This is a genomic window from uncultured Clostridium sp., from assembly GCF_910588715.1.
GTDB lineage: Bacteria > Bacillota > Clostridia > Clostridiales > Clostridiaceae > Clostridium.
In genome coordinates this window covers 1-115343 of sequence record NZ_CAJURG010000005.1, presented here as the reverse complement: position 1 = coordinate 115343, position 115343 = coordinate 1, and the positions used below count along the sequence as shown (strand labels likewise).

Genomic DNA, 115343 nt, shown 5'->3' with positions numbered 1-115343 from the left:
CGAGGTTTAATTAGTTCAAAAAATAGATTTGGAAGTACAGGAGAAACTGGATTTTTTCAGATGTCTGAAAAAGGAATGATGTCTATTGATAATCCTTCAGAATTTTTTATGACTAAAAGAGAAGATGGAGAATTAGTATCAGGTAGCACACTAACAGTTATAAAAGAAGGATCTAGGCCTATAATTACAGAAGTTGAGAGCTTAGTTTCGAAAACATTCACTCCATATCCCACTAGAATAGGAGAAACATTAGGAAAAGACAAATTAAATACTTTAATATCAATCCTAGAGCAAAGAGGGGGCATTAATCTTTATGATAAAAATGTTATTATAAAGACTACTGGAGGAATGAAAATAAAAGAACAAGGTATTAATTTAGCTGTAATTATGAGTATTGTTTCATCAGTGAAGCAGAGAGGGATAGAGGCTAATATTGCTTTTATAGCGGATGTAGGCTTAACAGGAGAGTTAAAAAAGGTACCCTCTATAGAAATAAGAGTTAAAGAATTAGCTAGAATGGGATTTAAAAAGGTATATGTTGCTAAGGATTCATTTAATAAAGATGTAAAAATACCAAATATAGAGATAATGTTAATGAAAACTTTAAATGATGTTATAGCAGATGTATATAAATAAGTATAAAATATAATTATTATACAAATTACATGAAATTGATAAATTAGGTGATTAGCATGAGAATTAAGGATGATAACGAAATAAAAAATATATTAAAAATAGTTACTCCTGGAACAAATTTGAGGGAGGGTTTAGAAAATATTTTAAGGGCTAAAACTGGAGGATTAATAGTTTTAGGCGATTCTGAAGAGGTAATGAATATAGTAGATGGCGGATTTAATATAAATTCAGAATACACTCCAGCATATATCTATGAATTAGCAAAAATGGATGGAGCTATAGTATTAAGTCAGGATTTAAGAAAAATAGTTTGTGCTAATGCACAATTGTTACCTGACCCGTCTGTACCAACATATGAAACTGGAACAAGACATAGAACTGCCCAAAGAATAGCAAAGCAAACAGATACTATAGTTGTTGCTATTTCTCAAAGAAGAAATATTATTACTATATATAAAGGTGACATAAAGTATATTTTACAAGATAGTAGCGTAATATTAGCAAGAGCAAATCAAGCCATTCAAACACTAGAAAAATATGTGAATGTCTTAGAGAGAGTTATAAACAATTTAAATATCTTAGAGTTTCAGGATTTAACTACTATTTTTGATGTAGTAACAGCTATTCAAAGGACTGAAATGGTAATGAGAATAGTTGAAGAAATAAAAAGGTATATATTAGAGTTAGGAAATGAAGGAAGACTTATTTCTATGCAACTTAATGAATTAATAAGATATATAGAAAGAGATGGAATTCTTTTAATTAGAGATTATTGTGGAGAAAATAGTGATTATAATAGCATATATAGAGATATTCAAAAATTAAGTTCTGAGGAGTTAGTTGATTTGGAAATTATTGCAAAGGTTCTAGGGTTTGGAGGAGTATCGTTAATAGATACATTAATTTCTCCAAAAGGTTATAGAATATTATTTAAGATACCTAGAATTCCAACTAATGTAATTGAAAATTTAATAAAACACTTTAATAAGTTAAAACATGTAATCTCTGCTAGTAAAGAAGATTTAGATCAAGTTGAAGGTATAGGAGATGCAAGAGCTACAGCTATAAGGAGTGGTTTAAGAAGAATAAAAGAACAAATTAATTTAAAGAAAGAAATTTAATTAATTTTTGGAATATTAATAAAAATATTGGTAAAAATATAAAAGCAGGTGTAAACCTGCTTTTATATTTATCTAAAAGTAAATTTTCCTAGGGTGGTAATTCTATCACTTTCTTTTAAAAGAACATCGTAAAGGTTTATATCAAGTACATTGCAAAGAGAGGTAAGGTAAAATAAATTATTACCAATTTCTCTTTCTATAACTTCACGACAGTTTTCGCATAAATTACCATCCATGTGAACTTTTAAACATTCAGATAAATCTTCCAATGAGTTGTCTTCAGTTGGCAGACATTGCTTTTTTGCATTTATTTCAATACAACCACAGTTTGTAACAGCTTTTGCTACTGCTCTGTTAACTCTAGAACTAGATTCAGTATATTTAGTAAGAATATCTAAAATGCTTTTGTGCCTCAATAGAGATTCATTGACGTCATTTTGAAAGCTATCAAATATAATGTCTTTCATTTGCCTCAACTCCTTAGAAATATAATCTTTATTTAAATTATAAGTATTTTCAGACAATTTTGTCAATACAACCCTTAGATATATTGTTTAATATTATAATAAACAACCTATTTCTATTTTGATAGGGGGTATAAATGTTAATTTTTAAATTTAAAATTTAAATATTTATAATAGTAATATTAATATTATGATATAATAAAAATGGTTATTTATAGATATTATGTATAACTTTTTATTAGGAGGTGAATTTATGTTTAAAAAATCTCTAAAGATAATTTTTTGTCTTTTAGGATTAGTTGTTGGGTATGTCATTAGCGAAGGAATATTAGCTCTTAATAGAGGATTTAAAATTAATGTTATAAAGGGTGCAGTTGCAACAACTATATTATATATTTTTTGTACATTATTATTTGGAATTATTTTTTATTTTATTTCTCCAGGATTATATAAATGGATCTCAAAGATTATTGATACAATTGAAAAAAATATACAAAAACTAAGTGCTCAAGAATTAATTTTTGGAAGCTTAGGAACTTTAATAGGATTAATTATTGCAGCATTTATAGTAACTCCATTTTCAGGAATATTTTCAGGAATACATCCAGCTATAGGACCTATAATATTTGTATTATTAGAATTAATTGCCGCAATTATTGGAGCTGAAATATTTATAAAAAAGAAAGATGATATTTATTCTAGTTTGTCAATATTCAAAAAAAATAATTTAAAAGAAAAAGATAAGAAAAATAAGGGTACTGCACGAAGTAGCACTAAAGTGTTAGATACATCTGTTATAATTGATGGTAGAATTTTTGATTTATGTAAGACGGGATTTATTGAAGGAACATTAGTTATTCCAAGTTTTGTTTTAGATGAACTTCGTCATATATCTGATTCTTCAGATTCTTTAAAGAGAAATAGAGGAAGAAGAGGATTAGATATATTAAATAAGATTCAAAAAGAATTAGAAGTTGAAACTGAAATCTGGGAGGGTGATTTTAAAGATATTGCTGAAGTTGACAGTAAATTATTAAAGTTAGCGCAAAAATTAGGGGGAAAAGTTATAACAAATGATTTTAATTTAAATAAAGTTGCTGAGTTTCAAGGCGTACCAGTTTTAAATATAAATGACTTAGCTAATGCTATAAAACCAGTAGTTCTTCCAGGAGAAGAAATGAAAATTGTAGTTATAAAAGATGGTAAGGAATCTGCGCAAGGAATTGGTTATTTAGATGATGGAACTATGATTGTCGTTGAAGATGGAAGGAAGTTTATTGGAGAAGAAATTTTTATAATAGTTACATCTGTTCTTCAAACTTCAGCTGGAAGAATGATATTTGCAAAGCCTAAAGAAAGTTAAAGGAGAAAATTAATGATAAGTGCTGTTATTTTAGCTGGGGGAAAAGGAAAAAGAATGAATTCTCCTATAAGCAAGCAATTTATTGAGTTAAAAGGGAAGCCTATTATTTATTATACTATTAAGAAATTTAATGATAATAAACAAATAGATAACATAGTAGTTGTTTTGTCAGCAGAGGAGATAGAATATTTTAAAGAAAATGTTTTAAAGAAATATGATATTAGAGTTGATAAAATAATTGCTGGAGGAGTTGAAAGACAAGACTCAGTTTATAATGGACTTAAAAGTTTAGAAAATAGTGAGACTGATGTCGTATTAATACATGATGGAGCACGACCATTTATTTCGGATAGAATAATAAATGAAGGAATAAAATATGCAAAGATTTATGGTGCTTCTGCTCCAGGTGTAATGCCTAAAGACACTATAAAGATTAAGGATGAGAGCAACTTTTCAATTAATACTCCAAATAGGGAAACACTAGTAGCAATTCAAACACCACAGGTCTTTAATTTTAATGAAATATTAGAATGTCATAAAAAGGTAAAGCTAGATAAACTAATAGTAACAGATGATACTATGGTTATTGAAAATTTCGGGAAAAAGGTATATCTTTATGATGGTGAATATACTAATATTAAGGTTACAACACCAGAAGACTTAATTTTGGCAGAAAAGCTTATTTAATTTCAATTCCATTATATTGACATAGTTTTTTTGAGATTATATAATTAATTAATCAAAAAATATATTATTTAAAGCAGTGATGAAGAATAGTAAAAATCGACCTTTCAGAGAGAAAATCCATTGGCTGTAAGATTTTCAATAGATTTTGAACCAGCTTTTGAGTTGTAGGTAAAAACTATCGGTTTAATACCGTTATCATTATTAAAGTACAAATTTAGGTGGTACCGCGGATATAAGTTCGCCCTAATTATATATTAGGGTGGGCTTTTTTTATAGCAAAAAATCTAAAGAAAAGAAATTTTTAAATAAGAGTTTTGGAGGAATAAATTATGAAAATGTCAAATATGTTAGTATCTACATTAAGAGAAGTTCCAGCAGAAGCAGAAATAGATAGTCATAAACTTATGCTTAGAGCTGGCATGATTAGAAAAATGGCAGCAGGTATTTACAACTATATGCCTATAGGACTTAAAGTATTAAAAAATATAGAAGAAATAGTAAGAGAAGAAATGAATGCAGCAGGTGCACAAGAATTTTTAGCTTCAGCTGTATTACCAGCTGAATTATGGCAAGAATCAGGTAGATGGGATGTTTATGGAGCAGAGATGTTCAGACTAAAAGATAGAAATAACAGAGATTTTTGTCTTGGACCAACTCATGAAGAAGTATTTACAGACATAGCTAGAAATGAAATTAAGTCATATAAGCAATTACCAGTAAATCTTTATCAAATTCAAACTAAATATAGAGATGAAAGAAGACCAAGATTTGGAATTATGAGATCTAGAGAATTTATAATGAAAGATGCTTATAGTTTTGATAAAGATCAGGCAGGATTAGATTTATCATATGATAAAATGCATGATGCTTATATAAAGATATTTAATAGATGTGGTATAGATGCTAAATGTGTTGCTGCAGATTCAGGGGCGATTGGTGGATCAAATTCAGCTGAATTTATGGTTAAATCAGAAGTTGGAGAAGACGATGTAGTATTTTGTACACAATGTAATTATGCTGCTAATATAGAAAAAGCAGAATCAACTCCAGAAAAAGCAGATATAGAAGAATTATTAGAAATAGAAAAAGTATCTACTCCAGATAGTAGAGGAATAGATGAAGTTTCAGCATTTTTAAATGTATCTCCAAAGAAAACAGCTAAGCTTTTAATGTTTAATGTTGATGGAAAAATAGTAGGTGTTGTTGTTAGAGGAGATAGAGAAGTTAATGAAGTAAAGGTTGCTAATGCAGCAAATGCTTCAAGTGATATAGCTATGGCTTCTCATGAAGAGTATAAAAATGCAACTGGATGTGAAGTTGGATTTGGTGGACCTGTTGGATTAAAAGTAGATTTATTATTAGTTGATGAAGAAGTTAAGTATATGTACAATATAGTTCTTGGTGCAAATGAAACTGGATACCACTTAAAAAATGCTAACTATGGTAGGGATTTTAAAGGTACTGTAGGAGATTTTAGAAATATAGAAAGTGGAGAAAAATGCCCAGAATGTGGTGCAGAGGTTACTATTGCTAGAGGAACTGAAGTTGGTCATATATTTAAATTAGGAACTAAGTATTCAAAGGCTATGAATGCTACATTTATAGATGAAAATGGGAAAAATACTCCTTTTGTTATGGGATGCTATGGAATAGGTGTTACAAGAACAATGGCATCTATAATTGAACAACATCACGACGAAAATGGAATAATATGGCCACTTTCAGTAGCTCCATATCATGTTTCAGTTATTCCAGTAAATATTAAAGATGAAGCTCAAATGGAAGTTGCAAATAAATTATACGAAGAATTAAGAAAAATAGGTGTAGATGCTATATTAGATGATAGAAACGAAAGACCGGGAGTTAAATTTAAGGATTCAGAGCTTATTGGAATTCCAATGAGAGTTACTGTAGGTAAGAAAATAACAGAAGGTGAAGTTGAATTTAAATTAAGAGATGGAGAAATGGAAGTAGTAAAAATTGATGACGTTATTTCTATAGTAAAATCTCAATTTAAAAAGAATAATATAACATTATAATATAGAAAAAATTAAAAAAGGAGGGATTGTTAAATGAAAATTTATAATTCTTTAACTAGAAAAAAAGAAGAGTTTGTTCCACTTCAAGAAGGAAAGGTTAGTATGTATGTTTGTGGACCAACAGTTTATAACTATTTTCATATAGGAAATGGTAGAACATTTATTGTCTTTGACACTATAAGAAGATATATGGAATACAGGGGTTATGAAGTTAACTTTGTTCAAAATTTTACTGATATAGATGACAAAATGATAAAGAGAGCCAATGAAGAAAATACTAATATAAAGGAAATTGGTGATAAATATATTAGCGAATATTACAAAGATGCTGATGGACTTAATATTAAAAGAGCAACAACTAATCCAAGAGCAACAGAATATATTAATGAAATAATAGATTTCGTTTCAGGATTAATAGAAAAAGGGTTTGCATATGAAGTAAATGGAGATGTTTATTTTAGAACTAAAAAGTTTGATGGCTATGGTCAACTTATTGGTCAGAATTTAGATGATTTACAAGCAGGGGCTAGAATAAATGTAGATGAAAGAAAAGAAGATCCAATGGATTTTGCAATTTGGAAGGCACAAAAACCAGGAGAACCTGCTTGGGATTGTCCTTGGGGAAAGGGAAGACCAGGATGGCATATTGAATGTTCTTGCATGGCTAAAAACTTACTTGGAGATACAATAGATATACATGCAGGTGGTATGGATTTAGCATTCCCTCATCATGAAAATGAGATAGCTCAAAGTGAAGCTTTAACTGGGAAAAAATTTGCGAATTATTGGATGCATGCTGCTTTTTTAAATGTCAATAATCAAAAAATGTCTAAGTCTTTAAATAATTTTTTAACTGCAAGAGAAGCATTAAAGGAGTATGATGCTGATGTAATAAGATTTTTAATGTTATCAGGACATTATAGAATTCAATTAAACTTTAGTAAAGATTTATTAGATTCTGCTAAAGCATCTATAGAAAGATTATATAATGCTATAGGTAATTTAGAAAACTTAATATCAGAAGTTAAAGTTGAAAAAATGACAGAAGAAGAAATGAAATATTTAGAGTCTTTAGATGTTTATAGACAAAGATATATTGAAAAGATGGATGATGATTTTAATACAGCAGATGCTATTTCTGTTTTATTTGATTTAATAAGAGATATTAATAGTAATATTGGAGTTAATTCATCTAAGGAGCTATGTAAGAAAGCTTTAGAATTAATTAGAGAATTAGGTTTACCATTAGGTATCTTACAAAAAACAACTAAAGGAGACCTAGAAGCAGAAGTAGAAGCTTTAATAGCTGAAAGACAACAAGCAAGGAAAGATAAAAATTTTGCTTTAGCTGATAAAATAAGAGATGCTTTAAAAGCTAAAGGTATAGAACTTTTAGATACTCCACAAGGTGTTAGATGGAAAAAGATAGACTAATATAAATGACAAGTTATAGACTGCAAATATAAATTAGTTTTATTAAAATTTAAGATAAATAAATTAACTAACTTTAGTTTAATTTATTTATCTTAATCTATTATTTGCTTTTATAAGCTTGTCATTAATCTAATATATGATACTTTAAATATAATATTTATATTAAGGCTACTATATTAATGAATATACTTTTTATATTAATGGTTTATAAATATTAAGGAGATAATATATGTTTAAAGATTTAAGGATAAGAGAATTTACGGAAAAAGAAGCAAGACTTTTAAATCCATTGCAATTAGCGTTAATAGGTGATGGAGTTTATGAGCTTTTTATAAGAAATACTATATTATCAAATAATCTTGAGTTAAGTGCCCATAAAATACATGTTAAGGCTATAGGATATGTAAAAGCTAAAAGTCAATCAATCATAATGCATGAAATTGAAGATAAATTAACAGAAAATGAAAGTTACATATTTAAAAGAGGAAGAAATGCTAAGTCAGCAACTGTTCCTAAAAATGCCGATGTAAGAGATTATAGAATGGCTACAGGATTTGAAGCTCTAATTGGATATTTATATTTAATTGGAGATACTGAAAGATTAAAGTTTATATTTAATACGGCAATATCAATTGATTTAAAGCAAAAATAAAGGAGATTATTTTTATGACAAAAAGAGAAAATCCAAGAAGAAGAGAAAAAGAATTTAATAAATTTCAAGAAAAAAATAATAGAAGTTTTAGAAAAAAAGATGATAATCAAATGTTTAAAAAAGAAGGAAGAACATTATCAGCTAAAGAAACTGATATTGATGCAGTAAGAGAAGATTTAATATTAGGTAGAAATGCTGTTATTGAAGCATTAAAAAGTGATAGAACTATTGAATGCTTATATGTAAGCAAAGGAGATTTAGAAGGATCTATAAAAGTAGCTTTAGGTTTAGCAAAAGATAAAGGAGTAGTTGTAAAGGAAGCAGACAGAAGAAAGCTTGATGTTATGTGTGAAGGTTTAAATCATCAAGGTATAGTTGCTAAGGTTACACCTTTTAAATATTGTGAAGTAAGCGATATATTAGAAGTTGCTGAAAGAAAGAATGAAAGACCATTTATAGTGATATTAGATGAAATAGAAGATCCTCATAATTTAGGTTCTATAATAAGAACTGCTGAGCTTTGTGGAGTTCATGGAATTATTATACCTAAGAGAAGAAATGTAGGAGTAACATCTACTGTGTATAAATGTTCAGCTGGAGCAATAGAACATATGAAAATTGCTAAAGTTACTAATATAAATGCAACAATAGATATATTAAAAGAAAAAGGAATATGGATTTATGGGGCAGATATAGAAGGTAAAGATTTTAGTTATAATACAGATTTCTCTGGTGCGTGTGCTTTAATAATAGGAAGTGAAGGAAAAGGAATATCTAGCTTAACTCTTAAAAAATGCGATTTATTAGTTAAAATTCCTATGATAGGTAAAATTAACTCTTTAAATGCTTCAGTAGCAGGTGGTATAATGATGTATGAGGTATTAAAAGGTAGATTAACTAAATAATTTAATACTAACAGAGGTTAGAAGTGAAATTTATTTTTATAGATGGATATAATGTAATAAATAGTTGGAGTATTTTAAAAAAAGAAAAAGAAACAAGTTTAGATAGCTCAAGACAGAAGCTTATTGATATTTTACATAATTATGGTGCTATTCATCAATGTAAAATAATGCTTGTATTCGATGGATATAGAGTAGCTGGAAATTTAGAAAATAAATATGAACACAATAAAAATCTTACAGTAGTTTTTACTAAAAGTGGAGAAACAGCTGATGCTTATATTGAAAGAGAAATACATAATATAGGAAGACGTTTTGAAGTTTCGGTAGTTACTTCTGATTCCTTAGAGCAACAAACTATATTTCAAAGAGGTGCAACTAGAATTTCAAGTGTAGAATTCTATAATATGGTATTTGATACATCAGAAGATATAAAAAGATCCACAATTAAAGTAGATCAATTACAAAAAAGCACGGTACAAGATAATATTAATGAAGATATATTAAAAAAACTAGAGGCTATGAGACGTGGGTAAATATTAGGGATTAGAAAATGGAGGGGGATTTGTGAATAACAAAGATTATTTAAAAGAAATAGCAATAGAATTTAAAGACAAATTAGAAGAAGATATAGTTATAGAAGCTAAAAATGGAAATGTAAGGGCACAGGAATATGTTATTTCTAAATATGAAGGCTTTGTGAAAGCAAAATCTAAATCATATTTTCTTATAGGAGCTGACAAAGAAGATATTTATCAAGAAGGAATGATAGGTCTTTATAAAGCAATTAGAGATTTTAATTATGAAAAATCAACAACGTTTAGGGCATTTGCAGAGTTATGTATAACAAGACAAATCATAACTGCAATAAAAACTGCAACAAGACAAAAACACATACCATTAAACACTTATATTTCTCTTAATAAACCTGTATCAGAAGATGATTCGGAAAGAACACTTTTGGATATACTGTCTAGTATGAAGATTAGTGATCCTGAAGAGCTTATTATAAGTAAAGAAGAAAAGAAACAAATAGAAGAAGCTATTGCAAGAGTTCTTTCTGATTTAGAGATGGAAGTACTGCAATCTTATTTAGATGGTAAGTCATATCAAGAAATTGCTTGTGATTTAGATAGGCATGCAAAATCCATAGATAATGCACTTCAAAGAGTCAAAAGAAAACTTGAAAAGTGTATTTCTGACACTAAACAATAATAGTAAAATAATATTGACAAAAAAAACAAATGATAGTAAACTTTATAATTGGTATATTAAAGTGAACATCACTTTAATGCTCATGTAGCTCAGTCGGTAGAGTGTCGCCTTGGTAAGGCGGAGGTCGTCGGTTCAATCCCGATCATGAGCTCCATGAAGAGTTTAAATTAGTATGCAAACGCTAGGCAAAGTTTATTTAAAACAAGGAGGAAATTCAAAATGGCAAAGCAAAAGTTCGAAAGAAGTAAACCACACGTAAATATCGGAACAATCGGTCACGTAGACCACGGTAAGACAACATTAACAGCAGCAATCACAACAGTATTAGCAAATAGAGGATTCGCAGAAGCGTTCAACTATGCTGATATAGATAGAGCACCAGAAGAAAAAGAAAGAGGAATCACAATCAACACAGCACACGTTGAATACGAAACAGAAAACAGACACTATGCACACGTTGACTGTCCAGGACACGCTGACTATGTTAAGAACATGATCACAGGGGCAGCACAAATGGATGGAGCAATATTAGTTTGTTCAGCAGCAGATGGTCCAATGCCACAAACAAGAGAACATATATTACTAGCATCAAGAGTTGGAGTTGACTATATCGTAGTATTCTTAAACAAAGCAGATATGGTAGACGATGAAGAATTATTAGAATTAGTTGAAATGGAAGTAAGAGAATTATTATCAGAATACAACTTCCCAGGAGATGATATTCCAGTAATAAAAGGATCAGCATTAAAAGCATTAGAAAACCCAACAGATCCAGAAGCAACAGCTTGCATAATGGAATTAATGGATGCAGTAGATAGCTATATCCCAACTCCAGAAAGAGCAACAGATAAGCCATTCTTAATGCCAATCGAAGACGTATTTACAATCACTGGTAGAGGAACAGTTGCAACAGGAAGAGTTGAAAGAGGTATCCTTCACGTATCAGACGAAGTAGAAATCGTAGGATTAACAGAAGAGAAGAGAAAAGTAGTAGTAACAGGAATAGAAATGTTCAGAAAGTTACTAGACGAAGCGCAAGCTGGAGATAACATAGGAGCGTTATTAAGAGGTGTTCAAAGAACAGAAATCGAAAGAGGTCAAGTTTTAGCAAAAGTAGGATCAGTAAATCCACACAGCAAGTTCGTAGGTCAAGTATACGTACTTAAGAAAGATGAAGGTGGAAGACATACACCATTCTTTGATGGATATAGACCACAATTCTACTTCAGAACAACAGACGTTACAGGATCAATCAAGTTACCAGAAGGAATGGAAATGGTTATGCCTGGAGACCACATCGATATGAATGTTGAGTTAATAACTCAAGTAGCAATGGATGAAGGATTAAGATTCGCTATCAGAGAAGGTGGAAGAACTGTAGGTTCAGGAGTTGTTACTTCTATAATCGAATAGTAGTAGTTTTAATTAACATATATAAGGACTGGGTTAGTTTACCTAGTCCTTTACAAAACTAATATTATTGACATAATATCGGTTTTATGGTAAGGTGTTTAAGTAATTAACGAAATAGATAACACAATATCATATAGACTTATATAATTATTTGGATAAACTGGAGGTGCAGACTGTGAGAGTTAAGGTAACATTAGCATGCACAGAGTGTAAGCAAAGAAATTACAACACAATGAAAAATAAGAAAAACAACCCAGACAGAATGGAAATGAATAAATACTGCAGATTCTGTAAAAAACACACACAACACAAAGAAACTAAATAGTTAACTTTAGGGTGATGACACATACTCACAATAGTTAAGGATGTGAAGTAATGGCTATTAAAGAAAATGTAAATATTAATACTAAGACTTCTGAAAAAAGAGGAATTTCTAAGTTTTTTAGAGAGCTTAAGGCAGAGGTTAAAAGGATAACTTGGCCTTCTAAAGATGACACAAAAAAAGCGTTAATTGCAGTAGGCGTAGTCGTGCTAATATATATTATATTAGTTGGCGGGTTAGATTATATTTTTACAAACCTCTTTAAATTAATCTTCAAACTATAATGAAGGAGGTTTAGATGAGATTTCTCATCTATAGTAAATATGAGTGAAAGAGCTAGATGGTATGTAGTACACACATATTCAGGTTATGAAAACAAGGTTAAAGCTAACCTTGAAAAAACTATAGAAAATAGAAATCTAGAGCATTTACTTCTTGATATTCAAGTTCCTATGGAAGAAGTTGTTGAAGAAAAAGATGGAAAGCAAAAGGTTTCTTTAAAGAAAAAGTTTCCGGGATATGTGTTAGTTAAAATGCTAATGACTGATGAGTCATGGTATGTGGTTAGAAATACAAGGGGTGTAACAGGATTTGTTGGCCCAGGTTCTAAACCAGTACCTCTTACTGAAGAAGAAGTAGAATCAATGGGTGTTGTTGAAATATCAGTTGATATCGACTTAGAGGTAGGAGAGAGTGTAAGAGTTATCTCAGGACCACTAAGAGAATTTGTGGCAATAATTCAAGAGATAAGTGTTGAAAAACACAAAATAAAAGCTTTAATAGATATGTTCGGCAGAGAAACATTAGCTGAACTAGATTTTAACCAAGTTGAGAAATTAGTTTAATATATTATATATAAAACTAATGTTTTTAATTAAGTGGGAGGACAAAAAGTCCGTATTACCACAGTATAGGAGGAATAGTAAATGGCTAAGAAAGTAACAGGAATGATTAAATTACAACTTCCTGCAGGTAAGGCAACACCAGCACCACCAGTAGGTCCAGCATTAGGACAACATGGTGTTAATATTATGGGATTCTGTAAGGAGTTTAACGCAAAGACTGCTAATCAAGCTGGATTAATAATACCAGTTGTTATAACAGTATATCAAGATAGATCTTTTAGTTTTATCTTAAAGACTCCTCCAGCTGCAGTTTTAATTAAGAAAGAATTAGGATTAGAAAGCGGATCAGGAGTTCCAAACAGAACAAAAGTTGGAACATTAACTAAGGATCAAGTAAGAAAGATCGCTGAATTAAAAATGCCAGACTTAAACGCTGCAACAATCGAAACTGCTATGAGCATGATCGAAGGTACTGCAAGAAGTATGGGTGTTACAATAGCAGAGTAATTCTGAGTTTTTAAAATGTGGGAGGTAAAAACCGCTAAAACCACGAAGGAGGCATAATAATGGGAAAGAAATATGTTGAAAGTTCAAAATTAGTAGATAAGAACGTTTTATATACACCAGCTGAAGCATTAGACTTAGCTGTAAAAACTGCAAAAGCTAAATTCGATGAAACAATCGAATTACACGTAAAATTAGGGGTAGACCCAAGACACGCTGACCAACAAGTTAGAGGAGCTGTTGTTCTTCCAAACGGAACTGGTAAAACTGTTAAAGTTTTAGTATTTGCTAAAGGTGCTAAAGCAACAGAAGCTCAAGAAGCTGGAGCAGATTTCGTTGGAGCTGAAGAATTAGTTCAAAAAATCCAAGGTGAAAACTGGTTCGATTATGATGTAGTAGTAGCTACTCCAGACATGATGGGGGTTGTTGGTAGATTAGGTAGAGTTTTAGGACCTAAGGGATTAATGCCAAACCCAAAATCAGGAACAGTTACATTTGATGTTGCTAAAGCTATAGCTGATATCAAAGCTGGTAAGGTTGAATATAGAGTTGATAAGACTGCTATCGTTCACTGCCCAATCGGAAAGGCTTCATTTGGAGTTGAAAAATTACAACAAAACTTCCATGCTTTAATGGAAGCTTTAGTAAAGGCTAAACCAGCTGCTGCTAAGGGACAATACGTTAAATCAGTATCAGTTTCAAGCACAATGGGACCAGGAGCTAAAGTTAACCCAACAAAAGTTTTAGATTAATATTGACATAGTGAAATTTACATAGTATAATAAATTTCGTTGTGAAAAAGAAAATACTGTTTCCGTAGACAGTAGGTGCCGTAAGGTTTAAAGTGATCGCCTGCCTAGGATAACTAGATAAGTGATTGTTTATTTGGTCTTCCTATGTCTATGGGAAGACCTTTCTTAATATATATTACAGTTAATAAACTGTGAGGAGGTGGACACACAGTGATAAAGAAGAACAGACAAATTAAAGAAGCTAAAGTAGCTGAAATTAAAGAAAAGTTAGAAAAAGCTCAAGGTGTTGCATTAGCTAGCTACCAAGGCTTAACAGTTGAAGAAGATACAATGTTAAGAAAGAGCTTAAGAGAAGCTGGTGTTGAATATAAAGTTTATAAGAACACATTAGTAACATTAGCTGCTAACGAATTAGGTTTAGGTGATTTAGTTCAATATTTAGAAGGACCAGTTTCTATAGCATTTGGATATGAAGATGCTACTGCTCCAGCTAGAGTATTAAATAACTTTGCTAAGGACCACAAGAAGTTAGAATTAAAAGCAGGTATTGTTGACGGTATTGTTTATGACAAGGCTGGAGTTGAAAAACTTGCAACAATCCCATCAAAAGAAGTTCTTATTGCAAAACTTCTTGGAAGCTTCAAGGCTCCATTATCAAACCTTGCATACTTATTAAATGCAATTAAAGAAAAAAAAGAATCAGAGTCAGCTGAATAATAAACTGATAAAATTTTTGGAGGTGCAATTAAAATGACAAGAGAAGAAATCATTCAAGCTATAAAAGAAATGACTGTTTTAGAATTAAACGAATTAGTAACTGCTTGCGAAGAGGAGTTTGGTGTTAGCGCTGCTGCTCCAGTTGCTGTTGCTGGTGGAGCTGTTGCAGGTGCTGCAGCTGAAGAAAAGACTGAGTTTGACGTAGTATTATCAAATGCTGGTGCAAACAAGATCAAAGTAATCAAAGTTGTTAGAGAAATAACTGGATTAGGATTAAAGGAAGCTAAAGAAATAGTTGACGGAGCTCCTAAGACATTAAAAGAAGCTGTTTCTAAAGAAGAAGCTGAAGACATGAAAGCTAAATTAGCTGAAGTTGGAGCTGAAGTAGAAGTTAAGTAATTTCTTAACTTAATATAAAAAGGTGCTTTATAGCACCTTTTTTATTGCCTAAATTATTTTATTAAAATTATTTTTAAATAAAATAACTTTAATAAAATGTAGTTAAAAGTCAAATATATAAAAGTATTGACAAAGAAAATTTGATATGGTACTATCATAAAATGTACTATTCATTATGGATAATTATATATTCTTGCGAAAATGAGTATAATCATTAAAAATATGGTTATACTATAACGTGATGCTCTCCGAAAGCATAGGTCCTTAGGGAAATTATGCTTTTGGTTATTTTACTTTAAACAAGGGGTGAAAATTCATGGTACATCCTGTCCAAGTCGGAAAAAGAACTAGAATGAGCTTTGCTAAGGTTAAAGATGTAACCGAAATGCCAAACTTAATCGAGGTACAATTAGATTCTTACGAGTGGTTTTTAAGAGAAGGATTGTTGGAAGTTTTTGATGATGTAAATCCTATTTCAAACTTTACTGGTAATCTTGTACTTGAGTTTGTAAACTATAAACTTGATATGAATAATATTAAGTATTCAGTGGAAGAGTGTAAAGAAAGAGATTGCACTTATGCGGCTCCACTAAAGGTGTCAGTAAGACTGACAAATAATGAAACTGGAGAAATAAAAGAGCAAGAAGTGTTTATGGGAGATTTCCCATTAATGACTGAGCAAGGAACTTTTATTATTAATGGTGCTGAAAGAGTTATAGTAAGCCAATTAGTAAGATCTCCTGGTGTTTATTATAGTAATACCGTTGATAAGAGTGGTAAAAAACTATTTTCATCAACTGTTATTCCTAACAGAGGTGCATGGTTAGAATATGAAACAGATTCTAATGATGTTATTTATGTTAGAATTGATAAAACTAGAAAATTACCTATCACAATTTTAGCTAGAGCTATGGGATATGGAAGTGACCAAGAGCTTTTAGACTATTTTGGTGAAGAAGAAAGATTTAAAGCAACAATAGAAAAAGATAATACTAAGACTAAGGAAGAAGCTTTACTTGAAATTTACAAGAGATTAAGACCAGGTGAGCCACCAACAGTAGATAGTGCTGTGTCTTTAATTGATTCTTTATTCTTTGATGCAAAAAGATATGATTTATCAAGAGTTGGTAGATATAAATTTAATAAAAAATTAGCTATTAATCTAAGATTAATAAACCAAATAGCGGCTACAGATATTATAAATCCTTCAACTGGAGAAATTATGGTTGAGCAAGGTGAAAAAATAAGTAGAGCTATGGCTGCTGACATCCAAAATGCAGGTATAAACTCAGTTGATATTTTAGTAGAAGATAAAGTATTAAGAGTAATAGGAAATCATTTTGTTGACTTAGAAAAGGTTGTACCTTTTGATGTTAGTGATTTAAACATAAGAGAGGCTGTTCATTATCCTACTTTAATGGAAATTTTAGATAACTATGATGATGAACAATCTATAAAAGAAGAAATTAAAAAGAACATAACTAGATTAATACCTAAGCATATTGTAAGAGATGATATATTTGCTACTATAAGTTATGAATTAGGATTAGCTTATGGAGTTGGATATACTGATGATATAGACCATTTAGGTAATAGAAGATTGAGATCTGTAGGTGAATTGCTACAAAACCAATTTAGAATTGGTTTATCAAGAATGGAGAGAGTAGTTAAAGAAAGAATGACTATTCAAGATCAGGAAGCAATTACTCCACAAATGTTAATAAACATTAGACCGGTAGCTGCGGCTATAAAGGAATTCTTTGGTAGTTCACAATTATCACAATTCATGGATCAAACAAATCCACTTTCAGAATTAACTCATAAGAGAAGATTATCTGCATTAGGACCAGGAGGACTTTCAAGAGAAAGAGCTGGATTCGAAGTAAGAGACGTTCACCATTCACATTACGGTAGAATGTGTCCTATAGAAACTCCAGAAGGACCTAATATAGGATTAATCAACTCATTAGCAACATATGCGAAAGTTAATGAATATGGGTTTATTGAAACTCCATATAGAATCGTTGATAAAGAAACTGGTAAGGTTACAGATGAAATAAGATATTTCACTGCTGATGAAGAAGATTTATATTTAATCGCACAAGCAAAAGAACCAATTGGTGAAGACGGAAGATTTGTTGATAGTAGAGTTACTGTTAGACATAAGCATGACATATTACAAGTTAATGCTAAAGATGTAGATTTAATAGACGTTTCACCAAGACAAATAGTTTCAGTTGCAACAGCAATGATACCTTTCCTTGAAAATGATGATGCATCTAGAGCACTTATGGGAGCAAACATGCAACGTCAAGCAGTTCCACTATTAAAGCCACAAGCACCTATAGTTGGTACAGGAATAGAATATAGAGCAGCTGCTGATTCAGGAGTTTTACCAAAGGCTAAAAACTCAGGTACAGTTATATATGTAAGTTCTTCAGAAATTAGAATTAAGAGAGATATTGATGGTGGAACGGATATATATAAACTACTTAAATTCAAAAGAAGTAACCCGGGTACTTGTATAAATCAAAGACCTTTAGTAGATAAAGGTGAAATTGTATTTAAGAATCAAGTTTTAGCTGATGGACCAGCAACTGACTTAGGAGAAATCGCATTAGGAAAGAATATAAGAATGGGATTCATTACTTGGGAAGGTTATAACTACGAGGATGCTATGCTTATCTCTGAAGAATTAGTAAGAGAAGACGTATTTACTTCTATTCATATTGAAGAGTATGAATGTGAAGCTAGAGATACAAAGCTAGGACCAGAAGAAATAACAAGAGATATTCCAAATGTAAGTGAAGACGCTCTTAAAGATATAGATGAAAGAGGAATAATCAGAATCGGTGCTGAAGTTAGATCAGGAGATGTTCTTGTTGGTAAAGTAACTCCTAAAGGAGAAACTGAATTAACTGCCGAAGAAAGATTATTAAGAGCTATATTCGGTGAAAAAGCAAGAGAAGTTAGAGATACTTCATTAAGAGTACCTCATGGAGAAGCAGGTATCATCGTTGATGTAAAAGTATTTACAAGAGAGAATGGTGATGATTTAAATCCAGGAGTTAATGAGCTTGTAAGATGTTATATAGCTCAAAAAAGAAAAATTTCTGTTGGAGATAAGATGGCAGGACGTCATGGTAACAAAGGGGTTATTTCTAGAGTTTTACCAGAAGAAGATATGCCATTCTTACCAGATGGTAGACCATTACAAATTTGTTTAAATCCACTAGGGGTTCCATCTCGTATGAATATTGGTCAGGTATTAGAAGTTCACTTAGGTTGGGCTGCAAGTGCATTAGGATGGCACATTGCTACACCTGTATTTGATGGCGCCACAGAAAAGAATATTGAAGATTGCTTGGAAAAAGCTGGATATAATGCGAATGGAAAGACTGTATTATACGATGGAAGAACTGGAGAACCATTTGATAATGAAGTTACAGTTGGTATAATGTACATCTTAAAACTTGCTCATTTAGTTGATGACAAAATTCATGCTAGATCAACAGGTCCATACTCACTAGTTACTCAACAACCACTTGGAGGTAAAGCTCAATTTGGTGGTCAAAGATTTGGAGAAATGGAAGTTTGGGCATTAGAAGCTTATGGTGCTGCACATACTCTACAAGAAATATTAACAGTTAAGTCAGATGATGTTGTAGGTAGAGTTAAAACATATGAAGCAATTGTTAAGGGTGAAAACATCCCTGAACCAGGAGTTCCTGAATCGTTTAAGGTTCTTATAAAAGAACTTCAAGCTTTATGTTTAGATGTTAAAGTATTAAATGAAGATAACGAAGAAGTTAAATTAAAAGAATTCTCAGATGATGATTCTGAAGAATTAGAAGTAAATATCGAAGGAACTGAAGAGGTTGTTCCAGAACAATTTGCAAGTGACGATAGTTACACAACTAATGATGAGGAAATTGATGAAGATATAGATTATGAATCATTTACTTTAGAAGGTTTCCATGAAGAAGAATTAGAATTAGATGATTTCGTTAATGACGAACACTAAAATTGAAGGGAGGATATACCCTTGTTTGAATTGAACAATTTTGATGCTATACAAATTGGTTTAGCTTCTCCAAGCCAAATTAGAGAATGGTCTAGAGGTGAAGTTAAAAAACCTGAAACAATTAATTATAGAACTTTAAAACCAGAAAGAGATGGTCTATTCTGTGAAAGAATATTTGGACCTATGAAAGACTGGGAATGTCATTGTGGTAAATACAAGAGAGTTAGATACAAAGGTATTGTTTGTGACAGATGTGGAGTTGAAGTTACAAAAGCTAAAGTAAGAAGAGAGAGAATGGGGCACATTGAACTGGCTGCCCCAGTATCTCACATTTGGTACTTTAAAGGAATTCCATCAAGAATGGGATTACTTTTAGATATGTCACCAAGAGCTTTAGAAAAAGTTCTTTATTTTGCTTCATATGTTGTTATAGATCCTAAGGAAACATCACTATTAAAGAAGCAGCTTTTAAGTGAAAAAGAATATAGAGAAGCCGTAGATAAATTTGGAGAAGAAAGCTTTATAGCAGGAATGGGTGCAGAAGCTGTTCAAGAAATTTTAGGTGAAATTGACTTAGAAGCAACTTCAAGAGATTTAAAAGAAGAATTAAAGACTAGTAGTGGTCAAAAGAAAGTCAGAATAATAAGAAGACTAGAAGTAGTTGAATCTTTTAGAAAATCAGGAAATGATCCAAGATGGATGGTTATAAATGTAATTCCTGTAATTCCACCAGACTTAAGACCTATGGTTCAATTAGATGGTGGAAGATTTGCAACTTCTGACTTAAATGATTTATATAGAAGAGTTATCAATAGAAATAATAGATTAAAGAAGCTTTTAGATTTAGGAGCTCCTGACATAATAGTTAGAAATGAAAAAAGAATGCTTCAAGAAGCAGTTGATGCTCTTATAGATAATGGTAGAAGAGGAAGACCAGTTACAGGACCAGGAAATAGACCTTTAAAATCATTATCAGATATGTTAAAAGGTAAACAAGGTAGATTTAGACAAAACTTACTTGGTAAGAGAGTTGACTACTCTGGTAGATCTGTTATCGTTGTTGGACCAGAGTTAAAGATGTACCAATGTGGTTTACCTAAAGAAATGGCTTTAGAATTATTTAAGCCTTTCGTAATGAAAAAATTAGTTGAAGATGGTGTTGCACATAATATAAAGAGTGCTAAGAGAATGGTTGAAAGAGTAAATGATCAAGTATGGGATATACTTGAAGAAGTTATTACTGACCATCCAGTTTTACTTAACAGAGCACCTACTCTACATAGACTAGGTATTCAAGCATTCCAACCAGTATTAGTTGAAGGTAGAGCAATAAAACTTCATCCATTAGTATGTACTGCCTATAATGCCGACTTCGATGGAGACCAAATGGCGGTTCACGTACCATTATCAGTTGAAGCTCAAGCAGAAGCAAGATTCTTAATGCTTGCAGCAGGTAATATAATGAAACCATCTGATGGTAAACCAGTTTGTGTTCCTACACAGGATATGGTTTTAGGTTCATATTACTTAACAATGGATAAAGAGGGTGCTAAGGGTGAAGGAATGTACTTTGCATCTGTTGATGAAGCTATAATGGCTTATAATGTTGGTGAAATAGCAGTTCATGCTTCTATCAATGTTAGAATGTTTAAAGAAGTTGACGGAGTTGTAAGACATGGTATAATCAAAACTACAGTAGGTAAGATTATATTTAATGAATCAATTCCTCAAGATTTAGGATATGTAGATAGAACAAATCCAGAAAAAGAATTTGATCTTGAAGTTGATTTCTTAATTACTAAGAAAACTTTAGGTAAATTAATAGATAAATGTTATATAAAACATGGACCTACTAATACATCAATAATGCTAGATAAAATCAAAGCATTAGGTTATCATTATTCATCAATTGGTGCGGTAACAGTTGCTGCATCAGATATGATAGTACCTGAAGCTAAGTATGATTTACTTAGAGAAGCTGAAGAAACAGTTGAAAAGGTAGAAAAGATGTATAAAAGAGGATTCATATCTGAAGATGAAAGATATGAAAAAGTTATTGAAAAATGGAGTAAGACAACAGAAGATGTTGCTAATGCGTTAATGGATAGCTTGGATAAATTTAATCCAATATTCATGATGGCTGATTCAGGAGCCAGAGGATCTAAGGCTCAAATTAAGCAATTAGCTGGTATGAGGGGACTTATGGCCGCTCCATCAGGTAAGATTATCGAATTACCAATCAAGGCTTCATTTAGAGAAGGTCTTGACGTATTAGAATACTTTATTTCAACGCATGGTGCTAGAAAGGGTAATGCCGATACAGCACTTAAAACTGCCGATTCAGGTTACTTAACAAGAAGACTTGTTGACGTATCACAAGATGTTATCGTAAGGGAAGAAGATTGTGGTACTGATAGAGGATTAATAGTTGCTGAAATTAAAGAAGGTAACGAAGTAATTGAAGGATTAGCAGAAAGACTATATGGTAGATATACAGCAGAAGATGTTATACATCCTGAAACTGGTGAAATACTATTAGGTAAAGATGAATATATAGAATCTCATATGGCTGATAGAATTACAGCTGCAGGTGTTAAAAAGGTTAAGATAAGATCTGTATTTACATGTAACTGTAAAGTAGGTGTTTGTGCTAAATGTTATGGTATGAACATGGCTACAGCTCAAAAGATTAATATAGGTGAAGCTGTTGGTATAATAGCGGCACAATCAATCGGAGAACCAGGTACTCAGCTTACAATGAGAACATTCCACACTGGTGGTGTTGCTACTGGTGCAGATATAACTCAAGGTCTTCCAAGAGTTGAAGAATTATTTGAAGCTAGAAAACCAAAAGGTCTTGCTATAGTTTCTGAAATTGCAGGTACTGTAAGAGTTGAAGAAACTAAAAAGAAAAAGACTGTATATGTAATGGCTGCTGATGGGGAAGAGCGTAGCTATGATATTCCGTTTGGTTCAAGATTAAGAGTATCTGATAATGACGTTATTGAAGCTGGAGATGAAATTACAGAAGGTTCAGTTAACCCTCATGATATTATGAATATCAAAGGTGTTGAAGGTGCTAGAAGATATCTACTTTCTGAAGTTCAAAAAGTTTATAGACTTCAAGGTGTTGATATTAATGATAAGCACTTAGAAGTAGTTGTTAGACAAATGACTAGAAAAGTAAAAGTTTCTGATTCAGGAGATACTGAATTATTACCAGGTACAATGATAGATATGTTTGACTTTGAAGAAGAAAATGCAAGAGTAAGAGAGTTCGGAGGAGAAGAAGCTAAGGGTGAAATGGCGTTATTAGGTATTACTAAAGCCGCTTTAGCAACTGATAGTTTCTTATCAGCAGCTTCATTCCAAGAAACCACAAGAGTTCTTACAGAAGCAGCTATTAAAGGAAAAATAGATCCATTAATTGGATTGAAAGAAAATGTTATTATTGGTAAGTTAATTCCAGCTGGAACAGGTATGATGAGATATAGATCTGTAAAGCTTGATGTACCAGGGGAAGAGACAGAAGAAGATAATATTGAGATTATAGAATAATACAGTGCAATTTTATTGACATGTGTATGCTTAAATGATAAAATACCAATTGTGTGATTTTGAAAGCTACACTACAGTATAATTGTCTACATGATTTATGGAGGCATTCTGTATAGCATGCCTCTATGATCTTTAATTGAGGAGGGGGATTTCATGTTAGACAGAATTGTAGTAAAAAAAGTAATTGGAATAAAACAATGTACTAAATTACTTAAAAGTGATGAAGGAAAAGTTTTATATGTAGCTAAAGATGCAAATGCTAAGTTGATTTCTCCAATAATTCAACTAGCAAAAGAGAAAAACATTAACATTGTAGAAATATCTACAATGAAAGAACTTGGGGAGATAAGTGGTATTGATGTTAAATCATCAACAGCATTGACCCTAGAATAATAAATTAGTGTTTATCTTATTTTATATAGATAAATAAATTTCAGGAGGTGAAGAAATGCCAACTATAAGCCAATTAGTAAGAAAAGGTAGAAAGACTGTTGTTAATAAATCAACAGCACCAGCACTAAATGAGTGTCCACAAAGAAGAGGAGTTTGTACAGTTGTTAAAACTACTACTCCAAAGAAGCCTAACTCAGCGTTAAGAAAAATTGCCAGAGTAAGACTTACAAATGGATTCGAAGTTACTGCTTACATCGGTGGTGTAGGTCACAACTTACAAGAGCACAGCGTTGTTCTTATAAGAGGTGGTAGAGTTAAGGACCTTCCTGGTGTTAGATACCATATCGTAAGAGGAGCACTAGACTGTGCTGGAGTAGCTAACAGAATGCAAGGAAGATCAAAATACGGTGCTAAGAGACCAAAGCAAAAATAGTTTTCTAAACTAAGACAGTGCTTATCTTCGGCATTTACATAGACTAGAAATTTTACATAAGTTTATATAGATGTAAGAAGCGAAGCACTTTACGGTAAGTAAACTTACCGAGTACCTATGAATTAAATTAAAAATTGTTAAGGAGGGAAGAAAAGTGCCAAGAAAAGGATTTATCGCAAAAAGAGATGTATTACCAGATCCAATGTACAACTCAAAGGTTGTTACTAAGTTAATAAACAACGTAATGGAAGATGGTAAAAAAGGAGTAGCACAAAAGATTTGCTACGAAGCGTTTGAAATTATGGCGCAAAAAACAGGCAAAGATGCTTTAGAAGTATTCGAAGAAGCTATGAACAATGTTATGCCTTTATTAGAAGTTAAAGCTAGAAGAATAGGTGGTGCTAACTACCAAGTTCCAATCGAAGTTAGACCTGAGAGAAGACAAACTTTAGGTATCAGATGGATTTTAGCTGCTGCTAGAAAAAGAGGCGAAAAAGTTATGGCTCAAAGATTAGCTGGAGAATTATTAGATGCAGCTAATAATACTGGAGCTGCTGTTAAGAAGAGAGAAGATACTCACAAGATGGCAGAAGCAAACAAAGCATTCGCTCACTACAGATACTAATACTACAAAAACTGTTTTGGCTTATGTCAGAACAGTTTTGTCGAATATAAAATTACTCATTGAGAGGAGGACATAAAATGGCTAGAAAATACCCATTAGATAAATTCCGTAACTTTGGAATAATGGCTCATATAGATGCTGGTAAAACTACAACTACTGAGCGTATATTATTCTATACTGGAAAAACTCACAAAATTGGTGAAACACATGAAGGTGCTTCACAAATGGACTGGATGGTTCAAGAACAAGAAAGAGGTATAACAATTACTTCTGCAGCAACAACTTGCTTCTGGGAAGGTCATGAATTAAACATAATTGATACTCCAGGACACGTAGATTTTACAGTTGAAGTTGAAAGATCATTAAGAGTTCTTGATGGAGCTGTTACAGTTCTTGACGCTAAGAGTGGGGTTGAACCACAAACTGAAACTGTTTGGAGACAGGCAGATAAATATGGCGTACCAAGAATGATATATGTAAATAAAATGGATGCTACAGGTGCTGACTTCTTCAGATGTATAAACACTGTAAGAGATAGATTAAAAGCAAATGCAGTTCCAATACAAATTCCAATAGGTGCAGAATCAGAATTCAAAGGTATGGTTGATTTAATATCTAATCATGCTATAGTTACTTATGATGATTTAGGTAAGGATGTAAGAATTGAAGAAATTCCTGCTGATTTAGCTGATCAAGCAGAAGAATACAGAATGGCTATGATAGAAGCTATTGCTGAAACTGATGAAACATTAATGGAAAAATATCTTGAAGGTGAAGAAATCACAGAAGAAGAAATACATGCAGCTTTAAGAAAAGCTACTATAGCTAATGAAATAGTTCCATGTATATGTGGATCTTCATACAAGAATAAAGGTGTTCAAGAAATGATTAACGGTGTTGTGGCTTATTTACCATCACCATTAGACATTCCTGCAATCCAAGGTCAAACTTTAGAAGGTGAAGAAGATTCAAGAGCAGCTTCAGATGCTGAGCCAATGTCAGCTTTAGCGTTCAAGATCGCTACTGACCCATTCGTTGGAAAACTTGCATTTACAAGAATATATTCTGGTGTTATGAATAGCGGTTCATATGTTCTTAACTCTACAAAGGGTAAGAAGGAAAGAATAGGAAGACTTGTTAAGATGCATGCTAATACAAGAGAAGAAGTTGAATCTTTAGAAGCAGGTGAATTAGGAGCAGTTATCGGATTAAAGAACACTACAACAGGTGATACTTTATGTGATGAAAGCGCACCAATTATACTTGAATCAATGGAATTCCCGGAACCAGTTATATCTGTAGCTATCGAGCCAAAGACAAAAGCTGGTCAAGAAAAGATGGGATTAGCTTTAGCTAAATTAGCTGAAGAAGATCCAACTTTCAAAACTTGGACTGATCAAGAAACAGGTCAAACAATCATCGCTGGTATGGGTGAATTACACTTAGATATCATTGTTGATAGATTACAAAGAGAATTCAAAGTTGAATGTAACGTTGGAGCTCCTCAAGTTGCTTATAAAGAAACTATCAGATCTGCTGTTAAAGCAGAAGCTAAGTATGCTAAGCAATCAGGTGGTAAGGGTCAATACGGTCATGCTGTAATTGAAATGGAACCAACTGAAGGAGAATACAGCTTTGAAAATGCTATCGTTGGAGGAGCTGTTCCAAAAGAATACATTCCTGCAATCGATGCTGGTATTCAAGAAGCTGCTAAGAACGGTATTATAGCTGGATATGAAGTTATTAACTTCAAAGTTAAGTTAGTACACGGTTCTTACCACGAAGTCGATTCATCAGAAATGGCATTTAAAATTGCTGGTTCTATGGCATTTAAGAATGCTATGCAAAAAGCAAGCCCAGTATTACTTGAACCAATGATGAAGGTTGAAGTAACTGTACCAGAAGAGTACATGGGAGATGTTATTGGTGATATCAACTCAAGAAGAGGTAGAATGGAAGGAATGGAAGCAGTTAACGGAGCTCAAGTTATAAGAGCGTACGTACCACTAGCTGAAATGTTTGGATATGCTACAGCTTTAAGATCTAGATCTCAAGGTAGAGGTAACTACTCAATGGTATTTGATCATTATGAAGAAGTACCAAAGAGCATTCAAGAAGAAGTTGCTGGAAAAAGAGCTAAATAATTTATAATTTTGTAATAATTTTTTGTAATGTTATCCATAATATAATTATGGTAACATTACAGAAATTAATATATATTAATTTAAAAATAATTTTAATTTATAATAAAAAACAAATTAAGAGTTTTTAAAAGTTTAAAACTAAAATAAATTTGTTTCCATAAAGGAGGAAATTCAAAATGGCAAAGCAAAAGTTCGAAAGAAGTAAACCACACGTAAATATCGGAACAATCGGTCACGTAGACCACGGTAAGACAACATTAACAGCAGCAATCACAACAGTATTAGCAAATAGAGGATTCGCAGAAGCGTTCAACTATGCTGATATAGATAGAGCACCAGAAGAAAAAGAAAGAGGAATCACAATCAACACAGCACACGTTGAATACGAAACAGAAAACAGACACTATGCACACGTTGACTGTCCAGGACACGCTGACTATGTTAAGAACATGATCACAGGGGCAGCACAAATGGATGGAGCAATATTAGTTTGTTCAGCAGCAGATGGTCCAATGCCACAAACAAGAGAACATATATTACTAGCATCAAGAGTTGGAGTTGACTATATCGTAGTATTCTTAAACAAAGCAGATATGGTAGACGATGAAGAATTATTAGAATTAGTTGAAATGGAAGTAAGAGAATTATTATCAGAATACAACTTCCCAGGAGATGATATTCCAGTAATAAAAGGATCAGCATTAAAAGCATTAGAAAACCCAACAGATCCAGAAGCAACAGCTTGCATAATGGAATTAATGGATGCAGTAGATAGCTATATCCCAACTCCAGAAAGAGCAACAGATAAGCCATTCTTAATGCCAATCGAAGACGTATTTACAATCACTGGTAGAGGAACAGTTGCAACAGGAAGAGTTGAAAGAGGTATCCTTCACGTATCAGACGAAGTAGAAATCGTAGGATTAACAGAAGAGAAGAGAAAAGTAGTAGTAACAGGAATAGAAATGTTCAGAAAGTTACTAGACGAAGCGCAAGCTGGAGATAACATAGGAGCGTTATTAAGAGGTGTTCAAAGAACAGAAATCGAAAGAGGTCAAGTTTTAGCAAAAGTAGGATCAGTAAATCCACACAGCAAGTTCGTAGGTCAAGTATACGTACTTAAGAAAGATGAAGGTGGAAGACATACACCATTCTTTGATGGATATAGACCACAATTCTACTTCAGAACAACAGACGTTACAGGATCAATCAAGTTACCAGAAGGAATGGAAATGGTTATGCCTGGAGACCACATCGATATGAATGTTGAGTTAATAACTCAAGTAGCAATGGATGAAGGATTAAGATTCGCTATCAGAGAAGGTGGAAGAACTGTAGGTTCAGGAGTTGTTACTTCTATAATCGAATAGTTTAAAACTTTTTATATAAATTTAAATTAATTAAAAATTGTGATCACGAAAGAAAGAGTAAGGGGACGCCCTTACTCTTTCTTTTTTATCTATTTTTATTAGATATTAAAATATAAAGTAGGTTACTTTAAATATATAAGTAATATAAACAATATTCTTAGAATATATTTTAATTTTTAATTATTAATATAGATAAAATAACAAATGACTTTTTATAAAGAGTTTGTAAAAAATTAATAAAAATTAAAGTTATAATAAATAGAAGTTTTTATTTATATATATAAATTTAGCATTAACTTGTTTCTCTAATGAAAATTAATTATTAAGTAAAACAAAAACAATCATTTAACTTTTTAAAAATATGACAATACTATTAATATTTAATTAGTTTTATAATTACTTTAAGTAAAAATATAAATAAATGATTAAAATTTATATAAAAGTGTTTATTTTAGAATAAACTGTATATCTATATATAATATAAGGTAAGAGAAACTAAAATTTCATTAAATATACTATTGAAAAAAACTTAAATTCGATATAAAATTAAAACAGTTGAACGACAAAATTATTTCTAAAAACTTAAAAAATTTTTTTTAAAAATTGTTAAAAAAAGATAAAAAAAAAGTCTTGATAAAGATTTATAAAGATAGTATAATGAAGAAGTTGTGTAGCATAACGTGATGAATCAAGAGGTTGCCGGACTTCCGGGTTATTCTTGAGGAGCAAGTCAGGATCTAGAATCCGACGGCAGGAATAGTAATTCATGTTCTTGGAAAGGAAACACCAGGAACAGTTTACATAACTATTGCTGTTGTGCGTTAGAAGTAAAGCGTACATGAAAAGGAGGGAAACCAGAATGTCAAAACAAAAAATAAGAATCAGATTAAAGGCTTTTGATCACACTATATTAGATCAATCTGCTGAAAAAATCGTTGAAACAGCTAAATCAACAGGAGCTAAGGTTGCAGGTCCAGTACCACTACCTACTGAAAAAGATGTTGTTACTATATTAAGAGCTGTTCATAAATATAAAGATTCAAGAGAACAATTCGAAATCAGAACACACAAGAGATTAATCGATATCGTTAATCCATCACCAAAAACTGTTGATGCATTAATGAGATTAAACTTACCAGCAGGTGTAGATATCGAAATAAAGCTATAATAGCTTAACTATTAAATAAACAGTTTGAACGGTTATGATTGCATGAAGCAATCCGCTAATACGTTTAGGAGGTGTAAATACATGAAAAAAGCTATAATCGGTAAGAAAATAGGGATGACTCAAATTTTCGATGAAAATGGAAAAGTAGTTCCTGTAACTGTAGTAGAAGCTGGACCATGTGTTGTTGTTCAAAAGAAGACTATCGAAAAGGATGGTTATGAAGCAATACAAGTTGGTTTCGGTGAAATAAGAGAAAAATTAGTTAATAAGCCAAGAAAAGGACACTTTGCTAAGGCTGGAGTATCTTTAAGAAGAACATTAAAAGAGTTCAGATTAGAAGATTGCAGCGCTTATGAAGTAGGTCAAGAAATCAAAGCTGATTTATTTGTAGCTGGAGATAAAATTGACGTTTCAGGAGTTTCTAAAGGTAAGGGATTCCAAGGGGTTATTAAGAGATGGAATGCAAACAGAGGACCAATGTCACACGGTTCTAAGTTCCACAGAGCAGTAGGTTCAATGGGGGCTTCTTCTGATCCATCAAGAACATTTAAGAATAAGAACATGCCAGGACACATGGGTGCTGTTAATACTACAGTATTAAACTTAGAAGTTGTTAAAGTAATAGCTGAAAAGAACTTAATATTAGTTAAGGGTGGTATCCCAGGTGCTAACAAGAGCACAGTTGTAATAAGAAATGCTGTTAAAGCTTAATTTCTTTAGAAAGGAGGAGACAGAATGCCTACAGTAGGATTATTTAACAAAGAAGGAAATAGAATTGAAGATATCCAATTAAATGATAAAGTATTCGCTGTTGAAGTGAATGCAGATGCTATGCACCAAGTAGTTGTTGCATTATTAGCTAACAAGAGACAAGGAACTCAATCAGCTAAAACTAGAGCTGAGGTTAGAGGAGGCGGAATTAAGCCTTGGAGACAAAAGGGAACTGGTAGAGCTAGACAAGGATCAATCAGAGCACCACAATGGATCAAGGGTGGAGTTGTATTCGCACCAAAGCCAAGAGATTACAGAATGTCAATACCAAAATCAATGAGAAGAGTTGCTATGTTATCAGCATTAACTAGCAAAGTTCAAAATGATGAAATGGTAGTATTAGATAGCTTAACATTAGAAGCTCCTAAGACTAAGGAAATTGTTAAAATGTTAAATGCTTTCGATGCTAAGAAGACATTAATTGTTACTGCTGAAGCAAACGAAACAGTTTACAAATCAGCTAGAAATATAGAAGGAGTAGCAGTACTTCCAGTTAACAACATCAATGTTTATGATTTATTAAAATATCCAAAAGTAATCATGACTAAGGATGCTGTATCAAAAATTGAGGAGGTGTACGCATAATGAAGTTAACAAGCCACGATATAATCAGAAAACCAGTTATAACTGAAAAGTCAATGGCTGCAATGGCAGAAAAGAAGTACACTTTCATAGTTCATATGAGCGCTAACAAAGTTCAAATAAAGAAAGCGGTTGAAGAAGTTTTCGGCGTTAAAGTTGAAAAAGTTCAAACAATAAGAACTATGGGAAAAACTAAGAGAATGGGCGTACATGTTGGTAAGAGAGCTGATCAAAAGAAAGCTATAATAACATTAGCTCAAGATAGCAAAGGTATTGAATTCTTCGAAGGAATGCAATAATATCAAAGCGGAATATTGGTAAAAATACCAGATAAGCTTAAAGAAGGAGGGAATTAGCATGGCAGTTAAAAAGTTTAGACCTACTACACCATCAAGAAGAGAAATGACAATGGCTAGTTTTGAAGAAATAACTACAAACAGCCCAGAGAAATCACTTCTTGTTTCTTTAAAGAAAACTGGTGGTAGAAATGCTCAAGGTAAAATAACTGTAAGACACCACGGTGGTGGAGCTAAGAGAAAATACAGAATAATAGATTTCAAGAGAAATAAGGATGGTATTCCAGCAAAAGTTGCTACAATAGAATATGATCCAAACAGAACAGCATACATTGCTTTAGTAGTATATGCTGATGGTGAAAAGAGATACATTCTTGCACCAGTAGGATTAAAAGTTGGAGATACAATCGTATCTGGACCAGAAGCTGATATCAAAGTTGGTAATGCAAAAGCATTAAAAGATATGCCAGTTGGTACAGTTGTTCACAACATAGAATTACAAGCTGGTAAAGGTGGCCAAATGGTTAGATCAGCAGGTACTTCTGCTCAATTAATGGCTAAAGAAGGTAACTATGCTACATTAAGATTACCTTCAGGTGAAATGAGATATGTAAGAATCGAATGTAGAGCTACAATCGGTACAGTTTCTAACACTACTAACGATATCGTTAATATCGGTAAAGCTGGTAGAAAGAGACACATGGGATGGAGACCTACAGTTAGAGGTTCTGTAATGAATCCTTGCGATCACCCTCATGGTGGTGGTGAAGGTAGATCACCAATCGGTAGACCAAGTCCAGTTACTCCATGGGGTAAACCAGCACTTGGATACAAAACTAGAAAGAATAAGAAGTATTCTGATAGATTCATAATAAAGAGAAGAAATAGTAAGTAATTGAAGAGAAATTAATTCTCTTCAGGCTTACTGGGCCTAGAGATTATGAAGGGAGGCAAATTATAGTGAGTAGATCAATAAAAAAGGGACCTTTCGTACACGAAGGACTTTTAAAGAAGATAGAAGAAATGAATGCTAATGGTGAAAATAAGGTTGTTAAGACTTGGTCAAGATCATCAACAATTTTCCCACAAATGATTGGTCATACAATCGCTGTTCATGATGGTAGAAAACACGTTCCAGTATATGTGAGCGAAGATATGGTAGGACATAAATTAGGAGAATTTGCTCTTACTAGAACATACAGAGGACACGATTACGACGAAAAAGCATCAAGAAAAAGAAAGTAATCTGGGAAAGGAGGAACACCAATGGAAGCTAGAGCTATAGCTAAATATGTTAGAATGTCTCCAATGAAAGTAGGAGTTGTTCTTGATTTAATAAGAGGAAAAAACGTTAACGAGGCTTTCGCTATATTACAATACACTCCAAAAGATGCTGCAGTTGTTATAAACAAAGTTTTAAAATCAGCTGTTGCAAATGCAGAGAACAATCATGACTTAAATGTTGAAAACTTATATGTTGCTGAAACATTCGTAGGTGCTGGTCCAACTTTAAAGAGATTCAGACCAATGGACCACGGAAAAGCGTTCAGAATCAACAAGAGAACAAGTCATATAACAGTAGTAGTTAAAGAAAGAGCTTAGTAAGAAGGAGGGAAAAACAAGTGGGTCAAAAAGTACATCCTCACGGACTTAGAGTTGGAGTTATCAAAGGTTGGGATGCTAAATGGTATGCTGATAAGAGAACATTTGCAGATAACTTAATTGAAGATAACAAAATAAGAGAATTCGTAAAGAAAGAACTTTTCTCAGCTGGTATCGCTAAAATCGAAATCGAAAGATCAGCTAAAAGAGTTAAGTTAAATATATATACTGCTAAACCAGGTGTTGTTATCGGTAAAGGTGGTGCAGGAATCGAAGCTTTAAAAGCTAAGGTTGCTAAATTAGTAAACGGAAAGAATATTTTAATAAACATAGTTGAAGTTAAGAATGCTGAAGCAAACGCTCAATTAGTTGCTGAAAACATTGCTGCTCAATTAGAAAAAAGAGTTTCTTTCAGAAGAGCTATGAAACAAAGCATCCAAAGAGCTATGAAATTAGGAGCTAAGGGTGTTAAAACAGCTTGTTCAGGAAGATTAGGCGGAGCTGAAATCGCTAGAACTGAACAATATCATGAAGGAACAATTCCACTACAAACATTAAGAGCTGATATCGATTATGGATTTGCTGAAGCAGATACAACATACGGTAAAATCGGAGTTAAAGTTTGGGTTTATAATGGAGAAGTTCTTCCAACTAAAAAAGTTGAAAAGAAGGAAGAAGTTAACGCGTAAGAAAGGAGGAATATAGTCATGTTAATGCCTAAAAGAGTTAAGCATCGTAAGGTACAACGTGGTAGAATGAAAGGAAAAGCTACTAGAGGTAATTTCCTTGCATACGGAGATTTTGGTATTCAAGCACAAACTTGTGGATGGATAACAAGTAACCAAATAGAATCTGCCAGAATAGCAATTAACAGATACATTAGAAGAGGAGGAAAACTTTGGATAAAAGTATTCCCAGATAAGCCAGTTACTGAGAAACCAGCTGAAACAAGAATGGGTTCTGGTAAAGGTTCACCAGAATACTGGGTAGCTGTAGTTAAACCTGGTAGAGTATTATTTGAATTATCAGGAGTTAACGAAGAAGTTGCAAGAGAAGCAATGAGACTTGCATCACACAAACTTCCTGTAAAGTGTAAATTCGTTACAAGAAGAGATTTTGAGGAAATGGGTGGTGAAGAATAATGAAGGCTAGAGAATTAAAAGATTTAAGAGCAAATAATCCTCAAGATTTAGTTGCTAAGCTAGGTGAATTAAAAGCTGAATTATTCAACTTAAGATTCCAATTAGCTACAGGACAATTAGAAAATCCTATGAGAATAAGAGAAGTAAAGAAATCTATAGCCCAAATCAAAACCATCATTAGAGAAGAAGAGATCAGGGCATTTGAACAGTAAATCTGGAAGGAGGTAGCCCCTAATGGAAAGAGGATTAAGAAAGAAGAAAATCGGTAGAGTTGTTTCTGATAAAATGGATAAGACTATCGTAGTTGCTGTTGAAACTAAGGTAAGACATCCACTATATGGAAAAACTATGAATAGAACTACTAAATTCAAGGCTCATGATGAAAATAATGAAGCTAACATGAATGATAGAGTATTAATAATGGAAACTAGACCATTATCTAAAGATAAGAGATGGAGACTTGTTGAAATAGTTGAAAGAGCTAAATAAGCTTTTAAAGACTGAAAGGAGGGTAAATTTCAATGATACAACAACAAACCTTATTAAAGGTAGCAGATAACTCAGGTGCTAAAGAAATAATGTGTATCAGAGTTTTAGGCGGATCAAAGAGAAAGTTCGGTAACATTGGAGATATAATAGTAGCTAGCGTTAAAAGTGCAACACCAGGCGGAGTTGTTAAAAAAGGTGACGTTGTAAAAGCTGTTATTGTTAGATCAGTAAGAGGATTAAGAAGAGCTGACGGTTCATACATCAAATTTGATGAGAACGCTGCTGTTATAATAAAAGAAGATAAGCAACCAAGAGGAACTCGTATCTTCGGACCAGTTGCTAGGGAGCTAAGAGATAAAGAATTTAATAAAATATTATCATTAGCACCAGAAGTTCTATAATAGAGGAGGTGGCTAATTTGAAGTTACACGTTAAAAAGAACGACACAGTAGTAGTTATTTCTGGTAAAGACGCTGGAAAAACTGGTGAAGTTTTAAAGGTATATCCAAAAACAGGAAAAGTTCTTGTTCAAGGAGTTAATATAGTAAAGAAACACCAAAAGCCAACTAGAGCAAATGCTCAAGGTGGAATAATAGAAAAAGAAGGAGCTATATACAGCTCAAAAGTTATGTTATACTGCACAAAATGCAAAAATGCTACAAGAATTAGCAGTAAAATCTTAGAAGATGGTACTAAGGTTAGAGTTTGTAAGAAGTGTGGAGAAACATTCTAAAATCTGAAAGGAGGTACTAATTATGACACCAAGACTTCAAGAGAAGTATACAAATGAAGTAATTCAAGCTATGACAGAAAAGTTCGGATATAAAAACATCATGGAAGTTCCAAAGCTTGAAAAAATCGTTATAAACATGGGAGTTGGAGAAGCTAAGGATAACCAAAAGGTTTTAGAATCTGCGGTTGCTGATTTACAACTTATCTCAGGACAAAAACCAATCTTAACTAGAGCAAAGAAATCAGTTGCTAACTTTAAGATAAGAGAAAACATGGCATTAGGATGTAAAGTTACATTAAGAGGAGCAAAGATGTTTGAATTTGCTGATAAGCTAATGTCTATAGCTCTTCCAAGAGTTAGAGACTTCAGAGGAGTTTCTGATAGAGCATTTGACGGAAGAGGAAATTATTCTTTAGGAATTAAAGAACAATTAATATTCCCAGAAATAGAATACGATAAGATCGATAAGGTTAGAGGAATGGATATTATCTTCGTTACAACTGCAAAAACAGACGAAGAAGCAAGAGAATTATTAAGATTCCTTGGAATGCCATTCGCTCAATAATAAGGAGGGAAAACTGTGGCACGTAAAGCTATTATTGAAAAGTGGAGCAAAGCTCCTAAATATAAAACAAGAGCTTATACAAGATGCAGAATATGTGGAAGACCACATGCAGTATTAAGAAAGTTTGGTATTTGCCGTATATGCTTTAGAGAACTTGCTTACAAGGGTGAAATTCCTGGTTGTAAGAAGGCAAGCTGGTAAACCTAACGACTGAAAGGAGGCAAATTAAATGGTTATGACAGATCCTATCGCAGATTTACTAACTCGTATTAGAAATGCGAATGCTGTAAGACACGAAGTAGTAGAAGTTCCTTCTTCAAACGTAAAGAAGGCTGTTGCAAATATATTATTACAAGAGGGATACATCAAAAATATTGAAGAATACAATGATGGTGTTGTTCCAATGATGAGATTATCTCTTAAATACGGTTCTAATAAAGAAAGAGTTATAACTGGTATTAAGAGAATTTCAAAACCAGGTTTAAGAGTATACTGTAAGAAAGATGAAGTTCCAAGAGTTCTTAATGGATTAGGAATCGCTGTAATTTCAACTTCAAAAGGTATAGTTGTAGACAGAGAAGCTAGAAAATTAGGCTTAGGTGGAGAAGTTGTTTGCTACGTTTGGTAGTAATTAATTTTGAAAATTAACTAGATTAACATATAGATCTAACAAGTAATACAGGAGGTGCGGTTATGTCAAGAGTAGGTAGATTACCAATAGCTATCCCTGCTGGTGTTACAGTAACAGTTACAGAAGATAACGTTGTTACTGTAAAAGGACCTAAGGGGCAATTAGTTAAGGCTATGGACAAAGACATGAATATAGCAGTTGAAGACAACCAAGTTGTTGTTACAAGACCTAGTGACGTTAAAGAGCACAGAGCTCTTCACGGTTTAACTAGAGCGTTAATCAACAACATGATAATAGGAGTTGAAAAGGGATACCAAAAAACTCTAGAATTAATCGGTGTTGGTTATAGAGCTCAATTACAAGGAAAGAAACTTGTAATGAACTTAGGATATTCACACCCAGTTGAAATAGAACCAGCTGAAGGAATAACTTTCGAAACTCCAGCAGCTACAAAAGTAGTTATATCAGGAATCGATAAGCAATTAGTTGGTGCTGCTGCTGCTGATATCAGAAAGTGGAGAAAACCTGAACCATATAAGGGTAAAGGAATTAAGTTTGAAGGCGAAGTTATCAGACGTAAAGAAGGTAAAACTGGTAAGAAATAATTAGGAAGGAGTGAACCTTATGTTCAAGAAGGCAGACAAAAAGGCAAATAGAGCAAAGCGTCACCTTAGAGTACGTAAGAAAATTTCTGGTACTCCTGAAAGACCAAGACTTTCAGTTTACAGAAGTGAAAAAAATATATATGCTCAAATCATAGATGATATAAATGCTGTTACTTTAGTATCTGCTTCAACATTAGATAAAGATGTTGATGTTAAAGTAGGCGGAAATAAAGAAGCTGCTAAATTAGTTGGTGAACTAGTTGCTAAGAGAGCTTTAGATAAAGGTATTACTGAAGTTGTATTTGACAGAGGTGGATACGTATATCACGGAAGAGTTCAAACATTAGCAGAAAGCGCTAGAGAAGCAGGCTTAAAATTCTAATCAAACAAGGAGGGAAATCAATGAGAATCGATCCTAGCACACTAGACCTTAAGGAAAAGGTTGTTTTTATAAACAGAGTTACTAAGGTTGTTAAGGGTGGTAGAAACTTCAGATTCAGCGCTTTAGTTGTTGTTGGTGACGAGAACGGACACGTAGGCGTAGGAATGGGTAAGTCAATCGAAATCCCAGAAGCAATTAAAAAAGGTATCGAAGACGCTAAGAAAAACATGGTTAGCGTTGCTATAGTTGGAACAACAGTTCCTCATGAAATATATGGTAAGTTTGGAACTGGTAAAGTTTTAATCATGCCAGCTAAAGAAGGTACAGGAGTTATCGCTGGTGGACCAGCAAGAGCTGTACTTGAATTAGCAGGATTAAAGGATGTTAGAGCTAAGTCTTTAGGTTCAAATAATCCAAGAAACATGGTAAATGCTACAATTAACGGTTTAGCAAGCTTAAGAACAGCTGAAGAAATAGCTAAGTTAAGAGGCAAAACTGTAGAAGAAATATTAGGTTAGGAGGTATACGCAATGGCAAAGATAAAGGTTACTTTAGTTAAAAGCTTAATAGGCAGAAAGAAAGACCATATCGCTACTGCAAATGCTCTTGGTCTAAGAAAGATAAACAAAACTGTAGAGCATGAGGATACTCCTCAAATCAGAGGTATGATCAACAAAGTTGACTACTTATTAAAAGTAGAAGAAGTATAATAAAGAGGAGGTGCACTAAGATATGAAACTTCATGAATTAAAGCCAGCAGCTGGTAGCAAAAAAGCTCCTAAGAGAGTTGGTAGAGGTACTGGTTCAGGTTTAGGAAGAAACGCTGGTAAAGGTGAAAAAGGACAAAACGCTAGATCAGGCGGTGGAGTTAGACCAGGATTTGAAGGTGGTCAAATGCCATTATACAGAAGACTTCCTAAGAGAGGATTCACTAATATCTTCGCTAAGAAAATTGTTTCTATTAACGTTGATAGATTAAACATATTTGAAAACGGCACAGTAGTAACTCCAGAATTATTACTTGAAACAAGAGTAATATCTAAAGTTTTAGACGGAGTTAAGATATTAGGAAACGGAACATTAGAAAAGAGCCTAACTGTACAAGGATGTAAGATGTCTAAGTCAGCGGCTGAAAAGATAGAAGCAGCTGGAGGAAAAGTTGAGGTGATATAATATGCTATCAACCCTACGTAATGCCTGGAAGGTTCCGGAACTAAGAAAAAGATTTTTATGGACGATATTTTTAGTAGCAATTTTCAGGATAGGAATACATATTCCGGTTCCTGGAATTGATACTAGTTATTTAAGCTCAATGACTAACTCTAATGGGTTACTTGGATTTTATAACTTAATATCAGGAGGGGCCTTAAGTAAATTTAGTATATTTGCATTAAGTGTTTCACCTTATATTAATGCATCAATCATAGTACAATTATTAACAATTGCAATTCCATCTTTAGAGCAACTTTCTAAAGAAGGTGAAGAAGGTAGAAAAAAAATTCAATCACTTACAAGATATGCTTCAATAGCTATAGGATTTGTGTTGGCTATTGGAATTTATTCAATGATTGCAGCACAAGGTGCAGCAACTGGATTAGGAACAGCCCAAAAAGCAGTAGTACTAATTTCACTAGTTGTAGGATCTACTTTCTGTATGTGGCTTGGTGATCAAATAACTCAAAAGGGATTTGGAAATGGAGTTTCAATATTAATATTTGTTAATATAGTATCTCAATTACCTACAACTTTAATGTCATTATTTACATTAAAAGAAGCAGGTGAAATTTCTATAATAGAAATAGCATTATTCTTAATTGGTGCACTTGCACTATTAGCAGTTACAATTTACTTCTCATTAGCAGAGAGAAGAGTGCCTATCCAATATGCTGGTAAGGCTGTAGGTGCTAAGGTTATGAAAGGTCAATCTACTCATATACCATTAAGTTTAATTGGATCAGCAGTTATTGCAATAATATTTGCAATGTCTGTAATGATGTTCCCTGAAACAATAGCTAATTTCTTCCCAACTAAGGGATGGGCTAAATGGATTGTAACAAGTCCATATAGTATTTTTAATAAAAATACATGGATGTATCCACTTTGTTATGCGGTATTAACAGTATTCTTTACTTGGTTCTATACTCAAATAACATTTAAGCCAGATGAAATGGCTGAAAATCTTCATAAGTCTGCAGGCTTTGTACCAGGAATAAGACCAGGTGAAGCTACAGAGAAGTATTTTGAAAGAGTACTTACAAAAGTATCTTTAATAGGGGGAATATTTGCAGCATTATTAGCTGTTACTCCAATATTAATTAGTAATTATACAGATTTAAGTGGAATTCAATTTGGTGGGACATCTTTATTAATATTAATTGGAGTTGGATTAGATTTTTCTAGACAATTAGACTCACAATTAGTTATGAGACACTATCAAGGATTCTTAAAATAGATTTTATAATGGAGATGATGCCCGTGAAGATAGTATTATTAGGTCCTCCTGGGGCTGGAAAAGGAACACAGGCAAAATCAATTAGTAATAGATACTCTATACCACATATTTCTACTGGGGATATCTTTAGAAAAAATATTTCAGAAGAAACCCCTTTAGGAATAGAAGCTAAGCAATATATTGACAATGGTCAATTAGTACCAGATGAAGTAACTATTAATATGGTTAAAGATAGACTAACATGGGAAGACTGTAAAAATGGTTATCTATTAGATGGATTCCCAAGAACTGTTGCTCAAGCCGAAGCTCTACAAGAGTTTCTAGAATCAAGGGATGAAAAATTAGATACAGCTTTATGTATTGAAGTACCTAGCAGTTTCATACTTGAAAGAATGACAGGAAGAAGAGTTTGCTTATCATGTGGAGCTAGTTATCATATCAAATTTAATTCACCAGCTGTTGATGGTGTTTGTGATGTGTGTGGTGATAACATTATCCAAAGAAAAGATGATGTTGAAGAAACAGTAAAAGAGAGACTAGATGTCTATGAAAGACAAACACAACCACTGATTGATTTTTATAAAGAAAAAAACTTACTTTCCACAGTAGATGGAACAAAAGCTATTAATGAAGTATTCGAAGGTATCTGTAATATATTAGGGAGTGCAAATTAATGATTATTATCAAAAGTGATAAAGAAATCAACCTAATGAGAATTGCAGGTAGAATAGTAGCAGAAACTCTACTACTTGTTGAAAAAAAAGTTAAACCAGGAATAACTACTGCTGAATTAGATAGGATAGCAGAAGAATTTATAACTAAGCATGGGGCAATACCTTCATTTAAAGGGCTCTATGGATTTCCTGCTTCACTATGTATATCTGTAAATGAGCAAGTAGTTCATGGAATACCAGGAGGGTATGTATTAAAGGATGGAGATATCATTAGTGTAGACTGTGGAGCAAACATAAATGGATTCCACGGTGATGCAGCAAGAACCTTCGCTGTAGGCAATATTTCTGAAGAAGCAAGTAAGCTTATAAAAGTTACTGAAGAATCTTTTTTTAAAGGTTTAGAGTTTGCAAAAGTAGGAAATAGACTAACTGATATTTCACATGAAATACAACGCTATGTTGAGGCTTCAGGCTTCTCAGTTGTAAGAGATTTCGTAGGTCACGGGATAGGAAAAAGTGTCCATGAGGATCCGGAAATTCCTAACTTTGGAAGACCAGGCCGAGGTCCAAAATTAGTTACTGGTATGACTTTAGCTATAGAGCCTATGGTTAATATAGGAACATATAGAGTAGCTACTTTAGGTGATGATTGGACAGTAGTCTCAGCAGATAAGAGCCTTTCGGCTCACTATGAAAACACTGTTGTAATTTTACCAGATGGACCAGAGATATTAACACTGATTAAATAAGTGTTGCTTAGTTATAAATTCGCATGATACCAAAAGGTGGCTTGTAGATTTATGACTAAGGTAATCATCGAGGTGAAAGAAATTTGCAAAACAATGACTTAATTGGGAAAGTTGTTCTTTCAAAATACGGAAGAGATAAAGATCATTATTACGTTATTATTGATAAAGTTGATGATTATTATCTTTTAAGTAATGGAAGCAATAAGACAATTCAGATGCCTAAGAAGAAAAACATAAAACATTTTGTTGTTTTAGAAAATGTAGATGATGAGATTAAAGCATCACTTATATTAAAGGATAAAGGTACTGATTTAAAAATAAAAAGATTTCTAAAACTAAAAGGCATTGTTAAGGAGGGTTGATTACCTTATGTCAAAAGATGATGTAATAGAAATGCAAGGTGTAGTCTTAGAGGCTTTACCAAATGCAATGTTTCAAGTTGAGTTAGAAAGTGGTCATAAAATTTTAGCTCATATATCAGGAAAATTAAGAATGAACTTCATAAGAATTCTACCAGGAGATAAGGTTACTATAGAACTTTCTCCATATGACCTAACAAGAGGAAGAATTACTTGGAGAGCAAAATAAGGTAAAAATTTACCATAAATTACACAAGGAGGGTTAGCGATGAAAGTAAGACCATCAGTTAAGCCTATTTGCGAAAAGTGCAAGATTATAAGAAGAAAAGGAAGAGTAATGGTAATCTGTGAAAATCCTAAGCACAAGCAAAAACAAGGCTAATATAATTTAAATATTAGGCAGAATAATTTACAAATATTAATATGTTGACTTTTTTTTGAAAGTTCAATATTATTATATAGGCGTTTAAATCAGCTTATTAATTTTAGGTACGGCTGACGATAGCTCTTAAGCTATCGACCTAAGATTTTAATATAAATTTATCAAAAGCAAAAATAAAAAATTGCATTTCAATAAACAGGAGGTGTAAGTTCAATGGCAAGAATAGCAGGAGTTGACCTACCAAAGGAAAAAAGAGTTGAAATAGGTCTAACATATATATACGGAGTTGGTTTATCTACTTCTCAAAAGATATTAGCTACTACTGGAATTAACCCAGATACTAGAATTAAGGATCTTACTGAGGATGAAGTAAATGAAATCAGAAACTATGTAAACAAGAACTTAATGGTTGAAGGTGACTTAAGAAGAGATGTTGCTTTAAACATTAAGAGATTAGTTGAAATAGGTTGTTACAGAGGAATAAGACATAGAAAAGGTCTTCCAGTTAGAGGACAAAAAACTAAGACTAACGCTAGAACTAGAAAAGGTCCTAAGAAGACTATCGCAAATAAGAAGAAGTAGTGAGGAGGGATTTCGATGGCTCAAAAAGTCAAAAAGACTACTAGAAGAAGAAAAGAAAGAAAGAATGTTGAGCATGGTGCTGCACACATCCAATCAACTTTCAATAACTCAATAGTTACTTTAACTGATGCGGCTGGAAATGCTTTATCATGGTCAAGTGCTGGAGCTTTAGGTTTCAGAGGTTCAAGAAAGAGCACTCCATTTGCATCTCAAATGGCAGCAGAAACTGCAGCTAAAGCAGCTATGGAACACGGTTTAAAGAGTATAGAAGTATACGTTAAAGGACCAGGTGCTGGTAGAGAAGCAGCTATAAGATCATTACAAGCTGCAGGTTTAGAAGTAACTCTAATTAAAGACGTTACTCCAATTCCACACAACGGATGTAGACCACCGAAGAGAAGAAGAGTCTAATTATATTTAAATTCAACAGGAGGTGTAACGAATGGCAAGATATACTGGAGCTACATGTAGATTATGTAGAAGAGAAGGTCAAAAGCTATTCCTTAAGGGAGATAGATGTTATACAGATAAATGTGCTTTCGTAAGAAGAAGCTATGCACCAGGACAACACGGAGCAGCTAAGAAAAAGTTATCTAACTACGGAGTACAATTAAGAGAAAAGCAAAAAGCTAGAAGAATATACGGTGTTTTAGAAGGTCAATTCAGAACTTACTATGAAAAGGCTGACCACATGAAGGGAATCACTGGGGAAAACTTATTAATGTTACTAGAAATGAGATTAGATAACGTTGCGTACAGATTAGGATACGGTGCTTCAAGAAACGAAGCTAGACAATTAGTTACTCACGGTCATTTCTTAGTAAATGGTAAAAAAGTTGATATTCCATCATACAAAGTATCAGTTAATGATGTTATATCTGTTTGCGAAAAGAGCAGAGGAACTGAAAAGTTCAAGACTTTCGTAGAAAATCCAAAGACATTACCAAAATGGTTAGAAGCTAACGTTGAAAACTATGAAGGTAAAGTAGTTGCTGCGCCAGCTAGAGAAGACATTGACGTACCAGTTAACGAAACTCTAATTGTCGAATTATACAGCAAATAATAAATTAATTTAATTTATTATATTAAATTTTAAATGGAATCAGTTGCCCTCGTAATAAGGTTGCCATTTTATATACAAGGAGGGTTTGTACATGTTAGAAATAGAAAAGCCAATAATTGAATGTATAGAATCAAATGAAGATGGTACATATGGTAAATATGTAGTTGAGCCATTAGAAAGAGGATATGGTATTACACTTGGAAATGCGATGAGAAGAATTCTTTTATCATCACTTCCAGGTGTAGCTACTACATCAATTAAGATTGATGGAGTGCTTCATGAATTCTCAACTGTACAAGGTGTTAAAGAAGATGTTACTGAATTAATTCTTAATATTAAATCTTTAGCACTTACAATGGAAGGCGAAGGTCCACAAACTATTTATATAGATGCTAAGGGACCTGGAGTTGTTACAGGTGCAGACATTAAGACTGATGGAAATGTGGAAGTTATAAACAAGGATTTACACATAGCAACGCTTGATGAAAATGGAAGATTATATATGGAATTAACAGTTAATAGAGGAAGAGGTTATGTTACTCAAAATAAAAATAAGAGTGATTCATTACCACTTTCAGCAATAGCTATTGATTCTATTTATACTCCAGTTAAGAGAGTTAACTTCACTGTTGACAACACAAGAGTTGGTCAAATCACTGATTATGACAAATTAACACTTGAAATTTGGACTAATGGAACTATTAAAATAGATGAAGCTATAAGCTTATCTGCTAAGATTTTAATAGAGCACTTCAAATTATTCATGTCATTAGGTGTTGCAACTAATGATGTTGAAATTATGATTGAAAAAGAAGAAGATAAAAAGGAAAAAGTCCTAGAAATGACTGTTGAAGAACTAGACCTTTCAGTTAGATCTTATAACTGCTTAAAGAGAGCTGGAATTAATACAGTTCAAGAACTTGCTGGTAAATCAATGGATGACATGATGAAGGTAAGAAATCTAGGAAAGAAATCCTTAGAAGAAGTTGAAAGAAAGCTTAAAGAATTAGGTTTAGCCTTAAAACTAAGCGACGAGTAGGGAGGTAAATCCATGGCAGGTTATCGTAAGTTAGGTCTTTCTACAGACCAAAGAAGAGCTATGTTAAGAAGTCTTGTTACTAGCTTCTTAAAGCATGGTAGAATTGAAACTACTGAAACTAGAGCTAAAGAAGCTAGATCTATAGCTGAAAAGATGATTACTCTTGCAAAAAGAGGAGATCTTCACGCTAGAAGACAAGTTTTAGCTTACGTTTTAGAAGAACAAGTAGTTAAAACATTATTTGATGAAATCGCTCCAAAGTATACTGAAAGAAACGGCGGATACACTAGAATGATCAAAAAAGGTCCTAGAAGAGGAGACGGAGCTGAAGTTGTTATACTTGAATTAGTATAATTTTACTTTGGGGATTAAGCTTGACTTAATCCCCATTTTTGCATATAAAAATAATTATTAAATAAATTTGTTATAAATATTGAGATATAATACTTATCTTAAATACTTGTAAATAGTCTGACCTTATATATAATTAAGTTATGGAAATTTATATGAAATTTATATAACTTAATTATATATTTAAAATGTTATTAAAGGAGGGATATATATGGAGAAAATGATAGAGTGTAAAAATATAGTATTTAAATATTCTACAGGTGAAGAGGGAATAGAAAAGTTAGCTATTGATGGACTAAATCTGCAAGTTAAAAAGGGTGAATTTTTAGTAGTACTAGGTCATAATGGTTCAGGCAAATCTACAGTAGCGAAACATATGAATGCATTATTAACACCTACAGAAGGAACTGTTATTGTTAATGGATTAGATACAAAAAATGAAGATAACATATGGGATATAAGATCAACTGCTGGAATGGTGTTTCAAAATCCAGATAATCAATTAGTAGCTACAATAGTAGAAGAAGATGTTGCATTTGGACCAGAAAATTTAGGTATTCCACCACAAGAAATAAGGAAAAGAGTTGATGATGCCTTAGAAAAGGTTGGAATGAGTGAATATAAAAGACATGCACCTCATTTATTGTCTGGAGGTCAAAAGCAAAGAATTGCAATTGCAGGAATTTTAGCAATGCAACCTAAATGTATAATTTTTGACGAACCAACAGCAATGCTTGATCCATCAGGAAGAAGAGAAGTAATTAATAATATTAAAGAATTAAATAAGAAGCATGGAATAACTATTATATTAATAACTCATTATATGGATGAAGCAGCAGAAGCAGATAGAGTTGTAGTAATGGATAAGGGGAAAGCTGTTATTGAGGGAATTCCACGTGAAGTTTTTTCGCATGTTGAAACTATGAAAAAAATAGGTTTAGATGTTCCACAGGTAACAGAACTATGTTATGAGCTTAGAAAAGCAGGTATTGATATAGATACAAAAATTTTAAATGTGAATGAGATGGTGAATGCATTATGTCAATTAAGATAGAAAATTTAACACACATATATATGCCTAAAACACCTTTTGAAAAAAAAGCACTAGATAATATAAATCTAGTTATTGAAGATGAGGATTTTTTAGCTTTAATAGGGCATACTGGATCAGGAAAGTCAACTTTAATTCAGCATTTAAATGGTTTATTAGAACCAAGTTCAGGAAAAATTTTAGTTGATAATGTTGATATTACAAATAAGGAAACTAAACTTACTGACATAAGAAAGAAAATTGGTTTAGTATTTCAATATCCAGAATATCAATTGTTTGAAGAAACAATTGAAAAAGATATAGCGTTTGGGCCTAATAATTTAGGCTTAGCTCAAGAAGAGGTTTTAAGTAGAGTTAAAAAATCTATGGAGATGGTTGGTTTAGATTATGAAATATATAAGGATATTTCTCCATTTGATCTAAGTGGAGGGCAAAAAAGAAGAGTTGCTATAGCAGGAGTTATTGCTATGGAACCAAAAGTTTTAATATTAGATGAACCTACCGCAGGATTAGATCCTAAAGGAAGAGATGATATTTTAGAACAAATAAAAATTCTTCATGAAAAATATAAAATGACAATTATATTAGTTAGCCATAGCATGGAGGATGTTGGAAAGTTAGCTGAAAAAATTGTTGTTATGAATAAGGGAAAAATAGCTTTAATGGGTAAACCATCAGAAATATTCAAAGAAGTTGAAATATTAGAGAGTATAGGATTAGCAGTGCCACAAGTAACTTATTTAATGAAAGCTTTAAGAGAAAAGGGATTTAATGTTTCTGATGAAGTTTTTACTGTAGAGCAAGGTAGTAAAGAACTTTTAAGAGTATTATTAAAAAAATAATTTAATAATAAAAAGAACTGATTAAGTAATACTTATATAATTTTTTTGATTAAAAGTATATGAAAGAGAGAAGTTTAGTATGATTAAAGATATAACTATAGGGCAATATATACCAGGTGAATCTTTTATACATAAATTAGATCCAAGAACAAAGATATTAATTTCTTTTTTATTTATAATAAGTTTATTTATTATTGATAAATTTGTTGGATATATATTTATTGTAGCATTTTTAGTTTTAGTAGTTTACATTGCAAAAATATCTCCAAGGTATCTTTATAAAGGATTAAAGCCTGTATTTTTATTAATAGCATTAACTGCTATATTAAATATTTTTATGCTTAAAGAAGGAAGACTAATTTTTCATATTGGATTTATAAAAATATATGAATCTGGAATAAGAACTGCATTTTTTATGGCAATAAGATTAATACTTCTTATAATGGGAACCTCAGTTTTAACGTTAACAACGTCTCCTATTGAATTGACAGACGGCATAGAAAGATTATTAAAACCTATTGGAAAAGAAATTGCACATGAATTAGCTATGATGATGACAATTGCATTAAGATTTATACCTACTCTTATAGATGAAACTGATAAAATAATGAAAGCTCAAAAAGCTAGAGGAGCTGACTTTGAAAATGGTGGATTAATAAAAAAAGCAAAAAGTTTAATACCTCTTTTAGTACCATTGTTTATTAGTTCATTTAGAAGAGCTGATGAGCTTGCTATGGCTATGGAAGCAAGATGTTACAGAGGGGGATCAGGTAGAACTAGAATGAAGGTTTTAAAATTTAGCTCTAAGGATTTAATTGCATTTGGAGTTTTTGCATTATTATTTATAAGCACAATAGTAGTTAGATTTGCAATTTAGTAATTTGAATTAAAAAGGTGATAAGTTGAATAATATAAAATTAACTTTAGAATATGATGGAACAAATTATTATGGATGGCAAAAACAAAAGGGAATGAAAACAATACAAGGAGAGATAGAAGAAGCTCTCCTTATTGTTACTAAAGAAAAATGTGAGGTAACAGGAAGTTCAAGAACTGATGCAGGGGTTCATGCAAAAGGGTTTGTTGCTAATTTTAAAACTAATAGTAAAGTTCCTCCAGAAAGATTTAGGGAAGCACTAAATATTAAGTTACCTAATGATATAGTTGTAGTTAAATCAGAGAAGGTAGAAGATGACTTTCATGCAAGATATTATGCTAAGGGAAAAACATATGAATATTATATATTGAATGATAATGTTCCTTCAGCTTTAATGAGAAACCAAGTATATCATTATAAATATCCATTAAATATTAAATCTATGAGAGAAGGAGCAAAGTATTTTATTGGAACACATGATTTTTCTGCATTTAAAACACAAGGAAGCTCTGTAAAGGGAACTGTAAGAACCATTTTTGATGTTAAAGTAGAAAAAATAGATAAAATTATAAAAATTTCTGTAAGTGGTGATGGATTTTTATACAATATGGTTAGAATAATAGTTGGGACATTAATAAATGTTGGGAGAGAAAAAATAGAGGCTAATTATATATCAGAGATAATAGCTAAAAAGGATAGAAAACTGGCTGGTGATTGTGTTCCACCTAATGGATTATTACTGAAGGAAGTTTATTATTAAAAATTTTTAAGAAAAATTATTGACACGCCCGTAAGCGTGTATTATAATTTATTTTGTTTGTTAGAATAATTTATGTACGTAAGGCCACGAGCCCCGAGGTCTTAACATAAATGTTATACATATGCGGTATAACGATAAATGTAAGTTCAGGGAGGGAAAAACATGAAATCATACATTGCAAAAGCACAAGAAGTTGAAAGAAAATGGTATGTTGTTGATGCTGCTGGTAAGCCACTAGGAAGAGTTGCTAGCCAAGTTGCTTCAATATTAAGAGGAAAGAATAAGCCAACATTTACACCAAATGTTGACTGCGGAGATTTCGTAATAGTTATCAATGCTGAAAAAGTTGTTTTAACTGGTAAAAAGTTAGATCAAAAAATGATGAGAAAGCACAGTTTATATCCAGGTGGATTAAAAGAAACTCCATACAGAGAAGTATTAGCTAAGAAACCTGAGTTTGCTTTCGAAGAAGCTGTTAGAAGAATGCTTCCAACAGGAGTATTAGGAAGAAAAATGCTTAAGAAGTTAAAAGTATACCAAGGTGCTGAGCACGAACACGCAGCTCAACAACCAGAAGTACTTGAATTAAAGTACTAATACAGGCTCGGGAGGAGGAATAAAAAATGGCAAAAGTTCAATACATGGGTACTGGAAGAAGAAAAAAATCAGTTGCAAGAGTTAGACTTGTACCAGGAAATGGTAAAGTTGTTATCAATAACAGAGAAATCGAAACTTTCTTTGGTTTAGAAACTTTAAGAATGATCGTTAACCAACCATTAGTTTTAACTGGAACTAAGGATAAGTTTGATGTACTAGTTAACGTTCACGGTGGTGGATTCACAGGTCAAGCTGGAGCAATCAGACACGGAATTACAAGAGCTTTAATTAAATCAGATGAAAACTTAAAATCTGAATTAAAGAAAGCTGGTTTCGTAACAAGAGATCCAAGAATGAAAGAAAGAAAGAAATACGGTCTTAAGAAAGCAAGAAGAGCTCCACAATTCTCTAAGAGATAGTTTGGATTTTTCGAGAAAAGACTTGCCAAAAGCTTTGGAATATTTATTCCAAAGCTTTTTTATTTAATAAAAAAATATATGTATAAATTATAAAAATTAGCATAAAGCATATTTAAGGAAAGATTTATATTAAATCTACGTTAAAAATTGTTGAAATCTATTAACAAATGTTAAATTTTATTGTAAACTTAACGATGTGAAAGTTTTATTACAAGAGTGAAGGAGAAAAAATCTTGGATACATTAATGACAATAATCAAGTTATTAGGTGGATTAGGACTATTTATCTACGGAATGAAACTCATGGGTGATGGCCTAGAAAATGCTGCAGGAGAAGGATTAAAAAAGATACTAGAAAAAGTAACTAAAAATCCTGTAATAGCAGTAATTGTAGGGGCAGTAGTTACTATGGTTATTCAAAGTAGTAGTGCTACCACTGTAATGGTAGTTGGATTTGTTAATGCTGGATTAATGAATTTAGCTCAAGCAGCTGGAATTGTTATGGGGGCAAACATTGGAACAACTGTTACAGCTCAATTAGTTGCATTTAAATTAGACGAAATAGCACCAATTTTTGTTTTTGTAGGTGCTATGATGGCAATGTTTGTAAAAGGTAAGAAGAGAAAAGAAATAGGTAATATAATATTAGGTTTTGGTGTATTATTTGTTGGTATGGGATCAATGAGTAGTGCCATGAAACCATTAACATCATTACCAGTTTTCCAAGAAATACTTACAACAGTAGGTCAACATTGGTATTTAGGAGTAATAGCTGGGGCATTAATTACAGCTTTATTACAAAGTTCATCAGCTACTACAGGTATATTAGTAGCGTTAGCTACAGCTGGTGCCTTAAATATTAATCAAGCGTTACCTATAATTATGGGATGTAATATTGGTACTTGTATAACTGCAATGATTGCAACAGTTGGTACAAATAAAACAGCACATAGAGCTGCTATGTTACATTTAATATTTAACGTTGTTGGTACTTTAATATTCTTACCAATAATAATACCTGGTTTCTTAGGTAATTTTGTTTCTTATTTTACATCAGATGTAAATAGACAAATTGCTAATGCACATACAATTTTTAACGTAGTTAATACATTAATTATGGTACCTTTAATTCCAATACTATGTAAAATTGTAGAAAAAATAATACCAGGGGAAGACGATGAAAAGGTAGGACCTAAATATATTGATGATAGATTACTAGAAACTCCAGTAATTGCTGCTGGTCAAGTAGTAAAGGAAACTATAAGAATGGCTAATAAAGCTAAATTAAGCTTAGAATTAGCTATGGATGCATTTATTAAAAATGATGAAAATTTAGCAGAAAAAGTTTATCAAAATGAAGAAGTAATTAATAATCTTGAAGAATGTATAACTACATATTTAGTTAAACTTTCTAAGTGTGAGTTATCAGATAAAGAAAAAAATATAGTTGCCTCTACTTTCCATATAGTAAATGATATAGAAAGAATAGGAGATCATGCAGAAAATCTTGCTGATTTAACTATTCAAAAAATAAATAAGAAATTACAATATAGTGAAGATGCTATCAAAGAAATTACTAATATGTATGGAACTACAATGAATGCTGTAGATTTATCAATAGAAAGTTATGCTGACAGAGATATAAATAAAGCTAAAGGAATAGCTGATATTGAAGCAGAAATAGATAAACAAAATAAGAGATATAGAGACCTACACATAAAAAGATTATATGAGGGTGTTTGTAATGCTTATGCAGGAGCGATATTCTTAGACTTATTAAGTAATTTAGAGAGAATAGGAGATCACTCTACAAATATAGCTGAGATAGTTATTGAAAATAACAAATAAAAAAGAAGCCAATTGGCTTCTTTTTTTATTTTAAAAGTTAGGAGGAAGTATAATAATTTTAAAAGTTAAACATAATAAAAGTGATATTAAAATAATGGAGGATATGTCATGAAAAAAGTAATTGTTGCTATTATTACATGTCTACTTATTATTACTTATATAACTCCTTTTAATGTATTTGCTTTTGATAATTCGGATAAGGTTATTTTAATTGATCCTGGTCATGGAGGAATTGATGGAGGAGCAAAATCTAAAACAGGAACAATTGAAAAAGATATAAATTTACAAATTGCATTAAAATTAAGAGATAATCTTGAAGAAAAGGGATATAAGGTTTATATGACAAGAGATGAAGATGAAGGGCTTTATCAAAAAGGTAATACAATTAAGGAAAAGAAAAGAGAAGATTTAAATAAAAGAGTTGAACTTAAAAAAGAAACAAGTTGTGATATATTTGTATCAATTCATCAAAATATGTTTCCACAAAGCAAATGTTATGGAGCACAAGTATGGTATGCTTCAAATGAAAATAGTTGTAATTTAGCTACAGTGGTTCAAGATTCAATAAAAGAAGAAGTTAAGGATAATAATAAAAGAGTTGCTAAACCAGCAGCTGAAGCATATTTAATTTTGAGAGATAAATACGAAGGTGCTTCAATATTAGTAGAGTGTGGTTTTTTATCAAATCCAGAAGAAGAGGCTAGATTAAAAAGTGATTCTCATCAAAACTTAATAGTTCAAGGGATATCTAACGGAATTGATAAATACTTTGATGATAATGTAAAGAATAATTAAAAACAATAGAATTTCCTAGGAAATATTATATATTAATAAACTATAAAGTCGACTTAGGTCGGCTTTATAATTTATTAAAAATTTATGGTATTTATATTGTAAAAAAGATAATGAAATAATAAACTAAATTTATAATGAATAAATAAGGGGGATAACTATGAGGGAAATACATATATCAAAAATAATTGATACGGTAAAAGAATTATGTATAGAATCAAATTATTATTTATCTAGTGATATAAAAAGTGCTTTATGTGAAGCTAAGGAAAATGAAACATGGCCATTAGCAGAAAATGTTTTAGAACAATTAGTTTTAAATTTTAATATTGCGCAAAATGAAGATATGCCAATTTGCCAAGATACAGGTATGGCATGTGTATTTGTAGAAATAGGACAAGAGGTTCATATTGTTGGTGGCTTATTAGAAGATGCTATTAATGAAGGTGTTAGAAGAGGATATAATGAAGGATTTTTAAGAAAATCAGTAGTTAAGGACCCTATTGATAGAATTAATACTAAAGACAATACACCAGCTATTATTTATTATGATATAGTGAAAGGTGATAAACTTAAAATTACAGTAGCACCTAAAGGATTTGGTTCTGAAAATATGAGTAGAATAAAAATGCTCAAACCTTCTGATGGATTACAAGGAGTTAAAGATTTTGTAATTGAAACTGTAAAATTAGCAGGGCCTAATCCATGTCCACCTATAGTTATTGGAGTTGGAATTGGGGGAACTTTTGATAAGGTAGCTTATTTAGCTAAGAAAGCTTTAATTAGACCATTAAATAAAAAAAATAGTAATCAATTTTATAGTGATTTAGAAAAGGAATTATTAGATGCTATAAATAAATTAGGAATAGGTCCACAAGGATTTGGAGGTAAGACAACAGCCTTAGGATTAAATATAGAAACTTATCCTACTCATATTGCAGGATTGCCTGTTGCAGTAAATATAAATTGTCATGCTACAAGACATAAAGAAAGGGAGATTTAGCGGGAGGTATAAAATGATAAAAAAAATAAATACACCTTTAACTGAAGAAGTTACAACTAAACTAATGGCTGGAGATAGTATTTTATTAACAGGAATTATATATACAGCTAGAGATGCAGCTCATGGTAGATTAATTAATTTATTAGATGAGAAAAAAAATCTTCCAATAAATATTAAAAATGAAACTATATATTATGTTGGGCCTACACCAGAAAAACCAGGACATGTTATTGGTTCAGCCGGTCCAACTACTAGTTATAGAATGGATAGTTATGCACCTAAACTTTTAGATTTAGGCTTAAAGGGAATGATAGGTAAGGGTGCTAGAAATGAAGAAGTAATTAATGCAATTAAAAGAAATAAAGGAATTTATTTTGGTGCTATAGGTGGTGCAGGAGCATTAATAAGCAAGTGTATAACTTCCTGTGAAGTTATTGCTTATGATGACTTAGGAGCTGAAGCTATACGAAAATTAGAAGTTAAGGATATGCCTTTAGTTGTTATTATTGATACTAATGGAAATAACCTATATGATATAGGAAAAAATAAATATTTAAATAGTGATAAATAAAAAAAGCGACTTGAGTCGCTTTTTTTATTTATAAAAGTTTAATTATGTACTACTAATAAAATAATTTAAATGCTTTGGAATCCCTTTCCTTTAACTTCTGAAATATCAATTATAGTGATAAAGGCTTTAGGATCAATTCTAAGAATTTTATTTTTTAAACTTATCATTTGAGATGTAGTTACAGCAACATATAAAAGTCTTTTTTGAGCATGAGTATAGCCACCTTCAGCCATTAAAGATGTTACCCCACGATTCATATCTTTAATTACATAGTTTATTATATCATCTTCTTTTTCTGTTAAAACAAGAAGAAGCTTTTTACTAGTAAATCCACTTAATACTCTATCTAATACACTACTTGTTATGAACATTGATATAAGAGTATATAATGCTTTTGGTAAGCCAAAAATAAATGCTGCTAAAGTTACTATAATTAAATTAAAAGCAAATCCTACTTTACCTATATCAAGATCGGAATATTTTTTTCTTACAACCATTGTTATTATGTCAGTTCCTCCAATAGAACCATTTCTAAAGAAGATTAAGCCATAACCTATTCCACTTAAAATACCACCATATATACAATATAATAATGTATCATCAACTTTAACTAATGAAGATAATGGTTTAGTTATCATTAATGCAGTTGAAAAAGAAATCATCCCTATGGCTGTATATATAGTAAATCTTTTACTAAGGAATTTATAGCTTACAATAAATAAAGGAATATTAAGTATAAAAACTGTAATTCCTGACGGAATATTCCATAAATATTGAAGAATAAGTCCTATACCTGTCACTCCACCACTTAATAGTCCAGCATTAGATAAGAATAAATTTACTCCTAAGGAAGAAATTAAACATCCTATTATAATTACCACAACATCAACATAAAAACTTTTATTTTTAAATAAATATTTCATAATAATACCTCTGTTTAGATATAGTTGCAATTAACATAATGAATTATATATTAAAAAATAAATTATGTTAAGTAGTTTATTAAAAAGAAAAATAATAATTCGAGAAAATTTTATTTTAGTAGAAAAAAGATAATAATTATTATTTGTAAATAATAATTATAGAGAAATAAAGAAAAAGATAGAATTTAAATGAAATATTATTTTTTTTTCAACTTTTTGATTTCTTCATTATTTTACAAGAATAAATAGCAATATTATAATTAACAATATATTGTGTAAGAAATATAGTTATGTACAACATATAGTGGAGGAATAAAAGTGATTAATTTAGATAATATATGCCAAAAAGCAATTGATGAATTAAATGATTTACAAGAAATATATATAAAGGAAAAACTTATTGAAGGTTCTAAGAATATAATAAGAGAATCTATGAATGGCGAAGAAATTAGGGATTCTATAATTCAAGCAGCTTTAGAACTAACTACTGAACAAGAACCTAAATGGCAATATGTTGCATCTAAGTTATATGTATATAGGTTGTATGATGAAGTAAGAAAAAATAGAAAAATAAATTTAGAAGAAAAACCCTATAATAATTTTTATAAATTCATTAAAGAAATGACAGATAAAAATTTATATGGAAAATACATATTAGAAAATTATACTGAATATGAAATTGAAGAATTAGAAAAAGAAATAAAACCAGACAGAGATTTTTATTTCACTTATAGTGGAATAGATTTATTAACAAAAAGATATTTAATTCAAGATTATAATAGAAAACCTCTTGAGCTTCCACAACAAATGTTTATGGGAATAGCAATGCATTTAGCAATTCCAGAGAAAAAAGAAGATAGAGTTAAGTGGGCAAAGAGGTTTTATGATGTTTTAAGTTCACTTAAAGCAACTATGGCAACTCCTACAATGTCAAATGCAAGAAAGCCATTTTATCAATTAAGTTCATGCTTTATTGATACAGTAGAAGATAGTTTAAAAGGAATATATAAATCTTTAGATAATTTTGCTGAAGTCTCTAAGTTTGGTGGTGGAATGGGAATTTATATAGGAAAAATAAGAGCAATTGGTTCAGCAATAAGAGGATTTAAGGGTGCTTCTGGTGGGGTTATTCCTTGGATAAAATTATTTAATGATACAGCAGTTGCAGTTGATCAATTAGGCGTTAGAAATGGGTCAGTTGCTATATGGTTAGATGCATGGCATAAAGAGGTGCCAGAATTTTTACAATTAAGAACTAATAATGGTGATGATAGAAAGAAGGCACATGATATATTTCCAGGGCTTTGTTATCCAAATCTTTTTTGGAGATTAGCAGAAGAGGACATAGACGCTAATTGGTACATGATGTGTCCACATGAAATAAAGTCAGTTAAGGGATACTCATTGGAAGATTATTATGGAGAAGAGTGGGAAAAAAGATATTATGATTGTGTTAATGATGAAAGAATAGATAAAAGAGTTATGTCTGTTAAAGATATAGTAAGATTAATAATAAAAAGTGCAGCGGAAACAGGAACTCCATTTGCTTTTTACAGAGATACAGTAAACAAAATGAATCCTAATAAACATAAAGGAATGATTTATTCTTCTAATCTTTGTACCGAAATAATGCAAAATATGAGTCCTATGGATATTCAGGAAACAACTATTCATGATGAAAATGGAGATACTATTATTGTAGAAAAAATAAAGGCAGGAGATTTTGTAGTTTGTAATTTATCGTCAATTGTTTTAGGAAATGTAGATGTAAATAATGATGATGAAATAGAATATGTAGTTGAAACTCAAATAAGAGCAATGGATAATGTTATAGATTTAAATTATTATTCAGTACCTTTTGCTGAAGTTACTAATAAAAAATACAGAGCAATTGGATTAGGAACAAGTGGATATCATCATATGCTTGCAAATAATAAAATTCATTGGAATGATGAAAGACATTTAGATTTTACAGATAAGGTTTATGAGAAGATTAATTATTATGCAATTAAAGCAAGTATGAATATTGCAAAGTTTAAAGGTGAGTATTCATGTTTTAGAGGTTCAGATTGGGATAATGGTGATTATTTCAAATTAAGAAATTATACTTCAGATAATTGGAATAATTTATATAATGATATTAAAAAATATGGTTTAAGAAATGGATATCTTTTTGCGGTAGCACCTAATGGTTCAACTGCAACGATAGCAGGAACTTCAGAAGGGGTAGATCCTGTTATGGCAAGATTTTGGCTTGAAGAAAAAAAGGGTAGTATAGTACCAAAAACAGCTCCTAATTTAAGTTGGGAAAATTTCTGGTTTTATAATTCTGCATATAATACAGATCAGACTCTTTCTTTAAAAATAAATGGTATAAGACAAAGACATATAGATCAAGGACAATCATTTAATTTATATATAACAACAGATTTTACTATGAGACAAATAATGAATTTATATATAACAGCTTGTAAATGTGGAGTTAAGTCTATTTATTATGTTAGATCAAAATCATTAGAAATAGAAGAATGTGAAAGTTGTTCAGCATAAAATTAGATTTATTGTTTTAGAATGATTAGGAGAATGATAATGAAGATAAATAAAAAACCTTTGTTTAATGAAAATGGTGATATAGAAGTTAGTAAAAAGAGAATGATAAATGGCAATACTACTAACTTGAATGATTTTAATAATATGAAATATGGATGGGCATCCGATTGGTACAGACAGGCAATGAATAACTTTTGGATTCCAGAAGAAATAAATTTGTCTCAGGACTTAAAAGATTATAGTAAGCTTAATGAATATGAAAGAAAAGCATATGATAAAATTTTATCTTTTTTAATATTTTTAGATTCAATTCAAACAGCTAATTTGAGCAATATAAATAATTATATAACTGCAAGTGAAGTTAATTTATGTTTAACTATTCAAGCTTTTCAAGAAGCTGTACATTCACAAAGTTATAGTTATATGCTTGATACTATATGTTCACCTGAAAAAAGAAATGAAATTCTATATCAATGGAAAGATGATAAAATTCTTTTAGAAAGAAATAAATTTATTGGAGAACAGTATAATAATTTTTTAGAAAATCCAAGTAAAGATAATTTAGTAAAAGCAATAATGGCAAACTTTATATTAGAAGGAATATATTTTTACTCAGGATTTATGTTTTTTTATAATCTTGAGAGAAATGGAAAAATGCCAGGTTCAGCTCAAGAAATACGTTATATAAATAGAGATGAAAATACTCATCTTTGGTTATTTAGAAATCTAATAAGAGAGCTTAAAATAGAAGAATCAGAAATATTTACTCAAGAATTAATTAATGAATTAAGATTTATGATGAAAACAGGTGTTGAACATGAAATTAATTGGGGAAATTATGTTATAGGAGAAAATATTCAAGGAATTAATAAAAACTTAATTGAATCCTATATTAAATTTTTAGGAAATAAGAGATTAAAAGAAATTGGATTAGAACCATTATTTGAAGGGTATGACAAAAATCCAGCAATGTGGATTGATTCTTTATCAAATGCAAATTCAGTTAAAACAGACTTTTTCGAGGCTAAATCAACGGCATATGCAAAAGCTAGTGTTTTAATTGATGATTTATAAATAAATGTAGTGAGTTTTATTTAAAAGTATATAAACTTTGGATTTGTACGAGTATTTTCTTAATTTAGCAATATAAAACTAGGATAAACTTTCCAAAAAAATATAATTTTTTAAAAAAATTGCTGATAACGTTATTAAAAATATGTTATAATAAATTTTGTTCGTATAAGATTTCTATTAAAAATAGATTAAAATATCAAAAATCTATTTTTAGTATTTTTAAATATTTTATATTTTATTAAAAAATTTATATAATATTGTATCAAATTAATTTAAAATATAAAAATTTAACAAAAGTATAAAAATTTAACAAGAGTAAAAAATTGTGCTTAAGTGTAGGAGGAAATTGAAATGAAAAAAGGTATAGCTGCATCAAAAGGTTATGCAATAGGAAAAGTATTCATTCAAGAACATGAGGAAATAGTTATAACTGATGCAAAGGTTAGTGATATAGTTGCAGAAAAGGAAAAGTTAGCAGTTGCTTTAAAAGCATCAAGAGAACAATTAACAGCTATTAAAGAAAAAACTTTAGCTGAGATTGGTGAGCATGAAGCTGCTGTTTTTGAAGCTCATTTAACTTTATTAGACGACCCAGAATTTACTGGACAAATGGAAATGACAGTTGAAAATGAAAGCTTAAATGCTATGAAAGCTGTTCAAAATGTTACAGATACATTTGTTATGATATTTGAATCAATGGATAATGATTATATGAGAGAAAGAGCTGCTGATATTAAAGACGTTTCTAAGAGAATTATCTCTAACTTAGCAGGAAAAGGTGGAAGTGGATTTGCTATAACTGAAGCAAACACAGTTGTAATTGCTTATGATTTAACTCCATCAGATACAGCTCAATTAGATAGAACTAAAGTTTGTGGTTTCTTAACAGATATCGGAGGAAGAACTTCTCACTCTGCTATCATGGCTAGAACATTAGAAATACCAGCTGTTGTTGGTTTAGGAGATATAACTAAATCAGTTAAAAATGGTGATTCAATAATAGTTGATGGTATTGAAGGATTTGCAATAATTAATCCATCAGAAGAAGTTGTTGCTGAATACAAAGCTAAGAAAGAAAAGTTTGCAGCAGAACAAGAAGAATTAAAGAAGCTTATCGAAGTTAAAACTGTGACTAAGTCAGGTAAGAGAGTTGAAGTTTGCGGTAACATTGGTAAGCCAGAAGATATAGATCAAGTTTTAGCTAATGGTGGAGATGGTGTAGGATTATTCAGAACAGAATTCTTATACATGGATAGAGATCAAGCTCCAACTGAAGAAGAACAATTTACAGCTTACAAAACTGTTTTAGAAAAAGCTAATGGTAAGCAAGTTGTTATCAGAACATTAGATATCGGTGGAGATAAGGTATTACCTTACTTACCATTACCAGAAGAAATGAATCCATTCTTAGGCTACAGAGCTATAAGATTATGTTTAGATAGAAAAGATATATTCAAAGTTCAAATAAGAGCTTTATTAAGAGCTTCTGTATACGGAAATCTTTGTGTTATGTTCCCAATGATTTCAGGATTAGAAGAATTCCAAGCTGCTAAAGAATTCGTTGAAGAATGCAGAGCAGAATTACATGCTGAAGGAATTAAGACTTCAGAAACTACTCAATGGGGTATCATGGTTGAGATTCCAGCAGCAGCAGTTATGGCTGATGAGTTAGCTAAATATGTTGATTTCTTCTCAATCGGAACTAACGACTTAATCCAATATACATTAGCTGCTGATAGAATGAGTGAAAAGGTATCATACCTTTACAACCCAATGCACCCAGCTGTATTAAGATTAATAAAAATGACTATAGATGGTGCTCACAAACACGGTAAGTGGGTTGGAATGTGTGGAGAAATGGCAGGAGATGAAGCTGCTATTCCTACATTAGTTGAATATGGATTAGATGAGTTCTCAATGAGTGCTACATCAATCTTATCTGCTAAGAAGATAATATTAGAACAAGAATAATGTAAAAAAGAGAATTGCATTTGCAATTCTCTTTTTTATTTCTAAATAATAAAACTTTATTATTAATTTTTTTCTTATATATAATATTATAAATTAAAAAGCATATATAAAATAAAAAAATCTAATACTAAATAAATAGTATTTTTAGAATTTTTGGAGGAAAAAATGATTATTGTTATTAAAGGTATAAATGTATATGCACCAGAAAGTTTAGGAGAGAAAGATATTGTTATTGTAAATGATAAAATTGAAGGAATATATGAAAATTTAAATATTCCTAATAACTTTATAGATATAAAAATAATAAATGGAAAGGATAAAATAATATTTCCGGGATTTATAGATTCCCATGTACATATTATTGGTGGGGGAGGTGAAGGAGGGTTTAAAACTAGAACACCTGAAATATCAATCCTTTCATTAGTAGAAGCAGGAATTACTACAGTTGTAGGATGTATAGGAACTGATGGTGTATGTAGAAATATGAGGTCACTTATTGCAAAGGCTAATGGTTTAGAAGAAGAGGGAATAACCTCTTATTGTTATACAGGTTCTTATGAAATACCTGTAAAAACAATTACAGAAAGTATAAAAGGCGATTTTATGATGGTAGATAAAATTATTGGAGTTGGGGAAGTAGCCTTATCTGATCATAGAAGTTCTCAAGCATCATATCAAGACTTTGTAAATACTGTGGCTCAAGCTAGAGTTGGGGGATTATTATCAGGAAAAGCTGGAATAGTTAATGTTCATTTAGGAGATGGTGCTAGAAAATTAGAATATTTATTTAAACTTATAGAAGAAACAGAAATTCCAGCTACTCAATTATTACCAACACATATTAATAGAAGTGATAAATTATTTGATGCTGGTATCGAATATACTAAAAAAGGTGGATTTATTGATTTAACTACAAGTTCTGATCCTAAGTTTTTAGAGCCAGGGGAAATAAGAGCTGGGGAAGGATTATCTATATTATTACAAAAAGAAGTAGATATTAAACATATTACATTTTCATCAGATGGAAATGGAAGTATGCCTATTTTTGATAATACTGGAAAGCTAATTGGTCTTGGAATATGTTCTGTTAAAACTTTATATAGAGAAGTTAAAAATAGTATACAAGAATTTAATGTATCTATAGATCAGGCAATAAAAGTAATTACTTCAAATGTTGCAGAATTACTTAAACTAGACAATAAAGGAAGAATAGAAAAAGGGAGAGATGCTGATTTTGTTATTGTAAATAAAGAAAATTTAGATATTGATATGGTAATTGCTAAAGGAAAAATTGTTGTTAAAGACGGTAAAGCTTCAATTAAGGCAACATTTGAATAAAAATTTAAGGGCTATCTAAAAAGATTAGCCCTAATTTTTTATAATGTAAAAAATAAATGTTGTCCTATAGAAACTATATTGTGTTTTTCAACACCATGCATCCAACTACAAGTAGCTATATCAGGATTATAAAAAAATACAGCATCTCCTGTTGGATCATTACCACCTAGTGCTTCATATACAGCATCAAAACATTCCTGTGTTGGTTGAACATCAATATTACCATTAACTACACAAGAAAAAGCTTTTGGCTGAAATACAACACCTTGTATAGTATTAGGAAACCCATTATTAAGGGCCCTATTTAATATAACTGATGCAACAGCAACTTTTCCCTCATAGGGTTCACCCTTACTTTCAGCATATACAACTTGTGACATTAAATAAATATCTGATTGTGTTAAATAAAGCATCTGATTATTATCTTTAAAAACTTCTACATATTCTTCATCAGATAAACTTATATGATTATTTCCATTATTTCTTAAAACTAATAAATTATTTTCTATTCTTGTACTTGCGCTTACCTTAGTAGTAAATAAATTTGATAAGCCTAAGTCAAGTGCTGAAAGAGATAGGGTTAGAATAATACAAAATAAGAATTTTCCAAGTTTCATAAAAAACCTCCTTTTGGAATAACCCAATCGAGATTTATTTTACCCAAAAAGTTTAAAATAATACAAACCATTATTAAAAAGAGTTTAACAATGATTCAAAGGAAGTTTTTACATCGTCATATTTAGAATAAGCATTATCGTAATTTTTATTTATAGTTTTTTTATTTTTTTCGTAGCTAGGAGAAGATTTTTCGTAAATAACAGCAATTTTTAAGGCGTTTAAGTATCCAGAATATAATGTAAAGGTATTATTTAAACTATTATAATAAGACATACACCCTTCTGGTATGGAAGAATAATTAAAATCTTTTTTTATAGTTTCAATAGTTCTTTCTTTTTCTTTAATATCATTAAGAATTATATCTAAAGATCTATTTTCTTTTCTTATTAAATTTATTGCCGGTTCTAAATCGTCTAAAATTTCATCAAATTCATTAGTGCATTTAGTTAACTTTTCAATATAAGAATTATATTGGGTTGTTTTAATTGAAGCTTCTTTATTTACTTTTTCTAGAGTATTTAAATAACTAATTAAATTATCTAAAAATGTTTCGCTTTCTTCGGGAAGTGTTAAAGAAAATCCATAAAGAGATAAATCTTCGTAACTCTTTTCACAGTTTGATTTTAAAATTAATATTTCAGATGTAATTTCGGATATAGATAAATTATTAGTATAAGATAAAACATTAATACAATAACTATATAAATTTTCGGTATTTTCTATACATGAAATTAATGTTGGAATTATGTTTGGAGTATCATTATTTGCTATTACTACAGCTGATACTTTTTCTTTTAACTCTTTCAACTCTTTTAAATTATCATTTAATATGTTAGAGGCAGATTTACTATTTATAGTTAATCCATTAATACACTTTTTAAGAGAAGTATTTATTTTAGATAATTCAGTTATATAAGGTTCAAAATCTTTTAAAGATGTATCTTCAGTAATAATTTCACTAGTATCAGTTGATGATGAGGTTGAATTATTATGTCTATACAATAATATTATCATAGAAGAGGAAGTTAAAAATATACAAATTAATAAAGTTATAATAAAGGTTTTATTCTCAGAAAATGATTTTTTTATTTTTTCCACTTATTCTCACATCCTTAAAATTAATTTACAATATTAAATATTATGAAAAAACTTTCTATATAATTTATATTGTTGAAGAAAATGAAATATACTTAAATAAATTTATATATAAATAAAAGAATTAGTGAAATATAAGGATGAGAAACATAAAAGAAGTAGAAAAATAAAATGGAATTATAATATTTTAACAATTATGAGAATGGTGTATAATTTAATTAGAAAATTTATGGTGGTGGATTAAATGCAAAATTTTATTTCTATTATAATGAATTCACTAAAGAATATGTCCTTGATTGCTATTATTGATATATTAGTAGTAGCGTTTATATTTTATAAGGGATATATGCTTATAAAAGAAACAAGAGCAGAACAGCTATTAAAAGGAATAGCATTTATAATAATTTTGATTCCAATTAGTTCGATATTAAATTTAAGTATGTTATATTTTATATTAAGTAAAACTTTAACTATTGGAATAATATCTGTTGTTATAATATTTCAACCAGAAATAAGAAGAGCATTAGAGCACTTAGGAAGAAGTGCTTTTGAAGATAAGCATGGTTTTGAAGATAGAGAACAGAGAAATATTTATGTTAGTGAAATTGTAAACGCAGTATCTAATTTAGCAGAAACAAGAACTGGTGCGTTAATTGCAATTGAACAAGGGACAGGACTTGGAGAAATAATATCCTCTGGAACTATATTAGATGCAAAAATAACCTCTAATCTTTTAGAAAATATATTTGTTGTAAACACTCCGCTTCATGATGGTGCAACAATAATAGGAAGAGATAAAATATTAGCATCAGGATGTGTTTTACCTTTAACAAATAATAAAGAAATAAATAAAAAATTAGGAACTAGACATAGAGCAGCAATAGGATTGTCTGAAATATCTGATGCTCTGGTTATTATAGTATCTGAGGAAACGGGAATAATTTCTTTAGCGATAAATGGACGTTTAACAAGAAATTATGATAAAGACAAATTAAGAACAATATTACTTAAGATAATGGAACATAGAGAGGAAAAGAATGTAAAAACTGCTGGCAAGAAGGTGAAAACATGGATAACGGGAAAAATAAACAGAAAGTAATTGTTCAATTAGTATGTCTTTTATTATCAATAGGATTATGGATTTATGTAACTAATATAGAAAATCCAATAAAATCATATGAATTAAGTAAAGTGCCAGTAGAAGTTAAAAATATTGATAGTTTAAAAGGAGCAGGATTAGCATTAGCCCCTAATCAAGAATTTTATGTAAATTTAAAAGTAGAAGGTAGTAGTCAAGAACTATTCAATATAGATAAAAGTGATTTTATTATAAGTGTAGATTTAAATGAATTTGTACTAAAGGTTGGAGAAAATAAAATTGCTGTAAATATAGAAAGTGCTCCTAACACGGTTAAAATAAAAAATAGTAATGGCTTAACGATACCAATAATTACAGAAGAATATTTAGCAAAAGAAGTTCAGGTAAAGTCTAAAATTGATGTAATTTCAAAATCAGGGTATTATGTAGCAACACCTATATTTACACCAGACTCTATAACTGTATCTGGTGCAAGATCTTTAGTAGATAAAGTAGCAAAAGTTGTTGCACAAGGCGAGGAAAGTAATGCAACTGAAACAATCATTAAAAATTATGTGGTCTTAGCTGTAGATGATGAAGATAGAGAAATTATTGGTGTTGATTTATCTCAAAAGTGGGTAGAGGCTACTATAAAAATAAATGAGGGAAAAACAGTTCCAATTAAAATAAATACTACTGGAGAGCTTCCGCAAGGACTAAGATTAAAATCTATAAGTTCAAATATAAAAGAAATAGGAATAACAGGACCTGAATCAACTTTAAATTCAATTAATGAGATTGGATCAGAAACTATAAATCTTTCACAAATAAAAGATACTATTAATGTTAATGTTGCATTAGGAATACCAGAAGGCATATTAATTAATAATGGGGAAAATATAGTAACAGTAAATATTGTTGTGGAAAAAATGCAAACAAAAGAGTTTAAAATTGATTATTCAATGGTTGGACAACAAGAAAATGTAAATATTATTGCAGATAATAATAAAGTGACTGTAAAAGTTTCTGGTTTTGAAGAGGATTTAAAAAATGTTACAGAAACTAATTTAAATGCAGAATTAAATTTATCAGAGTATACTGAAGATGGTGAATTTTTAAAAGCACCAACTGTAAGTTTAATTGGTGTAGATAATGTTACTATAGATAGTGTTAGTGAAATAAAATTAATTGTATCAAAGGATATTCCTACAAATTCAGAACAAGTGAAGGATGAAGAAAATAAAGAAGAAATTAAAGAAGAAGAAAATCAACAATAACTACAAAATAAAGTTAGCAAAAGCTAACTTTATTTTTTTATATAAGAGTATAAATAAGCTTAACTATTAACTACGTTAATCTTGTGATACAATATTAAAAACTAGAAATAATATTATTAAGGGTGATTATATGACTATAAGAATTAATAATTTAAGTATTGGATTAGATGATGATATAAAATTATTAAAAAAGAAAGCTAGTAAAAAATTAAGAATTTCAGTAGATGAAATAAAAAACTTTAAAATAGTTAGAGAAAGCATAGACGCCAGAAATAAGGACAATATTAAACTTACATACGCTATTGAATTTGAACATAAAGATGAAGAAAAATTAATAAATAGAATTCATGATAATGATGTAAAAATAGATAATTCAAAATATGAGCCAGATGTTAAGCCAGGTAATGAAATATTAAATCATAGACCAATAGTTGTAGGTTTAGGTCCGGCGGGATTATTTTCTGCGTTAATGTTAGCACAAAAGGGATATAAGCCATTAGTTATAGAACGTGGAGAAGATGTTGATAAAAGAACTGAAACAGTTGATAAATTTTGGAGAACAGGGGAATTAAATTTAGAATCTAATGTCCAATTTGGAGAGGGTGGAGCAGGATCCTTTTCAGATGGTAAGTTAACAACTAGAATTAAAGATAAAAAGTGTGATTATGTTTTATCAGAGTTAGTTAAAGCAGGAGCTCCAAAGGAAATTAGATATGAGGCAAAGCCACATGTAGGAACAGATATATTAAAGGATGTTGTTAAAAATATAAGAAAGCAAATTATTTCTTTAGGTGGGGAGGTTAGATTTTCTTCTAAACTAGAATACATAAAAAATAATCAAGGAAAAATAAAAAGTATAATAGTAAATGGAGATGAAATACCTTGTGATGCACTTGTTTTAGCTTTAGGACATAGTTCAAGAGATACATATGAGATGTTAAATAGCATTGGAATATTTATGGAGCCAAAGGCTTTTGCAATAGGGGTTAGAATTGAACATCCGCAAGAAATGATAAATGTAGGGCAATATGGAAAAATGGCTAATCATCCTAAATTGCAAGCTGCAAGTTATAATTTAACATATCAAAGTAGAGCTTTAAATAGAGGTGTATATTCTTTCTGTATGTGTCCAGGTGGAGTTGTTGTTGCAGCTGCATCTGAAGACAAAAGATTAGTTTCTAATGGAATGAGTTATCATGCAAGAAATGAAGAAAATTCAAATTCAGCATTAGTTGTAACCGTTGGTCCAGAAGATTTTGAAGGAACTTCAGTTTTAAGGGGAATGGAATTCCAAAGATATTATGAAGCTTTAGCATATAAAGTTGGTGGAGGGGATTATAAAGCTCCAGTTCAATTGTTAGGGGATTTTGTTAATGATAGAAAATCAACTAAATTAGGAAAGGTAAAACCAAGTTATAAACCTGGATTTGAATTTGCTGATATGAGAGAATGTTTGCCTTACTATGTAGTAGAAGGGATAAAAGATGGAATTAATAATTTTGATAGAAAAATTAAGGGATATGGAAGAGAAGATGCAGTCTTAACTGGAATAGAAACAAGAACATCAGCACCAGTTAAAATAACTAGAAATGAGAGATTAGAAAGCATATCATTAAGTGGTTTATATCCTTGTGGAGAAGGAGCTGGGTTTGCAGGAGGTATTGTATCTGCTGCAGTTGATGGAATTAAAGTTGCTGAAAGAATAATAGAAAAATATAGACCAATATAAAAATAGATAATTTATAAATTGTTTAAAAAATCAGTAGTTTTTATAATTACTGATTTTTTATTTTTAAAATTTAGATTTTTAGTTGAAAGTCTGATAAAATATAAATGGTAAATATTTGAAATTACCATATAATTTTAAAATAAATGGGTATAATAGGAGAGGTGGATTATGAGTAAAAATTTTGATGATTTATTTTCAAAGTTAAAAGTAGCACAAATAAAAAAATTATCTGTAGCAGTAGCTCAAGATGAACCAGTTTTAGAAGCAGTTAAGGCAGCAAAGGATAGGGGGATAGCTAATGCTATTTTAGTTGGAGATAAATCGAAGATTGAAGAAGTAGCTTCTAAAATAGATATGGATTTAACTGACTTTGAAATAATTCATGAAGAAGATGTTAAAAAGGCAACATTAAAAGCAATACAATTAGTTTCTAGTGGCGAAGCTGATATGGTAATGAAAGGATTAATAGATACAGCTACATTTTTAAGAAGTGTATTAAATAAAGAAGTTGGACTTAGAACAGGTAAGTTAATGTCTCATGTGTCTGTTTTTGAAATTAAAGGAATAGATAGATTGATATTATTAACAGATGCAGCTTTTAATACTTATCCAGACTTAAAGCAAAAGGTTCAAATAATAAATAATTCTGTAATGGTTGCAAATGCTTGTGGAATAAAAAATCCTAAGGTTGCTCCAATTTGTGCAGTCGAAATAGTAAATACTGATATGCCAGCAACAGTAGATGCAGCTTTATTATCTAAAATGAGCGATAGAGGTCAAATTAAAGGATGTATAGTTGATGGCCCTTTAGCTTTAGATAATGCAATATCAGAAGAAGCAGCACATCATAAAGGTGTTACTGGTAAAGTAGCAGGTAAGGCTGATATATTATTACTTCCTAATATAGATGTTGCAAATGTTATGTATAAGTCTTTAACTTACACAGCAGAAACAAGAAATGGAGGGATATTAGTTGGTACATCAGCTCCTGTAATTTTAACATCAAGAGCTGATAGTTTTGAAACAAAAGTAAATTCTATAGCATTAGCAGCTTTAGTTTCAGAAAATAGAAAATAATATAGGAGGTATTGAGAAGTATGGCATATAAATTATTGATAATAAATCCAGGATCAACATCTACTAAGATAGGTGTATATTTAGATGAAAAAGAAATTTTAGTAGAAACATTAAGGCATTCATCTGATGAAATTTCAAAATATAACAGCATTTATGACCAAAAAAAATTTAGAAAAGACGTTATAATTGATATTTTGAAAAAAAATAATATAGATTTAAATTCATTAAATGCAGTAGTAGGAAGGGGAGGAATGCTTAGACCTATTCCAGGAGGAACTTATGAAGTTACTAATGATTTATTAGATGATTTAAAAGTTGGAGTTTCTGGTCAACATGCTTCTAATTTAGGGGGAATATTAGCAAGGGAAATTGCAGATGAAATTGGGGTAAGATCATTTATAGTTGATCCTGTTGTTGTAGACGAATTACAAGAAGTAGCTAGAATTTCAGGTATTCCTGAGCTACCAAGAAGAAGTATTTTTCATGCATTAAACCAAAAAGCAGTTGCTAAAAGATATGCAAAGGAAAAAAGAAAAAAATATGAAGATTTAAATTTAGTTGTAGTTCATATGGGTGGAGGTGTATCTGTTGCAGCTCATAAAAAAGGATTAGTAGTTGATGTAAATAATACATTAGACGGAGATGGACCTTTTTCACCAGAAAGATCAGGGTCAGTTCCAGTTGGAGATTTAGTTAAGTTATGTTTTAGTGGAAAGTATACTCAAGCAGAAATATATAATAAAATAGTTGGTAGAGGTGGTTATGTTGCATACCTTAATACTAATGATGCTAGAGAAGTTTTAAGATTAAGTGAAGAAGGAAATGAATTTGCTTCATTAGTTTTTGATGTATTTATTTATCAAGTATCAAAAGCAATTGGTGAAATGTCTACTGTTCTTAATGGAAAAGTAAATCAAATAATTTTAACTGGTGGAATAGCATATTCACCTGTTGTTGTTAAAGCAATTAAAGAAAAAGTTAAGTGGATTAGTGATGTAACTGTTTATCCTGGAGAAGACGAGTTATTAGCATTAGCCCAAGGAGCTATTAGAGTTCTTAATGGAGAAGAAGATATTAAAGAATATTAAAAATAAAAAATAAATTTTTTAGGTACGTTTTACGTACCTTTTTTACTTTTTATATATAAAATTAATAACTTTTTATAAAGTTAAAATTATAATTAAACTAAAAAGTATATAATAATTTAAATTTAAAATACATAATATATTAGATTGTGATAAATAAATAGTCTAATCATTGTAAAAAAACGGAATAGAATATATACTATAAGTGTTAATATGAAATAAATGAGTGAGGTATTTATATATGAGTAGAATGTTTGGAACAGATGGAGTAAGAGGTATAGCTAACACAGAATTAACAGCAGAATTAGCGTATAGCTTAGGAAGAGCTGGTGCTTTTGTATTAACAGAAGGGACACATAAACCGAAAATATTAGTTGCTAAAGATACTAGAATATCAGGAGATATGCTTGAGTCAGCTTTAGTTGCTGGTATTCTTTCAGTTGGAGCTGAAGCTGTAATTTTAGGTGTAGTTCCAACACCAGCAGTAGCACATTTAACAAGAGAATATAATGCAGATGCAGGAGTTATGATTTCAGCATCACATAATCCAGTTGAATATAATGGAATTAAATTTTTTGATGGAAAGGGATATAAATTATCTGATGAATTAGAAGACCAAATACAAGCTGTTATAGAAAATAATTTTGAAGGTGTTCCAAGTCCTGTTGGAGGAGCTGTTGGAAGATCATACACTGAAGAAAGTGCATTAAGAGAATATATAGATTATGCTAAGAGTACAATTAAAACAGATTTAAAAGGACTTAGAGTTGCTTTAGATTGTGCAAATGGTGCTGCATATAAAGCAGCAGTTAAAGCATTTAGGGATTTAGGTGCTAGAGTTTATGTAATTAATGACAATCCAGATGGAAATAACATAAATGAGAATTGTGGATCAACTCATATGGAAGAGTTAATGGATTATGTTGTAAGAAAAAATTGTCATATTGGATTTGCTTTTGATGGAGATGCTGATAGATGTTTAGCTGTTGATGAAAAGGGAAATATGATAAATGGTGATTTCTTATTAACTATTTGTGCAAAGGCTTTAAAAGAAGCTAAGAAATTAAAAAATGATACTTTAGTAGTAACAGTAATGAGTAATTTAGGATTAGATATTGCAGCTAAAAAAGAAGGAATTAATTTAGTTAAGACTAAAGTAGGAGATAGATATGTACTTGAAGAAATGCTTAAAGAAAATTATATACTAGGTGGAGAACAATCAGGGCATATAATATTCTTAGATCACAATACAACTGGTGATGGATTAGTAACTGCCCTGCAAGTAGCAGCAATACTTAAAGATAGTAATAAAACTTTTAGCGAATTAGCAGGAATAATGAAAGAATTACCACAAGTATTAGTTAATGCTAAAGTTCCAAATGAAAAGAAAAATATTTATTTAGAAGATGCAGAAATAATAGAAGCTATAAATGCTGTAGAAGCAAAGCTTAATGGAGTAGGTAGAGTTCTTATAAGACCATCAGGAACTGAACCATTAGTAAGAGTTATGCTTGAAGGTGAAAATCAAGAAGAAATAAATGAAATGGCAAACAGTTTAGTTAATTTAATATTAAGCAAAATTTAATATATTAAAAAAGTTAATGTTTCGATAGAAGCATTAACTTTTTTTATAAAAAAATAACTATAATATAAAAGAATTTTTTTATTATTAATAAATATATATTTTTTATATAAGAAAAAGATTATACATAATTAATAAAAATAAAATTAAAAATTTAATTAATTACTAAAAAGAATTTTTGAAAAATGAAAAATAAAAAGTAATTTTACAAAAATAGGAAACGGTATTGACAGAATACAAATTTAAAGAGTAAGATAATAACAATAGAATAATTGGAAAAAAATTCAAAAAGGGAATTGTGATTGAGAGTAATTTTATCCCACTATTATGATTTTATCATTAAGGGTGGGATTTTTTTAACCTAATTTATAATTATTTTGTTAAGTTGATTATTAATTTAGGTGTAAATTATTTTATTGGGGGGAATTAAAGTGGAAAGACATGTATTATCTGTTTTAGTTAGAGATTCTTCAGGAGTTCTAACAAGAGTTTCAGGATTATTTGCAAGAAGAGGATTTAATATTGATAGTTTAACTGTTGGTAAAACAGAAAATCCTACAATTTCAAGAATGACCATTACGTTGAATGGAAATGAAGATGTTTTAGAACAGTTTACAAAACAATTAAACAAATTGGAAGATGTTTTAAGAGTATTAAATTTAAAGGTTGAAAATTCAGTTTATAGAGAGTTAGTACTAATTAAGGTTAAAGCTGATGCAGAACAAAGAGCAGCAGTAAATGAAGTGGCAAAAATATTTAGAAGTAAGATAATTGATGTTTCTCCTGAAACACTTACCATTGAATTAACCGGAGATGAAAGTAAAATAAATGCTCTTATAAAGCTCTTAGAAGAATACGAAATAAAAGAATTAGTTAGAACAGGATTATGTGCATTAGAAAGAGGCGCTAATGATATTACAGATTACTGTGAAATCTTTAATTAGAAAGTTATAAATATCTATAGGGGGGCTATTTAAATTTGAATAGATATATAGAGATTTTTGATTCTACGTTAAGAGATGGTGCTCAGGGTCAGGGGATATCATTTTCGTTAGAAGATAAGGTGAAAATTGCTAAAGCTTTAGATGCTATAGGAATTGATTATATAGAAGCTGGTAATCCGGGGTCAAATCCTAAAGATATGGAGTTTTTTAAAGTAATAAAAAACATAAAGTTAAATAACTCTAAGTTAGTAGCATTTGGTTCAACTAGGAAGCCAGATATAAAAGTTGAAGATGATATAAATATAAAAAGTTTATTAGATGCTAATACAGATGTTGTATCAATATTTGGCAAATCATCAGCTTTTCAAGTTAATGATATATTAAAAACATCTTTAACAGAAAATTTGAAAATGATAGAAGAAACAATAAAATATTTAAGAATTAATAATAAAGAAGTAATATTTGATGCAGAACACTTTTTTGATGGATATAAAGAAAATAGTGAATATGCAATGTCTACTTTAAAGGTTGCAAAAGACGCAGGAGCAAAAACATTAGTTTTATGTGATACAAATGGTGGAACATTGCCTAGTGAAATAAAAAATATTGCATTTGAAGTTTGTAAAAAATTTGGTGATATTATAGGTATACATTGTCATAATGATATTGGAATGGCTGTAGCAAATTCAGTAATAGCAATAGAATCAGGTGTATCACATATTCAAGGAACATTTATTGGTGTTGGAGAACGTTGCGGAAATACTAATTTAAGTACTATAATTCCAACAATAGCTTTAAAAATGAATTTTAATATAAAAGCAAATGAATATTTAAAGGAAATAACAGCAAAGGCTAGATATATTTCAGAAATATCAAATATTCAATTGCAAGATTCAGCTCCTTACATTGGTAAATCAGCATTTGCTCATAAAGGAGGTATGCATATAGATGCTATTTGTAAGACTCCTGAATCTTATGAGCATGTGAAACCAGAAGCTGTTGGGAATAAAAGAAGTTTTTTATTATCAGAAGTAAGTGGTAAAAGCACAGTGTTGCAAGAAATACACAAAGTTTTTCCAAATGTTAAGAAGGATGGAGAAGAAGTAAAAAACGTAACTAAAAGGTTAAAACAATTAGAATATGAAGGATATAAATTTGAAGGTGCAGAGGGTACTGTTGAGTTATTAATAAGAAAAACAATAGGTAAGTACAAGCCGTTTTTTAAGTTGAACCATTTTAAAACTATGGGAGAAAACTCATGGAGTAATGGTGAATTTAGTTCCACAGCTTTAATTAATATAACTGTTGATGGAAAAACTGAAATGACAGCAGCAGAAGGAGATGGGCCTGTAAATGCATTAGATAAGGCACTTAGAAAAGCACTTGAAGTATTTTATCCAGAGTTAAAAGAAGTAAAATTAGTTGATTATAAAGTTAGAGTTCTTGATTCGGAAAGTACTACTGGTGCAAAGGTTAGGGTATTAATAGAAAGTACTGATGGAATTGAAAATTGGAGTACAGTTGGAGTATCTAAGGATGTTATTCAAGCAAGTTGGATTGCATTAGTTGATTCAATAGAATATAAGCTTATTAAAGATATTGAAAGAAAAGTAAAAGCTTATTTTTAAGGGGGAAAATACTTATGGGAATGACAATGACACAAAAAATACTAGCAGCACATGCAGGATTAGAAAGTGTAAAAGCAGGACAATTAATAGAGGCAAATTTAGATTTAGTATTAGGAAATGATATTACATCTCCTGTTGCTGTAAAGGAGTTTGAAAAATTTGGAGTAAAAAACGTATTTGATAAAGATAAGATAGCAATTGTTCCAGATCATTTTACTCCTAATAAAGATATAAAAGCTGCAGAACAGTGCAAATTTATTAGAGAATTTTCAAGGGAAAAGGGAATAACAAATTTCTTTGAAATAGGGGAAATGGGAATAGAACATTGCTTATTACCAGAAAAGGGATTAGTAGTTGCAGGAGATGTTGTTATTGGTGCAGATTCTCATACATGTACTTATGGTGCATTAGGTGCTTTTTCTACGGGAATAGGTTCAACTGACATGGCAGCAGGAATGGCAACCGGAAAGTGTTGGTTTAAAGTGCCTTCAGCATTAAAGTTTGTTTTAAAAGGAAAGCCAACAAAATGGGTAAGTGGTAAGGATGTAATACTTCATATTATTGGAATGATAGGTGTAGATGGAGCTTTATATAAATCTATGGAATTCTTTGGAGATGGTCTTAATTATTTATCAATGGATGATAGATTTACAATGGCAAATATGGCTATTGAAGCAGGAGGAAAAAACGGAATATTTCCAGTTGATGAAAAGACGATTGAATATTTAAAAGAACATGGAAAAAAAGAATGGAAGGTATATGAAGCTGATAAAGATGCTGAATATGATAAAGTTTATGAAATAGATTTGTCAACTTTAAGACCAACAGTTTCATTTCCACATTTACCTGAAAATACAAAGACCATTGATGAAGTTGGTAATATAGATATAGATCAAGCTGTAATAGGTTCTTGTACAAATGGAAGAATTTCAGATTTAAGAATTGCAAGAGATATATTAAAAGGAAAAAAGGTAAATAAAAGAGTAAGATGCATTGTATTTCCTGGGACACAAAAAATTTATTTACAAGCATTAGAAGAAGGAATAATAAAAGATTTAGTAGAAGCGGGGGCGGTTGTTTCAACACCAACTTGTGGGCCATGCTTAGGTGGTCATATGGGGATATTAGCAAAAGGTGAGAGGGCAATTTCAACTACTAATAGAAATTTTGTGGGCAGAATGGGACATGTTGAATCAGAAGTTTATTTAGCAAGTCCGGCAGTTGCAGCAGCTTCAGCAATAACAGGTAAAATAACAAATCCAGAAATACTTTAAGGGGGCAAATAAATATGAAAGCAATTGGAAGAGTTTTTAAATATGGCGATAATGTAGATACAGATGTAATTATACCAGCAAGATATTTAAATACATCAGATCCAAAAGAGTTGGCATCACATTGCATGGAAGATATAGATTTAAATTTTGCAAAGGAAGTTAAAGATGGTGATATTATAGTAGCAAATAAAAATTTTGGGTGTGGTTCATCTAGAGAGCATGCACCTATAGCAATTAAGGAAAGTGGAATTAGTTGTGTAATAGCTTCAACATTTGCAAGGATTTTCTATAGAAATGCCATTAATATTGGTTTACCAATTATTGAATGTGATCAAGCTGTTAAAAGTATTGATAAGGGTGATAAATTAGAAATAAATTTTGATACAGGAATTATTAAAAACTTAACTAAAGATGAAGAATATAAGGGTGAGGCATTCCCGGAATTTATGCAAAATATTATAAATAATAATGGTCTTGTAGGCTATATAAAAAATTCAAAGGACAAATAAATAGGAATAAAAAATAGACTAACTAAATAGTATTGATTAAAAATACAAAACTATATTAGTTTATAAATAATTAAGGGGGATAAATTATGAATTTTAATATAGCAGTTATACCGGGGGATGGAATAGGGCCAGAGGTTATAGATGAATCAATAAAGGTATTAAATAAAATTGGTGAAAAGTATAAACATAGTTTTGAATTTACTTTTCTACAAGCAGGTGGATGTGCGATAGATAGTTTAGGCACTCCTCTTCCAGAAAGTACTTTAGAAGCCTGCAAAAATAGTGATGCAGTACTTTTAGGAGCTGTTGGTGGACCAAAATGGGATAATCCTAATGCAAAAGTAAGACCTGAACAAGCGTTATTAGGACTAAGAGGTGGATTAAATTTATATTGTAATTTAAGACCTGCACTTTTATATAAATCATTAAAAGAAGCATCTCCATTAAAAGATACGATAATCGGGGATGGAATAGATATTTGTGTTGTTAGAGAGCTTACTGGAGGAATTTACTTCGGTGAGAGAGGTAGAGAAATAGTTGATGGAGTTCTTTCAGCATATGATACTGAAAGATATAATATAGAAGAAATCGAAAGAATAGTTAAGATAGGTTTTGATACAGCCATGAAAAGAAATAAAAAATTAACAAGTGTTGATAAAGCTAATATATTAGAAAGCTCTAGGTTATGGAGAAGTGTTGTTGAAAAAATATCTAAAGATTATCCAGAAGTGGTAGTTAATCATTTATATATTGATAATGCTTCTATGCAATTAGTTAAAGATCCTAGACAATTTGATGTTATTGTTACTTCAAACATGTTTGGAGATATATTATCTGATGAAGCATCAATGATTACAGGTTCAATAGGAATGTTACCTTCTGCATCTTTAGGAGATGGTTCTTTAGGAATGTATGAACCAATACATGGTTCTGCACCTGATATTGCAGGAAAAGGAATGGCAAATCCATTAGCAACAATTCTTTCTACTGCTATGATGTTAAGATATAGTTTTAATTTAGAAGATGAAGCAAGTGATATAGAAAATGCAGTAGTTAAAGTTTTAGAAGAGGGTTATAGAACAGGAGATATTAAGAGCACAGGTACAACTATTGTTGGTACTAAGGAAATGGGTTCTCTTGTTGTAGATAGAATTTAATTAAATTTCTAACATATATGAGGTGAATATAAGTGAGAAGTGATGTAGTTAAAAAAGGAGTTACAAAAGCTCCTCATAGATCATTATTTAAGGCATCAGGTTTAATTGATGAAGAAATAAATAAGCCGTTAATAGGTGTGGTTACCTCTCAAAATGATATAATTCCTGGACATGTAAATTTGGATAAAATTGTTGAGGGAGTTAAAAAAGGAGTATTAATGTCTGGAGGAACACCATTAGTATTTCCAACGATAGGTGTATGTGATGGTATTGCTATGGGGCATGAAGGAATGAAATATTCATTGGCTACAAGAGAACTTATAGCTGATTCAATTGAATGTATGGCAAAAGCTCATGCTTTTGATGGACTAGTATTTATACCTAATTGCGATAAGATAGTGCCTGGAATGGTTATGGCAGCATTAAGATTAAATATACCATCAGTAGTTGTAAGTGGTGGACCGATGTTAGCAGGTAAGTTTAAGGATAAAGAGGTTTCATTATCTACTATGTTTGAAGCAGTTGGCTCTGTTGAAAGTGGTTTGATGTTAGAATCTGATTTAGCTGATTTAGAAGAAAAAGTTTGTCCAACATGCGGTTCTTGCTCTGGAATGTTTACAGCTAATTCTATGAATTGTTTATGTGAGGTTTTAGGTATAGCATTACCTGGAAATGGAACAATACCTGCTGTTTATTCAGAAAGAATTAGACTTGCTAAACATGCTGGTATTGCAGTAATGAAACTTTTAGAAAAAGACATAAAGCCAAGAGATATAATTACTGAAGAAGCAATAAAAAATGCTTTAACAGTTGACATGGCTCTTGGATGTTCAACAAATAGCGTCTTACATTTAACAGCTATTTCAAATGAAGCAAAAACACCTATAAACTTAGATATTATAAATGATATGTCAGCTAAGGTTCCTAATCTTTGTAGATTAGCACCAGCTTCAGATACTCATATTGAAGATCTATATGCAGCAGGTGGAATAAGGGCTGTAATGAGTGAATTAAAGAAAAAGAATTTATTAAATTTAAATTGTATTACTGCAACAGGAAAAACTGTTGGGGAGAATATTGAAACTGCAAAAGTTTTAGACTATTCAGTAATTAGGCATATTGAAAATCCATATAGTGAAACAGGTGGAATTGCAGTTTTAAAAGGAAATTTAGCTTTAGATGGGGCAGTAGTTAAAAAATCTGCAGTTCTTGAAGAAATGCTAAATCATAAAGGTCCAGCTAAAGTTTTTGATTCTGAAGAGGAAGCAATAGAAGCTATATTAGGAAATAAAATAGTTGAGGGTGATGTTGTAGTAATTAGATATGAAGGGCCAAAAGGTGGACCTGGAATGAGAGAAATGTTATCACCAACTTCAGCAATTTGTGGAATGGGATTAGATAAATCTGTAGCACTTATAACTGATGGAAGGTTTAGTGGAGCAACAAAAGGAGCTGCAATAGGTCACATATCACCAGAAGCAGCTGAGGGTGGAAATATTGCTTTAGTTCAAAATGGCGATATTATTTCTATAGATATATTAAATGGAAATTTAGATTTGCTTGTAAGTGATGAAGAATTAGCTAAACGTAGAGAAAGTTTAAAACTTGTTGAACCTAAAGTTAAAGAAGGTTATTTATCAAGATATGCTAAGTTAGTAAGTTCTGCAAGTACGGGGGCAATTTATAAATAGCTATAAAAAGGGGGAGATTTTTAGTGCTATTAACAGGAGCGGAAATTTTAGTTAAATCTTTATTAAGTGAAGGTGTTGACACTATATTTGGATACCCTGGAGGAGCGGTATTAAATATTTATGATTATTTATATAAATATAAAGATAAAATAAAACATTATTTAACTTGTCATGAGCAAAGTGCCGCTCATGCTGCAGATGGTTATGCAAGGTCTACAGGTAAGGTAGGTGTTTGTTTAGCTACGTCTGGGCCAGGAGCAACAAATCTTGTTACAGGTATAGCAACAGCTTATATGGATTCAGTTCCTTTAGTTGCAATAACAGGAAATGTTTCTAAGGATTTGCTTGGTAAAGATAGTTTCCAAGAGGTTGATATAACAGGTATAACAATGCCTATAACAAAGCATAATTTTATAGTTAAAGATATAGATGACTTACAAAAAATAATTAGAAAGGCATTTTATATTGCAAAAGAAGGAAGACCAGGCCCAGTTTTAATAGATATACCTAAAGATATAACAGCAGCTAAAACTGAATATGAAGATTTAGACCCAATAAATGTTGAGCCTAAGGGTAAGCATATAACACAGGAAGCTTTAGATGAAGTTTCAAGGTATATAAATGAAGCTTCTAAGGTTCTTATTTATGCAGGTGGCGGAGTTATTAGTGCTAATGCTACAGAAGAATTAATTAATTTTGCAGAAAAATTAAATGCACCCGTAGCAACAACATTAATGTGTAGAGGTGCAATACCTTCAAATCACAGATTAAACACAGGTATGATAGGAATGCACGGAAGTAATGCTTCTAATATTTTAGCAACAAAAAGTGATTTAATAATTGCATTGGGTGCAAGGTTTAGCGATAGAGTAATAAGTGATAAAGAGTTTATCAATAATGCTAAGGTTATACAAATAGATGTTGATCCAGCTGAAGTAAATAAAAATGTAAAAGTTGATTCTTTCATTATAGGGGATATAAAGCTTGTATTACAAAAATTAATGCCTTTATTAGAAAATAAGGAAAATAAAGAATGGCTAAATGCAGTAAATGAATTAAAGCATTTATCTGTAACTAAAAATAATAGAGACAATGAAGAAGAATTAACACCAAAATTTTTATTTGAAAAACTTAGCGAAATGGATAATGGAGATTTTATTATAGCCACAGAAGTAGGACAACATCAAATGTGGACAGCACAATATTTTAATTTTAAGACTCCAAGAACATTAATATCTTCAGGTGGACTTGGAACCATGGGGTTTGGATTAGGGGCTTCTATAGGTATTAAAGTTGCTAATCCAGAAAAGACTGTATTTAATATTGCTGGAGATGGAAGCTTCGGAATGAATTGTAATGAGTTTGCTACAGCAGTTAAATACAATATTCCAATTAAAGTAATTGTGATGAATAATAATGCTTTAGGAATGGTTAGACAATGGCAAAACCTTTTTTATGAAGCAAGATATTCTCAAACTACTTTAGATAGACCAACAGACTTTGTTAAACTTGCAGAAGCATTTGGTGGTGTTGGATTTAGAGTTGAAGACAGAGGACAATTAGAAGATGTATTAAAAGAAGCGTTATCTATAAATAAACCTGTAATCATTGATTATATGATAGATAGTGATAAAAAGGTATTTCCTATGGTTGCACCAGGTGCACCAATTCACCAAATAATAAATGAAGAAGATTTAGAAGGTTAATTTAAATTTTTATCATATAAATAATGATATAAAATTTTAATGAATAATAAGTAATAAACAAAATGGGGGTATTAAAAATGGCAAAAATGTTTTATGAAAAGGACACAAACTTAAATTTATTAAAAGGAAAAAAGGTTGCAATAATTGGATATGGTAGCCAAGGTCATGCACATGCTTTAAATCTTCATGAAAGTGGAGTAGATGTAATAGTTGGATTATATGAGGGAAGTAAATCTTGGGATAGAGTTAAAGAAGCAGGATTAGAAGTAACAACAGTTTCTAATGCAGCAAAGAGTGCTGATATTATTATGATGCTTGTTCCAGATGAAAAGCAAGCTAAATTATATAAAGAAGAAATTGCACAATATTTAGAGAAAGGTAATGCTTTAGTATTTGCTCATGGATTTAATATTCATTATGGACAAATAGTTCCACCATCAGATGTTGATGTATTTATGATTGCTCCAAAGGGACCAGGACATATGGTAAGAAGAACTTATACAGAGGGTTCAGGGGTTCCATGTTTAATAGCAGTTTATCAAGATGCAACAGGACAAGCAAAAGATTTAGCTTTAGCTTATTCAAATGGTATTGGTGGAGCAAGAGCAGGAGTCTTAGAAACTACATTTAAAGATGAAACTGAAACAGATTTATTTGGAGAGCAAGCAGTTCTTTGTGGTGGATGTACAGCTTTAATAAAAGCAGGATTTGAGACTTTAGTTGAAGCAGGATATGCTCCAGAAAATGCTTATTTTGAGTGTTTACATGAAATGAAGCTTATCGTTGATTTAATGTATCAAGGTGGAATGGCAGCTATGAGATATTCAGTTTCTGATACTGCTGAGTATGGAGACTATATGGTTGGTAAGAGAATCGTTACAGATGAAACTAAGAAGGAAATGAAGAAGGTTTTATCTGAAATTCAAGATGGTACATTTGCTAGAAATTGGTTAATGGAAAATCAAGTTGGTAGACCTAATTTTAATGCAATGAGAAGAATGGAAGCAGAACATCCTATTGAAAAAGTAGGTAAAGAATTAAGAGAAATGATGTCTTGGATTGATACTAAGAAATTAGATTAATATATTAAATATTTATAAATAAAGGAATCACATTTTTTATGTGGTTCTTTTATTTATTTTAAAATCCATCATTAAATGAACATTTTTGTAATATTAATTAATAAAAGAAATTATTTATATACTTTTAAAATATAAAAGAATAGGGGGACCTTTATATGGAATTAAAAATTAAAGAAGAAAATAAAAAGGTATTTAATAGAATTGGACTTGCTATGCTTGTTTCTATGATATTAGTAAATGTTATTCAAATAATATTTTTTAATATTATTGGTAAAGTTAATCAAGATTTATTATCAGCATCATGGATAAATTATATTGCTCTTGCAATTAGTTATTATTTAATAGGATTTCCAGTATTTTATTTTATGATTAAGGGACTACCAGAAGGAGAAAAAAGAGAAGATAAAAAACTTGGAGTTTGGGAAATTGTAAAGTTTTGTTTTATATCTTATAGTTTAATGTATATATTTAATTTTTTAACCAATATTTTTATTATATTAATATCAATATTTAAAGGTAGTGAAGTTGTAAATCCATTACAAAATATTATAGAAGGAAGTAGCTTGATATTAACGCTTATATTTGTTGGTATATTATCACCTATAATTGAAGAAATGATGTTTAGGGGAATAATGTTAAATAAATTAAGGAGATATGGTGATAAGGTTGCAATAGTAACAACAGCACTTTTATTTGGTCTATTTCATGCGAATTTTTCACAATTTTTCTATGCAACAGTTTTAGGATTGATTTTTGCCTATGTAACTTTAAAAACAGGAACTATAAAATATTCAATAATTCTTCATATTTTTGTTAATACGATGGGAAGTTTTATTATCCCATTAATTATAGGGGATGGTAGTAATTTAGTTGCTTATGGATGTGTATTATTTTTAGTATTATTAATATCAATAGTAGGTTTAGTTTTATTAATAAAAGATAGAAAAAATATATCATTACTAGATGGTGAGGTTAAATTAGAAAAGGGAACAGCATTTAAAACGATATGGATAAATTTGGGGATGGTATTATTTACAGTAATTTGTTTAGTTTCTATGATAGCTGTATTATTTATTTAGTATAAATTTTAATATTTAAAGCATAAAAATCAGAATGTTTTTAAGCATTCTGATTTTATTTTTATTTATAAAAATTTTCATATTAATTAATGTCCATACAGATAAACATAGTAGATATATAAAATATCTACTATACTAGTTAGTGAATGATCTTGAATAATTGATGTTTGAAATTCATCCATTTTTAAGGAACTTACTAATAATTTAATTTCTTTACAAGAGTTTTTAATTTCCTTTTGAGCTGTAATCCAAATTATTTTTATGTCCTTTTCTTTTAAAAGCTTATTTATTTGTTTTATATGTCTTGTAGTTGCAGAAAATGATACTATTATAGCAATGTCATTTTTATTCATATTTTCTATAGCAAGTATTTGACTTTTTAACGTCGGAAATGAATAACTTGTCTTATTTAACCTTGTAAATTTTTCACTAAAATTTTTTGCGATAATATTTGAAAAAGAACTACCAAAAACATAAATTCCTTTGGCTTCTTCAATCCAGTTAACAGCTTTAATAAGTTTCTTTTCATCAATAACTTTTTTTGTTTCAATAAAAGATTTATTTAATGTATAAAAGTATTCATCTAAAATAGATGAACTAATAATTTTTTTATTATTTTTAATGCATTTATTGTTTATTTCATCTTGAAGAAATTCGTTATAAACAATTATATCTTCCTTTAATTCTTTAAAGTTTGAATTGTTAACTCTTTTGCAAAATCTAGTTATTGTAGAAGGTGAAGTACTGCATGCTTTTGCAATATCAAATATGGTCATGTTGGGGATTTTTTCGTGATTATGTAAAATATATTGTGCTATATAACTATCTGTAGAATGATATTCTGTTATCTCTTCTACACATCTTTTTAAGTTAGAAAAAATTGAATACATATTTTCCTCCAATTTATTTATATGTAATTATTAAATATTATAATATAAAAATATAGGATAGTATAAGCTATCCTATATTTTTATTAAATTTATTCAATACCTAAGTATTCTCTCATTTCAGTTTTGTAAACAGAAGCTTTGTTACCATAAATGATTTGCACACCTTGTGCAACTTTAACTATTCCATTAGCAGATAATTCGTTTTTGAAATAATCATCTTTTTCTATTAATGAATTATCTTTTAAAGTTAAACGTAATCTTGTAAAACATGCTTCAACTTTTAAAATATTATCTTTTCCACCAACTGATTCTACTATTTTAGGAATTAATTCTCCAGTATTATTTTCATTATTTGTTGTAACTTCTTCTACTTCCATAACTTCTCTACCAGGTGTTTTTAAATTGAATTTTACAATTACAAATTTAAATACATAATAGTAGATTACAAAATAGAATACTCCAAGTATAGGTAACCAATACCAGTGAGATCCCTTATCAGAATTTAGTATTCCATTAAATATCCAAGATAGTAATGGACCTCCAAAGGCTGATGGACCTGCTACATTAAATTGAAGCAGATAAGTTAGTATATAAGCTACCCCTGATAATAAAGCATGAATTCCAAATAATACAGGTGCTACGAAAAGAAAACTATATTCTAATGGTTCAGTAATTCCCATAAGTGCACAAGGTATAACAGCTGCTATCATAAGAGATGCTACTTTTTTTCTGTTTTCTTTTTTAGCAGTCTTATATATTGCAAGGGCTGCACCTGTTAAACCAAACATAGAAAATAATACTTTACCATTCATTACATAACGACTTATATTAATATCAAACATAGCTCCAGGAGTATTTAATATTGCATTATATATATTTACAGCTCCTTCAACTGTTTGTCCACCAATTTCCATTACTCCACCAAGTGATGTAAAGAAGAATGGAAGATATATAAAGTGATGTAAGCCAAAAGGTAATAACATACGCTCTGAAAATCCATATACAAATGCTCCAAATACACCTGTTGAATTTATAAATTCAGAAGATAATTCTAAAGCATTTTGTATAGGAGGGAATACAAATGATAATAAAACTCCTACAAAGCTAGAAACTATAATCGTAATTGCAGGTATAAAACGTGTTCCATTAAATATACCTAATACTGGAGGTAATTGAATCTTATAATATTTATTATGAAGATAACTTACAATAAGACCAATTATAATACCACCAAATACACCAGTATCTAAAGTAGTTACACCTAAAATTGCTTTTTGACCAGTTAATAAATTACTTGTATCTATAACTCCTCTAGCAATTAAGAAACTTCCCATTATTGTATTCATTGTCATGTATCCTAGGAAACCTGATAAAGCTGCTGTAGCTTTTTCAGATTTAGCATATCCATAGGCTATACATATAGCAAAAATAACTGAAATGTTATTGTTTACAACATTACCAGCATCCTTCATTAGTTGGAATAGAAGGGAAAAGAAACTATTCCCTAAAAAAGGTGCAACTTTAATTAAACTAGCATTTGTAAATGCACTACCGACACCAACAAGAATACCTGATATAGGTAGAAGTAAAACTGGTGCCATTAGAACTTTACCTAGTTTTTGAAACGAACTAAATAATTTTTTTTTATCCATGAAAATCCCCTCTATCCATTGTTTTTTTATTTTAATGTTGGCCAATATTCACCATTTGCTTCTATTAAGTCATCTAAAATTTTTCTTGCAACTGTTGTAGATGGCACTGTTTTATTTATAGCTATAGCTTGTAATGCTTTATCATAAGAATTTTCGAAGTAAGCATCTACGGCTAATTTTTCAGAAGCTAATTGGTTTTCCATCATTCCTTTATGGAAAGTTGGGATTGGAGGAATTGAAACTGGTTCTGGTCCCCATGAACGTATATAAGCTGGTACTTCAACCATTGCATCTGCTGGCATATTAGGAATAGCTCCATTATTTTCTACAATTACTAAGAAACGTTCTCCCTTATTGTATGCAATAGAAGCAGCTGCATCAACTATGAAATCACCAAAAACTGTAAATTCTTGTATTGGGCTCTTATAATTTTCTGGTGATTCTAAATATTTATTGTGTTCTGCAAACATTTCTTGTTCACGACCTTCAATAACCATGTCTGCTCTTGTACGATTTATATCCATCTTTGCTACCATTTCTGAAGAATATAAATAGTATTGAAGATAACTGTTTGGTAAGAAGTCAGGATAATCTTTAACTATTTCTGCGTATTGTTTCCATGTTTTTTGCCAGTCTTTATCTTTATGGTGTTTATCACTGCAAGCTGACATTCCAGAAGTTAATATCATTTCTCTTAATTCTGGTAAACGGTCTTTTCCTTCTTTGTCATATAATGCTGTAAACCATCCAAAGTGATTTAATCCAAAGTAGCAAGGGTCTAATGATTGCCAGCTATCTAATCCTAACATTTTAGAGTAAGATAAAAGAATTGCTGTTGGCATATCACAAATATTCAATACTCTTTCGTTATTAAATTCTCTTCTTGTAGCTTCAGCAACAACTGCAGCTGGATTTGAATAATTTAAAACCCAACAGTTTGGAGAATATTTTTTTGCCATTTTTATTATGTGAATTATAGCTGGGATTGAACGTATTCCATAAGAAATTGAACCTCCAGGGCCACAAGTTTCTTGTCCAACTACACCATATTGTAATGGGATTTTTTCATCAGAACTTCTTAATTTTAATCCACCTTGACGAACTTGAGCAAATACGAAATCTACATCTGTGTAAGCTTCTTCTTCATTTGTTGTAACAACAACTTCAAGCTCAGGATAAGTTTCATTAATAAATTGTTTCATGATATCATGTACTAAATGTAATCTTTTTTCATCAATATCGAATAAAGATAATTTTCTTAAAGGAAATTCATCCTTTTTTTGTAATAAACTTTGAATTATACCTGGTGTATGAGTGCTTCCTGCACCTACAATAACTACTGCATTCTTTTTCATATTAATACCTCTTTCCTGTAAATGTTTTCTCTTGATGTTTATAATATATCATCTTCAAAAAAATATATTTAAAAATTTCATTTTATGAAATTTCTATTTAGTTTTTATATAAAATTTTATTAAAATATATAAATAAAACATCAAAGAAATTTATGGGAAATAAATAAATTATGTGGACAAATATTATTGAGTATATTAATATTATTCATATATTAAGAAGTAATCGTGTTTATCGTATAAAGTTGAAAATAGGGTTCAACAGTTTCTACCAAATCACCATAAATGATTTGACTACGATATGTTTTATATATAAAACTTATATTTTAATTTGAATTATTATATATCACATATACATAAAAAAATAGTTACTAAATTTACATATCAAATCTTATATACTCTGCATGCGATAAATATTGCGATTACAAAAATGCATGGAGGAGTACGAAAATGAATTTCTTATCTAAATATTTTAATTTTCAAGAAAAGAATACAAATTTTAAAACTGAAACAATAGCTGGAATAACAACATTTTTAACAATGGCATATGCATTATTTTTAATTCCTAATGTTTTAGCAGATGCAGGAATGCCAGAAAAGAGTGTTTTTGTTGCAACAGCATTAGCAGCAGCAATTGGAACATTAATTATGGGTATATTTGCAAAATTTCCAATGGGACTAGCTCCGGGAGTTGGATTAAATGCTTTCTTTACATATAGTGTTTGTATAGGGATGGACATATCTTGGCAAACTGCATTATCAGGGGTTCTTGCATCAGGTATTATATTTTTAATAATATCAGCAACAGGTTTAAGGGAATTAGTTATTAAGTCAATTCCAACAAACTTAAAATTTGCTGTAAGTGCAGGAATTGGATTATTTATAGCTTTCATTGGATTAAAAAATGCAGGAATAGTTGTAGCAAATGAATCAACTTTTGTAGGACTTGGAGACTTAACAAATCCAACAGTTTTACTTTCAATATTTGGACTTATAGTAATTTCAATATTAATGGTTAGAGGCTCAAATATAGCAATATTTATTGGAATGGCGGCAACAGTAATTGTTGGAATGATATTTGGATTAATAGAAATACCTACTTCAATAATATCTATGCCACCATCAATAGCTCCTACTTTTGGTGTAGCAATTAAAAATATAGGTAATATATTTAATCCTCAAATGATATTAGTTATATTTACTTTCTTATTTATGGATTTCTTTGATACAGCAGGTACATTAGTTGCAGTTGGTTCAAAGGTTGGATTACTTAAAAAAGATGGTTCTGTTGAAAATGGTTCAAAAGCATTACTTGCAGATTCAGTTGCTACTTGTATAGGTTCTATATTTGGAACAACTAATACTACTTCTTATGTTGAATCATTATCTGGAGTAGCAATAGGTGCAAAAACGGGATTTTCAAGTGTTGTAGTAGGAATATTATTTTTAATTTCATTAATTTTTTCTCCATTACTTAGTGTAATTACATCAGCAGTAACTGCACCAGCACTTATTATAGTTGGTTCTTTAATGTGCAGTAATCTTAGAGAAATAGAATGGGATAAACCCGAGGTTTCAATTTCAGCATTTTTAACTGTAATATTAATGCCTTTAACTTATAGTATTGGAGAAGGTATAGCTTGTGGATTTTTATCATATGTAATTCTTATGATATTTAAAGGAAAAGCTAAAAAAGTACATCCTGTTATGTATGTATTAGCTATTTTATTTATAATTTATTTTGCAATAAGATAAAATTATAAAAATTTATGTAATTAATAGAAAATATAAATCTTTACAATAATAATTTCAATTTGTATAATTAGTTTATAATTTGTTAAAACTTATTATATAAATTGCATTGAAGAGGAGCAGTAAATAGAAATTTAATTTAAAGCGATTTAGGGATGGTGTAAGCCTAAAAATTAAAACTATTGAAGGAAACCTTAGAGCAATAAAACTAAATAAGTATTTGAGTGGATTAATTTTTTAATCAATTTAGGTGGTAACGCGGAATAAAAGTTTTCGTCCTAAGAATTTTAGGATGAAAACTTTTTTATTTATAAATAAAATGAATGTATTTTAAAGGAAACATTCATTTTAATATTATATATTTTAAAGGAGAATTTAAATATGGCATTTGAAAAATTAGCTGAAATAATATTCCCAAGTGTTGAACATGATAGGGAATATTACATAGCAAAATATCCAAAAAGAAATTTAAAAGAAGGAGCTAGAGTAACTAGATATGCACCATCACCAACTGGATTCCAACATATAGGTGGAGTTTTTGCTGCATTAATAAATGAAAGGTTAGCAAGTCAAAGCGAAGGTATTTTTTATTTAAGAATAGAAGATACAGATCAAAAAAGAGAAGTAGAAGGTGCTATTGAAGATACAATTGCCACAATGCATAACTTTGGAATGGACTTTAGTGAAGGAATGACGGGTCAAGAAACTTCAAAAGGTGAATATGGCCCATATAGGCAAAGTGAAAGAGCTGAAATATATAGAACCTTTGCTAAGGATTTATTATTAAAAGGTTTAGCATATCCAGACTTCTGTACACCGGAAGAATTAGCAGCATTAAGAGAAGAACAAATTGCTAATAAAATAACTCCAGGATATTATGAAGAGTATGCTAAATATAGAAATATTACTGAGGAAGAAGCTATAGAAAGAATAAATAATGGTGAATCTTATATTTTAAGATTAAAATCACCAGGAAATATTGAAAATAGAGTTGAATTCCATGATTTAATAAAGGGAGATATATCTTTCCCAGAAAATAATCAAGATGTAGTTTTAATTAAAGGTGATGGACTTCCAACATATCATTTTGCTCATGCTATAGATGATTATTTAATGAGAACTACAGATGTAATAAGAGGAGAAGAATGGTTATCATCTCTTCCAATACATGTTCAATTATTTGAAGTATTAGGATTTGAAAGACCAAATTATGCACATATTCCAACAATTATGAAGCAAGAAGGTGGGTCTAAGAGAAAGCTTTCTAAGAGAAAGGATGCAGAAGCTGCTGTTTCTTACTATAATGAAGTTGGTTACCCAGTAGTATGTGTAATTGAGTATTTATTAAATATTGTAAATTCAAGTTATGAGGAATGGAGAGCAGAAAATCCAACTGCTGATTATCATGAGTTCCACGTTGCTTTGGAAAAAATGAGTAAGAGTGGGGCATTATTTGATTTAGTGAAGTTAAATGACGTTTCTAAAGATGTTATAGCTAGAATGCCAGCAGATAAAGTATATGAACAATATACTGCATGGGCTAAGCAATATGATGAAGAAATGTATAATTTAGTAACTTCAAATGAGGCTATGTCTAGAGAAATATTTAATATAGATAAAGAAGGGCCAAAACCAAGAAAAGATTTTGCTAAGTGGGATGAAGTTAAAGCTAAGATATTTTATTTCTTTGATGAATTATTCTATAAAGAAACTGCAGAGCAAGTGGAATTACCAAAGACTTTATCATTAGAAAATGCAAAAGCTATAATTGAAGAATATGCTAAGAAGTTTATTTTTAATATAGGAAGTCAAGAAAATTGGTTTGACGAATTAAAAGTAATTGGAGCAGAACTTGGATATTGTGCAAATAGAAAAGAGTATAAAGCAAATCCAGAAAATTATAAGGGAATGATTTCTGATGTTGCTGGTGCTGTAAGAGCGGCATTATCTCATAGGGCAAATACTCCAGATCTTTATACTTTAATGCAAATTATGGGTGAAGAAAGAGTTAGAGAAAGATTTAATAAATTTTTAGAAATATAACAACAAGTTGCTAGTATTAAATAAGTATTATAGTGCACACTAATACTGATAAGAGTGTTAGGAGGCGATACCAATGGGGTAAAAAGTAATAAAAATATAAATTGTACCTATGAAAGTGAACTTAATCATTTAAATCCACAATATTGGGATATAGATTGTGATTGCAATTTGTTGAATGATTTCACTGATGATTATAGTTTCCAAGAAGATAGAGGAACTTTAAAAAAATAATTATATAAGTGGCGACTTGTGTGTACCTGATTATAAAATTTTTAAATTACTGTGTATGAAACCTCAAAGACACTCACTATACCTAATTAAAATAAGAGAAAGGCAATTTGCCTTTCTCTTATTTTAATTTAAATGAAGATTTTAAAGAAACTATTCTGTTAAATACTAATTTTTCAGGTGTAGTATATTTAGTATCTACATTAAAGAATCCGTTTCTAACCATTTGGAATTTATCTTGAGGCTTAGCATCTTTTATTGCTGTTGGTTCAATAAAGCCTTGTAAAATTTCTATAGAATTTGGATTTATTTGTTCTAAGAAGTGTTTTCCTTCATTTTCAGGAGCATCATCTAAAATTAAAGGTTCATATAATCTAAATTCAGCAGGCACACAATTATTTGCATCTACCCAATGAATAGTTCCTTTAACCTTTCTTCCTGTAAATCCAGAACCGCTTTTAGTTTCAGGATCATAAGTACAATGTATTTCAGTAACATTACCATTTTCATCTTTGATTACTTCATTACATTTAACAAAATAAGCACCCATAAGTCTAACTTCATTTCCAGGGAATAATCTAAAGTATTTTTTTATTGGAACTTCCATGAAGTCTTCTTGTTCTACATATAATTCTCTTGAGAATGGAACTAATCTAGTACCAAAAGATGCGTCTTTTGCATTATTACTAACTTCAAGCATTTCTGTTTGACCTTCTGGGTAATTAGTTATAACTAATTTTAAAGGTCTTAAAACAGCCATTGCATTAGGTGCTTTAGATTGTAAATCTTCTCTTACAAAGTAATCAAGCATTTGAGAATCTACTGTAGAGTTTGCTTTAGCAACACCAATTGCAGAGCAGAAGTTTTTTAAACTTTCAGGAGTGCAGCCTCTTCTTCTTAATCCAGAAATAGTAGGCATTCTTGGATCATCCCATCCATCAACAATTCCTTCATCAACTAATTGTTTAAGTTTTCTTTTACTCATAACTGTATTAGTCATATTTAATCTAGCAAATTCAATTTGTCTAGGTTTAGCTTCCATTTCACATTCTTTAACAACCCAATCATATAGAGGTCTATGATCTTCAAATTCTAAAGTACAAATAGAGTGAGTTACCTTTTCTATGGCATCTTCTAATGGATGAGCAAAGTCATACATAGGATATATACACCATTTATCTCCTGTATTATGGTGAGTTGCATGTGCAATTCTATAAATAATAGGATCTCTCATATTCATATTAGGAGAAGTCATATCAATTTTAGCTCTTAAAACTTTTTCTCCATCTTTAAATTCACCATTTTTCATTCTTTCAAATAAATCTAAGTTTTCTTCTACAGATCTATTTCTATATGGGCTTTCTTTACCAGGTTTAGTTAAATTACCTCTGTATTCTTTAGCTTCTTCTGGGGTTAAATCACAAACGTAAGCTAATCCTTTTTTTATTAAAAGAACAGCTCTATTATACATTTCATCAAAATAATTTGATGCAAAGAAAAGTTCATCCCAATTTCCACCAAGCCATTTTACATCCTCTTTGATTGATTCAACATATTCAGTATCTTCTTTTACTGGATTAGTATCATCAAATCTAAGATGAGTTTTTCCTTTGAATTCTTCAGCTAAGCCAAAATTTAAAAGTATAGATTTTGCATGGCCTATATGTAGGTATCCATTTGGTTCTGGTGGGAAACGAGTTATTATTTTTTCGTGTTTTCCGTTTTCTAAATCATCGACAATTATATTTCTTATAAAGTTAGAAGAATTAATTTCAGTTGACATAGTTTACCTCTCCTATTAACGATTAATTTTAAGTTAAAAATGTTTGTATACGAGTTAAAATTATTCTATAAAAAATAATTATTTCCTAAATATATAACATTTATAACATATATTTTGATTATTAATAATAATTTTAATCTAATATAAGTAAAAAATAAAGTAGCTTATATAAAAAGTTATTTATTTGGTAAAGTTATAAAGTTAATAATAAGATATATATATTTCAAAAAGTAAAAATTAGGTATAAAAAATTAATATTAATAAAATAATATTATCTGAAATATTATTTTATTGGAGGATAAAAAAATGAATAACTTAATGTGTGGAGTTAATACTTGTACTAATAATCAAAATAACTATTGCTGTAGAGAATCTATAAGAGTTGCAGGTAAAAATACAATTACTGCAAACTTCACAAGTTGCGAAAATTTTAGAAGAAAGGGAATGGAATTTACTAGCTGTATGCAATCACCTAAAAATTCATTAGATGTAATATGTGAAGCAGAAAACTGTAAATATAACAGTAATCAAAGATGTGAAGCTAGTAATATAAACATGGCAGGAGCTTATGCTTTATCAGAAATACAAACTGAATGTGCAACTTTTGATTCAAGAATAGATAAATAATTAAATTATATAATTTTATTAAGCAATTATTTTTATGCATATAGGGATTTATTATTAGTTATTTGATATTATAAAATAAATATAAAGTAGGGGGATAGGGTAATTTAAATTATGTACAAGAAATCTATAAGAGAGGATATTATAAAAAAAAGAAATGATTTATCTTTAGATATAAAGGCTGAATATGACATTTATATATTTGATAAATTAATAAATAGTGAAGCTTATAAAAATTCAAATAAAATTTTTACTTATATAAGTTTTGGAAATGAAGTAGATACTAAAGATTTTATAAAGTATGCATTAAATGATGGTAAGGAAATTTATATACCTAAAACTAATAAAGTTAGTAAAGAAATGATAGCAATTAGAATTTACAGTTTAGATAATATGATTGAAGATAATTGGGGAATACTTGAACCAAAAGATATTGATAAAAAAAATATATGTGAAAATTTTGATTTGATAATAATTCCGGGTTTAGCTTTTGATAGAAGAGGAAATAGAATAGGATATGGTGGAGGATATTATGATAAATATTTCTCTAAAATTAAAAATATAAATAATAAAGTAGCTTTAGCTTATGATTTTCAAATATTAGATAATATTAAAAGTGAAATTCATGATATTAAAGTGGATTACATAATAAGTAATAATGAAACAATTATTACTTATTAATAAAAGGTAAGTAAAATTAAAATTGATATAGAATATATTTAGATAATTAATTTCTAATCAATTAAGGGGGGCTATTTATGAAATTTAATTTTGGAAAGGGTACAATAGGTGTTCAAGGAGGATATTCACCAAAATCAGGTGAACCAAGGGTTTTACCTATTTATCAAAGTGCAACTTATAAATATGATGATCCAGATATTTTGGCAGATTTATTTGATTTAAAAGCAGATGGACATTTATATAGTAGAATTTCTAATCCAACAGTTTCAGCTTTAGAAGAAAAATATGCAAAATTAGAAGGAGGAGTTGGGGCAGTAGCAACAGCTTCTGGGCAATCAGCTATTTTATATTCGATTTTAAATATCTGTAAGGCAGGGGATCATATAATTTCTGTATCATCTTTATATGGTGGAACAATTAATTTATTTACAGTTCATCTTAAAAATATGGGGATAGAAGTTACTTTTATAGATCCAGATGCAACAGAAGATGAAATTTTATCTAAAGCTAAAGAAAATACAAAACTTATTTATGGAGAAACTATAGGTAATCCAGGACTTAATGTATTAGACTTTAATAAGTTTTCAAGTGTAGCTAAAAAAATAAAAGTACCGTTTATAGTAGATAACACAGTAGCTACACCATATCATTGCAATCCATTTGAATATGGAGCAAATATTGTTGTACATTCAACAACGAAATACTCTGAAGGACATGCTCAGACTATAGGTGGAATAATTGTAGATGGAGGAAACTTTGATTGGACAAGTGGGAAATTTAATGATTTAGTTTTACCAGATCCAAGTTATCATGGAGTAAAATATGTTGAAACATTTAATGATTCTGCATATATAGTTAAATTAAGAGTAACATTACTTAGAGATTTAGGAGCATGTATGAGTCCTTTTAATGCTTATTTAACTAATTTAGGTTTAGAAACTTTACATTTAAGAATGGAAAGACATTCAAAAAATGCTTTAGAAATTGCTAAGTGGTTAAGTTCTCATGAAAAAATATCATGGGTAAATTATCCTTTCCTTGAAGGAAATAAATCTTACGATTTGGCTAAAAAATATTTAAAGAATGGAGCAAGTGGGCTTTTAACTTTTGGAATTAAAGGTGGTATTGAAGAAGCGAAGAAGTTTAGTAAAAATTTAAATTTAATTGCATTAGCTGTAACGCTAGGCGATTCAAGAACTTGCCTTTTACATCCAGCAACTACTACACATAGCCAGTTAAATGAAGAAGAACAAAAAGCAAGTGGTGTTACTCCAGATATGCTTAGACTTTCAGTTGGAATAGAGGATTCTAAAGATTTAATTAATGATATTAATGAAGCATTAAAGAGTGTGTAATAAATTTTAAAAAAAGTAAATCTAAGATAATAAAAATTATATCTTAGATTTACTTTTTAAATTTTTATAGTTTTGATGATTTTTTACAAGAAATAAATATAAAAAGAAATCCTAATATTAATAATATTATTCTATTTAAGATATAATATAAAGGTGATATTGTATAATAAAAATTATTTGAGTTACCACCTAAGGATAATAAATTAAATAGATGTCCTGATGAAGTAAAATCTAAACAATAATAAATTGATAGAATTAATATTGATACACTTATATTTTTAAAGTATGTAAGACTAAGCATAACTAATGAGGAAATAAATATAATATTAGGAATAAAACGTATGCTAAGAATTATACTTCTAATATCTAAAAATGAAATATCTCTATAATAAATCATACATGTTAAAAATGTACCTAAACAAAATATAGTAGAATATAAGAGCCATCTATAAAATATTATATAGTTAAATTTATTTCTATTTAAAAATGTAATAATTTTATATGTAGTTGTATTATAATCATTAAAAAATGAAAATAATAATACTATTGCAAATGATAACGGTACATAATAGTCATATATATTATCAACACCTTTTAATTTAGATTTATTACTTAATGATATTAAATAATTAGATGGTGCAGGTAAAAAAAGTGACACTAATAAAATAACAATTAATAATAAATATAAAGAATATATTTTTTTAAATTTTATATCGTAAATTTTATTATAATTTTCTCTTAAGCTTTTGTTGTTTTTGAATAAATACATAAGCATTTTCTAAAGAAACCCCCTGTATTTTATTATAATTATAAGGAAGAGATAAATCATTATTAATTATCTTAACTTTAATTTCATTATCGCCAATACGTCTTTCTTCTAATATTGTAAAATCTTTTCGAATGTCTAATATTTCTGATGAATTACAAACTAAGGTTGAAATATTTTCAGTAGTTTTTTTAATTATTTCATTTATTGTACCGTTAAAAATTATTTCTCCCTTTTCAAGCATTAATATATTATTACTGTATAATTCTACATCCTCAATTATGTGGGTTGAGATTAAAGTTATACTATCTTCTTCTAAAGAAGAAAGATAATGTCTAAATTCTAACCTTTGTTCTGGGTCTAATCCTACGCTAGGCTCATCAATTATAATTAATTTTGGATTACCTATAACAGCTTGGGCAATTCCAAGTCTTCTTTTAAAACCACCTGAATATTTATTAAAAGTAGATTTAATAACACTATTTAAATTAAATTTATCTATTACATATTCTATATTATGTTTTTTTTCGGATTTTGATAAATTTTTTAAATCACATACATAAGACAAAAAATCATACCCAGTTACATTTGGATATATTTCAAAGTTTTGAGGTAAATATCCTATATCATTTAATTTTACAGAATTTAAATCTAATAAATTTTTATTATTAAAAGTAATACTCCCTTTTTGAGGTTGTTTTAATCCTGCTAAAATGTTCATTAAAGTTGTTTTACCAGCCCCATTATTTCCAAGTAATGCAGTTATTCCTGTTTTACATTCAAAGGATATATCCTTTAAGATTATGTTATTATGATATGAAAATTCTAGGTTATTTACTGTTAAAGTATTGTTATTCATAATAATTTTGCTCCTTAAATCTAGTTTATAATGTTATATATTTATTAAAAAGTAAATACAAGAAATTGTGATTAGAAAAATTAATAACATAAAGATTAATAATATATTGACTTTATAATATTTATTTTTTTGTAAGAATAGATTACCGATAGCTAATATTAAAATTGATAAAATAAAAATAAATAATTTATCAATTATATATGGAATATCGAAAATAATATTTGATTTATAGCTAAAAATTATAGTTGAATCATCAAAAATATTAAATAAGTTATAAAATAAACTTTCTGATAATGAATATAATCTAAATATAAATAAGGAATATATTCCACAAGAAAATAAAAAACATAAATTGGTATTAAAAATATTTCCAATTACTGTTCCTATACAAAGACAAATAAAATTACTTAAATTCCATAATATTAAAAAGTGTAATATTATGCTTAAAATATAAAGAAATGAATATTTTGAATATAAAAATATAAATATTACTATTATCGTAGGAAGAGATGTAATTATTGAAATTAACATTCCAGATATAATTATAGATATTTCTTTAAGAAGTTTATTTTTTTCATATAGTTCAAATACTTCATATTTTTTATTCATTAAAAAAGTGCTTATTATTAATAAAAATAAATTAGAGGCCATAAATCCAAAACAAAATACTTGACTAAACATTAAAGGATTATAATGCAAAGAAGGACTTTGTTTGTATAATAAAAATAAATTAAATAGCATAGAAATAAAAATTAATGGATTACGTAAAAATAATTTTAAATAAAATTTAATTTTTAATATCATATTTGAAAACATAAAATACTCCTCATATAATTAATATCAATTAATATTATAACATAATATGAAAAAAAAGTAAAAAATTCTACAGATTTCTTATAAAGATATTTTAAAATAAAATTTTTTACATAAAAATAAAGCCTATTATTAAAATAGACTTTATTTTAATAAAGTTCACCACTACCTTTACCTTTTAATAAAGCTCTAATTCTTTTTGGTAATATAGGATGAGAACTTACTAAATTATTACACCATACAAAAAATCCCTTTATATCTTTGCTACTTTCAATATAATCATATACATTAATTCTTTTATAAAGATGTTTACCAGCTAATAAACAAAACATAGCTTCGACGCCATTATTTCCTGTAACCTTTTGAGCAAGTCTATCACAACTATATTCTCTAGCTCTAGATGCAGTAGAACTTATTATAGGAATTAAACTTGAAAAAAGAATAGATAAATTATATAAAAATGTAGCATGTTTATATCTTATATGAGCTAGTTCATGAGCAATTATAAAATTAATTGATTCTAAATCATTATATTCCCTATAAGCAATTTCAAATAAATCACTATCTATTTCGATATATTGTTTACGTATTATAAATGAAGAAAAGGCATTCATAACACCATTTTGTTGAATTAAAAATGCTTCTGGGGTTTTTATACCTAATTTATTAGAATACTCGGAAATACTGTAATATACTTCAGGAAAGTTATTTTCGGTGATTTTTATTGCTCTAGTTCTATATTTTGCATAATAAAGATTTATTCCAAAAGGGAATGCAATTATTGCTATTAATCCTGTTATTAATATTTGAAGCTCTGTTGGAAAATTATTTAAAGCAGAATTAGGAGACATTATAAAATTTGCATATGAAGAAGGATCTGAAAAAGATTCTTTCAAAGTATTAGGTAAGGTTGTGCTATAATTTTTAAAATTAATAATACATAAAACTAATACTGTTATTATTATAGCTAAGTTAAGAAATACTAAAATTCCAAACCACTTTTTTTCTGACTTATGCATACAATTTTTAATTTCTTCTTTAGTTAATTTAAAATTGTTATTTTCATTAATTATCAAATAAATCAAATCCTTTTATACTAAATTTTCCACATATATATAAGGATATACAAATTATTAAATTTTATGTAAATAATAATTTATATATTATATAAATAAAAAAGAAGCTATATTATATTGAAAAATTTGAATTCAATATAAATATAACTTTCTTTTTATTTTATATAATTTTAATAATATATTTTAATAAATTTTATTAATAAAATTATCTTTCTTTATTATCTATTTCAGAAATTATTCTAGTAACAAATGAATCTAAAGGCATTGCCCCTTCATCATCATTCTTTCTACTTCTTACAGAAACTTCGTTATTAGTAGCTTCCTTTTCACCTACAACTAAGATATAAGGAACTCTCTCAAGTCTAGCTTCTCTAATTTTGTAACCAATCTTTTCAACTCTGTGGTCAGCTTCAACTCTAACACCATGTTTTCTTAAAGTTTTAACAACTTCATTAGCATAATCAGCATATTTATCTGATAATGGAAGAACCTTGACTTGAACTGGAGCCATCCATGTTGGGAAAGCACCTGCATATTTTTCGATTAAAGTTGCTATAGTTCTTTCATAACATCCAATTGATGATCTATGAATAACAAATGGTATTTTCTTTTCACCATCTTTATCAATATAAGTCATTCCAAGTCTTTCACCTAAAGCAAAGTCGATTTGAACAGTTATTATTGTATCTTCTTTTCCATGAACATTTTTAGATTGGATATCAAGTTTTGGTCCATAGAACGCTGCTTCACCTTCAGCTTCAACATAATCAATTCCTAAATGATCTAATATAGTTCTCATTTGGTTTTGAGTAGCTTCCCAAGCTTCAGGATTATTTATATACTTTTCAGTGTTTGTTGGGTCCCATTTAGAGAATCTATAAGATATATCTTCAGATATTCCTAAAGTTTCCATAACGTAATTTATTAAGTCAACAACTTCTTTAAATTCATCTTCTAATTGTTCAGGAGTACAAATTATATGACCTTCTGATAAAGTAAATTGTCTAACTCTAGTAAGACCATGCATTTCTCCTGAAGCTTCTTTTCTAAATAAAGTAGAAGTTTCAGCGTATCTTATTGGAAGATCTCTATAGCTATGTTGTTCTGCATTATAAACAGTGAATTGGAATGGGCAAGTCATTGGTCTTAAAGCCATAACTTCAGTGTCTTTTTCTTCATCACCTAATACAAACATACCATCTTTATAATGACTCCAGTGACCAGAAGCTACAAATAAATCATTTTTAGACATAAATGGAGTTTTAGTTAAAACATAACCTCTTTTTTCTTCTTCGTCTTCAATCCATCTTTGAAGAGTTTGGAATAGTTTAGCTCCCTTAGGCATGAATAGAGGAAGTCCTTGACCTACCTTTTCATCAGTAGTGAATATTCCAAGTTCTCTACCTAACTTATTATGATCCCTCTTTTTAGCTTCTTCTAAAGCTTCTAAGTGAGCATCTAAATCAGCTTTCTTTAAGAATGCAGTTCCGTATATTCTAGAAAGCATTTTATTTTTTTCGTCACCTTTCCAGTATGCACCAGCACTTCTTATAAGTTTAATAGCTTTAATATTTTTTAATGATAAAACATGAGGTCCTGCACAAAGGTCAGTAAAATCACCTATCTTATAGAAAGAAATAATTTCTCCTTCTGGAAGATCGTTTATTAATTCAAGCTTGTAAGGTTCATCTTTCATAAGCTCTAAAGCTTCGTTTCTAGGAAGTTCAAATCTTTCTATTTGGGGATTTTCTTTTATTATTTTTTTCATTTCAGCTTCAATTTTTTCTAAGTCTTCAGCAGAAAAAGGTTTTTCTACATCAAAGTCATAATAGAAGCCATTAGATATTGCAGGTCCAATAGCAATTTTGGCATTTGGGAATAATCTCTTAACTGCTGCTGCAAGTACATGAGAAATACTGTGTCTTACAGTATCTTTTCCTTCTTGTGTATCAAAAGTACAAATTTCTAATTCACAATCCTCATTTAAAGTTGTTCTTAAATCAACAACTTTACCATTAACTATTCCACATTGAGCAACTCTTGCTAAGCCTTCACTTATTGCTTTAGCAACGTCTAAAACAGATGAGCCATTTTCAACTTCTTTAATTGAGCCATCTTTTAAAGTAATTTTTATCATTTTTATGTCTCCCTTCATTTAAATTAAAAATTAATCATTTTATTAATTGTATAAAAAAACTCTTCGTCGCTTTTCTTATACAATTTATGTATAGAAAAGGGACGAGAGCATTATAATTCCCGCGGTTCCACCCTTAATTGTCTAAAATAGACCTCTTAAGTATAATCATCGTAACGTGATGCAACGGACTTGATTAGAGTCTCTCAGAGGTAGTTTTCAATTAATTTCATTTAAAGATGTTTACAGCTATTGCATCTTCTCTCTGGAAATGAAGGTTTAATTTACTCGTCTCGTCATAGAATTAAATTTATTAATAATTTATTTAACCATAATTATAATTATCAAGCTTTATAATGTCAATAAAGTATATTAAAATGTTTTTAGATTATATGATATTTAATATATTAAAAGAATACGAAAAAATTTAAAAAAGTTTTTAAAAATTGTTGACAAGCTAAATAAATAATAATATAATTAATATTGTTCAAGGGAACTTAATAAAAAATAAATATGCGGGTATCGTATATCGGTAATACTCCAGCCTTCCAAGCTGGAAAGGTGGGTTCGATTCCCACTACCCGCTCCATTTCAAAGCTGTGATTTTCACAGCTTTTTGTTTTATAAAAAAATAATATAAAAGTTTAGATTATTTTTTTATAAAAAGTTAAGTTAATAACGAAATTTTAAAATTAATAATTATTTATAAAATACTATTATGATAAAAAAAGTAGCAGAATAAGAAATCTTATTACAGCTACTATTATTTTAAAGTTTTAATTTTAAAGAGCATCTATTAATAAATCTAAAGCAAGCTCTTCTAACGTATCTATAGTATATCTGACACAACCCATTAAAGTAAATATTATATCCTCTTTTTTATATCCTTCTTTATACATTTTAAGGTTTTTTAATAATCTTTTTAAAGCGTTATTATGAATACCTAAAATTTGGGATATTTCTTTTGGAGAATAATACTCTTTTGGTAGAATATTGTACAATTTGGTTTGCATGTCAATTTTATATTGAAGATCTACAAATTGATTTTGATGTGGTCCATTTTTACCTCTATGATGCAAAGCACATAAATATTTGTAGTTTATTTCAATATCAAAACCACCTTCGCTCCTATGAATTATATGATGAATATCGGCCTTGTCGCCACATATTTCACAATTGTACAATGGATTGCCCCCTTTATTCTTTTATTATATTATAATCTAAATTATGAAAAATATCAAATTTACATAACTTTAAGGTCTTATTATTGATTAATATTGGTATAAAGTGGTAAAATTAATATATATTTTAATATACTATAGTATATTAAAAATTATGAAGAAAGGTGATAATGTGAGGCAAAATTATAATTCTTTTGATTATTGGAAAGAGCTAATTACAGAAAACAGAACTATTAGGGGACATATGTTAATGAATAAGCTTCCAACAGAGGACAGTATTTATATACACACATTAATTTTTTGTAGAGAAAGTGGATTAAATAATATTTGGGGTTATTTTCCAAATAGTAAATCTCTAATAGGATATATTCAATATTCATTTTTACCAGAAGCGTTTTATATATGGATTAATTGCAAGAATGAATCTGTATCAATAACTCCTATAAAACCTGTAGAACAAATTATTATAGATGGGGAAGCTAGCAATAAAATTACAAAGGAAGAAGCAATGAAGATGAAAAATCATGTTGATATGATTAAAAAATGCTGGGATTTGCCAAAAGGTAAATTGATTTTAGAGTTAAAAAGATTTGTAAGGGATTTTAACAGAACGTGGTATGGAGATAGTAGCGAATTTTTATATTTAAAAATATTTGAAAAGCCAGAGGAACTTGGAAAGTTTGTTTTAGAATCAAATTATATGTCATCTAGTGAAGTTGAAATTAATGAAAAAACGCATAAAGATAATATAACTTGGTTAGATATGTGTAAGAAATCTACTAGTAATAAAAAATATGGTGAAAAGTTTAGGGAGATATTACAAAAAAATTTAACTGAAGTAATTTAAAATTGCTTGACAGTATAATTAATATTTAGTATAATTATTACTGTCAAGAGCGGGCGGGTATCGTATATCGGTAATACTCCAGCCTTCCAAGCTGGAAAGGTGGGTTCGATTCCCACTACCCGCTCCATTTTTTTATGCGCTATTAGCTCAGTTGGTAGAGCACCTGACTCTTAATCAGGGTGTCCCCGGTTCGAACCCGTGATGGCGCACCATTAAAAAGGAAGTAATTAATATTACTTCCTTTTTTGCTTAATTAAAATTTGATTAGCATAAACTTAACAAATTAAAAATTTATAACTATAAACTTATCAAAAAAGAAATTTTAATACAATAATATTATATTAAAAATATTTTTATTGACATTAATTTATTAATTTGTTAATCTTAGTTTATGAAAATCAAATAAATGGCTTATCAAGAGTGGTGGAGGGACTGGCCCTATGAAGCCCGGCAACCTGTAATAGAGATAATATAAAATTAAAAAATAAAAATTATAAATTTTTAAACTTTAATTTTATATTTATTAATGATAAATCGTGGTGCTAAATCCTGATAGATGAGAGAAATATATAATTTTAATAATTATGCTTCTGAGTTTCTCAGAAGCTTTTTTTATAAAAATAATTAATAATGGAGGGATTAATAATGAGTAAACGTGGTAACGGATGGGCTTTATTACCATTAATTGTGTTTGTAATTGTTTATGTAGTATCAGCATTAATAGCTAAGGATTTTTATGCAGTTTCGGTAATAGTTCCGTTTTTAGCTGCTACTTTAGTAGCTTTAATAATGAATAGAAAAGTAAAATTTGAAGATAAGATAGAAATATTTTGTAAAGGGGCTGGCAATAGCAATATAATTTTAATGGTATTAATATTTATACTTGCAGGTGCCTTTGCACAAGTTGCAAAGAGTATGGGAGCGGTAGATTCTACTGTAAACTTAGGTTTATCTATACTTCCAAGCAATATAATGATTGCAGGTATATTTATTATAGCTTGTTTTATATCATTATCAGTTGGAACATCAATGGGAACTATAGTAGCATTAGTTCCAATTGCTGTTGGTGTTGCTGAAAAAACAGGAATACTTACAGCTGTTGCTGTAGCATCAGTAGTTTGTGGATCAATGTTTGGTGATAATTTATCTATGATTTCAGATACAACTATTGCAGCAACTAGAACTCAAGGTTGTGAGATGAAAGACAAGTTTAAAATGAACTTTAAAATAGTTCTTCCAGCAGCTATTATTACAGCATTTATATTTGTATTAATTACAAGGAATGGTTCAACAACTACTGTTGAAGCATTGGATTATAGTTTAGTAAAAAAATTCCTTATATAGCTGTTATAGTAGGGGCTTTGATTGGATTAAATGTTATTGTCGTTTTATTAGGTGGAATATTAATAGCTGGAGTTATAGGTTTCATTGGAGGAAGTTTTGATTTATTAGGATTATTTGGAGCAATAGCAGATGGTATTGGAGGAATGAGTGAACTTATAATAATATCAATTTTAATTGCAGGAACTATAGAAATAATAAAGTATAATGGTGGAATAGATTTTATAATAAATAAAGGATTAAGAGGCTTTAAAAGTAAGATGGATGCAGAATTTGGAATTGCAGCTTTGGTAAGTTTAGTAGATATTTGTACAGCTAATAATACAGTTGCAATTGTTACAGTAGGACCTATAGCTAAGGATATATCGGATGAAGTGGGACTTGAACCTAAGAGAGTTGCTGGTATTATGGACATGTTCTCGTGTGTATTTCAAGGTGTAATACCTTATGGAGCACAACTTATATCTGCAGCAGGATTAGCTGCACTTTCACCTTTTGCAATAATGAAATATTTGTTTTATCCATATCTAATGGGTATATCAGCTATTATTTCTATTGTGTGGTATCATAGAAAAAAGACAAATAACATTAAACTTAAAGAAGAGAGATTAGGCTAAAATAATTTATTAAAATTATAATATATTGATATAATAAATTAGTGTAAAAAATGACTTTAATAAAATAGTTTTTATTCAGTATATTAATAAAAGTTTATATAATAAAAAGGAGTTATATTCATATTGAATTAAAAATTTTTAATATGATATAACTCCATTTTTATTATTTTAATTAAAAAGTAAACAAATAGCTTGAGAAGATATTCCAAGTCCTTCTCCAGTAAAGCCAAGTCCTTCTTCAGTAGTTGCTTTAACGTTTATTTGATCTATTGATATATTTAAAGCATAAGCAATATTTTCTCTCATTTTAAGTATATGAGGAGCCATTTTGGGTTTTTGAGCAATTATTGTGGCATCTATATTTCCAATTTTAAAATTATGTTTAGTTAAAAGATTTCCTACATGTTTTAAAAGTTCAATGCTAGAAATTCCTTTATATTTAGAATCTGTGTCAGGGAAGTGTTTTCCTATATCACCAAGTGCAGCAGCACCAAGTAATGAATCCATTATTGCATGTAATAATACATCAGCATCTGAATGTCCTAATAAGCCTAATTTGTATTGAATTTTAACTCCACCTAAAATTAGTTCTCTATCTTCAACTAATTTATGTACATCATATCCCATTCCTATTCTCATTAAATCACCTCATTGAATTTTTTAAATATATTTTATCACAAAGATGAATTAAGAATATAACAAAATGGGATATTTATAATTAATAATTAGAAGTTTTACGATTAGAATATAAAGAGGCTTTTTTATTTCTAGAAAGTTTTATTCTATTTGGTAATATATTAAATACCTTAGAGTAAAGCTTATAGAAAAATAAAATGGCTTTTGAATTTATTTTTTTTCTTGTGTATATGAAATCGATGTAAATCACATTATCTTTATTATATTTCATAAACTTCCCTCCGCTCACCTTACATTAAAATGTATTAATATTTTTTTTATTCTTTATGTTATAATATATGTATAAAAATTTATATATGAACAAAAATAGAAAAATAATATTATTTTTAGGGGGAATAAATGAGAAGTTTTAGAAGGATATTTGGTTTTTTATTAATTATTATAGGTATTGGAATTATAATGAATGTTACATATAAAAAAGTTGTAACCTTACATAAACAAAATGAATTATTAGATGCTTTTGAAAATGAAATTCAGGAAGTAAACAATAATAATGATAATAGTAATGAGAGTAAAGAAGAATTAAAATTTGATTCTATAAATGGATATACTCCAATAGCTATACTAGAAATACCATCAATCAAATTAAAACAACCAGTTGTAGATGGAGTAACACAAGATGCAATTAAATATTTTTTAGGAAGGTTTAAAGAATCAGTAATGCCAGGAGAAGTAGGGAATTTTTCTGTAGCTGGACATAATGTATCTAGTTATGCTGATGCTTTTACAAATTTACATAAGGTTGCTATTGGTGATAAAGTTATAGTTACAACTAAAGAAGGAAGATTTACTTATGAAATAGATGATAGTTTTATAATAAGTCCTACTCAAGTAGAAGTTTTAGATAATACAGATTATGAGAAAGTTACTTTAATAACATGTACTGCAGATTCTAAAAGTAGAGTTGTAGTAACAGGAAAACTAATAGGAAGAGAAGATTTTTAATGGGTGAAGAACAAATGGACAAGTTTTATAATAATAAATACAGATTTTCTTCAGCAAAATCATTAATACTAATTAATGATGAAATATTGGAATTAAGAAATCAACAAATAACAATGTTTAGTTCAGAATTATTAAAATATAAAATTTTAGTTAAGGATTTAGTTAAAGATAATTTAAGTTATTCAATAAGAAATGAGCTTTTAAATATAGCTATGTATATAACAAGTAATTTTGAATTATATGATGAATTTTTAGAGCAAGAAGGAATTCCAATAAATAAAGTATGTATAGCTACTAAAAAGACTTCAAAATATATAGAAAAATATAAAGAATACATAATAGCTTATACTTTAATACTAGGAGATATGCAATATAAAAACTTACAAGATTATATTCAAATAGTTGAAAATAAAGATGAAGATCTAGGAAAAGATATAATTGAATATGAGGAAGATAATAATATTAATGGAATAGTAATTGAACATAATAAAAAAAGTGCTATTGTAATTACCTCTTTAGGTGAATTTAAAAAGCTTAAATTAAAAGAGGATTGTTTTAGGGGAAAAGAAATAAAATCTATAGAAAAAAAGAGCTTAAAGGATTATAAAATTTATCTATCTATTATTTCGATTTTTATATTAGTTTTTATTTTATCTATCGTATATAAATATAATAATATAGTTAGTACAGTAGTGGTTGAAACTACTTCAAATATAAAATTGGAGACAAATGGATTCAATAGAGTTTTAAATGTTAGTTCATCTAGTGAAAAGGGAAATTTATTAATTCAAAATACTAATTTATTAGATAATAATATTGATGAAGCAGTATGCAAAATAATAGAATATGCTAATGAAAATAAAATGATAAAAAGTTCAGGAATAATTGTAACAATTACAGGAAAAGCTTTAAAGGCACATGTTTTAGATAAAACATCTGATTTTATTTATAAAAATGACTTGAAGGTAAGATTTAATAATGCTGGTTCTGAACATAAATTAAATTAAAAAATAAGAAATTTTTTAATTCTTAAATTATAAGTTGAAAAGGATGGTTAGTATGAAACAAAGGTCTATAAAAAATAAAAATGTAATTGTTCATAATGATAGAAGTGATACAATTAGATTAAATAAGTATATAAGTGAATCAGGCTTTTGTTCAAGGAGAGAGGCAGACAAATTAATTGAAAGTGGATTAGTAACTATTGATGGAATTAAAGCAAGTATGGGAACTAAGGTGTCAAAGGGGCAAAAGGTTAAGGTAAATGGAAAGTTAATATCTAAAGAAGAGGATTTAGTTTACATAGTATTAAATAAGCCTGTAGGAATTACTTGCACAACAGAACATAAAGTAAAAGGTAATATAGTTGATTTTGTAAATCATAAAAAAAGAATTTTTCCAATAGGAAGATTAGATAAAGATTCTCAAGGATTAATATTAATGACTAATGATGGAGACATAGTTAATAAAATATTAAGAGCAGGAAATAATCATGAAAAGGAATATATAGTAACTGTTAATAAGCCTATTAATGATGATTTTGTAAAAAGAATGAGTAATGGAATTAAAATTTTAGGTCAAGTTACTAAAAAGTGTTATGTTAAAAAAGAGGGTAATAATACTTTTAGAATAATATTAACTCAAGGATTGAATAGACAAATAAGAAGAATGTGTGAATCATTAGGATATGAAGTTGTAAAGTTAAAAAGAATTAGAATAATGAATATAACTTTAGGTGAATTAAGAATTGGTGAATGGAGAGATTTAACTTATAAGGAGTTAAAGGGATTAAATAACTTAATATTAACTTCAGGAAAAACTAAAGAAGTGGATGAATAGTAATTAGTAGGAGCTATTATATTGAATTAAAAATTTTCAATACGATAGCTCTTTTTTTATTTTTATATAATAATATTTAATTGTTTTTCAGCAAACTATTTTAGAAAAAACTTATTAATTTTTATTTTATAATTGATATTTAATAATATGTAGGAAATTAAAAATGAAATAAAATTTAAATATGAAATAAATTTATAAAATTAACAAAAACTAGAGGTTACACACATAATTCACAGATGCTTGTGGATAACTTGTTAAATGTTTATTTACATATTATTTAATAATTATTAAAAATATTGTAGATAATAATAAAATAAAAATAAATTTTAGAAAATAAAGAAGAGGGATATTTTATGAAATGCCTAAAAATGTGGTTTTTAGTAGTATTAGCGCTGTTAATAACTAATAGTTATCCACAGGCTATGATAGAATTTAATAAATTAAATGAGGATAATTATAGTATAAAAATTAATGATAAAATATATAAATCAAAGAATAATTATTTAGACATTAATGTAATTATTCCTCAATTAAGTGAAACCAATAATAAAGAAAAGGAAAATTTAATTAATGATGAAATTATAAATTGGACAGAAAACTGGATTAGTGAAGTTAAACAAATTGCAGATGAATATTTTAAGGATAATCCAGCTCCATTAATGCCATATCAATTATATGCTAGATATAAGGTTACTAATAATTCAGATGTTATTAGTTTTTATATAGATTATTATCAATTTTCTGGTGGAGCTCATGGAGTAACAACTAGAATGTCTTATAATATAGATAATTTAACTGGTAATAAAATTCAATTAAAAGATATGTTTAAGGATAATTATAATTATAAAGATATAATTAATAAAGAAATAAATAGGCAAATAAGTAAAGATCCAGATAGATATTTTTCTGGAAAGGATGGATTTAACGGAATAGTTGATAATCAAAATTTTTATGTGAAGAATAATACTATTGTAATTTATTTTGGATTATATGAAATTGCACCATATGCTTCGGGAATATCAGAATTTATTATTCCTAATAAGCTTTTTGATGAAAATTTAAAATATGGTAAAATATAATAATAAGAATTTTCAAATGAGAGGTTATTTATGAATGATATAAATTTGATATTTAATAAACAAAAAGAATTTTTTAATTTAGGAAAAACAAAGGATATTAATTTTAGAATAGAAGTTTTAAAAAAGTTAAAAAAAGTAATAAAAGAAAATGAAGATAAGATTTTAGAAGCATTAAAAAGGGATTTAGGGAAATCTAATTTTGAAAGTTATGCAACTGAAATAGGTCTTGTATATGATGAAATTAATACTCATATTAAAAATATAAAAAGATGGTCTAAAATAGAAAAAATAAAATCACCTATAGTACATTATCCATCTAAAAGTTACATATATAAGGAGCCTTATGGAGTAACACTTATTATAGGTCCATTTAATTATCCATTTCAGTTAGTTATGGCTCCATTAGTTGGAGCTATTTCTGCTGGTAATACTGCGATAATAAAACCATCAGAAAATACAAAAAATACTGCCTTATTATTAGAAGAAATTATTAATGAAAACTTTAATAAAGAATACTTAAGAGTAGTTAGTCCATTGGAAGGAAAAGAAGCAGTATCATTTTTATTAGAGCTTCCATTTGATTATATATTCTTTACAGGAAGTATTAGAGTAGGAAAAATAGTTATGGAAAAAGCAGCTAAAAATTTAGTGCCTGTTACTTTAGAATTAGGGGGAAAGAGTCCTTGCATAGTAGATAAAGATGCAAAATTAGAAATAGCTGCTAAAAGAATTGTTTGGGGGAAGTTTTTAAATGTTGGGCAAACTTGTGTAGCTCCAGATTATTTATGTGTTCATAGAAGTATTAGGGATAAGTTATTGAAGTTAATTATTGAAGAAATACATAAGCAATTTGGTAAAGATATTAAAAGTAGCCCAGATTATCCTAGAGTAGTTAATAGTGCTTCATTAAATAGATTAAGTGAATATCTTAATGATGGGAAAATATATTATGGTGGTAAAATTGATAAAAATGATTTATATATGGAGCCAACGATTTTAACTAATGTAGATGTTGATTCTAATGTAATGACTGAAGAAATTTTTGGACCTATATTACCAGTAATAGAATTTGAAAATATAAAAGATATAATAAATTTTATTAATGCTCGTGAAAAACCTTTAGCATTATATTATTTTTCTGAAAATAAGGTTAATATAAATAATATTTTAAAATGTACAACCTCTGGTGGAGTAACTATAAATGATACTGTAATTCATGTTGCAAATGGAAATTTACCTTTTGGTGGTGTAGGAAATAGTGGAATAGGTAGTTATCATGGGAAAGCAAGTTTTGATACCTTTACTCATAAAAGATCAGTAATGGAAAGAGGAACATTTATAGAATTTAATATAAGATTTGCACCATATAAAAACAAAATAAATATTTTAAAGAAAATAATGAAATAATATTATGATTTCACAATTGGTAAAAGGCCCTCATATAATAAAGCATAGTACTACGTGGAGTGGAATTTTGTGATATACGCGCTAATTTTAGCTGGAGGAAAAGGGACAAGGCTATATCCTTTATCAAGAGCAAACCAACCTAAGCAATTTTTGAAGGTTATTAATAATAAAAGCTTTTTAGTAAATACTGTTGAAAGAGTTACTCCTTTAATTAAGAAGGACAATATCTATGTGGTAACTAACAAAGATTATTTAGAAAAAATAAGAGTAGAGTTATCAAATATTAATTCTGAAAATATATTTACTGAACCAGCAAATAAAGAAACTGCTACTTGTATAGGATTATCAGCTATTAAGTTATTGAAGAAAGATAATGATGCTGTAATGGTAGTTTTACCTTCTGATCATCATATTGAAGGTCAAAAGGATTATTTAGATACACTATTAGAAGCTATTGAAATAGCTAATAGACGTAGGGGGATAGTTACGATAGGTATTACTCCAACTAGGCCTGAAACTGGCTATGGATATATTGAAATGGGAGAAAGAATAGCTTCTTCATCTCAGGCATATAAAATAGCAAGGTTCACCGAAAAACCTAATATGGAAGTAGCTAAGGACTTTTTATTAAAAGGAACTTATCTATGGAATTCAGGTATGTTTATTTTTAGGGCAGATGTTATATTAAGAGAAATTGAAAAATACTTGCCTAAGATGTATAAGTCATTGATGAATATATATCAACATCTAGGAGAAGATGATGAGGAAGAAGTAATTAAAGAAGAATATGAAAACATCGATGGAATTTCTATAGACTTTGGGGTAATGCAAAGAACTAGAAAAGCTTATGTAATTAAAGGAAACTTTAAATGGGATGATATAGGAAGCTTTAATGCTTTAAGTAGGTATTTAACTGAATTTAAAAACAATAAAATAAGCAACAACGTTTATATTCAAGATTGTGAAAATTGCTCTATATTTGGGGGAGATGAAAAACTAATTATTGGTTTTGGAGTTAAGGATTTAGTTGTTGTTGATGCAGGAGATGTCATATTAGTAATGGATAAAGACAAGGATCAGGAAATTAAGCATTTACTAAATGACATTAATGATAGTCCGGATTTTGGGGCGTTTATTTAATGAAAGTTTAAAAGTATCAAATTAAATTTTAATAAATTTAATTTGGTACTTTTATTTTTGTATTAAGAATTATTTTATGGTGAATAATTAAGATAATATTTTTTAGATAATGAAATAAAAGTGTAAAAGGGGAATTTTATGAAAGAATTCAATGTTATAACTGAATTTAAAAATGATATTAATGCTAAAGATATAGAAATATATTTGTACAAAATGAAGATTAGAGATTTAGAAAATAAACATAATGAAAACTATTCTATAGTTAAGGAACTAATTAATTTAAATAACAATCCTATAATAATATTTTACGAAAATTATATTGCTTCTTTTAATGAAATAAAAATATGGAATACTGAAAAATATATTAGCGTAGAAAAAAGAACAATCAATTTAGAAACTAATGAAAAAAGGCTATTAGAGAGATTATTGTTAAAAGAAATAGAAGAAAATATAGATAAAAGTAGATATAAAGCAATTAGAAATTTAATTTATATAAATAAATCAATATATAGTGATAATGGGATAAGGATATACAGGTATTTTAATTTAGATATTAATGTAGAAAGTAATGGAGATATAATTGTTGGATTTGATATGAGCCATAGTTTTGATTATATAAATACATTAGATTATGAAATAGAAAAAAATAATATAAAAATAGGAGATAAAGTTAAAGATTATTTTTACAATATAACATATGAATATATGGGAATTGCCCCTTTTACTATAGCTGAAAAGAATGAATATATGGGATGCTCAATAGTAGAGTATTATGAAAATAAAAATCAAGGATACATAGTAAATAAACTTTCAAAAAATATGAAAGCAGTATTAGTAAAAAATAATAAAAATCAAATATTTCCGTACATACCTTCTAGACTTAAAAAAATATGTAGATTTGAAAATTTACCACAAAATGTACTTAAAGATTTTAATTTTAAGGTTAAGCAAAGAACCCATGAAAAAATGAAATTTATAATTAATGAAGTTATAAATATAGTTAAAAATAACAAACATATTATTGCAAAAAAAGAAAATATGGTTTCTGAAAATATTGGATATAATATTAAAAATTTAAATCAACCAGATTTAATTTTTGGAAACTCTAGACCTCAAAAATATCCTTTGTATGGTCTTAAGTTTTTTGGTGCTTATGAAAATAAAAAGTTAGAAATAAAATACTTTATAGATCCAGTATTAGTTAAAGATAGTGAAAATTTTAAAAAAGTAACTAAGTTTTGTGATGAACTTGAGGAAGGATCATATCAATTAGGAGTAGAGTTAAATAGAGTTAAGATTGGTAATAAAGTTCATTTTGGAGAAATTGAAATTGATAATGAAGATATATTTAGCTATGAGTTAAAAAAAATAGTATCTAATTATAATGAAACAACAATAGTTATATTAAGTGAAGAAAATTTGAAGAAATATTATAATGTTATAAAGAAAATATTTAGTAATGGAAGCAGTATTCCAACACAATGTATTAGTTTTAATACACTTAATTATAATGAAAAAAATAAAGAAAGTATATTTTTAAATATATTAATAGGAATTTACGCTAAAAGTGGAGTACAATCATGGGTTTTAAGTGAAGAATTAAATTCAGATTGTTTTATAGGATTAGATGTAAGTAGAGAAAATAAAATTAATAAAGCTGGAATTGTTCAGGTGGTAGGAAAAGATGGAAGAGTATTAAAAACTAAAGTAATTTCATCATCTCAAAGTGGTGAAAAGATAAGATTAGAAACATTAAAAGAAATAGTTTTTGAAGCTGTATCTTCTTATGAAAATAATTATGGACATAAACCTAATCATATTACCTTTCATAGAGATGGGATAAGTAGAGAAGAGCTTGAAAATTTAAAAAATACTTTAGATTATTTAAAAATAGAGTTTGATTATATTGAAATTACTAAAAATATTAATAGAAGAATAGCGACTATATCCAAAGGGCAAGAGTGGAAAACTATAATGGGAAGATGTTATTATAAAGATAACTTAGCATTTATCTGTACTACAAAACCTTATGAAGGAATGGGGATGGCTCAGCCAATAAGAATAAGAAGAGTATTTGGTTCTTTAGATATAGAAAAAATTGTTGAAGATGTTTATAAATTAACTTTTATGCACATAGGTTCATTAAATAAAATAAGATTGCCAATAACAACTTATTATGCAGATTTAAGTTCTACTTATGGAAATAGAGGTTTAATTCCAACTAATATTTACACAAATAATTTGTATTTTGTTTAATAAATGTTTATCATTTTAAAATAAAGAAAATTTGGAGGAATACACATGATAACAGGAGAATTAAGAAGCAAAGTAGATAAAATATGGGAAACCTTTTGGACTGGAGGTATAACAAATCCACTTGAGGTAATAGAACAATTTACATATCTTTTATTTATAAAAGGGTTAGACGATAAGGAAATAGTTAAAGAAAATGATGCTGTACTTTTAGGAATAGATTTTGATAGAACATTCCCAGAAGATAAACAAAGTTTAAGATGGAGCAAATTCAAAAACTTTGATGCAGAAACAATGTATAACGTTGTTTTAAATGAAGTATTTCCATTCATAAAAACTCTTCACACAAATAAAGAATCAGCTTATGCAAAATACATGGGAGATGCAATATTTAAAATACCAACTCCACTTATGTTAAGCAAAATTGTTGATGGAATTGATAATATTGATATGGATGAAAATAGTGATACAAAAGGAGATTTATACGAATACTTACTTTCAAAAGTTGCAACAGCAGGAACAAATGGTCAGTTTAGAACACCAAGACATATTATTGATATGATTGTTAAACTTATGAAGCCAATGCCAGAAGATATTATAGTTGACCCAGCAGCAGGTTCAGCAGGATTTTTAGTATCATCACAAGAGTATTTAAGAAAAAACCATTCAGACTTATTTTTAGTTCAAGGATTAAAAGAACATTTTAATAATGATATGTTTTACGGTTTTGATATGGATAGAACAATGCTTAGAATAGGAGCAATGAACATGATGCTTCATGGTGTTGATAATCCAAACATAGAATATAAAGATTCATTATCAGAAGTAAATACAGATAAAGAAAAATTTTCTTTAGTCCTTGCAAATCCACCTTTTAAAGGAAGTTTAGATTACGAACAAGTATCAGCAGACCTTTTAAAAGTAACAAAAACTAAGAAAACAGAGCTTTTATTCTTAGCTTTATTCTTAAGAATATTAAAAACTGGTGGAAGATGTGCTTCTATAGTTCCAGATGGAGTTTTATTTGGGTCAACTGGTGGACATAAATCTATAAGAAAAGAAATAGTAGAAAATCATAAGCTAGAAGCAATAATATCAATGCCGAGTGGAGTGTTCAAACCATATGCAGGAGTATCAACAGCAATAATGATATTCACAAAAACAGGAACAGGTGGAACAGATAAAGTGTGGTTCTATGATATGAAAGCAGATGGATATTCTTTAGATGATAAGAGAAATCTTATTGAAGATAATGATATAAATGATATAGTTGAAAGATTTAGTAATTTAGATAAAGAAGAAGGCAGAAAAAGAACAGAACAAAGCTTCTTTGTACCAGTAGAAGAAATTAGAGATAATGGATATGACTTATCTATTAATAAGTATAAAGAGATTGAATATGAAGAAATAAAATACGATTCTCCACAAGAAATAATGCTAAGAATTAGAGAACTTGAAATGGATATTAATGCTGGAATTGAAGAATTAGCTGGGATGATTGGGGAATAAATTATGATTAATAATATTAGTAAATTAAAAGATTGGCAAATAAAAAAACTTCCAGAAGTAGTGTTTTTTCAAGAAGGTCCTGGTGTTAGAAATAATCAATACACTCAGACAGGAGTAAAGTTGTTAAATGTCGCAAACCTTGTTGAGGGTCAAGTTGTATTGGAGAATACTAATAGATATATATCAGAAGAAGAAGCTTATGGAAAGTATAATCACTTTTTAGTAGATGAAGGGGATTTAATAATTGCAAGTTCTGGAATAAAGGTAGAGTATTTTGATAAAAAAATGGGATTTGTAAAAAAAGAGCATCTACCATTATGTATGAATACAAGCACTATAAGATTTAAATCTTTGGATAATGGGAATTTGAATTTAAAGTATTTTTCTTATTTTTTAAAGTCAATTTATTTTAAAAAGCAAATAGCAAGGCTAATTACTGGGTCTGCACAACTTAATTTTGGACCAAGTCATTTGAAACAAATAGATGTTATTGTACCACCAATAAATATACAAAATAATATTGTAAATATTTTAGACAAATCTAAATATCTAATAGATAAAAGGAAAGAGCAAATAGAATCTTTAGATGAATTAGTTAAATCACAATTTATTGAGATGTTTGGTGA

Annotated in this window: 116 protein-coding genes, 4 tRNA genes, 1 pseudogene, 2 riboswitches and 3 other annotated features (1 of these 126 running past the window's edge); of the genes and pseudogenes, 106 read left to right on the top strand and 15 right to left on the bottom strand. The window is 29.5% G+C overall.

Annotated features, from left to right (window positions below; genetic code table 11):
* Both radA and disA read left to right on the top strand, forming a co-directional pair.
* On the top strand, nucleotides 1-636 hold the 3' end of the coding sequence (gene radA, locus QZ321_RS09090; protein ID WP_291748360.1) for a DNA repair protein RadA. Its footprint begins 756 nt before the window's first position; only the last 636 of its 1392 coding nucleotides appear in the window; the start codon falls outside the window, past its left edge; the stop codon is at nucleotides 634-636.
* Nucleotides 637-692: 56 nt separating this feature from the next.
* Nucleotides 693-1757 carry a DNA integrity scanning diadenylate cyclase DisA gene (gene disA, locus QZ321_RS09085; protein ID WP_291744308.1) on the top strand — a complete coding sequence of 355 codons (1065 nt, stop codon included), beginning with the start codon at nucleotides 693-695 and terminating at the stop codon, nucleotides 1755-1757.
* 68 nt (nucleotides 1758-1825) lie between these two features.
* Here disA and QZ321_RS09080 read toward each other — a convergent pair whose 3' ends face one another.
* Nucleotides 1826-2224 (bottom strand): DUF1573 domain-containing protein, encoded by a 399-nt coding sequence (locus QZ321_RS09080; RefSeq protein ID WP_291744315.1) that lies wholly within the window; start codon nucleotides 2222-2224, stop codon nucleotides 1826-1828.
* Between the two features lie 250 nt (nucleotides 2225-2474).
* On the opposite strand from QZ321_RS09080, the gene QZ321_RS09075 reads away from it, so the two are divergent.
* The 66 genes from QZ321_RS09075 to QZ321_RS08750 all read left to right on the top strand — a co-directional run bounded on the left by QZ321_RS09075 (nucleotide 2475) and on the right by QZ321_RS08750 (nucleotide 53388).
* A complete protein-coding gene (locus tag QZ321_RS09075) occupies nucleotides 2475-3584 on the top strand; it encodes a PIN/TRAM domain-containing protein (protein ID WP_291743058.1) in 1110 nt (369 codons plus the stop codon).
* A 12-nt stretch (nucleotides 3585-3596) separates the two neighbouring features.
* The gene (gene ispD / locus QZ321_RS09070; RefSeq protein ID WP_291743055.1) at nucleotides 3597-4271 is read left to right on the top strand and encodes a 2-C-methyl-D-erythritol 4-phosphate cytidylyltransferase; all 675 of its coding nucleotides are present in this window, start codon (nucleotides 3597-3599) and stop codon (nucleotides 4269-4271) included.
* Nucleotides 4272-4338: 67 nt separating this feature from the next.
* Nucleotides 4339-4520: a binding site (T-box leader), on the top strand.
* A gap of 80 nt (nucleotides 4521-4600) precedes the next feature.
* Entirely contained in the window at nucleotides 4601-6310 is a 1710-nt protein-coding gene (locus tag QZ321_RS09065) for a proline--tRNA ligase (protein WP_291748363.1), read from the top strand.
* A gap of 33 nt (nucleotides 6311-6343) precedes the next feature.
* The gene (gene cysS, locus QZ321_RS09060; protein WP_291748366.1) at nucleotides 6344-7744 is read left to right on the top strand and encodes a cysteine--tRNA ligase; all 1401 of its coding nucleotides are present in this window, start codon (nucleotides 6344-6346) and stop codon (nucleotides 7742-7744) included.
* Between the two features lie 229 nt (nucleotides 7745-7973).
* Nucleotides 7974-8396: a ribonuclease III domain-containing protein gene (locus tag QZ321_RS09055; RefSeq protein WP_291743046.1), complete on the top strand. Its 423-nt coding sequence runs from the start codon at nucleotides 7974-7976 to the stop codon at nucleotides 8394-8396.
* Between the two features lie 110 nt (nucleotides 8397-8506).
* Nucleotides 8507-9301 (top strand): 23S rRNA (guanosine(2251)-2'-O)-methyltransferase RlmB, encoded by a 795-nt coding sequence (gene rlmB, locus QZ321_RS09050; protein WP_291748482.1) that lies wholly within the window; start codon nucleotides 8507-8509, stop codon nucleotides 9299-9301.
* A gap of 23 nt (nucleotides 9302-9324) precedes the next feature.
* On the top strand, nucleotides 9325-9834 hold the full coding sequence (locus QZ321_RS09045) for an NYN domain-containing protein (protein ID WP_291743043.1): 510 nt from the start codon (nucleotides 9325-9327) through the stop codon (nucleotides 9832-9834).
* 31 nt (nucleotides 9835-9865) lie between these two features.
* Nucleotides 9866-10513 (top strand): RNA polymerase sporulation sigma factor SigH, encoded by a 648-nt coding sequence (sigH, locus tag QZ321_RS09040; protein ID WP_291743041.1) that lies wholly within the window; start codon nucleotides 9866-9868, stop codon nucleotides 10511-10513.
* 78 nt (nucleotides 10514-10591) lie between these two features.
* Nucleotides 10592-10667: transfer RNA gene (locus QZ321_RS09035), tRNA-Thr, on the top strand.
* 65 nt (nucleotides 10668-10732) lie between these two features.
* Nucleotides 10733-11926 carry an elongation factor Tu gene (tuf, locus tag QZ321_RS09030; RefSeq protein WP_294196647.1) on the top strand — a complete coding sequence of 398 codons (1194 nt, stop codon included), beginning with the start codon at nucleotides 10733-10735 and terminating at the stop codon, nucleotides 11924-11926.
* Nucleotides 11927-12101: 175 nt separating this feature from the next.
* Nucleotides 12102-12251 (top strand): 50S ribosomal protein L33, encoded by a 150-nt coding sequence (gene rpmG / locus QZ321_RS09025; protein WP_042402281.1) that lies wholly within the window; start codon nucleotides 12102-12104, stop codon nucleotides 12249-12251.
* A gap of 50 nt (nucleotides 12252-12301) precedes the next feature.
* Nucleotides 12302-12532, top strand: coding sequence for a preprotein translocase subunit SecE (gene secE / locus QZ321_RS09020; RefSeq protein ID WP_294196661.1), 231 nt, complete (start codon nucleotides 12302-12304; stop codon nucleotides 12530-12532).
* 39 nt (nucleotides 12533-12571) lie between these two features.
* Nucleotides 12572-13093 (top strand): transcription termination/antitermination protein NusG, encoded by a 522-nt coding sequence (nusG, locus tag QZ321_RS09015; protein ID WP_294196660.1) that lies wholly within the window; start codon nucleotides 12572-12574, stop codon nucleotides 13091-13093.
* 81 nt (nucleotides 13094-13174) lie between these two features.
* Nucleotides 13175-13600: a 50S ribosomal protein L11 gene (gene rplK / locus QZ321_RS09010; RefSeq protein ID WP_042402288.1), complete on the top strand. Its 426-nt coding sequence runs from the start codon at nucleotides 13175-13177 to the stop codon at nucleotides 13598-13600.
* A 59-nt stretch (nucleotides 13601-13659) separates the two neighbouring features.
* Entirely contained in the window at nucleotides 13660-14349 is a 690-nt protein-coding gene (rplA, locus tag QZ321_RS09005) for a 50S ribosomal protein L1 (RefSeq protein ID WP_294196658.1), read from the top strand.
* Between the two features lie 44 nt (nucleotides 14350-14393).
* Nucleotides 14394-14525 (top strand) — a sequence feature (ribosomal protein L10 leader region).
* 37 nt (nucleotides 14526-14562) lie between these two features.
* The gene (gene rplJ / locus QZ321_RS09000) at nucleotides 14563-15066 is read left to right on the top strand and encodes a 50S ribosomal protein L10 (protein ID WP_133017086.1); all 504 of its coding nucleotides are present in this window, start codon (nucleotides 14563-14565) and stop codon (nucleotides 15064-15066) included.
* 33 nt (nucleotides 15067-15099) lie between these two features.
* Nucleotides 15100-15465, top strand: coding sequence for a 50S ribosomal protein L7/L12 (gene rplL / locus QZ321_RS08995; RefSeq protein WP_042402292.1), 366 nt, complete (start codon nucleotides 15100-15102; stop codon nucleotides 15463-15465).
* A gap of 316 nt (nucleotides 15466-15781) precedes the next feature.
* Complete coding sequence (gene rpoB, locus QZ321_RS08990; protein WP_294196655.1) at nucleotides 15782-19489, top strand: DNA-directed RNA polymerase subunit beta; 3708 nt, start codon at nucleotides 15782-15784, stop codon at nucleotides 19487-19489.
* 21 nt (nucleotides 19490-19510) lie between these two features.
* Complete coding sequence (gene rpoC / locus QZ321_RS08985) at nucleotides 19511-23047, top strand: DNA-directed RNA polymerase subunit beta' (protein WP_294196653.1); 3537 nt, start codon at nucleotides 19511-19513, stop codon at nucleotides 23045-23047.
* A 153-nt stretch (nucleotides 23048-23200) separates the two neighbouring features.
* On the top strand, nucleotides 23201-23440 hold the full coding sequence (locus QZ321_RS08980) for a ribosomal L7Ae/L30e/S12e/Gadd45 family protein (protein WP_294196651.1): 240 nt from the start codon (nucleotides 23201-23203) through the stop codon (nucleotides 23438-23440).
* A gap of 55 nt (nucleotides 23441-23495) precedes the next feature.
* Nucleotides 23496-23873, top strand: coding sequence for a 30S ribosomal protein S12 (gene rpsL / locus QZ321_RS08975; protein ID WP_133016968.1), 378 nt, complete (start codon nucleotides 23496-23498; stop codon nucleotides 23871-23873).
* Between the two features lie 154 nt (nucleotides 23874-24027).
* Nucleotides 24028-24498 (top strand): 30S ribosomal protein S7, encoded by a 471-nt coding sequence (gene rpsG, locus QZ321_RS08970; protein WP_005212828.1) that lies wholly within the window; start codon nucleotides 24028-24030, stop codon nucleotides 24496-24498.
* A gap of 77 nt (nucleotides 24499-24575) precedes the next feature.
* The gene (gene fusA / locus QZ321_RS08965) at nucleotides 24576-26642 is read left to right on the top strand and encodes an elongation factor G (protein WP_294196649.1); all 2067 of its coding nucleotides are present in this window, start codon (nucleotides 24576-24578) and stop codon (nucleotides 26640-26642) included.
* 176 nt (nucleotides 26643-26818) lie between these two features.
* Complete coding sequence (tuf, locus tag QZ321_RS08960) at nucleotides 26819-28012, top strand: elongation factor Tu (protein ID WP_294196647.1); 1194 nt, start codon at nucleotides 26819-26821, stop codon at nucleotides 28010-28012.
* Nucleotides 28013-28871: 859 nt separating this feature from the next.
* Nucleotides 28872-29180 carry a 30S ribosomal protein S10 gene (gene rpsJ, locus QZ321_RS08955; protein WP_021876938.1) on the top strand — a complete coding sequence of 103 codons (309 nt, stop codon included), beginning with the start codon at nucleotides 28872-28874 and terminating at the stop codon, nucleotides 29178-29180.
* A gap of 81 nt (nucleotides 29181-29261) precedes the next feature.
* Nucleotides 29262-29891: a 50S ribosomal protein L3 gene (gene rplC / locus QZ321_RS08950; protein ID WP_291748372.1), complete on the top strand. Its 630-nt coding sequence runs from the start codon at nucleotides 29262-29264 to the stop codon at nucleotides 29889-29891.
* Between the two features lie 24 nt (nucleotides 29892-29915).
* Nucleotides 29916-30536, top strand: coding sequence for a 50S ribosomal protein L4 (gene rplD, locus QZ321_RS08945; RefSeq protein ID WP_291740296.1), 621 nt, complete (start codon nucleotides 29916-29918; stop codon nucleotides 30534-30536).
* Nucleotides 30536-30832, top strand: a complete 297-nt coding sequence (gene rplW / locus QZ321_RS08940) for a 50S ribosomal protein L23 (protein ID WP_133016289.1) — start codon at nucleotides 30536-30538, stop codon at nucleotides 30830-30832. The genes rplD and rplW overlap by 1 nt, the downstream gene beginning before the upstream one ends.
* Before the next feature lie 58 nt (nucleotides 30833-30890).
* Nucleotides 30891-31724 (top strand): 50S ribosomal protein L2, encoded by an 834-nt coding sequence (rplB, locus tag QZ321_RS08935; RefSeq protein WP_291740298.1) that lies wholly within the window; start codon nucleotides 30891-30893, stop codon nucleotides 31722-31724.
* Nucleotides 31725-31789: 65 nt separating this feature from the next.
* Nucleotides 31790-32074 (top strand): 30S ribosomal protein S19, encoded by a 285-nt coding sequence (rpsS, locus tag QZ321_RS08930; RefSeq protein ID WP_005212052.1) that lies wholly within the window; start codon nucleotides 31790-31792, stop codon nucleotides 32072-32074.
* Nucleotides 32075-32095: 21 nt separating this feature from the next.
* Entirely contained in the window at nucleotides 32096-32431 is a 336-nt protein-coding gene (gene rplV / locus QZ321_RS08925; protein ID WP_005212053.1) for a 50S ribosomal protein L22, read from the top strand.
* 20 nt (nucleotides 32432-32451) lie between these two features.
* A complete protein-coding gene (gene rpsC / locus QZ321_RS08920) occupies nucleotides 32452-33120 on the top strand; it encodes a 30S ribosomal protein S3 (protein ID WP_042401527.1) in 669 nt (222 codons plus the stop codon).
* An 18-nt stretch (nucleotides 33121-33138) separates the two neighbouring features.
* Nucleotides 33139-33573 carry a 50S ribosomal protein L16 gene (rplP, locus tag QZ321_RS08915; protein WP_040419026.1) on the top strand — a complete coding sequence of 145 codons (435 nt, stop codon included), beginning with the start codon at nucleotides 33139-33141 and terminating at the stop codon, nucleotides 33571-33573.
* Nucleotides 33573-33785, top strand: coding sequence for a 50S ribosomal protein L29 (gene rpmC, locus QZ321_RS08910; RefSeq protein WP_005212060.1), 213 nt, complete (start codon nucleotides 33573-33575; stop codon nucleotides 33783-33785). The genes rplP and rpmC overlap by 1 nt, the downstream gene beginning before the upstream one ends.
* A gap of 22 nt (nucleotides 33786-33807) precedes the next feature.
* Entirely contained in the window at nucleotides 33808-34062 is a 255-nt protein-coding gene (gene rpsQ, locus QZ321_RS08905) for a 30S ribosomal protein S17 (protein WP_005212062.1), read from the top strand.
* Nucleotides 34063-34094: 32 nt separating this feature from the next.
* Nucleotides 34095-34463, top strand: a complete 369-nt coding sequence (gene rplN / locus QZ321_RS08900) for a 50S ribosomal protein L14 (RefSeq protein ID WP_005212064.1) — start codon at nucleotides 34095-34097, stop codon at nucleotides 34461-34463.
* Between the two features lie 17 nt (nucleotides 34464-34480).
* The gene (gene rplX / locus QZ321_RS08895; protein WP_195468546.1) at nucleotides 34481-34795 is read left to right on the top strand and encodes a 50S ribosomal protein L24; all 315 of its coding nucleotides are present in this window, start codon (nucleotides 34481-34483) and stop codon (nucleotides 34793-34795) included.
* A gap of 22 nt (nucleotides 34796-34817) precedes the next feature.
* Nucleotides 34818-35360 (top strand): 50S ribosomal protein L5, encoded by a 543-nt coding sequence (gene rplE, locus QZ321_RS08890; protein ID WP_133016285.1) that lies wholly within the window; start codon nucleotides 34818-34820, stop codon nucleotides 35358-35360.
* 15 nt (nucleotides 35361-35375) lie between these two features.
* Nucleotides 35376-35561, top strand: a complete 186-nt coding sequence (locus QZ321_RS08885; RefSeq protein WP_005212070.1) for a type Z 30S ribosomal protein S14 — start codon at nucleotides 35376-35378, stop codon at nucleotides 35559-35561.
* A 28-nt stretch (nucleotides 35562-35589) separates the two neighbouring features.
* Nucleotides 35590-35988 (top strand): 30S ribosomal protein S8, encoded by a 399-nt coding sequence (gene rpsH / locus QZ321_RS08880; protein ID WP_005212071.1) that lies wholly within the window; start codon nucleotides 35590-35592, stop codon nucleotides 35986-35988.
* 65 nt (nucleotides 35989-36053) lie between these two features.
* Nucleotides 36054-36596, top strand: a complete 543-nt coding sequence (gene rplF / locus QZ321_RS08875) for a 50S ribosomal protein L6 (protein ID WP_291740300.1) — start codon at nucleotides 36054-36056, stop codon at nucleotides 36594-36596.
* Nucleotides 36597-36615: 19 nt separating this feature from the next.
* A complete protein-coding gene (gene rplR / locus QZ321_RS08870) occupies nucleotides 36616-36978 on the top strand; it encodes a 50S ribosomal protein L18 (RefSeq protein WP_133016283.1) in 363 nt (120 codons plus the stop codon).
* 20 nt (nucleotides 36979-36998) lie between these two features.
* Nucleotides 36999-37496 (top strand): 30S ribosomal protein S5, encoded by a 498-nt coding sequence (rpsE, locus tag QZ321_RS08865; protein ID WP_195468549.1) that lies wholly within the window; start codon nucleotides 36999-37001, stop codon nucleotides 37494-37496.
* A 12-nt stretch (nucleotides 37497-37508) separates the two neighbouring features.
* Complete coding sequence (rpmD, locus tag QZ321_RS08860; RefSeq protein WP_005212077.1) at nucleotides 37509-37688, top strand: 50S ribosomal protein L30; 180 nt, start codon at nucleotides 37509-37511, stop codon at nucleotides 37686-37688.
* A 22-nt stretch (nucleotides 37689-37710) separates the two neighbouring features.
* Entirely contained in the window at nucleotides 37711-38151 is a 441-nt protein-coding gene (gene rplO / locus QZ321_RS08855) for a 50S ribosomal protein L15 (RefSeq protein WP_195468550.1), read from the top strand.
* A gap of 1 nt (nucleotide 38152) precedes the next feature.
* Nucleotides 38153-39430, top strand: a complete 1278-nt coding sequence (gene secY / locus QZ321_RS08850; RefSeq protein ID WP_291740302.1) for a preprotein translocase subunit SecY — start codon at nucleotides 38153-38155, stop codon at nucleotides 39428-39430.
* Between the two features lie 23 nt (nucleotides 39431-39453).
* Entirely contained in the window at nucleotides 39454-40104 is a 651-nt protein-coding gene (locus tag QZ321_RS08845) for an adenylate kinase (RefSeq protein ID WP_291740304.1), read from the top strand.
* A complete protein-coding gene (map, locus tag QZ321_RS08840; RefSeq protein WP_291740306.1) occupies nucleotides 40104-40853 on the top strand; it encodes a type I methionyl aminopeptidase in 750 nt (249 codons plus the stop codon). The genes QZ321_RS08845 and map overlap by 1 nt, the downstream gene beginning before the upstream one ends.
* 83 nt (nucleotides 40854-40936) lie before the next feature.
* Nucleotides 40937-41215 (top strand): KOW domain-containing RNA-binding protein, encoded by a 279-nt coding sequence (locus QZ321_RS08835; RefSeq protein WP_291740308.1) that lies wholly within the window; start codon nucleotides 40937-40939, stop codon nucleotides 41213-41215.
* A gap of 7 nt (nucleotides 41216-41222) precedes the next feature.
* Entirely contained in the window at nucleotides 41223-41441 is a 219-nt protein-coding gene (infA, locus tag QZ321_RS08830) for a translation initiation factor IF-1 (RefSeq protein WP_005212092.1), read from the top strand.
* Between the two features lie 39 nt (nucleotides 41442-41480).
* The gene (rpmJ, locus tag QZ321_RS08825; RefSeq protein WP_003448032.1) at nucleotides 41481-41594 is read left to right on the top strand and encodes a 50S ribosomal protein L36; all 114 of its coding nucleotides are present in this window, start codon (nucleotides 41481-41483) and stop codon (nucleotides 41592-41594) included.
* 213 nt (nucleotides 41595-41807) lie between these two features.
* Entirely contained in the window at nucleotides 41808-42176 is a 369-nt protein-coding gene (rpsM, locus tag QZ321_RS08820; protein ID WP_042401482.1) for a 30S ribosomal protein S13, read from the top strand.
* Nucleotides 42177-42191: 15 nt separating this feature from the next.
* Complete coding sequence (rpsK, locus tag QZ321_RS08815; RefSeq protein WP_005212098.1) at nucleotides 42192-42587, top strand: 30S ribosomal protein S11; 396 nt, start codon at nucleotides 42192-42194, stop codon at nucleotides 42585-42587.
* Nucleotides 42588-42618: 31 nt separating this feature from the next.
* A complete protein-coding gene (gene rpsD / locus QZ321_RS08810; RefSeq protein WP_291675693.1) occupies nucleotides 42619-43239 on the top strand; it encodes a 30S ribosomal protein S4 in 621 nt (206 codons plus the stop codon).
* A 91-nt stretch (nucleotides 43240-43330) separates the two neighbouring features.
* Nucleotides 43331-44278, top strand: coding sequence for a DNA-directed RNA polymerase subunit alpha (locus tag QZ321_RS08805; protein ID WP_133016276.1), 948 nt, complete (start codon nucleotides 43331-43333; stop codon nucleotides 44276-44278).
* Between the two features lie 12 nt (nucleotides 44279-44290).
* Nucleotides 44291-44632: a 50S ribosomal protein L17 gene (gene rplQ, locus QZ321_RS08800; protein WP_291740311.1), complete on the top strand. Its 342-nt coding sequence runs from the start codon at nucleotides 44291-44293 to the stop codon at nucleotides 44630-44632.
* Between the two features lie 208 nt (nucleotides 44633-44840).
* A complete protein-coding gene (locus tag QZ321_RS08795; RefSeq protein WP_291748378.1) occupies nucleotides 44841-45683 on the top strand; it encodes an energy-coupling factor transporter ATPase in 843 nt (280 codons plus the stop codon).
* On the top strand, nucleotides 45668-46522 hold the full coding sequence (locus tag QZ321_RS08790) for an energy-coupling factor transporter ATPase (RefSeq protein ID WP_291748381.1): 855 nt from the start codon (nucleotides 45668-45670) through the stop codon (nucleotides 46520-46522). Before QZ321_RS08795 ends, QZ321_RS08790 begins: the two co-directional genes overlap by 16 nt.
* 79 nt (nucleotides 46523-46601) lie before the next feature.
* Entirely contained in the window at nucleotides 46602-47399 is a 798-nt protein-coding gene (locus QZ321_RS08785; protein WP_291740317.1) for an energy-coupling factor transporter transmembrane protein EcfT, read from the top strand.
* Between the two features lie 25 nt (nucleotides 47400-47424).
* Nucleotides 47425-48159, top strand: coding sequence for a tRNA pseudouridine(38-40) synthase TruA (gene truA / locus QZ321_RS08780; protein ID WP_291740319.1), 735 nt, complete (start codon nucleotides 47425-47427; stop codon nucleotides 48157-48159).
* 162 nt (nucleotides 48160-48321) lie between these two features.
* Nucleotides 48322-48756, top strand: a complete 435-nt coding sequence (gene rplM / locus QZ321_RS08775) for a 50S ribosomal protein L13 (protein WP_042401459.1) — start codon at nucleotides 48322-48324, stop codon at nucleotides 48754-48756.
* A 26-nt stretch (nucleotides 48757-48782) separates the two neighbouring features.
* Nucleotides 48783-49175: a 30S ribosomal protein S9 gene (gene rpsI / locus QZ321_RS08770; protein ID WP_291740322.1), complete on the top strand. Its 393-nt coding sequence runs from the start codon at nucleotides 48783-48785 to the stop codon at nucleotides 49173-49175.
* A 245-nt stretch (nucleotides 49176-49420) separates the two neighbouring features.
* On the top strand, nucleotides 49421-51022 hold the full coding sequence (locus QZ321_RS08765) for a Na/Pi cotransporter family protein (RefSeq protein WP_291748485.1): 1602 nt from the start codon (nucleotides 49421-49423) through the stop codon (nucleotides 51020-51022).
* Nucleotides 51023-51130: 108 nt separating this feature from the next.
* Entirely contained in the window at nucleotides 51131-51817 is a 687-nt protein-coding gene (gene cwlD / locus QZ321_RS08760; RefSeq protein WP_291740324.1) for an N-acetylmuramoyl-L-alanine amidase CwlD, read from the top strand.
* 157 nt (nucleotides 51818-51974) lie between these two features.
* On the top strand, nucleotides 51975-52817 hold the full coding sequence (locus QZ321_RS08755; protein ID WP_291748383.1) for a fumarate hydratase: 843 nt from the start codon (nucleotides 51975-51977) through the stop codon (nucleotides 52815-52817).
* A 13-nt stretch (nucleotides 52818-52830) separates the two neighbouring features.
* Complete coding sequence (locus QZ321_RS08750; protein ID WP_291748385.1) at nucleotides 52831-53388, top strand: Fe-S-containing hydro-lyase; 558 nt, start codon at nucleotides 52831-52833, stop codon at nucleotides 53386-53388.
* Between the two features lie 65 nt (nucleotides 53389-53453).
* Here the strand turns inward: QZ321_RS08750 and QZ321_RS08745 are convergent, their stop codons facing one another.
* Nucleotides 53454-54311, bottom strand: a complete 858-nt coding sequence (locus QZ321_RS08745; RefSeq protein WP_291748387.1) for a YitT family protein — start codon at nucleotides 54309-54311, stop codon at nucleotides 53454-53456.
* Nucleotides 54312-54629: 318 nt separating this feature from the next.
* On the opposite strand from QZ321_RS08745, the gene QZ321_RS08740 reads away from it, so the two are divergent.
* The 4 genes from QZ321_RS08740 (at nucleotide 54630) to iadA (ending at nucleotide 61244) form a co-directional block, all read left to right on the top strand.
* On the top strand, nucleotides 54630-56861 hold the full coding sequence (locus QZ321_RS08740; RefSeq protein ID WP_291748389.1) for a ribonucleoside-diphosphate reductase subunit alpha: 2232 nt from the start codon (nucleotides 54630-54632) through the stop codon (nucleotides 56859-56861).
* Nucleotides 56862-56900: 39 nt separating this feature from the next.
* On the top strand, nucleotides 56901-57935 hold the full coding sequence (locus tag QZ321_RS08735) for a ribonucleotide-diphosphate reductase subunit beta (protein ID WP_291742604.1): 1035 nt from the start codon (nucleotides 56901-56903) through the stop codon (nucleotides 57933-57935).
* A gap of 351 nt (nucleotides 57936-58286) precedes the next feature.
* Entirely contained in the window at nucleotides 58287-59906 is a 1620-nt protein-coding gene (gene ptsP, locus QZ321_RS08730; RefSeq protein ID WP_294196638.1) for a phosphoenolpyruvate--protein phosphotransferase, read from the top strand.
* 165 nt (nucleotides 59907-60071) lie between these two features.
* On the top strand, nucleotides 60072-61244 hold the full coding sequence (gene iadA, locus QZ321_RS08725; protein WP_291748394.1) for a beta-aspartyl-peptidase: 1173 nt from the start codon (nucleotides 60072-60074) through the stop codon (nucleotides 61242-61244).
* Nucleotides 61245-61282: 38 nt separating this feature from the next.
* Here iadA and QZ321_RS08720 read toward each other — a convergent pair whose 3' ends face one another.
* Together QZ321_RS08720 and QZ321_RS08715 are read right to left on the bottom strand one after the other, a co-directional pair.
* Nucleotides 61283-61861, bottom strand: coding sequence for a cell wall hydrolase (locus QZ321_RS08720; RefSeq protein ID WP_291742612.1), 579 nt, complete (start codon nucleotides 61859-61861; stop codon nucleotides 61283-61285).
* A gap of 73 nt (nucleotides 61862-61934) precedes the next feature.
* Nucleotides 61935-62960, bottom strand: a complete 1026-nt coding sequence (locus QZ321_RS08715; RefSeq protein ID WP_291742615.1) for a hypothetical protein — start codon at nucleotides 62958-62960, stop codon at nucleotides 61935-61937.
* 241 nt (nucleotides 62961-63201) lie between these two features.
* Between QZ321_RS08715 and cdaA the strand changes: the two genes are divergently transcribed.
* The 15 genes from cdaA to QZ321_RS08640 all read left to right on the top strand — a co-directional run bounded on the left by cdaA (nucleotide 63202) and on the right by QZ321_RS08640 (nucleotide 81855).
* Nucleotides 63202-64056: a diadenylate cyclase CdaA gene (cdaA, locus tag QZ321_RS08710; RefSeq protein WP_291742618.1), complete on the top strand. Its 855-nt coding sequence runs from the start codon at nucleotides 63202-63204 to the stop codon at nucleotides 64054-64056.
* On the top strand, nucleotides 64026-65312 hold the full coding sequence (locus QZ321_RS08705) for a CdaR family protein (RefSeq protein ID WP_291748396.1): 1287 nt from the start codon (nucleotides 64026-64028) through the stop codon (nucleotides 65310-65312). Before cdaA ends, QZ321_RS08705 begins: the two co-directional genes overlap by 31 nt.
* Before the next feature lie 130 nt (nucleotides 65313-65442).
* A complete protein-coding gene (locus tag QZ321_RS08700) occupies nucleotides 65443-67041 on the top strand; it encodes an FAD-dependent protein (RefSeq protein ID WP_291748398.1) in 1599 nt (532 codons plus the stop codon).
* Between the two features lie 168 nt (nucleotides 67042-67209).
* Nucleotides 67210-68118: a phosphate butyryltransferase gene (ptb, locus tag QZ321_RS08695; protein ID WP_291748401.1), complete on the top strand. Its 909-nt coding sequence runs from the start codon at nucleotides 67210-67212 to the stop codon at nucleotides 68116-68118.
* Nucleotides 68119-68138: 20 nt separating this feature from the next.
* Nucleotides 68139-69206, top strand: coding sequence for a butyrate kinase (gene buk, locus QZ321_RS08690; protein WP_291748403.1), 1068 nt, complete (start codon nucleotides 68139-68141; stop codon nucleotides 69204-69206).
* Between the two features lie 238 nt (nucleotides 69207-69444).
* Nucleotides 69445-70788, top strand: coding sequence for a phosphoglucosamine mutase (glmM, locus tag QZ321_RS08685; protein WP_291748406.1), 1344 nt, complete (start codon nucleotides 69445-69447; stop codon nucleotides 70786-70788).
* Between the two features lie 428 nt (nucleotides 70789-71216).
* Nucleotides 71217-71729 (top strand): acetolactate synthase small subunit, encoded by a 513-nt coding sequence (gene ilvN, locus QZ321_RS08680; protein ID WP_291740347.1) that lies wholly within the window; start codon nucleotides 71217-71219, stop codon nucleotides 71727-71729.
* 35 nt (nucleotides 71730-71764) lie between these two features.
* Entirely contained in the window at nucleotides 71765-73357 is a 1593-nt protein-coding gene (cimA, locus tag QZ321_RS08675) for a citramalate synthase (protein WP_291748410.1), read from the top strand.
* Between the two features lie 14 nt (nucleotides 73358-73371).
* Complete coding sequence (gene leuC, locus QZ321_RS08670; RefSeq protein WP_291740352.1) at nucleotides 73372-74631, top strand: 3-isopropylmalate dehydratase large subunit; 1260 nt, start codon at nucleotides 73372-73374, stop codon at nucleotides 74629-74631.
* A 14-nt stretch (nucleotides 74632-74645) separates the two neighbouring features.
* On the top strand, nucleotides 74646-75140 hold the full coding sequence (gene leuD, locus QZ321_RS08665; protein WP_294196629.1) for a 3-isopropylmalate dehydratase small subunit: 495 nt from the start codon (nucleotides 74646-74648) through the stop codon (nucleotides 75138-75140).
* 86 nt (nucleotides 75141-75226) lie between these two features.
* On the top strand, nucleotides 75227-76297 hold the full coding sequence (leuB, locus tag QZ321_RS08660) for a 3-isopropylmalate dehydrogenase (protein ID WP_291748414.1): 1071 nt from the start codon (nucleotides 75227-75229) through the stop codon (nucleotides 76295-76297).
* A gap of 32 nt (nucleotides 76298-76329) precedes the next feature.
* Nucleotides 76330-77988 (top strand): dihydroxy-acid dehydratase, encoded by a 1659-nt coding sequence (gene ilvD, locus QZ321_RS08655; protein WP_291748417.1) that lies wholly within the window; start codon nucleotides 76330-76332, stop codon nucleotides 77986-77988.
* Between the two features lie 23 nt (nucleotides 77989-78011).
* Nucleotides 78012-79694, top strand: a complete 1683-nt coding sequence (gene ilvB, locus QZ321_RS08650) for a biosynthetic-type acetolactate synthase large subunit (protein ID WP_291740356.1) — start codon at nucleotides 78012-78014, stop codon at nucleotides 79692-79694.
* Between the two features lie 77 nt (nucleotides 79695-79771).
* Complete coding sequence (gene ilvC / locus QZ321_RS08645) at nucleotides 79772-80776, top strand: ketol-acid reductoisomerase (RefSeq protein ID WP_291748420.1); 1005 nt, start codon at nucleotides 79772-79774, stop codon at nucleotides 80774-80776.
* A gap of 155 nt (nucleotides 80777-80931) precedes the next feature.
* A complete protein-coding gene (locus tag QZ321_RS08640; protein ID WP_291748422.1) occupies nucleotides 80932-81855 on the top strand; it encodes a type II CAAX endopeptidase family protein in 924 nt (307 codons plus the stop codon).
* 86 nt (nucleotides 81856-81941) lie between these two features.
* Here the strand turns inward: QZ321_RS08640 and QZ321_RS08635 are convergent, their stop codons facing one another.
* From QZ321_RS08635 to QZ321_RS08625, 3 genes are all read right to left on the bottom strand, one after another.
* The gene (locus tag QZ321_RS08635; protein WP_291748427.1) at nucleotides 81942-82745 is read right to left on the bottom strand and encodes a MurR/RpiR family transcriptional regulator; all 804 of its coding nucleotides are present in this window, start codon (nucleotides 82743-82745) and stop codon (nucleotides 81942-81944) included.
* 89 nt (nucleotides 82746-82834) lie between these two features.
* Complete coding sequence (locus tag QZ321_RS08630) at nucleotides 82835-84397, bottom strand: PTS transporter subunit EIIC (RefSeq protein ID WP_291740363.1); 1563 nt, start codon at nucleotides 84395-84397, stop codon at nucleotides 82835-82837.
* A 26-nt stretch (nucleotides 84398-84423) separates the two neighbouring features.
* Nucleotides 84424-85752 carry a 6-phospho-alpha-glucosidase gene (locus tag QZ321_RS08625; protein ID WP_291748429.1) on the bottom strand — a complete coding sequence of 443 codons (1329 nt, stop codon included), beginning with the start codon at nucleotides 85750-85752 and terminating at the stop codon, nucleotides 84424-84426.
* A gap of 212 nt (nucleotides 85753-85964) precedes the next feature.
* Nucleotides 85965-86066: riboswitch (purine riboswitch) on the top strand.
* Nucleotides 86067-86199: 133 nt separating this feature from the next.
* On the opposite strand from QZ321_RS08625, the gene QZ321_RS08620 reads away from it, so the two are divergent.
* Both QZ321_RS08620 and gltX read left to right on the top strand, forming a co-directional pair.
* Nucleotides 86200-87504, top strand: coding sequence for an NCS2 family permease (locus tag QZ321_RS08620; protein ID WP_291748431.1), 1305 nt, complete (start codon nucleotides 86200-86202; stop codon nucleotides 87502-87504).
* 378 nt (nucleotides 87505-87882) lie between these two features.
* The gene (gene gltX, locus QZ321_RS08615) at nucleotides 87883-89544 is read left to right on the top strand and encodes a glutamate--tRNA ligase (protein ID WP_291748433.1); all 1662 of its coding nucleotides are present in this window, start codon (nucleotides 87883-87885) and stop codon (nucleotides 89542-89544) included.
* 349 nt (nucleotides 89545-89893) lie between these two features.
* Here the strand turns inward: gltX and QZ321_RS08610 are convergent, their stop codons facing one another.
* Nucleotides 89894-91555: a glutamine--tRNA ligase/YqeY domain fusion protein gene (locus QZ321_RS08610; RefSeq protein WP_291748438.1), complete on the bottom strand. Its 1662-nt coding sequence runs from the start codon at nucleotides 91553-91555 to the stop codon at nucleotides 89894-89896.
* A 306-nt stretch (nucleotides 91556-91861) separates the two neighbouring features.
* Between QZ321_RS08610 and QZ321_RS08605 the strand changes: the two genes are divergently transcribed.
* The 3 genes from QZ321_RS08605 (at nucleotide 91862) to QZ321_RS08595 (ending at nucleotide 94215) form a co-directional block, all read left to right on the top strand.
* On the top strand, nucleotides 91862-92182 hold the full coding sequence (locus tag QZ321_RS08605; RefSeq protein WP_291748441.1) for a DUF1540 domain-containing protein: 321 nt from the start codon (nucleotides 91862-91864) through the stop codon (nucleotides 92180-92182).
* Between the two features lie 111 nt (nucleotides 92183-92293).
* Nucleotides 92294-92860: a 5-formyltetrahydrofolate cyclo-ligase gene (locus QZ321_RS08600; RefSeq protein ID WP_291748444.1), complete on the top strand. Its 567-nt coding sequence runs from the start codon at nucleotides 92294-92296 to the stop codon at nucleotides 92858-92860.
* A gap of 77 nt (nucleotides 92861-92937) precedes the next feature.
* Nucleotides 92938-94215, top strand: a complete 1278-nt coding sequence (locus tag QZ321_RS08595; protein WP_291748447.1) for an O-acetylhomoserine aminocarboxypropyltransferase/cysteine synthase family protein — start codon at nucleotides 92938-92940, stop codon at nucleotides 94213-94215.
* 64 nt (nucleotides 94216-94279) lie between these two features.
* Here QZ321_RS08595 and QZ321_RS08590 read toward each other — a convergent pair whose 3' ends face one another.
* The 4 genes from QZ321_RS08590 to thrS form a co-directional block, all read right to left on the bottom strand.
* Nucleotides 94280-94990, bottom strand: a complete 711-nt coding sequence (locus tag QZ321_RS08590; RefSeq protein WP_291748449.1) for a hypothetical protein — start codon at nucleotides 94988-94990, stop codon at nucleotides 94280-94282.
* Nucleotides 94941-95840, bottom strand: coding sequence for an ATP-binding cassette domain-containing protein (locus QZ321_RS08585; protein WP_291748451.1), 900 nt, complete (start codon nucleotides 95838-95840; stop codon nucleotides 94941-94943). Before QZ321_RS08585 ends, QZ321_RS08590 begins: the two co-directional genes overlap by 50 nt.
* A gap of 962 nt (nucleotides 95841-96802) precedes the next feature.
* Nucleotides 96803-97729 carry a M48 family metallopeptidase gene (locus QZ321_RS08580; protein WP_294196616.1) on the bottom strand — a complete coding sequence of 309 codons (927 nt, stop codon included), beginning with the start codon at nucleotides 97727-97729 and terminating at the stop codon, nucleotides 96803-96805.
* 205 nt (nucleotides 97730-97934) lie between these two features.
* Complete coding sequence (gene thrS / locus QZ321_RS08575; protein WP_291748455.1) at nucleotides 97935-99866, bottom strand: threonine--tRNA ligase; 1932 nt, start codon at nucleotides 99864-99866, stop codon at nucleotides 97935-97937.
* 94 nt (nucleotides 99867-99960) lie between these two features.
* Nucleotides 99961-100172 (bottom strand) — a binding site (T-box leader).
* Nucleotides 100173-100378: 206 nt separating this feature from the next.
* Here thrS and QZ321_RS08570 point away from each other — a divergent pair.
* Nucleotides 100379-100452 (top strand) — tRNA-Gly (locus QZ321_RS08570).
* Between the two features lie 193 nt (nucleotides 100453-100645).
* On the opposite strand, the gene QZ321_RS08565 is transcribed toward QZ321_RS08570, so the two are convergent.
* Nucleotides 100646-101047 carry an HNH endonuclease signature motif containing protein gene (locus QZ321_RS08565; RefSeq protein ID WP_291748457.1) on the bottom strand — a complete coding sequence of 134 codons (402 nt, stop codon included), beginning with the start codon at nucleotides 101045-101047 and terminating at the stop codon, nucleotides 100646-100648.
* 151 nt (nucleotides 101048-101198) lie between these two features.
* Here QZ321_RS08565 and QZ321_RS08560 point away from each other — a divergent pair, with 151 nt between their 5' ends.
* From QZ321_RS08560 to QZ321_RS08545, 4 genes and pseudogenes are all read left to right on the top strand, one after another.
* Entirely contained in the window at nucleotides 101199-101891 is a 693-nt protein-coding gene (locus QZ321_RS08560; RefSeq protein ID WP_294196613.1) for a hypothetical protein, read from the top strand.
* A gap of 53 nt (nucleotides 101892-101944) precedes the next feature.
* Nucleotides 101945-102018, top strand: a tRNA-Gly gene (locus QZ321_RS08555).
* Nucleotides 102019-102027: 9 nt separating this feature from the next.
* A tRNA-Lys gene (locus tag QZ321_RS08550) sits at nucleotides 102028-102103 on the top strand.
* A 196-nt stretch (nucleotides 102104-102299) separates the two neighbouring features.
* Nucleotides 102300-102454, top strand: a riboswitch (SAM riboswitch).
* Between the two features lie 82 nt (nucleotides 102455-102536).
* Nucleotides 102537-103849, top strand: a pseudogene (locus tag QZ321_RS08545) (Na+/H+ antiporter NhaC family protein).
* 168 nt (nucleotides 103850-104017) lie between these two features.
* Here QZ321_RS08545 and ispF read toward each other — a convergent pair.
* Nucleotides 104018-104488: a 2-C-methyl-D-erythritol 2,4-cyclodiphosphate synthase gene (ispF, locus tag QZ321_RS08540; protein ID WP_291748465.1), complete on the bottom strand. Its 471-nt coding sequence runs from the start codon at nucleotides 104486-104488 to the stop codon at nucleotides 104018-104020.
* 79 nt (nucleotides 104489-104567) lie between these two features.
* The gene (locus QZ321_RS08535; RefSeq protein ID WP_294196610.1) at nucleotides 104568-104756 is read right to left on the bottom strand and encodes a hypothetical protein; all 189 of its coding nucleotides are present in this window, start codon (nucleotides 104754-104756) and stop codon (nucleotides 104568-104570) included.
* Between the two features lie 128 nt (nucleotides 104757-104884).
* On the opposite strand from QZ321_RS08535, the gene QZ321_RS08530 reads away from it, so the two are divergent.
* From QZ321_RS08530 to QZ321_RS08490, 9 genes are all read left to right on the top strand, one after another.
* Nucleotides 104885-105490 carry a class D sortase gene (locus tag QZ321_RS08530; protein WP_291742773.1) on the top strand — a complete coding sequence of 202 codons (606 nt, stop codon included), beginning with the start codon at nucleotides 104885-104887 and terminating at the stop codon, nucleotides 105488-105490.
* A complete protein-coding gene (locus QZ321_RS08525; RefSeq protein ID WP_291748467.1) occupies nucleotides 105490-106497 on the top strand; it encodes an anti-sigma factor domain-containing protein in 1008 nt (335 codons plus the stop codon). Before QZ321_RS08530 ends, QZ321_RS08525 begins: the two co-directional genes overlap by 1 nt.
* A gap of 52 nt (nucleotides 106498-106549) precedes the next feature.
* Nucleotides 106550-107329, top strand: coding sequence for a 23S rRNA pseudouridine(2604) synthase RluF (gene rluF / locus QZ321_RS08520; RefSeq protein ID WP_291742768.1), 780 nt, complete (start codon nucleotides 106550-106552; stop codon nucleotides 107327-107329).
* 353 nt (nucleotides 107330-107682) lie between these two features.
* Nucleotides 107683-108408: a DUF3298 and DUF4163 domain-containing protein gene (locus QZ321_RS08515; RefSeq protein WP_291748469.1), complete on the top strand. Its 726-nt coding sequence runs from the start codon at nucleotides 107683-107685 to the stop codon at nucleotides 108406-108408.
* 30 nt (nucleotides 108409-108438) lie between these two features.
* Complete coding sequence (locus QZ321_RS08510) at nucleotides 108439-109815, top strand: aldehyde dehydrogenase (protein ID WP_291748472.1); 1377 nt, start codon at nucleotides 108439-108441, stop codon at nucleotides 109813-109815.
* Between the two features lie 69 nt (nucleotides 109816-109884).
* Nucleotides 109885-110955, top strand: coding sequence for a mannose-1-phosphate guanylyltransferase (locus tag QZ321_RS08505; protein ID WP_291742760.1), 1071 nt, complete (start codon nucleotides 109885-109887; stop codon nucleotides 110953-110955).
* A gap of 138 nt (nucleotides 110956-111093) precedes the next feature.
* Nucleotides 111094-113211, top strand: a complete 2118-nt coding sequence (locus QZ321_RS08500) for a Piwi domain-containing protein (protein WP_291748475.1) — start codon at nucleotides 111094-111096, stop codon at nucleotides 113209-113211.
* A 45-nt stretch (nucleotides 113212-113256) separates the two neighbouring features.
* Nucleotides 113257-114717 carry a class I SAM-dependent DNA methyltransferase gene (locus QZ321_RS08495; RefSeq protein ID WP_291748478.1) on the top strand — a complete coding sequence of 487 codons (1461 nt, stop codon included), beginning with the start codon at nucleotides 113257-113259 and terminating at the stop codon, nucleotides 114715-114717.
* A 3-nt stretch (nucleotides 114718-114720) separates the two neighbouring features.
* Nucleotides 114721-115343, top strand: a 623-nt coding sequence (locus QZ321_RS08490) for a restriction endonuclease subunit S (protein WP_294196605.1), incomplete at its 3' end; no start/stop codon positions are given.

Coding starts and splice junctions, on each gene's coding strand:
- disA (WP_291744308.1), top strand. CDS start 693: ATGAGAATTAAGGATGATAACGAAATAAAAAATATATTAAAAATAGTT.
- QZ321_RS09080 (WP_291744315.1), bottom strand. CDS start 2,224: ATGAAAGACATTATATTTGATAGCTTTCAAAATGACGTCAATGAATCT.
- QZ321_RS09075 (WP_291743058.1), top strand. CDS start 2,475: ATGTTTAAAAAATCTCTAAAGATAATTTTTTGTCTTTTAGGATTAGTT.
- ispD (WP_291743055.1), top strand. CDS start 3,597: ATGATAAGTGCTGTTATTTTAGCTGGGGGAAAAGGAAAAAGAATGAAT.
- QZ321_RS09065 (WP_291748363.1), top strand. CDS start 4,601: ATGAAAATGTCAAATATGTTAGTATCTACATTAAGAGAAGTTCCAGCA.
- cysS (WP_291748366.1), top strand. CDS start 6,344: ATGAAAATTTATAATTCTTTAACTAGAAAAAAAGAAGAGTTTGTTCCA.
- QZ321_RS09055 (WP_291743046.1), top strand. CDS start 7,974: ATGTTTAAAGATTTAAGGATAAGAGAATTTACGGAAAAAGAAGCAAGA.
- rlmB (WP_291748482.1), top strand. CDS start 8,507: ATGTTTAAAAAAGAAGGAAGAACATTATCAGCTAAAGAAACTGATATT.
- tuf (WP_294196647.1), top strand. CDS start 10,733: ATGGCAAAGCAAAAGTTCGAAAGAAGTAAACCACACGTAAATATCGGA.
- secE (WP_294196661.1), top strand. CDS start 12,302: ATGGCTATTAAAGAAAATGTAAATATTAATACTAAGACTTCTGAAAAA.
- nusG (WP_294196660.1), top strand. CDS start 12,572: ATGAGTGAAAGAGCTAGATGGTATGTAGTACACACATATTCAGGTTAT.
- rplK (WP_042402288.1), top strand. CDS start 13,175: ATGGCTAAGAAAGTAACAGGAATGATTAAATTACAACTTCCTGCAGGT.
- rplA (WP_294196658.1), top strand. CDS start 13,660: ATGGGAAAGAAATATGTTGAAAGTTCAAAATTAGTAGATAAGAACGTT.
- rplL (WP_042402292.1), top strand. CDS start 15,100: ATGACAAGAGAAGAAATCATTCAAGCTATAAAAGAAATGACTGTTTTA.
- rpoB (WP_294196655.1), top strand. CDS start 15,782: ATGGTACATCCTGTCCAAGTCGGAAAAAGAACTAGAATGAGCTTTGCT.
- QZ321_RS08980 (WP_294196651.1), top strand. CDS start 23,201: ATGTTAGACAGAATTGTAGTAAAAAAAGTAATTGGAATAAAACAATGT.
- rpsL (WP_133016968.1), top strand. CDS start 23,496: ATGCCAACTATAAGCCAATTAGTAAGAAAAGGTAGAAAGACTGTTGTT.
- fusA (WP_294196649.1), top strand. CDS start 24,576: ATGGCTAGAAAATACCCATTAGATAAATTCCGTAACTTTGGAATAATG.
- tuf (WP_294196647.1), top strand. CDS start 26,819: ATGGCAAAGCAAAAGTTCGAAAGAAGTAAACCACACGTAAATATCGGA.
- rpsJ (WP_021876938.1), top strand. CDS start 28,872: ATGTCAAAACAAAAAATAAGAATCAGATTAAAGGCTTTTGATCACACT.
- rplC (WP_291748372.1), top strand. CDS start 29,262: ATGAAAAAAGCTATAATCGGTAAGAAAATAGGGATGACTCAAATTTTC.
- rplD (WP_291740296.1), top strand. CDS start 29,916: ATGCCTACAGTAGGATTATTTAACAAAGAAGGAAATAGAATTGAAGAT.
- rplW (WP_133016289.1), top strand. CDS start 30,536: ATGAAGTTAACAAGCCACGATATAATCAGAAAACCAGTTATAACTGAA.
- rplB (WP_291740298.1), top strand. CDS start 30,891: ATGGCAGTTAAAAAGTTTAGACCTACTACACCATCAAGAAGAGAAATG.
- rplV (WP_005212053.1), top strand. CDS start 32,096: ATGGAAGCTAGAGCTATAGCTAAATATGTTAGAATGTCTCCAATGAAA.
- rplP (WP_040419026.1), top strand. CDS start 33,139: ATGTTAATGCCTAAAAGAGTTAAGCATCGTAAGGTACAACGTGGTAGA.
- rpmC (WP_005212060.1), top strand. CDS start 33,573: ATGAAGGCTAGAGAATTAAAAGATTTAAGAGCAAATAATCCTCAAGAT.
- rpsQ (WP_005212062.1), top strand. CDS start 33,808: ATGGAAAGAGGATTAAGAAAGAAGAAAATCGGTAGAGTTGTTTCTGAT.
- rplN (WP_005212064.1), top strand. CDS start 34,095: ATGATACAACAACAAACCTTATTAAAGGTAGCAGATAACTCAGGTGCT.
- rplE (WP_133016285.1), top strand. CDS start 34,818: ATGACACCAAGACTTCAAGAGAAGTATACAAATGAAGTAATTCAAGCT.
- rpsH (WP_005212071.1), top strand. CDS start 35,590: ATGGTTATGACAGATCCTATCGCAGATTTACTAACTCGTATTAGAAAT.
- rplF (WP_291740300.1), top strand. CDS start 36,054: ATGTCAAGAGTAGGTAGATTACCAATAGCTATCCCTGCTGGTGTTACA.
- rplR (WP_133016283.1), top strand. CDS start 36,616: ATGTTCAAGAAGGCAGACAAAAAGGCAAATAGAGCAAAGCGTCACCTT.
- rpsE (WP_195468549.1), top strand. CDS start 36,999: ATGAGAATCGATCCTAGCACACTAGACCTTAAGGAAAAGGTTGTTTTT.
- rpmD (WP_005212077.1), top strand. CDS start 37,509: ATGGCAAAGATAAAGGTTACTTTAGTTAAAAGCTTAATAGGCAGAAAG.
- rplO (WP_195468550.1), top strand. CDS start 37,711: ATGAAACTTCATGAATTAAAGCCAGCAGCTGGTAGCAAAAAAGCTCCT.
- secY (WP_291740302.1), top strand. CDS start 38,153: ATGCTATCAACCCTACGTAATGCCTGGAAGGTTCCGGAACTAAGAAAA.
- map (WP_291740306.1), top strand. CDS start 40,104: ATGATTATTATCAAAAGTGATAAAGAAATCAACCTAATGAGAATTGCA.
- infA (WP_005212092.1), top strand. CDS start 41,223: ATGTCAAAAGATGATGTAATAGAAATGCAAGGTGTAGTCTTAGAGGCT.
- rpmJ (WP_003448032.1), top strand. CDS start 41,481: ATGAAAGTAAGACCATCAGTTAAGCCTATTTGCGAAAAGTGCAAGATT.
- rpsM (WP_042401482.1), top strand. CDS start 41,808: ATGGCAAGAATAGCAGGAGTTGACCTACCAAAGGAAAAAAGAGTTGAA.
- rpsK (WP_005212098.1), top strand. CDS start 42,192: ATGGCTCAAAAAGTCAAAAAGACTACTAGAAGAAGAAAAGAAAGAAAG.
- rpsD (WP_291675693.1), top strand. CDS start 42,619: ATGGCAAGATATACTGGAGCTACATGTAGATTATGTAGAAGAGAAGGT.
- QZ321_RS08805 (WP_133016276.1), top strand. CDS start 43,331: ATGTTAGAAATAGAAAAGCCAATAATTGAATGTATAGAATCAAATGAA.
- rplQ (WP_291740311.1), top strand. CDS start 44,291: ATGGCAGGTTATCGTAAGTTAGGTCTTTCTACAGACCAAAGAAGAGCT.
- QZ321_RS08795 (WP_291748378.1), top strand. CDS start 44,841: ATGGAGAAAATGATAGAGTGTAAAAATATAGTATTTAAATATTCTACA.
- QZ321_RS08790 (WP_291748381.1), top strand. CDS start 45,668: ATGTCAATTAAGATAGAAAATTTAACACACATATATATGCCTAAAACA.
- QZ321_RS08785 (WP_291740317.1), top strand. CDS start 46,602: ATGATTAAAGATATAACTATAGGGCAATATATACCAGGTGAATCTTTT.
- rplM (WP_042401459.1), top strand. CDS start 48,322: ATGAAATCATACATTGCAAAAGCACAAGAAGTTGAAAGAAAATGGTAT.
- rpsI (WP_291740322.1), top strand. CDS start 48,783: ATGGCAAAAGTTCAATACATGGGTACTGGAAGAAGAAAAAAATCAGTT.
- QZ321_RS08765 (WP_291748485.1), top strand. CDS start 49,421: ATGACAATAATCAAGTTATTAGGTGGATTAGGACTATTTATCTACGGA.
- cwlD (WP_291740324.1), top strand. CDS start 51,131: ATGAAAAAAGTAATTGTTGCTATTATTACATGTCTACTTATTATTACT.
- QZ321_RS08755 (WP_291748383.1), top strand. CDS start 51,975: ATGAGGGAAATACATATATCAAAAATAATTGATACGGTAAAAGAATTA.
- QZ321_RS08750 (WP_291748385.1), top strand. CDS start 52,831: ATGATAAAAAAAATAAATACACCTTTAACTGAAGAAGTTACAACTAAA.
- QZ321_RS08745 (WP_291748387.1), bottom strand. CDS start 54,311: ATGAAATATTTATTTAAAAATAAAAGTTTTTATGTTGATGTTGTGGTA.
- QZ321_RS08735 (WP_291742604.1), top strand. CDS start 56,901: ATGAAGATAAATAAAAAACCTTTGTTTAATGAAAATGGTGATATAGAA.
- ptsP (WP_294196638.1), top strand. CDS start 58,287: ATGAAAAAAGGTATAGCTGCATCAAAAGGTTATGCAATAGGAAAAGTA.
- iadA (WP_291748394.1), top strand. CDS start 60,072: ATGATTATTGTTATTAAAGGTATAAATGTATATGCACCAGAAAGTTTA.
- QZ321_RS08720 (WP_291742612.1), bottom strand. CDS start 61,861: ATGAAACTTGGAAAATTCTTATTTTGTATTATTCTAACCCTATCTCTT.
- cdaA (WP_291742618.1), top strand. CDS start 63,202: ATGCAAAATTTTATTTCTATTATAATGAATTCACTAAAGAATATGTCC.
- QZ321_RS08705 (WP_291748396.1), top strand. CDS start 64,026: ATGGATAACGGGAAAAATAAACAGAAAGTAATTGTTCAATTAGTATGT.
- QZ321_RS08700 (WP_291748398.1), top strand. CDS start 65,443: ATGACTATAAGAATTAATAATTTAAGTATTGGATTAGATGATGATATA.
- ptb (WP_291748401.1), top strand. CDS start 67,210: ATGAGTAAAAATTTTGATGATTTATTTTCAAAGTTAAAAGTAGCACAA.
- buk (WP_291748403.1), top strand. CDS start 68,139: ATGGCATATAAATTATTGATAATAAATCCAGGATCAACATCTACTAAG.
- glmM (WP_291748406.1), top strand. CDS start 69,445: ATGAGTAGAATGTTTGGAACAGATGGAGTAAGAGGTATAGCTAACACA.
- leuC (WP_291740352.1), top strand. CDS start 73,372: ATGGGAATGACAATGACACAAAAAATACTAGCAGCACATGCAGGATTA.
- leuD (WP_294196629.1), top strand. CDS start 74,646: ATGAAAGCAATTGGAAGAGTTTTTAAATATGGCGATAATGTAGATACA.
- leuB (WP_291748414.1), top strand. CDS start 75,227: ATGAATTTTAATATAGCAGTTATACCGGGGGATGGAATAGGGCCAGAG.
- ilvC (WP_291748420.1), top strand. CDS start 79,772: ATGGCAAAAATGTTTTATGAAAAGGACACAAACTTAAATTTATTAAAA.
- QZ321_RS08640 (WP_291748422.1), top strand. CDS start 80,932: ATGGAATTAAAAATTAAAGAAGAAAATAAAAAGGTATTTAATAGAATT.
- QZ321_RS08635 (WP_291748427.1), bottom strand. CDS start 82,745: ATGTATTCAATTTTTTCTAACTTAAAAAGATGTGTAGAAGAGATAACA.
- QZ321_RS08630 (WP_291740363.1), bottom strand. CDS start 84,397: ATGGATAAAAAAAAATTATTTAGTTCGTTTCAAAAACTAGGTAAAGTT.
- QZ321_RS08625 (WP_291748429.1), bottom strand. CDS start 85,752: ATGAAAAAGAATGCAGTAGTTATTGTAGGTGCAGGAAGCACTCATACA.
- QZ321_RS08620 (WP_291748431.1), top strand. CDS start 86,200: ATGAATTTCTTATCTAAATATTTTAATTTTCAAGAAAAGAATACAAAT.
- gltX (WP_291748433.1), top strand. CDS start 87,883: ATGGCATTTGAAAAATTAGCTGAAATAATATTCCCAAGTGTTGAACAT.
- QZ321_RS08610 (WP_291748438.1), bottom strand. CDS start 91,555: ATGTCAACTGAAATTAATTCTTCTAACTTTATAAGAAATATAATTGTC.
- QZ321_RS08605 (WP_291748441.1), top strand. CDS start 91,862: ATGAATAACTTAATGTGTGGAGTTAATACTTGTACTAATAATCAAAAT.
- QZ321_RS08600 (WP_291748444.1), top strand. CDS start 92,294: ATGTACAAGAAATCTATAAGAGAGGATATTATAAAAAAAAGAAATGAT.
- QZ321_RS08595 (WP_291748447.1), top strand. CDS start 92,938: ATGAAATTTAATTTTGGAAAGGGTACAATAGGTGTTCAAGGAGGATAT.
- QZ321_RS08590 (WP_291748449.1), bottom strand. CDS start 94,990: ATGCTTATGTATTTATTCAAAAACAACAAAAGCTTAAGAGAAAATTAT.
- QZ321_RS08585 (WP_291748451.1), bottom strand. CDS start 95,840: ATGAATAACAATACTTTAACAGTAAATAACCTAGAATTTTCATATCAT.
- thrS (WP_291748455.1), bottom strand. CDS start 99,866: ATGATAAAAATTACTTTAAAAGATGGCTCAATTAAAGAAGTTGAAAAT.
- QZ321_RS08560 (WP_294196613.1), top strand. CDS start 101,199: ATGAAGAAAGGTGATAATGTGAGGCAAAATTATAATTCTTTTGATTAT.
- ispF (WP_291748465.1), bottom strand. CDS start 104,488: ATGAGAATAGGAATGGGATATGATGTACATAAATTAGTTGAAGATAGA.
- QZ321_RS08535 (WP_294196610.1), bottom strand. CDS start 104,756: ATGAAATATAATAAAGATAATGTGATTTACATCGATTTCATATACACA.
- QZ321_RS08530 (WP_291742773.1), top strand. CDS start 104,885: ATGAGAAGTTTTAGAAGGATATTTGGTTTTTTATTAATTATTATAGGT.
- QZ321_RS08525 (WP_291748467.1), top strand. CDS start 105,490: ATGGGTGAAGAACAAATGGACAAGTTTTATAATAATAAATACAGATTT.
- rluF (WP_291742768.1), top strand. CDS start 106,550: ATGAAACAAAGGTCTATAAAAAATAAAAATGTAATTGTTCATAATGAT.
- QZ321_RS08515 (WP_291748469.1), top strand. CDS start 107,683: ATGAAATGCCTAAAAATGTGGTTTTTAGTAGTATTAGCGCTGTTAATA.
- QZ321_RS08510 (WP_291748472.1), top strand. CDS start 108,439: ATGAATGATATAAATTTGATATTTAATAAACAAAAAGAATTTTTTAAT.
- QZ321_RS08500 (WP_291748475.1), top strand. CDS start 111,094: ATGAAAGAATTCAATGTTATAACTGAATTTAAAAATGATATTAATGCT.
- QZ321_RS08495 (WP_291748478.1), top strand. CDS start 113,257: ATGATAACAGGAGAATTAAGAAGCAAAGTAGATAAAATATGGGAAACC.